The sequence below is a fragment of the Nonomuraea jiangxiensis genome (assembly GCF_900099965.1).
Lineage (GTDB): Bacteria > Actinomycetota > Actinomycetes > Streptosporangiales > Streptosporangiaceae > Nonomuraea > Nonomuraea jiangxiensis.
On record NZ_FNDJ01000024.1, the window covers coordinates 1 to 113,963 of the forward strand.

Annotated in this window: 101 protein-coding genes and 2 pseudogenes (1 of these 103 running past the window's edge); 47 read left to right on the forward strand and 56 right to left on the reverse strand. The window is 70.8% G+C overall.

Going from position 1 to position 113,963, the window contains the following annotated elements:
* Positions 1-1,254 (forward strand): metallophosphoesterase family protein (locus BLS95_RS39375; protein ID WP_143044049.1); only part of this gene is annotated, 1,254 nt, incomplete at its 5' end.
* Positions 1,255-1,493: 239 nt separating this feature from the next.
* Here BLS95_RS39375 and BLS95_RS39380 read toward each other — a convergent pair.
* Positions 1,494-1,841 (reverse strand): ArsR/SmtB family transcription factor, encoded by a 348-nt coding sequence (locus BLS95_RS39380; protein ID WP_090943952.1) that lies wholly within the window; start codon positions 1,839-1,841, stop codon positions 1,494-1,496.
* Between the two features lie 240 nt (positions 1,842-2,081).
* Here BLS95_RS39380 and BLS95_RS39385 point away from each other — a divergent pair, with 240 nt between their 5' ends.
* The 8 genes from BLS95_RS39385 to BLS95_RS39420 all read left to right on the forward strand — a co-directional run bounded on the left by BLS95_RS39385 (position 2,082) and on the right by BLS95_RS39420 (position 10,205).
* The gene (locus BLS95_RS39385) at positions 2,082-2,285 is read left to right on the forward strand and encodes a hypothetical protein (protein ID WP_143044050.1); all 204 of its coding nucleotides are present in this window, start codon (positions 2,082-2,084) and stop codon (positions 2,283-2,285) included.
* Positions 2,286-2,523: 238 nt separating this feature from the next.
* Entirely contained in the window at positions 2,524-3,009 is a 486-nt protein-coding gene (locus BLS95_RS39390) for an NADH-quinone oxidoreductase subunit B family protein (protein ID WP_090943958.1), read from the forward strand.
* The gene (locus tag BLS95_RS39395) at positions 3,006-5,051 is read left to right on the forward strand and encodes a proton-conducting transporter transmembrane domain-containing protein (RefSeq protein ID WP_090943961.1); all 2,046 of its coding nucleotides are present in this window, start codon (positions 3,006-3,008) and stop codon (positions 5,049-5,051) included. Before BLS95_RS39390 ends, BLS95_RS39395 begins: the two co-directional genes overlap by 4 nt.
* Positions 5,048-5,992 carry a respiratory chain complex I subunit 1 family protein gene (locus tag BLS95_RS39400; protein ID WP_176993622.1) on the forward strand — a complete coding sequence of 315 codons (945 nt, stop codon included), beginning with the start codon at positions 5,048-5,050 and terminating at the stop codon, positions 5,990-5,992. The genes BLS95_RS39395 and BLS95_RS39400 overlap by 4 nt, the downstream gene beginning before the upstream one ends.
* A gap of 14 nt (positions 5,993-6,006) precedes the next feature.
* On the forward strand, positions 6,007-6,666 hold the full coding sequence (locus BLS95_RS39405; protein ID WP_090944322.1) for a hypothetical protein: 660 nt from the start codon (positions 6,007-6,009) through the stop codon (positions 6,664-6,666).
* Positions 6,666-8,114 (forward strand): proton-conducting transporter transmembrane domain-containing protein, encoded by a 1,449-nt coding sequence (locus BLS95_RS39410; protein WP_090943964.1) that lies wholly within the window; start codon positions 6,666-6,668, stop codon positions 8,112-8,114. Before BLS95_RS39405 ends, BLS95_RS39410 begins: the two co-directional genes overlap by 1 nt.
* A complete protein-coding gene (locus tag BLS95_RS39415; protein WP_090943967.1) occupies positions 8,111-9,580 on the forward strand; it encodes a hydrogenase large subunit in 1,470 nt (489 codons plus the stop codon). Before BLS95_RS39410 ends, BLS95_RS39415 begins: the two co-directional genes overlap by 4 nt.
* Positions 9,581-9,662: 82 nt before the next feature.
* Complete coding sequence (locus BLS95_RS39420) at positions 9,663-10,205, forward strand: GNAT family N-acetyltransferase (protein ID WP_090943970.1); 543 nt, start codon at positions 9,663-9,665, stop codon at positions 10,203-10,205.
* A gap of 87 nt (positions 10,206-10,292) precedes the next feature.
* On the opposite strand, the gene BLS95_RS54755 is transcribed toward BLS95_RS39420, so the two are convergent.
* Positions 10,293-10,703, reverse strand: coding sequence for a hypothetical protein (locus BLS95_RS54755; protein WP_143044051.1), 411 nt, complete (start codon positions 10,701-10,703; stop codon positions 10,293-10,295).
* A gap of 204 nt (positions 10,704-10,907) precedes the next feature.
* Between BLS95_RS54755 and BLS95_RS39430 the strand changes: the two genes are divergently transcribed.
* Entirely contained in the window at positions 10,908-12,038 is a 1,131-nt protein-coding gene (locus BLS95_RS39430) for a hypothetical protein (protein WP_090943976.1), read from the forward strand.
* Between the two features lie 7 nt (positions 12,039-12,045).
* Here BLS95_RS39430 and BLS95_RS39435 read toward each other — a convergent pair whose 3' ends face one another.
* The 4 genes from BLS95_RS39435 to BLS95_RS58435 form a co-directional block, all read right to left on the reverse strand.
* Positions 12,046-13,668, reverse strand: a complete 1,623-nt coding sequence (locus tag BLS95_RS39435) for a GMC oxidoreductase (protein WP_090943979.1) — start codon at positions 13,666-13,668, stop codon at positions 12,046-12,048.
* Positions 13,669-13,703: 35 nt separating this feature from the next.
* Positions 13,704-14,201, reverse strand: coding sequence for a carboxymuconolactone decarboxylase family protein (locus BLS95_RS39440; RefSeq protein ID WP_090943985.1), 498 nt, complete (start codon positions 14,199-14,201; stop codon positions 13,704-13,706).
* Positions 14,198-15,277, reverse strand: a complete 1,080-nt coding sequence (locus tag BLS95_RS39445) for an NAD(P)H-dependent amine dehydrogenase family protein (RefSeq protein WP_090943988.1) — start codon at positions 15,275-15,277, stop codon at positions 14,198-14,200. Before BLS95_RS39445 ends, BLS95_RS39440 begins: the two co-directional genes overlap by 4 nt.
* 88 nt (positions 15,278-15,365) lie before the next feature.
* Positions 15,366-17,327, reverse strand: coding sequence for an endo-1,4-beta-xylanase (locus BLS95_RS58435; RefSeq protein WP_090943991.1), 1,962 nt, complete (start codon positions 17,325-17,327; stop codon positions 15,366-15,368).
* Between the two features lie 494 nt (positions 17,328-17,821).
* Here BLS95_RS58435 and BLS95_RS39455 point away from each other — a divergent pair, with 494 nt between their 5' ends.
* From BLS95_RS39455 to BLS95_RS39480, 7 genes are all read left to right on the forward strand, one after another.
* Positions 17,822-18,871: an alpha/beta fold hydrolase gene (locus tag BLS95_RS39455; protein ID WP_090943994.1), complete on the forward strand. Its 1,050-nt coding sequence runs from the start codon at positions 17,822-17,824 to the stop codon at positions 18,869-18,871.
* 129 nt (positions 18,872-19,000) lie between these two features.
* Entirely contained in the window at positions 19,001-19,513 is a 513-nt protein-coding gene (locus BLS95_RS39460) for a peptidase inhibitor family I36 protein (protein WP_090943997.1), read from the forward strand.
* 78 nt (positions 19,514-19,591) lie between these two features.
* Positions 19,592-20,911: a pentapeptide repeat-containing protein gene (locus BLS95_RS39465; protein WP_090943999.1), complete on the forward strand. Its 1,320-nt coding sequence runs from the start codon at positions 19,592-19,594 to the stop codon at positions 20,909-20,911.
* Positions 20,912-21,283: 372 nt separating this feature from the next.
* A complete protein-coding gene (locus tag BLS95_RS54760) occupies positions 21,284-23,275 on the forward strand; it encodes a hypothetical protein (RefSeq protein ID WP_143044052.1) in 1,992 nt (663 codons plus the stop codon).
* Positions 23,272-24,798 carry a type 1 periplasmic-binding domain-containing protein gene (locus BLS95_RS39470; protein WP_176993623.1) on the forward strand — a complete coding sequence of 509 codons (1,527 nt, stop codon included), beginning with the start codon at positions 23,272-23,274 and terminating at the stop codon, positions 24,796-24,798. Before BLS95_RS54760 ends, BLS95_RS39470 begins: the two co-directional genes overlap by 4 nt.
* Positions 24,799-24,895: 97 nt before the next feature.
* Positions 24,896-25,954 (forward strand): hypothetical protein, encoded by a 1,059-nt coding sequence (locus BLS95_RS57205; RefSeq protein ID WP_143044053.1) that lies wholly within the window; start codon positions 24,896-24,898, stop codon positions 25,952-25,954.
* Between the two features lie 152 nt (positions 25,955-26,106).
* Positions 26,107-27,933, forward strand: a complete 1,827-nt coding sequence (locus BLS95_RS39480; RefSeq protein WP_090944005.1) for a sigma-70 family RNA polymerase sigma factor — start codon at positions 26,107-26,109, stop codon at positions 27,931-27,933.
* 309 nt (positions 27,934-28,242) lie between these two features.
* Here the strand turns inward: BLS95_RS39480 and BLS95_RS39485 are convergent, their stop codons facing one another.
* Together BLS95_RS39485 and BLS95_RS39490 are read right to left on the reverse strand one after the other, a co-directional pair.
* Complete coding sequence (locus BLS95_RS39485; protein WP_245765561.1) at positions 28,243-29,514, reverse strand: glycosyl hydrolase; 1,272 nt, start codon at positions 29,512-29,514, stop codon at positions 28,243-28,245.
* A gap of 399 nt (positions 29,515-29,913) precedes the next feature.
* Positions 29,914-30,763 (reverse strand): annotated as a pseudogene (locus BLS95_RS39490) (SDR family NAD(P)-dependent oxidoreductase).
* A gap of 103 nt (positions 30,764-30,866) precedes the next feature.
* On the opposite strand from BLS95_RS39490, the gene BLS95_RS39495 reads away from it, so the two are divergent.
* On the forward strand, positions 30,867-31,430 hold the full coding sequence (locus BLS95_RS39495; protein WP_218136211.1) for a TetR/AcrR family transcriptional regulator: 564 nt from the start codon (positions 30,867-30,869) through the stop codon (positions 31,428-31,430).
* A 150-nt stretch (positions 31,431-31,580) separates the two neighbouring features.
* Here BLS95_RS39495 and BLS95_RS60200 read toward each other — a convergent pair.
* From BLS95_RS60200 to BLS95_RS39505, 3 genes and pseudogenes are all read right to left on the reverse strand, one after another.
* A pseudogene (locus tag BLS95_RS60200) lies at positions 31,581-31,703 on the reverse strand (DUF8189 domain-containing protein); the annotation flags it as partial.
* A gap of 164 nt (positions 31,704-31,867) precedes the next feature.
* A complete protein-coding gene (locus tag BLS95_RS39500; RefSeq protein WP_090944011.1) occupies positions 31,868-32,551 on the reverse strand; it encodes a DUF998 domain-containing protein in 684 nt (227 codons plus the stop codon).
* Between the two features lie 48 nt (positions 32,552-32,599).
* On the reverse strand, positions 32,600-33,259 hold the full coding sequence (locus tag BLS95_RS39505) for an SRPBCC family protein (RefSeq protein ID WP_090944014.1): 660 nt from the start codon (positions 33,257-33,259) through the stop codon (positions 32,600-32,602).
* 350 nt (positions 33,260-33,609) lie between these two features.
* On the opposite strand from BLS95_RS39505, the gene BLS95_RS39510 reads away from it, so the two are divergent.
* Positions 33,610-33,843, forward strand: a complete 234-nt coding sequence (locus tag BLS95_RS39510) for a hypothetical protein (RefSeq protein WP_218136212.1) — start codon at positions 33,610-33,612, stop codon at positions 33,841-33,843.
* Positions 33,844-33,878: 35 nt separating this feature from the next.
* On the opposite strand, the gene BLS95_RS39515 is transcribed toward BLS95_RS39510, so the two are convergent.
* The 4 genes from BLS95_RS39515 to BLS95_RS39530 form a co-directional block, all read right to left on the reverse strand.
* The gene (locus BLS95_RS39515) at positions 33,879-34,862 is read right to left on the reverse strand and encodes a C40 family peptidase (protein ID WP_245765562.1); all 984 of its coding nucleotides are present in this window, start codon (positions 34,860-34,862) and stop codon (positions 33,879-33,881) included.
* Between the two features lie 26 nt (positions 34,863-34,888).
* Positions 34,889-35,086 (reverse strand): hypothetical protein, encoded by a 198-nt coding sequence (locus BLS95_RS39520; protein ID WP_090944017.1) that lies wholly within the window; start codon positions 35,084-35,086, stop codon positions 34,889-34,891.
* A gap of 107 nt (positions 35,087-35,193) precedes the next feature.
* Positions 35,194-36,126 (reverse strand): M56 family metallopeptidase, encoded by a 933-nt coding sequence (locus tag BLS95_RS39525; protein ID WP_090944020.1) that lies wholly within the window; start codon positions 36,124-36,126, stop codon positions 35,194-35,196.
* A complete protein-coding gene (locus BLS95_RS39530) occupies positions 36,123-36,509 on the reverse strand; it encodes a BlaI/MecI/CopY family transcriptional regulator (RefSeq protein ID WP_245765563.1) in 387 nt (128 codons plus the stop codon). Before BLS95_RS39530 ends, BLS95_RS39525 begins: the two co-directional genes overlap by 4 nt.
* Before the next feature lie 166 nt (positions 36,510-36,675).
* Here BLS95_RS39530 and BLS95_RS39535 point away from each other — a divergent pair, with 166 nt between their 5' ends.
* Positions 36,676-37,902, forward strand: coding sequence for a S1C family serine protease (locus BLS95_RS39535; protein ID WP_090944023.1), 1,227 nt, complete (start codon positions 36,676-36,678; stop codon positions 37,900-37,902).
* Positions 37,903-37,964: 62 nt separating this feature from the next.
* Here BLS95_RS39535 and BLS95_RS39540 read toward each other — a convergent pair whose 3' ends face one another.
* Together BLS95_RS39540 and BLS95_RS39545 are read right to left on the reverse strand one after the other, a co-directional pair.
* Positions 37,965-38,618: a vitamin K epoxide reductase family protein gene (locus tag BLS95_RS39540; protein WP_090944026.1), complete on the reverse strand. Its 654-nt coding sequence runs from the start codon at positions 38,616-38,618 to the stop codon at positions 37,965-37,967.
* Positions 38,599-39,336 (reverse strand): DsbA family protein, encoded by a 738-nt coding sequence (locus tag BLS95_RS39545; protein WP_245765564.1) that lies wholly within the window; start codon positions 39,334-39,336, stop codon positions 38,599-38,601. The genes BLS95_RS39540 and BLS95_RS39545 overlap by 20 nt, the downstream gene beginning before the upstream one ends.
* 171 nt (positions 39,337-39,507) lie before the next feature.
* Here BLS95_RS39545 and BLS95_RS39550 point away from each other — a divergent pair, with 171 nt between their 5' ends.
* Together BLS95_RS39550 and BLS95_RS39555 are read left to right on the forward strand one after the other, a co-directional pair.
* Entirely contained in the window at positions 39,508-39,888 is a 381-nt protein-coding gene (locus tag BLS95_RS39550; RefSeq protein WP_281250089.1) for an ArsR/SmtB family transcription factor, read from the forward strand.
* The gene (locus BLS95_RS39555) at positions 39,888-40,787 is read left to right on the forward strand and encodes a cation diffusion facilitator family transporter (protein ID WP_090944032.1); all 900 of its coding nucleotides are present in this window, start codon (positions 39,888-39,890) and stop codon (positions 40,785-40,787) included. The genes BLS95_RS39550 and BLS95_RS39555 overlap by 1 nt, the downstream gene beginning before the upstream one ends.
* Positions 40,788-40,815: 28 nt before the next feature.
* Here the strand turns inward: BLS95_RS39555 and BLS95_RS39560 are convergent, their stop codons facing one another.
* The gene (locus tag BLS95_RS39560; RefSeq protein WP_090944036.1) at positions 40,816-41,946 is read right to left on the reverse strand and encodes an alpha/beta hydrolase family protein; all 1,131 of its coding nucleotides are present in this window, start codon (positions 41,944-41,946) and stop codon (positions 40,816-40,818) included.
* A gap of 102 nt (positions 41,947-42,048) precedes the next feature.
* Complete coding sequence (locus tag BLS95_RS39565) at positions 42,049-42,399, reverse strand: hypothetical protein (protein WP_090944040.1); 351 nt, start codon at positions 42,397-42,399, stop codon at positions 42,049-42,051.
* 78 nt (positions 42,400-42,477) lie between these two features.
* On the opposite strand from BLS95_RS39565, the gene BLS95_RS39570 reads away from it, so the two are divergent.
* Complete coding sequence (locus BLS95_RS39570; protein WP_090944045.1) at positions 42,478-46,146, forward strand: nSTAND1 domain-containing NTPase; 3,669 nt, start codon at positions 42,478-42,480, stop codon at positions 46,144-46,146.
* A 40-nt stretch (positions 46,147-46,186) separates the two neighbouring features.
* Here BLS95_RS39570 and BLS95_RS39575 read toward each other — a convergent pair whose 3' ends face one another.
* The 4 genes from BLS95_RS39575 to BLS95_RS39590 all read right to left on the reverse strand — a co-directional run bounded on the left by BLS95_RS39575 (position 46,187) and on the right by BLS95_RS39590 (position 49,945).
* A complete protein-coding gene (locus BLS95_RS39575; RefSeq protein ID WP_176993624.1) occupies positions 46,187-47,014 on the reverse strand; it encodes a protein phosphatase 2C domain-containing protein in 828 nt (275 codons plus the stop codon).
* A 224-nt stretch (positions 47,015-47,238) separates the two neighbouring features.
* Complete coding sequence (locus BLS95_RS39580) at positions 47,239-47,769, reverse strand: peptidase inhibitor family I36 protein (protein WP_176993625.1); 531 nt, start codon at positions 47,767-47,769, stop codon at positions 47,239-47,241.
* Positions 47,770-47,886: 117 nt separating this feature from the next.
* A complete protein-coding gene (locus BLS95_RS39585) occupies positions 47,887-49,089 on the reverse strand; it encodes a molybdopterin molybdotransferase MoeA (protein WP_245765565.1) in 1,203 nt (400 codons plus the stop codon).
* 82 nt (positions 49,090-49,171) lie between these two features.
* Positions 49,172-49,945, reverse strand: a complete 774-nt coding sequence (locus BLS95_RS39590) for a class I SAM-dependent methyltransferase (protein ID WP_090944054.1) — start codon at positions 49,943-49,945, stop codon at positions 49,172-49,174.
* Positions 49,946-50,244: 299 nt separating this feature from the next.
* On the opposite strand from BLS95_RS39590, the gene BLS95_RS39595 reads away from it, so the two are divergent.
* The gene (locus BLS95_RS39595; RefSeq protein WP_090944056.1) at positions 50,245-50,688 is read left to right on the forward strand and encodes a hypothetical protein; all 444 of its coding nucleotides are present in this window, start codon (positions 50,245-50,247) and stop codon (positions 50,686-50,688) included.
* 120 nt (positions 50,689-50,808) lie between these two features.
* Here the strand turns inward: BLS95_RS39595 and cynS are convergent, their stop codons facing one another.
* From cynS to BLS95_RS39610, 3 genes are all read right to left on the reverse strand, one after another.
* Positions 50,809-51,252, reverse strand: coding sequence for a cyanase (gene cynS / locus BLS95_RS39600; protein WP_090944059.1), 444 nt, complete (start codon positions 51,250-51,252; stop codon positions 50,809-50,811).
* Positions 51,253-51,295: 43 nt separating this feature from the next.
* Complete coding sequence (locus tag BLS95_RS39605; RefSeq protein WP_090944062.1) at positions 51,296-52,468, reverse strand: NAD-dependent formate dehydrogenase; 1,173 nt, start codon at positions 52,466-52,468, stop codon at positions 51,296-51,298.
* Positions 52,469-52,579: 111 nt separating this feature from the next.
* Positions 52,580-53,965: an FAD/NAD(P)-binding protein gene (locus BLS95_RS39610; RefSeq protein ID WP_090944065.1), complete on the reverse strand. Its 1,386-nt coding sequence runs from the start codon at positions 53,963-53,965 to the stop codon at positions 52,580-52,582.
* A 198-nt stretch (positions 53,966-54,163) separates the two neighbouring features.
* Here BLS95_RS39610 and BLS95_RS39615 point away from each other — a divergent pair, with 198 nt between their 5' ends.
* Entirely contained in the window at positions 54,164-55,117 is a 954-nt protein-coding gene (locus BLS95_RS39615; protein WP_090944067.1) for a Ppx/GppA phosphatase family protein, read from the forward strand.
* A gap of 24 nt (positions 55,118-55,141) precedes the next feature.
* On the opposite strand, the gene BLS95_RS39620 is transcribed toward BLS95_RS39615, so the two are convergent.
* The 3 genes from BLS95_RS39620 to BLS95_RS39630 form a co-directional block, all read right to left on the reverse strand.
* On the reverse strand, positions 55,142-55,492 hold the full coding sequence (locus BLS95_RS39620; protein WP_176993626.1) for a protein-tyrosine phosphatase family protein: 351 nt from the start codon (positions 55,490-55,492) through the stop codon (positions 55,142-55,144).
* The gene (locus tag BLS95_RS59990; RefSeq protein WP_090944073.1) at positions 55,420-55,680 is read right to left on the reverse strand and encodes a tyrosine-protein phosphatase; all 261 of its coding nucleotides are present in this window, start codon (positions 55,678-55,680) and stop codon (positions 55,420-55,422) included. Before BLS95_RS59990 ends, BLS95_RS39620 begins: the two co-directional genes overlap by 73 nt.
* A 71-nt stretch (positions 55,681-55,751) precedes the next feature.
* A complete protein-coding gene (locus tag BLS95_RS39630) occupies positions 55,752-56,312 on the reverse strand; it encodes a DJ-1/PfpI family protein (RefSeq protein ID WP_090944076.1) in 561 nt (186 codons plus the stop codon).
* Between the two features lie 191 nt (positions 56,313-56,503).
* Between BLS95_RS39630 and BLS95_RS39635 the strand changes: the two genes are divergently transcribed.
* From BLS95_RS39635 to BLS95_RS39645, 3 genes are all read left to right on the forward strand, one after another.
* Positions 56,504-58,423 (forward strand): RNA polymerase subunit sigma-70, encoded by a 1,920-nt coding sequence (locus tag BLS95_RS39635; protein WP_090944079.1) that lies wholly within the window; start codon positions 56,504-56,506, stop codon positions 58,421-58,423.
* Positions 58,424-58,517: 94 nt separating this feature from the next.
* Positions 58,518-59,036: a pyridoxamine 5'-phosphate oxidase family protein gene (locus BLS95_RS39640; protein ID WP_218136213.1), complete on the forward strand. Its 519-nt coding sequence runs from the start codon at positions 58,518-58,520 to the stop codon at positions 59,034-59,036.
* Between the two features lie 48 nt (positions 59,037-59,084).
* The gene (locus tag BLS95_RS39645; protein ID WP_090944082.1) at positions 59,085-59,768 is read left to right on the forward strand and encodes an alpha/beta hydrolase; all 684 of its coding nucleotides are present in this window, start codon (positions 59,085-59,087) and stop codon (positions 59,766-59,768) included.
* 39 nt (positions 59,769-59,807) lie between these two features.
* On the opposite strand, the gene BLS95_RS39650 is transcribed toward BLS95_RS39645, so the two are convergent.
* The 4 genes from BLS95_RS39650 to BLS95_RS39665 form a co-directional block, all read right to left on the reverse strand.
* Complete coding sequence (locus tag BLS95_RS39650) at positions 59,808-60,323, reverse strand: hypothetical protein (RefSeq protein ID WP_218136214.1); 516 nt, start codon at positions 60,321-60,323, stop codon at positions 59,808-59,810.
* 171 nt (positions 60,324-60,494) lie between these two features.
* Positions 60,495-60,740 (reverse strand): ArsR/SmtB family transcription factor, encoded by a 246-nt coding sequence (locus tag BLS95_RS39655; protein WP_218136215.1) that lies wholly within the window; start codon positions 60,738-60,740, stop codon positions 60,495-60,497.
* Between the two features lie 123 nt (positions 60,741-60,863).
* A complete protein-coding gene (locus BLS95_RS39660; protein ID WP_090944084.1) occupies positions 60,864-62,093 on the reverse strand; it encodes a serine/threonine-protein kinase in 1,230 nt (409 codons plus the stop codon).
* Positions 62,094-62,319: 226 nt separating this feature from the next.
* The gene (locus BLS95_RS39665; protein WP_090944347.1) at positions 62,320-62,721 is read right to left on the reverse strand and encodes a VOC family protein; all 402 of its coding nucleotides are present in this window, start codon (positions 62,719-62,721) and stop codon (positions 62,320-62,322) included.
* Between the two features lie 112 nt (positions 62,722-62,833).
* On the opposite strand from BLS95_RS39665, the gene BLS95_RS39670 reads away from it, so the two are divergent.
* Positions 62,834-63,262, forward strand: a complete 429-nt coding sequence (locus BLS95_RS39670) for a MerR family transcriptional regulator (protein ID WP_245765566.1) — start codon at positions 62,834-62,836, stop codon at positions 63,260-63,262.
* Positions 63,263-63,317: 55 nt separating this feature from the next.
* On the opposite strand, the gene BLS95_RS39675 is transcribed toward BLS95_RS39670, so the two are convergent.
* Positions 63,318-65,300, reverse strand: coding sequence for an outer membrane protein assembly factor BamB family protein (locus tag BLS95_RS39675; RefSeq protein ID WP_090944091.1), 1,983 nt, complete (start codon positions 65,298-65,300; stop codon positions 63,318-63,320).
* A 216-nt stretch (positions 65,301-65,516) separates the two neighbouring features.
* On the opposite strand from BLS95_RS39675, the gene BLS95_RS56190 reads away from it, so the two are divergent.
* Positions 65,517-66,539 carry an AraC-like ligand-binding domain-containing protein gene (locus tag BLS95_RS56190; RefSeq protein WP_176993627.1) on the forward strand — a complete coding sequence of 341 codons (1,023 nt, stop codon included), beginning with the start codon at positions 65,517-65,519 and terminating at the stop codon, positions 66,537-66,539.
* A gap of 167 nt (positions 66,540-66,706) precedes the next feature.
* Here the strand turns inward: BLS95_RS56190 and BLS95_RS39685 are convergent, their stop codons facing one another.
* A complete protein-coding gene (locus BLS95_RS39685) occupies positions 66,707-66,940 on the reverse strand; it encodes a hypothetical protein (RefSeq protein WP_090944094.1) in 234 nt (77 codons plus the stop codon).
* A 79-nt stretch (positions 66,941-67,019) separates the two neighbouring features.
* Positions 67,020-67,538: a hypothetical protein gene (locus tag BLS95_RS39690; RefSeq protein WP_090944097.1), complete on the reverse strand. Its 519-nt coding sequence runs from the start codon at positions 67,536-67,538 to the stop codon at positions 67,020-67,022.
* Between the two features lie 461 nt (positions 67,539-67,999).
* Between BLS95_RS39690 and BLS95_RS39695 the strand changes: the two genes are divergently transcribed.
* A complete protein-coding gene (locus tag BLS95_RS39695; RefSeq protein WP_143044056.1) occupies positions 68,000-69,073 on the forward strand; it encodes a trypsin-like serine peptidase in 1,074 nt (357 codons plus the stop codon).
* Positions 69,074-69,101: 28 nt separating this feature from the next.
* Here BLS95_RS39695 and BLS95_RS39700 read toward each other — a convergent pair whose 3' ends face one another.
* Entirely contained in the window at positions 69,102-69,302 is a 201-nt protein-coding gene (locus BLS95_RS39700; RefSeq protein WP_143044057.1) for a hypothetical protein, read from the reverse strand.
* Between the two features lie 115 nt (positions 69,303-69,417).
* Positions 69,418-69,702, reverse strand: a complete 285-nt coding sequence (locus BLS95_RS39705; RefSeq protein ID WP_245765567.1) for a DUF4235 domain-containing protein — start codon at positions 69,700-69,702, stop codon at positions 69,418-69,420.
* Between the two features lie 187 nt (positions 69,703-69,889).
* On the opposite strand from BLS95_RS39705, the gene BLS95_RS39710 reads away from it, so the two are divergent.
* From BLS95_RS39710 to BLS95_RS39720, 3 genes are read left to right on the forward strand one after another with little or no spacing between them, the layout of a single operon-like run.
* Positions 69,890-70,417, forward strand: coding sequence for a pyridoxamine 5'-phosphate oxidase family protein (locus BLS95_RS39710; protein ID WP_090944107.1), 528 nt, complete (start codon positions 69,890-69,892; stop codon positions 70,415-70,417).
* A 13-nt stretch (positions 70,418-70,430) separates the two neighbouring features.
* Entirely contained in the window at positions 70,431-70,838 is a 408-nt protein-coding gene (locus tag BLS95_RS39715; RefSeq protein WP_090944110.1) for a YciI family protein, read from the forward strand.
* The gene (locus BLS95_RS39720; protein ID WP_090944113.1) at positions 70,835-72,064 is read left to right on the forward strand and encodes an RNA polymerase sigma factor; all 1,230 of its coding nucleotides are present in this window, start codon (positions 70,835-70,837) and stop codon (positions 72,062-72,064) included. The genes BLS95_RS39715 and BLS95_RS39720 overlap by 4 nt, the downstream gene beginning before the upstream one ends.
* Before the next feature lie 252 nt (positions 72,065-72,316).
* Here BLS95_RS39720 and BLS95_RS39725 read toward each other — a convergent pair whose 3' ends face one another.
* The 5 genes from BLS95_RS39725 to BLS95_RS39745 all read right to left on the reverse strand — a co-directional run bounded on the left by BLS95_RS39725 (position 72,317) and on the right by BLS95_RS39745 (position 81,954).
* Positions 72,317-73,207 (reverse strand): LLM class flavin-dependent oxidoreductase, encoded by an 891-nt coding sequence (locus BLS95_RS39725; protein ID WP_090944115.1) that lies wholly within the window; start codon positions 73,205-73,207, stop codon positions 72,317-72,319.
* A gap of 39 nt (positions 73,208-73,246) precedes the next feature.
* On the reverse strand, positions 73,247-75,607 hold the full coding sequence (locus BLS95_RS39730) for a SpoIIE family protein phosphatase (protein WP_090944118.1): 2,361 nt from the start codon (positions 75,605-75,607) through the stop codon (positions 73,247-73,249).
* Positions 75,608-75,655: 48 nt separating this feature from the next.
* A complete protein-coding gene (locus BLS95_RS39735; protein ID WP_090944121.1) occupies positions 75,656-79,921 on the reverse strand; it encodes a HAMP domain-containing protein in 4,266 nt (1,421 codons plus the stop codon).
* Between the two features lie 218 nt (positions 79,922-80,139).
* The gene (locus BLS95_RS39740) at positions 80,140-81,051 is read right to left on the reverse strand and encodes a cation diffusion facilitator family transporter (protein ID WP_090944124.1); all 912 of its coding nucleotides are present in this window, start codon (positions 81,049-81,051) and stop codon (positions 80,140-80,142) included.
* 153 nt (positions 81,052-81,204) lie between these two features.
* Entirely contained in the window at positions 81,205-81,954 is a 750-nt protein-coding gene (locus tag BLS95_RS39745) for an IclR family transcriptional regulator (RefSeq protein WP_218136216.1), read from the reverse strand.
* Positions 81,955-82,170: 216 nt separating this feature from the next.
* Here BLS95_RS39745 and BLS95_RS39750 point away from each other — a divergent pair, with 216 nt between their 5' ends.
* Genes BLS95_RS39750 through BLS95_RS39760 form a run of 3 tightly spaced genes read left to right on the forward strand, consistent with a single transcriptional unit; the run spans position 82,171 to position 85,399 of the window.
* Complete coding sequence (locus tag BLS95_RS39750) at positions 82,171-83,382, forward strand: FAD-dependent monooxygenase (protein WP_090944130.1); 1,212 nt, start codon at positions 82,171-82,173, stop codon at positions 83,380-83,382.
* Positions 83,383-83,441: 59 nt separating this feature from the next.
* Entirely contained in the window at positions 83,442-84,506 is a 1,065-nt protein-coding gene (locus BLS95_RS39755; RefSeq protein WP_090944133.1) for a maleylacetate reductase, read from the forward strand.
* Complete coding sequence (locus BLS95_RS39760; protein ID WP_090944136.1) at positions 84,503-85,399, forward strand: intradiol ring-cleavage dioxygenase; 897 nt, start codon at positions 84,503-84,505, stop codon at positions 85,397-85,399. The genes BLS95_RS39755 and BLS95_RS39760 overlap by 4 nt, the downstream gene beginning before the upstream one ends.
* Before the next feature lie 93 nt (positions 85,400-85,492).
* Here BLS95_RS39760 and BLS95_RS39765 read toward each other — a convergent pair whose 3' ends face one another.
* The 3 genes from BLS95_RS39765 to BLS95_RS39775 all read right to left on the reverse strand — a co-directional run bounded on the left by BLS95_RS39765 (position 85,493) and on the right by BLS95_RS39775 (position 89,385).
* The gene (locus tag BLS95_RS39765; RefSeq protein ID WP_218136217.1) at positions 85,493-86,515 is read right to left on the reverse strand and encodes an amidohydrolase family protein; all 1,023 of its coding nucleotides are present in this window, start codon (positions 86,513-86,515) and stop codon (positions 85,493-85,495) included.
* Positions 86,516-86,868: 353 nt separating this feature from the next.
* A complete protein-coding gene (locus tag BLS95_RS39770; protein ID WP_090944143.1) occupies positions 86,869-87,933 on the reverse strand; it encodes an alkene reductase in 1,065 nt (354 codons plus the stop codon).
* Between the two features lie 18 nt (positions 87,934-87,951).
* A complete protein-coding gene (locus tag BLS95_RS39775; RefSeq protein WP_090944146.1) occupies positions 87,952-89,385 on the reverse strand; it encodes an MFS transporter in 1,434 nt (477 codons plus the stop codon).
* A 100-nt stretch (positions 89,386-89,485) separates the two neighbouring features.
* Here BLS95_RS39775 and BLS95_RS59635 point away from each other — a divergent pair, with 100 nt between their 5' ends.
* Both BLS95_RS59635 and BLS95_RS39785 read left to right on the forward strand, forming a co-directional pair.
* Entirely contained in the window at positions 89,486-90,418 is a 933-nt protein-coding gene (locus BLS95_RS59635) for a nitroreductase/quinone reductase family protein (protein WP_090944149.1), read from the forward strand.
* A gap of 228 nt (positions 90,419-90,646) precedes the next feature.
* Positions 90,647-90,889 (forward strand): hypothetical protein, encoded by a 243-nt coding sequence (locus BLS95_RS39785; RefSeq protein WP_090944152.1) that lies wholly within the window; start codon positions 90,647-90,649, stop codon positions 90,887-90,889.
* Between the two features lie 18 nt (positions 90,890-90,907).
* On the opposite strand, the gene BLS95_RS39790 is transcribed toward BLS95_RS39785, so the two are convergent.
* From BLS95_RS39790 to BLS95_RS39800, 3 genes are all read right to left on the reverse strand, one after another.
* Positions 90,908-91,726 carry an MBL fold metallo-hydrolase gene (locus BLS95_RS39790; protein ID WP_090944155.1) on the reverse strand — a complete coding sequence of 273 codons (819 nt, stop codon included), beginning with the start codon at positions 91,724-91,726 and terminating at the stop codon, positions 90,908-90,910.
* Between the two features lie 120 nt (positions 91,727-91,846).
* On the reverse strand, positions 91,847-92,032 hold the full coding sequence (locus BLS95_RS39795) for a DUF4236 domain-containing protein (protein WP_090944157.1): 186 nt from the start codon (positions 92,030-92,032) through the stop codon (positions 91,847-91,849).
* A gap of 81 nt (positions 92,033-92,113) precedes the next feature.
* Entirely contained in the window at positions 92,114-94,648 is a 2,535-nt protein-coding gene (locus BLS95_RS39800; protein ID WP_090944160.1) for a helix-turn-helix transcriptional regulator, read from the reverse strand.
* A gap of 211 nt (positions 94,649-94,859) precedes the next feature.
* Between BLS95_RS39800 and BLS95_RS39805 the strand changes: the two genes are divergently transcribed.
* The 3 genes from BLS95_RS39805 to BLS95_RS39815 all read left to right on the forward strand — a co-directional run bounded on the left by BLS95_RS39805 (position 94,860) and on the right by BLS95_RS39815 (position 99,135).
* Positions 94,860-95,507: an RICIN domain-containing protein gene (locus tag BLS95_RS39805; RefSeq protein ID WP_090944163.1), complete on the forward strand. Its 648-nt coding sequence runs from the start codon at positions 94,860-94,862 to the stop codon at positions 95,505-95,507.
* 148 nt (positions 95,508-95,655) lie between these two features.
* A complete protein-coding gene (locus BLS95_RS39810) occupies positions 95,656-96,843 on the forward strand; it encodes an aldose epimerase family protein (RefSeq protein ID WP_245765568.1) in 1,188 nt (395 codons plus the stop codon).
* A gap of 102 nt (positions 96,844-96,945) precedes the next feature.
* On the forward strand, positions 96,946-99,135 hold the full coding sequence (locus BLS95_RS39815) for a DEAD/DEAH box helicase (RefSeq protein WP_090944165.1): 2,190 nt from the start codon (positions 96,946-96,948) through the stop codon (positions 99,133-99,135).
* Positions 99,136-99,215: 80 nt separating this feature from the next.
* Here BLS95_RS39815 and BLS95_RS39820 read toward each other — a convergent pair whose 3' ends face one another.
* Entirely contained in the window at positions 99,216-100,826 is a 1,611-nt protein-coding gene (locus tag BLS95_RS39820) for a DUF885 domain-containing protein (protein WP_090944167.1), read from the reverse strand.
* 225 nt (positions 100,827-101,051) lie between these two features.
* Here BLS95_RS39820 and BLS95_RS39825 point away from each other — a divergent pair, with 225 nt between their 5' ends.
* On the forward strand, positions 101,052-102,266 hold the full coding sequence (locus BLS95_RS39825; protein ID WP_090944353.1) for a cytochrome P450 family protein: 1,215 nt from the start codon (positions 101,052-101,054) through the stop codon (positions 102,264-102,266).
* Positions 102,267-102,381: 115 nt separating this feature from the next.
* On the opposite strand, the gene dnaE is transcribed toward BLS95_RS39825, so the two are convergent.
* Together dnaE and BLS95_RS39835 are read right to left on the reverse strand one after the other, a co-directional pair.
* Positions 102,382-105,936 (reverse strand): DNA polymerase III subunit alpha, encoded by a 3,555-nt coding sequence (dnaE, locus tag BLS95_RS39830; RefSeq protein ID WP_090944170.1) that lies wholly within the window; start codon positions 105,934-105,936, stop codon positions 102,382-102,384.
* Between the two features lie 172 nt (positions 105,937-106,108).
* On the reverse strand, positions 106,109-107,077 hold the full coding sequence (locus tag BLS95_RS39835) for a helix-turn-helix transcriptional regulator (RefSeq protein WP_090944173.1): 969 nt from the start codon (positions 107,075-107,077) through the stop codon (positions 106,109-106,111).
* Between the two features lie 63 nt (positions 107,078-107,140).
* Here BLS95_RS39835 and BLS95_RS39840 point away from each other — a divergent pair, with 63 nt between their 5' ends.
* From BLS95_RS39840 to BLS95_RS39855, 4 genes are read left to right on the forward strand one after another with little or no spacing between them, the layout of a single operon-like run.
* Positions 107,141-109,384 (forward strand): ATP-binding cassette domain-containing protein, encoded by a 2,244-nt coding sequence (locus tag BLS95_RS39840; RefSeq protein WP_090944176.1) that lies wholly within the window; start codon positions 107,141-107,143, stop codon positions 109,382-109,384.
* A 30-nt stretch (positions 109,385-109,414) separates the two neighbouring features.
* Entirely contained in the window at positions 109,415-110,074 is a 660-nt protein-coding gene (locus BLS95_RS39845) for an alpha/beta fold hydrolase (RefSeq protein ID WP_090944179.1), read from the forward strand.
* 33 nt (positions 110,075-110,107) lie between these two features.
* Positions 110,108-110,965, forward strand: a complete 858-nt coding sequence (locus tag BLS95_RS39850; RefSeq protein ID WP_090944182.1) for a metalloregulator ArsR/SmtB family transcription factor — start codon at positions 110,108-110,110, stop codon at positions 110,963-110,965.
* Positions 110,962-111,564, forward strand: coding sequence for a dihydrofolate reductase family protein (locus BLS95_RS39855; RefSeq protein WP_090944184.1), 603 nt, complete (start codon positions 110,962-110,964; stop codon positions 111,562-111,564). Before BLS95_RS39850 ends, BLS95_RS39855 begins: the two co-directional genes overlap by 4 nt.
* 9 nt (positions 111,565-111,573) lie before the next feature.
* Here the strand turns inward: BLS95_RS39855 and BLS95_RS39860 are convergent, their stop codons facing one another.
* The 4 genes from BLS95_RS39860 to BLS95_RS39875 all read right to left on the reverse strand — a co-directional run.
* Positions 111,574-112,743 carry a cytochrome P450 family protein gene (locus tag BLS95_RS39860; RefSeq protein ID WP_090944187.1) on the reverse strand — a complete coding sequence of 390 codons (1,170 nt, stop codon included), beginning with the start codon at positions 112,741-112,743 and terminating at the stop codon, positions 111,574-111,576.
* 64 nt (positions 112,744-112,807) lie between these two features.
* Positions 112,808-113,437, reverse strand: a complete 630-nt coding sequence (locus BLS95_RS39865) for a TetR/AcrR family transcriptional regulator (protein WP_090944190.1) — start codon at positions 113,435-113,437, stop codon at positions 112,808-112,810.
* A gap of 69 nt (positions 113,438-113,506) precedes the next feature.
* The gene (locus BLS95_RS39870) at positions 113,507-113,710 is read right to left on the reverse strand and encodes a hypothetical protein (protein ID WP_090944193.1); all 204 of its coding nucleotides are present in this window, start codon (positions 113,708-113,710) and stop codon (positions 113,507-113,509) included.
* Between the two features lie 188 nt (positions 113,711-113,898).
* Positions 113,899-113,963, reverse strand: the 3' portion of a protein-coding gene (locus tag BLS95_RS39875) for an ABC-2 transporter permease (RefSeq protein ID WP_090944196.1). 724 nt of this gene lie beyond the right edge of the window; the window shows 65 of its 789 coding nt (coding positions 725-789); its start codon lies beyond the right edge, outside the window; it ends in the stop codon at positions 113,899-113,901.

The following is a 113,963-nucleotide window of genomic DNA, read 5'->3' on the forward strand; positions in this document are numbered from 1 at the left end:
CCCGACCCGCAGCCGGACCCGCTGATCTCCGACGACGGCGTGCTGCCCGAGGGCCGTGACACGTGGCAGTTCGCCACGCTGTCGGACGTGCAGTTCACGGCCGACAACCCGGCGCTGACCCAGGTCGCCACAGCCGCCATCAAGCGGATCCGGCAGACCAGGCCGGACCTGCTCGTCCTCAACGGCGACATCACCGACCGCGGCCTGCCGCAGGACCTCGCGCTCGCCCGCCAGGTGCTCACCGACGCCGGATGCGACCTCATCCCGGTCGGCCAGGAACCGGCGGAGGACAGCACGCCCGACCCGAAGACCGGCAAACTCCCGTGCTACTACGTGCCGGGCAACCACGAGTCCTACGGGCTCAACAACACCCAGTCCGACCTGACGAACTTCACCAACGAGTTCGGCCGGCCGTACCGGACCTTCGACCACAAGGGCACACGGTTCATCCTGCTCGCCAGCTCCCTCGGATCGCTGCGCCAGACGGCGTGGGACCAGCTCCCCATGCTGCGGCAGGCGTTGGCCGACGCCCAGAAGGACAAGTCGGTGGACAACGTCATGGTCTTCGCCCACCACCCGGTGGACGACCCCGCCGAGACGAAGTCCAGCCAGCTCGGCGACCGTGACGAGGTCGCGCTCGTCGAGAGCCTGCTCACGGACTTCCGCGACGCCTCGGGCAAGGGCGCCGCGATGGCCGGATCCCACGCCCAGATCGCCGACGTCCACCGCGTCGAGGGCGTCCCGTACATGGTGCTGCCGTCCTCCGGCAAGGACCCCTACGGCACGCCGGACCGCGGCGGCTTCACCGGGTGGGTGGACTGGTCGGTCGACCCGCGGCGCAAGGCGGACCAGCAGTGGATCGAGGCCGAGGTACGCGCCTTCGCGCAGTCCATCACACTCGACGCCCCCGAGTCGCTGGAGGTGCACGAGACGGCGCAGCTCTCCGGCAGCATCGTGCAGCCGCAGGGCGTGTCCACGGGCACCCGCGTGGTGCCGCTGCGCTACCCGATGTCGGTCGACTGGAGCGGCTCATCCACCCTGGCGATCGGCAGCGGTAAGGACGCCACCGACACCGCCCGCCGCAAGGGCAAGGTCGCGATCCTCGACCCGCGGACCCGCACGCTCACCGCGCTGAACCGCGGCACGGTGACCGTGACGGTGACGAACGAGTCGATGCGCCCCTACACCGACGACAGCTCCCTCACGCCGATCACGACCTCGAAGACCATCCAGATCGTGGGCGATGGCAAGTGACCGTCACCGCCTGAGCCTGAGCAACTTGCCCTGCGAGTAGTTCCAGTCAGTCCCCAAGCGGGCCGTAGGTCACCGTGAAACGCCGGGGTGGACGCCAACTGCGCCCACTCCGGCAGTCGGCGTGGCCCTCGTCCAGCTGAGCGCGTGGTGCGCCCGCTGGTCGTGACGCCCCACCCGCTGACGGTGCGGGGTGCCGGATCAAGGCAGGGAGAGCGGGGTGTGGTTCACCGCGCGGCGGATCAGGAGGCCTCGCGTCGTCCCGTGTCGGCCAGCAGCTCACTGAGCAGTTCGTTCTGTCCGGCCAGCTTCTCGGTCAGCAGTTCGCGGGCCGCGCGCAGCAGTGCGGCCACCCGCCCGCCGGCCAGCGCGTAGACCACGGTCGAGCCTTCCCGTTGCGCACTGACCATGCCCGAGCGGCGCAGCACGGCCAGGTGCTGCGACAGGCCAGTGGGCTCGGCGTCGATCTCGGCCAGCAACTCCCGCACCGACATCGGCCCATCCTGCAGGAGCTCCAGCACCCGGATCCGCACCGGATGGCCCAGCAGCCGAAACAGCTCGGCCTTCGCCTGATACAAGGGCACCGACATCACATCACCCACCTTACGACGTGAACCGCCCCGTATCGGCCCCGCCGGACTCGTGAGGTTGCAGGAGCCATGCGGGTGCCTGTGCCGCAATGGAACATTCGTCACGGACGGTGCACGAGCAACTACGCGCTTCCGCCTCATCCTGATGGCTGCCGGGGGACCGTCCCGCACCTGGGTTATCGTATTGCGAAGATGCGCAATTGCTGGAGAGGCGAACACACCGATTGAAAGGTGGGTGGCATGGCTTTTGCTGCTGCGGTGCGGGAACGGGCCGGCCAGGCCTGGCGGGCGCTGCAGGCCGCCCGCGACAACGACGACGTGCACGCCACCTTGGTGGCTGAGCATGAGTGGGAGGACATCCGGCGGGTGGCTCGGGTGCACGGGGTGAGCCTGTCCGACGGCGGGTCGCTCGGGCAGGGAGCCGACGGGAGGACCGGCGCGTGATGTCGGTGCGAGAGTTGCCGGCCAGATCGACGCCGCGCGAACTGCTGACCGAGAAGCCGGCCGGACAGAACGAACCGCTCAGTGAGCTGTTGACCGATCAGGTTGGGGGGCCGGTGCCTGCCGGGTCCGCGGCCGGGGCGCGGGCGCGGTGAGCCTCGCCACCGGGCCGGCCGGCGGTGAGTGCTTTGCCGGGTGACGGTTCCGGTGTGGTGCGGGTCAAGCAGCGAAGGAGCTGGCGATGAGGTTGTGGCGGAAGATCGTGAAAACGGGCCGGGTGGCCGAGCCCGCGCCCCTGCGGGATCCGGACGCTCCACGGCCGGGCGTGGCGGCGGAGCTGGCCGGTTCGGTGCAGATCCGGCATGTGGACGCGGGGTCGTGCAACGGGTGTGAGGTGGAGATCGCTTCGGCGTTCGGGCCGGTGTATGACGCCGAGCGGTACGGGGCGCGGCTGGTGGCCTCGCCGCGGCATGCCGACGCGCTGCTGGTGACCGGGCCGGTGACACGGAACATGGAGATGGCGCTGCGGCGTACCCATGACGCGGTTGCCGAGCCGCGGCTGGTGATCGCGCTGGGCGACTGCGCGCGCAACTGCGGGGTGTTCGTCGGCGCCTATGGGGTGGCGGGGGCGGTGAGCGACGTGGTGCCGGTGGATGTGGAGGTGCCGGGGTGCCCGCCGGAGCCTGAGGTGATCGTGGCGGCGTTGCGGGGGTTGACCGGCCGATGAACCTGGTCGGCACGCTTTTCGTGGTGGCGCTGTCCGGCTGCGCGGTCGCCGCCGTGGCCGCCGTGCTGGCTCCGCCACGGGCGCGGTTGCGGCTGGCGGGCTGGTGCACGGCGGGCGCGGGCGCTGTGGGCGCGGCGGCGGGTGTGGCGGCGGTGATGGCCGACGGGATGACGTCCGGGGTGAGCGCCGGGGCGGGTCAGCGCTGGTCGGCCTGGCTGCCGGAGCTGCTGCCGCTGGCCGGGGTACGGCTGGCGATCGACCCCCTGGGCGGGGTGTTCATCGCGGTCACCGGGGTGGTGGCGGTATGCGCGGCGATCTACGGGATCGGCTACTGCTCCCACGGCCTGGACGGGCGTGCCTTCCAGTTGGTGCTGCCGCTGTTCGTGGCGGCCATGCTGGTGGTGCCCGCCGCGGCCAGTGTGAGCACGTTCCTGCTGGCCTGGGAGCTGATGGCGATCTCGTCGCTGCTGCTGGTGCTGGCCGAGCACCGGCGGCGGGCGGCGGTGGGCCGGGCCGGGCTGTGGTACGCGGTGATGACCCACTTCGGCCTGGTGACGATCCTGATCGGGCTGGTCGCGTTCGCGGCCGGGGCCGGTGGGGAGAGCTTCGAGCAGTTGCGCGCCGCCGCGCTGTCTCCGGCCGCCAAGACCGTCGTGTTCCTGGCGACGCTGGCCGGGTTCGCCTCCAAGGCGGGCATCGTGCCGCTGCACGTGTGGCTGCCGAGGGCGCACCCGGAGGCCCCCAGTCACGTCTCGGCCCTGATGAGCGCCGCGATGGTGAACATGGGCGCCTACGGCATCATCCGCATCGGACTGGACCTGCTGGGCGGTGGGCCGGCCTGGTGGTGGCTGCTGGTGCTGGGCCTGGGCGCGGCCTCAGCGCTGTTCGGGATCTTGCAGGCGGTGGTGGCCTCGGATCTGAAGCGGCTGCTGGGTTACTCCACGACGGAGAACCTGGGCCTGGTGCTGGTCGGGGTGGGCGCGGCGGGCTTCTTCGCCGCGTCCAGGCTACCGGTGCCGGCGGCGCTGGCGCTGGCCGCGGCGCTGCTGCACGTGGTCAACCACGCCGCGTTCAAGACGGTGCTCTTCCTGGCGGCGGGCTCGGTGTTGCATGCGACCGGCACCCGCGACCTGGACGCCCTCGGCGGGCTGCGCACGCGGCTGCCCTACACCACCGCGGCCTTCGCCGTCGGCGCGTTGTGCGCCTCGGCGCTGCCGCCCGGCAACGCCTTCGTCAGCGAGTGGCTGCTGCTGCAGAGCCTGATCCACGCGCTGCCCGGCTCCGGGGTGGCGGGCGCGGTGACGATGCCGCTGGCCGTCGCAGTGATCGCGCTGTCGGCGGGGCTGGCGGTCGCCACCTTCGTCAAGGCGTTCGGCGTGGGGTTTCTGGCCCGGCCGCGCAGCGCGCCGGCCGAGCGAGCCCGGGAGAGCCCGCCGGCCATGCTGGGCGCGATGGCGCTGGCGGTGGCGGGCTGCGCGGCTTTGGCGCTGGCCCCCACGCTGGTCGTCCCCGCACTCGGCCGGGCGGTCGGCGTGGTGTTCCCAGGGCGGGAGGTGGTGAGCGGGGAGCTGACGCTGCGGCTGACGGGGGTGGCGGGGATGATCTCGCCGCTGCTGATCGCCGTCACCCTGGTGGCCGCCGCCTCGATCGTCCTCGGCCTGGTACGGGTGAGCGCGACCCGGCGGGCACGGCGTGCCGCCCGGCTCTGGGATTGCGGCGCCGGGCCGATCTCGGCCCGGATGGAGTACACCGCGACGTCGTTCGCCGAGCCGCTGGAGCGGGTCTTCGACGACGTGCTGGCCCCCGAGAGCGATGTGGACGTCACCCCCATGAAGGAGTCGGCCTACCTGGTGGAACGCGTGCGCTTCCACGCGCGGGTGCCGGACCGGATCGAGCACCGGCTGTACGACCCGTTGATCGCCGCGGTGTCGGCCGTCGGCCGCGGCGCCCGCGCCCTGGCCACCGGCAGCGTGCACCGCTATCTCGGCTACGGGTTCTGGGCGTTGACCGCGGCGCTGATCGTCTTGGTGGTGACGTGGTGAGCGGCGTGGTCGGAGCGGTGCTCCAGGTGATCGTCATCGCGGTCGGCTCGCCGCTGCTGGTGGGGGTGATGCGGCAGGTCCGGGCTCGGCTGGAAGGACGTGCCGGGGCCGGGATCGCCCAGCCGTGGCGGGACCTGCGCAAGCTGATGCGCAAGGAGGCGATCGCTCCGCACGGCACCGGCTGGGTGTTCCGCGCGGCGCCGCCGCTGCTGGCCGGCACGGCGCTGGTCGTGGCCGCGGTGGTGCCGCTGGTGACCACGGCCTCGCCGCTGGACGGCGTGGCCGACTTGTTCGCGGTGACCGCGCTGCTGGCGCTGGGATCGGTGGCGCTGGCCCTGGCCGCCCTCGACACCGGGACGGCGTTCGGCGGGATGGGCGCCAGCCGGGAGATGACCGTACTGGCCCTGGTGGAGCCGACCATCTTGGTGTCGATCTTCGCTCTGTCGATCAGAGTCGGCTCCACCAGCCTGGGGTCGATCGTCACGGCGACGGTGGAAGATCCGCTGTCGGTGATCTCACCGGTGAGCGTGCTGGCCGCGGTCGCGCTGGCGATCGTGACGATCGCCGAGACCGGCCGGATCCCGGTGGACAATCCCTCCACGCATCTGGAGCTGACGATGATCCATGAGGCGATGGTGCTGGAGTACGCCGGCCCGGACCTGGCGCTCATCGAGTGGGCCTCGGCGATGCGGCTGTCGGTGCTGCTGGGTCTGCTGGCCAGCCTGTTCTTCCCGCTGGGGATCTCCGGCGCGAGCACGGGCGCACTCGCCCTGCTGGTGTCGGTGATCGCGCTGGTGGTGAAGGTGACGCTGATGGGAGCGCTGTTGGCGGCCGGTGAGGTGTTCATGGCCAAGCTCCGGTTGTTCCGCGTCCCGGAACTGCTGGCCGGGTCGTTCCTGTTGGCGCTGCTGGCCGTGGCCGCGTCCTTCTTCCTGGCCTGAACATGGGCGTGAACATGACTGATGCGATGTACGTCCAACTGCTGGACCTGGCCTGCGGCGCGTTCCTGCTCACCGGGGTCCTGGTGCTGTGGCGGCGCGAGCTGTCGGCGATCGTGTGGCTGTTCGCCCTGCAAGGGGTGGCCCTGACCGCGCTGATCGTCGTCCTGGGCAGCTGGCAGGCGGACCTCGAACTGATCCTCGTCGGTGCCGGGGTGGGGGCGTTGCGTGCCGGGTTGCTGCCGTATCTGATGCGCCGCGCGCTGGTGGCCGGCGGCGAGGGCCGCGAAACCCAGCCGTTGGTCAACGTGGCGACCTCGCTGGTGGTGGCGGCGGTGCTGGCGATGCTGGCCTACGCGCTGTCCCAGCCGCTGGTACGGCTGTCGCCCACACCGGCGACGCAGGCCGTGCCGGTCGCGCTGACCGTGCTGCTGATCGGGTTCTTCGTCCTGGTGACCCGCAGACGGGCGCTGTCGCAGCTGGTGGGGTTCCTGCTGATGGACAACGCCATCACGGCGACCGCGTTCCTGACCACCAGCGGTGTCCCGCTCGTCGTCGAGCTCGGGATCTCCCTGGACCTCCTGCTCGCCGTGCTGGTGCTGCAGGTGCTGACCACCCGGATGCGGGCCGCCTTCGGTGGCACCGATCTCGATGAGCTGCGGGAGTTGCACGACTGATGGACAGCTTGCTGGTGGTCGCTCCGGTCGCGGTGCCCGCGGCCGCCGCGGGCCTCTACGCCGTACTCGGCTGGAACCGGATCACCGCCTGGCTGGGCGTGCTGGCCGCGGCCGGGCTGCTGACCTGCGCCGTCGCGCTGGCCACCGCCGGCCGGCGGGAAGCGCTGGCGGGGCTGCTGCACAGCGACGCGCTGAGCGCCTTCATGCTGATCGTGATCGGCGCCGTCGCGCTGCTCGCCATGCTGGCCAGCCCCGCCTACTTGGCGGCCGAACTCGCCGCCGGGCACACCGGAGCGCGTGCGATGCGCCGCTACGGCGTACTGACCCAGTCCTTCATCGCCGCGATGGCGCTGGCCGTCCTGGCCTCCAGTCTGGGCCTGCTGTGGGTCGCCATCGAGGCGACCACCATCCTGACCGCCTTCCTGGTCGGGCACCGGCGCACCCGCCAGGCCACCGAAGCCGCGTGGAAATACGTGGTCATCTGCTCGGTCGGCATCGCGCTCGCGCTCCTGGGCATCGTCATGGTCCACTACGCCGGCACTCACGCCGGTGTGGCCTCACTGAACTGGGCGGCGCTGGCCGAGCACGCCGGCCGACTCGACGCCGGCGTGATGCGCATCGCGGTCATGCTGCTCGTGCTCGGGTTCGGCACCAAGGCCGGGCTGGCGCCGATGCACGCCTGGCTACCCGACGCGCACAGCCAGGCCCCGGCCCCGGTGTCGGCGCTGATGTCAGGGGTGCTGCTGTCGGTGGCGTTCTACGCCATCTTGCGCGTCAAAGTCATCGCCGACGTGGCGCTCGGCACCGCCTTCACCCGCACGCTGCTCATCATCGTGGCGCTGGCCTCCCTGGCCGTGGCCGCGCTGCTGCTGCTCGCGCAGCGCGACTACAAGCGGCTGCTGGCCTACTCCAGCATCGAGCACATGGGGCTGCTCGCCCTCGGTGCGGCGATCGGCAACACCCTCGCCCTGGTCGCCGTCCTGCTGCACATCCTCGGGCACGGGCTCGGCAAGTCGGTGCTGTTCCTGTCGGCAGGACAACTGCACCAGGCGCTCGGCAGCAGCCGCATCCGCGCGGCCAGCGGCCTCATGGCCAGAGCGCCCCTGCTGGCGGGGGCGTTCGCGCTGGGGCTGCTGGCCCTGCTCGGGCTCCCGCCGTTCAGCCTGTTCGCCAGCGAGGTGGGTATCGCGCGGGCAGGTTTCGCCGCCGGGCTGGGCTGGGCGATCACGGCGGCCCTGGTGCTGATGCTCATCATCGTCGCCGCCATCGGACGCCACAGCCGGCGGATGCTCCTGGGCGGCGAGCCGGGCGAGGCCATCGCGCTGCCGCGCAGTGTGGCCGTCCCGCTGGTCGCGGGTCTGGCCGCCTGCGCCGTCCTCGGCATCACCCTCGGGCCGCTGCACTCCTTGCTACAAGCCGCCGCCACCATCGCCGGAGCAACACCATGAGCATCCGCACCATCGCCGACATCAGCCCCGCCGAGCTGCCGGAACACGCTGCCCGGCTGCTGGCCGACGGCCACCGGCTGGCGCTGATCTCCGCACGCCAGGACACCGGCGGATTCGCCCTGGCCTACCTGTTCGTCGCCGGCCGCCCGGATCGCCGTACCGAGCTGCGCCTGCGCGTGCCCTCCGAGCAGCCGGCCGTGCCCAGCCTGGCCGGCCTGTCCTTTCCCGCAGGCCGGTTCGAGCGGGAGATCCGCGACCTGTACGGCATCACCCCGCTCGACCACCCGCTCCCCCGGCGACTGGTACGCCACCACCACTGGCCACGCGGCTGGTACCCGATGCGCACCGACGCCGGGCCACCCCCCTCCTTCGGCGATCCCGAAGGGCCCTACCCGTTCGTCACCGTCGAGGGCCAGGGCGTCTACGAAATCCCCGTCGGACCCGTCCACGCCGGCCTCATCGAACCGGGGCACTTCCGCTTCTCGGTGGTCGGCGAGACCATCATCAAGCTCAAGGCCCGGCTCTGGTTCGTGCACAAGGGCATCGAAAAGCTCTTCGAGGGCCGCCACCCCGCCGACGGGCTGGAACTGGCCGAGCGCGTCAGCGGCGACACCGGGGTCGGCCACGCACTCGCCTACTGCCTGGCCGTGGAAGAGGCCACCCAGGTCCCGGTCAGCGCGCAGGCGCAGCGTGCCCGTGCCGTGCTGCTGGAGCTGGAACGCCTCTACAACCACGTCACCGACCTGGGCGCACTCTGCAACGACGTGGCCTTCTCCATCCTGCACGCCCACACCGGGCGCATCCGCGAACAACTCCTGCGCCTCAACGCCGAAGTCACCGGACACCGGCTGCTGCGCGGCGGCGTCCGCCTCGGCGGCGCCCACCTCAAAGCCCTGCCCGATCCCGATCGCCTGCACGCCATCGGCGCCGACGTGGCCGAGATCGCCGAACTCGCCCTGCGCCACAGCGTGGTCGCCGACCGCTTCACGGGCACGGCCGTCCTGTCGGGGGAGGCCGCCCGCGACCTCGGCACCCTCGGCTACGTGGCCCGCGCCAGTGGCCTGGACCTCGACGCCCGTCGCGACCACCCCTTCACCGACCTCGGCGACTTCACCCCGGCTCGCCGCACCAGCGGGGACGTGCTGGCCCGCTTCCAGATCCGGGCCGAGGAGATCGCCGCCTCCATCGCCCTGATCACGCAGCTGATCGACGAGCCCACGGCCGCGGCGGATCCCCCTCCGCCCGAGGGATCTTCCTCAGGCGTGGGACTCGTCGAGGGCTGGCGCGGCACCATCGCCCACCGCATCGAGCTCGCCCCCGACGGCACTCTCATCCGCGTGAAAGTCGTCGACCCGTCCTTCTTCAACTGGCCCGCGCTTCCGGTGGCGCTCAACAGCGCGATCGTCCCCGACTTCCCCCTGGTCAACAAAAGCTTCAACCTCTCCTACGCCGGCAACGACCTGTGAAGGTGAAGCGTGCAGGCGTCGCCGGCGGATGGGGGTTCTTGCCGGTTTGCTGTCAGGCAGACCGATCGGATAGGAAGCTTGGGTGCTAAGAGGTAGCAAGGTCGGGCTCAGGGCCCGGCACGAGGAGGACATCCCGATCCTGCGGGCCGAGCTCTACGACGACGTGGTCAACGGCTCGCGGGCTGAGAGCCGGCCGTGGCGGCCGATCACGCCCGGCTCGAAGGACCCGCGGCTCGTGGTGGACGACACCGAGCAGGGGCGCGTCCCGTTCTCCGTGGTGGAGCTGGACGGCGGCACGCTGGTCGGCACCGCGAACCTGTGGGGTATCGACAGCCACCACCGGTCCGCGCACATCGGGCTGGGGCTGCTGCCGTCCTGCCGCGGCAAGGGGTACGGCACCGACGTGGTCGCGGTGCTGTGCCACTACGGTTTCGTCGTGCGCGGCCTGCAACGGCTGCAGATCGAGACGCTGTCGGACAACGCCGCGATGTTGCGCGCCGCCGAGCGCAACGGGTTCGTCCGCGAGGGCGTGCTGCGCTCGTCGGCCTGGGTGATGGGCGAGTTCCTGGACGAGGTGCTGCTCGGGCTCCTCGTCCACGAGTGGAAGCCGGACTCGAAGGGCTAGGCCGCCGCCCGACGACCGAGGGCGGGCCCGCAACACGAAGGCCCCAACTTTACGGTTGGGGCCTTCGTTTGTCGCTATGGGAGGCGTCTAGCAGAGCGGGTCCACGACGCATCCGAAATAGCCGTCTACCCTGTTGGTTTTCAGGGTCTTATTGACGCCCGATGATGTCGTATAGAAGGCCTTGGCGTAGATCTCATCTCGTGCCCCGACATCCTCGTTGAGATGGTCGCCGAGAATCTCACTCGATCCACCCCAGACCTTGATGAGGAAGTCATCCGGGTTGGGCCACCCGTCCTCACCGTACAGGTCGAAGGCGGTGACGACGCCCTCGGTGCAGCCGACCGTCACCCTTGCGGTGAAACCGCCGCCTAACTCCGTGATGGACAGAACACAGCTGGCCGCCGCGCTTGCGGGTGCGGGCGAGAACATCGCCAACCCGAGAATCGATACGGCTACTGCGGAAACGAGGCGGGTGTGCCATTTCCTTGAACGAGTCATCGCTCTCCCCTGTTGAGATTCGGTGGTGCGACTACAGAGAGAAGGGCGTTCCATCGCGTTCCATGGCCCGTGCCACTTGAGCGGCGGCGCGGGGAGCCAAGGTTGCGATTTGGGACAGGTTCGGCCGGTGGGCTGTCAGGCGTGAACTTTCCGCGCTGAGGAGGTCTCCAACAGGGAGCGACCACCACGTCGAAACGGGGAGACATGAGCCTGACCACACACCTGCGGACCGCTGCGGTGCTCACCCTGGCAGCGGTCGGCTGCACTGTGCCGGCCTCGGCCGCGGGGGCGTCCGCGGCCGAGCGGCCGCCCGCATTGCCGAGTTGGGGGGTGGGTCCCGCCACCTTCGCCTATCTGTGCGCCAACGCCAAGGACCGCGACCTGATCCCTTCGGGACCATGCGATTCCTGGCGGCTGGTAACCGCTGACGGGAGCATCTTCTCCGTTCCCGAGGCGTTGGCCTGGGAGAAGTACAAGGATCCCGATCTGGTTGGCGAGCCGGGCGCTCTCGCGATCAGCCCGGACGGCACGCGCGTCGCCTACCACCAGGCCGATGATGACCACGTCGTGGTCCGGGATCTGTCCTCCGGAGAGACCTGGACGATTCCCTACAAGGTGCCGCGCGGCTCTGTGGGCTCGCCGTTCACGATGAGGTTCGTACGTGACGGAAGCGGGCTGGCGATCACCTCGACCGACTCCTCCGACGTGCCCACCGTCACATTCGCCCAGGTGGAAGCCGAGACGGCACGGCGCATGCCCAAGGGCTGGACGCTGCTGGACGCCGACCCGGCGTCGGGGCGCCTCACGCTGCTCAAGTCGCCCGAGCTTGAGGATCGCGGGACGTTCCGTACCACCGACGGCGACCGTGTCACCACTGTCAAGATCCCGGCGAAGGCCGGCAAGCACCTCATCTGGGGCGCTTTCGCTGCTCGCGACGGGCGCGCCGCCAACCTCGTGCCCAAGGACCCGCCCGCCTGCGGCCCGGACATGACCCCCGTGTGGTTGGCCGTCTTCTCCACGCGGACAGGCAAGATGACCACGGTCAAGCCAAAGCTGCCCGCCGACGTCTACCGGGCCGACGTGATCGACTGGCTCGGTCGCGAGGAGGTCGTCGCGGCGGCGGGCCGGGAGCGCCCGGGCAAGGCACCCGACGCGGTCGTCGGCTCCTACGTCTACGCCGTGAACGTCTCCACCGGCGCCTCCCGCCTGCTCACCAAGTTGTCGACCACTGAGCAGGTCTACGAGGACCGCTTGGTCGTGGGCGGCTACGCGGCGGCGCAGGGTCCGGTGGCGGGTGGGAAGGCGGCCAAGCCAGGTGATCGCGGCTGCGGGTGAGGCGGTGTCACAGGTCGGTGGCGATGATGTGGTCGATGTTGCGTTCGGCCAGGGCCGTGATGGTGACGAAGGGGTTGACGGTCGTGTTGCCGGGGATGAGGGCGCCGTCGATGACGTACAGGCCGGGGTAGCCGGGCAGGCGGCCGTAGTTGTCGGTCGCTCGGTTCAGGACCACGCCGCCCAGCGGGTGGTACGTCAGGTGGTCGCCCCAGATCTTGTACACGCCGAAGAGGTCGGTCCGGTAGATCGTGCCCTCCTTGGCGTTGATCTTGTCGAAGATGGTCTTGGCCATGGTGATGGAGGGCTGCTTCCAGGCGGTCTGCCAGTTCAGGTCCACCTTGCCGGTGGCGGCATTCCAGGTGAAGCGGGCGCGGTTCGGGTTCCTGGTGATGGACAGGTAGAACGAGGCCCAGGTCTCGATGCCGGTGGGCAGCGGCGCGACCTCGGCGAACGCGCCGCCCGCGGACCAGTTGTCGATGCCGCAGCAGGGCACGGTCGACTGGAGTGAGCCCGTCGGATCCCACAGGTGGTTGGCGCGGCCGCACATGACGTTGCCGTTGTCGCCCCAGCCTTGGCCGACCTCGTCGTTCAGCGCGGGCAGCACGCCGGTGGCCTTCAGCCTGACCAGCAGCTTGCTGGTGCCGACGCTGCCGGCGGCGAAGAACACCCGGTCCGCGGTCACGGTCTTGGTGGCGGTGACCGCGCCGTCGGTGGCGAGCTGCTCGATGACGACCGCGTAGCCGCCGCTGCCCGCCGGGGCGACCGAGGTGACCCGGTGCAGCGCGGAGACGGCGACTCGGCCGGTGGCGCGGGCCTGGGCGAGATAGGTCTTCGGCAGGGACTTCTTTCCGTGGTTGTTGCCGTAGAGGAGCTCGCCGGCCAGCGCCGACCTGGGCACGGTGCCGGCGGCCTCCGCCTCCATGTAGTCCCAGTCGTACACGTCGGGCACGAACACGAACGGGAAGTTCGAGCGCTGGGCGTGTTTGCGTCCGACGCGGCCGTACTGGTAGCAGGCGGTGGTCTCGAACCAGGCGGGGTCGATGAGGCCGCTGCCGAGGGTGGCGTTGGCGCGCGGGTAGTAGGTGGCGTACATCTCGTCGGGATTGACCGACGGCAGGACGGTGGCGAAGTTCTCGCGCTTGGGGGTGACCGCGATGCCGCCGTTGACGAGGGAGCCGCCGCCGACGCCACGGCCCTGGTAGACCGTGATGCCGGCGAAGTCCTCGGCGTCCAGGATGCCGGTGTACCGGGGGATGTCGCGGTCGATGGGGAAGCCGAGGAAGTTGCTGAGGGGCTGCTTGGTCCTGGTACGCAGCCAGGTCGAGCGGTGGTCGGGCTGCGTCGTGGTGCAGAAGATCTTGCCGTCGGGGCCCGGGGTGTCCCAGGCCATGCCCATCTCCACCATGTGCACGTCCACGCCCGCCTGGGCCAGGCGCAGGGCGGCGACGGCGCCGCCGTACCCAGTGCCGACCACCAGGGCGGGCACGTGTGTGCCGTCGGGGATGGGGGCGGCCGGCGAGCCGGCGAGGGCCGGGCGCGCGGCCGTGCCCACGAGGGCCAGGCCGGCCGCGCCGGCGAGGAAACCACGACGGGACAGGCCGCCCGCCGTATCGGAGGTGCTGTCACGCATGCGAGACTCCTGACTTGCGACGAGCCGCTAAATTGCTATTCGCGCACAGGTGACCGGCCGCTGGGCAGCCGGCACACGGTGTCAAGGCCCAGTACGTGGTTGAGACGGCCGAACGCCAGCCAGGAGCCGAGGCTCATGGTCAGCTCCACGATCTCCAACTGGCTGTAGTGAGCGGTCATCCGGGCCCAGAACTCCTCGTCCAGGCCGTGGGGGTCGAGGGCGTAACGCTCGGCGTACTCGGCGGCCAGCCGCGTGCGCTCGTCGAAGGCGCCGGTGGTACGCCACTCGGCCACCGCGTCGGCGAAGTCCTCCTCGACCCGCTCGCCGCCGCGTTCGGTACGCCAGTCGAGGCAGAAGGCGCACCCGTTGATCTGCGCGATCCGCAGCCGGGCCGCCTCGAACTCGCGCAGGCCCAGGGTGGAATGGGCGTACACGGCCAGGGAGAACTTCGAGGCGGCGATGCCGATGCCGGGGACCATCTCGCCCCACACGTACTCGATCGCGTCCTTGCCCTCGGGGATGTCGATGTTCACGGGCGTCTCCTCCCGAGCTTGCCGATCGCGGGGCGCAGCGGGACGTCGAGGGCGTCGTACAGGCCGGGTTCGGCGGCCACCAGCCAGTCGATGGCACTCACCAGACGGCCCGCGGCGGTGGCGTTGCCGCCGGCCGAGCCGTTGCCGTCCTCGTCGGTGGCCTCGACGGTGACCTCGATTCGCGGGCGGCCCTCGATGATCACCCGATGGGCGCCCTGGCCGTTGGGCGGGGTCGGCCAGTCGGGGGCGCAGGAGGAGTGGATGCGGGTGATGTGCTCGACCACGATGCGGGGCTCTCCCCCGACGACGCCCTGCACCTCGAACCGCACCGCGCCCTGGGTGCCCGCCTGGAACTCGCCCATGCAGGCAGTGCTCACGGTGGCGTCGAGGGGGCGCCGCTCCAGGGCCTCGGTGATCTCGTCGAGTTCGGCGCCGAGGGCGTGGGCGATCAGGCGTACCTGGCCGCCCCAGACCATGCTGGGGACGGTCGGCGCGAGCATCGGCGGCTCGTAGCCCATCGGCTGGCCCATGCCGACCAGGTAGCGGACCGAGTCGGGCTGGTCGTAGGTGGAGTAGTCGAAGATCTCCTGGCACCGGATGGTGTCCACGGTGCTGCCGAGGCCGCTGATCAGCAGCGGCAGGACGTCGTTGCCCCAGCCGGGATCGATGCCGGAGACGAACAGGGAGCCGCCGCCCTCGGCGATGGCGGCCAGCACCGGCCGGCGTATCTCGGGTGGGGCGTTGCGCTGGTCGTAGAGGGCGTACAGGGAGGGGGTGACGACCACGGCTCCGGTCCGGACGGCCCGGACGACGTCGGCGAGCGCCTCGTCGGGGCGGAGGTCGCCGGGGGCCGCGTATACGACGGCGCGGGGTTTGGCGGCCAGTGCCGCGTCGACGTCGCCGGTCGCGGCGACGCCGAGCTCGTGGGCGAGCCCGGCGAGCTCGCCCGCGTCCCGGCCGGCCTTGGCGGGGTCGTGGACCAGCACGTTCGTGAGCGTCAGCGCCGGGTGGGCGGCCACGGCGCGGATGGCCGCGCGGCCGACGTTGCCGGTACCCCAGACGAGGGTGGACACCATGACCGGAGCGTAGCAAGCGCTTGGTTGATTGCCTAGACCGCGACTCCCCTGGTCCACCCATGCCGGTGGACCAGGGGAGGGATGGTTGTCAGGCGCAGGTGTATCCGCTCGGCAGCGAGGTGTTGCCGTTGGGACGGCTGACCTGGAAGCCGAAGGCGGTACTGGCGCCCGGGCCGAGGTTGCCGTTGTGGGCCGCGTTCCTGGCCGTCACGGTCTGCCCGCTCACGGTCAGCTGGGTGTTCCAGGAGCCGGTGACGGTGTGCCCGGCCGGCAGGGTGAAGGTCACCGTCCAGCCGCTGATCGCCGAGGTGCCCGCCGTCACCCGGACCGGGTCGATGACGTACCCGCTCGGCCACTGAGTCTGCGTGGTCGGGGTCACGGTGCAGGAGCCGCCGGTGCCGCCGCCGGTGGTGGTGAAGGTCGCCGGCTGGGAGTTGCCGGACAGGTTGCCCGCGCCGTCACGCGCCCGCACGTACACCTGATACTGGGTGCCGGCCGTCAAACCGGTCAGCGTGATCGAGTTGGTGGCCGACTGACCGAGCAGCGGGTCGGTCGCACCCTGCTCGCGGTACACGTCGTAACCGGCCAAGCCGCTGCCGCCCGTGTCCGTGGACGCGGTCCACGTCAACGTCGCGCCGGACGCGGTCACGTTGGAGGCGGCCGGGGTGCCCGGCGTGCTCGGGGGCGTGGTGTCGGTGCCGCCGCCCGTCTGGGTGGTGAAGGTGACCAACTGGGAGTTGCCGGACAGGTTGCCCGCGCCGTCACGCGCCCGCACGTACACCTGATACTGGGTGCCGGCCGTCAAACCGGTCAGCGTGATCGAGTTGGTGGCCGACTGACCCAGTTGCGGGTCGGTGGTGCCCTGCTCGCGGTAGACGTTGTAACCGGCCAGGCCCGAGCCGCCGGTGTCGGTGGACGCGGCCCAGGTCAGGGTCGCACCGGAGGACGTCACGTTGGACGCGGCCGGGGTGCCCGGCGTGCTCGGCGGGGTGGTGTCGGGGTTCGGGTTCACGCTGTTGAGGGCGTTGAGGACCGAGGTGTAGGCAGGCTTCTTGTTGCCGCTGCCGTCGAACAGGAGTGGAGTGTCGCCGGAGCGCCAGGAGTCGCTGTCGCGGACGCCCCACACCGTGATGCCGGTACAGCGGGGCACGGCCAGGCAGTCGTTGGTCACGTTGGCGTAGGTGGTGGCCGAGGCGCCCTGGATGTCCAGCTCGGTGATCTGCACGTCGACCCCGAGGGCGGCGAAGCTCGACAGGGTGGTACGGAAGTTGCTGTTGTACGGACTGCCGCTGTTGAAGTGGGCCTGCAGCCCGACGCAGTCGATCGGCACGCCGCGTGACTTGAAGTCGCGGACCATGTTGTAGACGCCCTGGGTCTTGGCCCATGTCCAGTTCTCGATGTTGTAGTCGTTGTAGCACAGCTTGGCGGCCGGATCGGCGGCGCGGGCGGTGCGGAAGGCCACCTCGATCCAGTCGTTGCCGGTGCGCTGCAGGTTGGAGTCGCGCCGGCCGCCGGAGTTGCCGTCGGCGAACGCCTCGTTGACCACGTCCCAGGCGTAGATGTTGCCCCGGTAGTGGGCCATCACGCCGTTGATGTGGTCGATCATCGCCTGGCGCAGCGTGCTGCCGGACAGGGACTGCATCCAGCCGGGCTGCTGGGAGTGCCAGGCCAGGGTGTGCCCGCGTACCCGCTTGCCGTTCTGCACGGCCCAGTTGTAGATGCGGTCGGCGTTGGTGAAGGTGAACTGCCCCCGGTTCGGCTCGGTGGCGTCGATCTTCATCTCGTTCTCGGGCGTGACCATGTTGAACTCGCGGTTGGCGATCGTCGTGTACGCCGACTCGTTGAGCTTGCCCGCGGCGATGGCGGCGCCGAAGTACCGGTTGCTCTGCATGGCCGCCGCGCCGAGCGTGGTCTCCGCGGCATCGGCGGGAACCGACAACGCCAGCGGGGCGATCGTACCGGCTAAGGCGAGAACGCCGACGGCCACGGCTCGGCGGAAGCCGCCGAAGGATCGTCGGGTTCTGGGCGGGGGTAGGGCGTTTGTGCGCATGCCTGAGCCTCCATTACTGACTCACGAGAACGACCGCGGAGACACACCCCGCCGGCGACGCCGCACCCCTCATGGGACGCAGACCACCAGGGTGTCGGAGGCGGCGAACCCCGCCGTGTCCACCGACCCGGCAGGCAGGCCACCTCGATGACTCAGTGTGGAAACGTCTCCGAAATATGTCAAGAACGGTCAGAAAAGTTTCGGCTTGCTTCGACCTGCTTACCTGCTTCACATGCTCTCTTGCAGTATGAACACTTCCTGAAACTTTCGGATGATCCTTGCCGAGGGCGACGGACGGTGAAAGCTGGAAGCGCAACGAGCCGGTCCTGGCGTCGCGCTGCGGGAGCCCTGAGGTCCGCCGGCTCCGCAGGGGCCGGATCGAAGCGCTCAACGTATGCCTCGGGGGGCCGTCGTTTCATATCGGCACGAAATGAATCGGCCCTTGATCTGGACACAATCCAAGCGGGTGGTCGCTCCGGCGGCATCCTGGCGGCATGCTGAAGATGATTCTCTTGCTTGTCATGGCCGCTACGGCCCTGCCCGCGCCGGCAGCGGCGGAGAAGGTGGTGCGCAAGGACTGGAAGGTTCGTGGTCAGGCCGGTCTCCTTGGCGTACGCGAGGTCCGGCCCGAGGGTCCAGCGCGAGGCCGTCCGGTGTTGCTGTTGCACGGGGCGCGGGTGCCCGGCATACCGTCGTTCGACCTGCCGGTGCAGGGCGGATCGCTGGCGGCGGACCTGGCACGTGACGGGCATCGGGTGTTCATCGTGGACGCACGCGGTTACGGCACGTCCGACCGGCCTGCCGCGTTCGACCAGCCCGCCTTGGACAACCCACCGGCGGTCACCGGGGAAGAGGTGGTGGACGACATCGCGTCGGTCGTCGACTGGCTGCGGTCGACGACCCGCCACCAGCAGGTCGACCTCGTCGGCTGGGCGACCGGCGGGCACTGGGCCGCCTGGTACGCGAGCGAGCACCCGGCCCGCGTCGAGAACCTGGTGGTGTACAACAGCCTGTACGGCGAACTGGACGGCCATCCGACGCTCGGGCGCGGCTCGGATTACGAGGATCCGGATCGGCCAGGCCATTTCGACGACGCGCGATACGGCGCCTACCGGCTGTCGACCGGCCCGAGCCTGGTGACGAGCTGGGACTCGAGCATTCCGGTCGGCGACAAGTCGAAATGGCGTGATCCGCGAGTGGCCGACGCCTATGTCAAACACGCGCTGGCGAGCGATCCGACGTCCGGCGATCGCGAGCCGCCCAGCTTCCGGGCGCCGACCGGGGCTCTGAAGGACAGCTTCTACCTGGCTACCGGGCGGCAGCTGTGGGACGCCTCCAAGGTCACCGCCCGCACCCTGGTCATGCGGAGCGAGTACGACTTCTGGTCGCGCGAGGACGACGTGCCCACGCTCGTCGCGGACCTCGACAAGGCCAGGGACGTACGGTCGGTGCGGCTGGACAAGGCGACGCACTTCGTACACCTCGACCGGGCAGAACGCGGCCGGGACCGGCTGGTCGGTGAGCTCGTACGCTGGCTCAAGTAGGGACCGGAGAATCACACGGCTCCTCCGCGGCCCCTTGGGCTCAACACGTCCTCAACACATGCTCAACACCGCGCTGCCTATCTTCCTCCCAGCAGATCAACGACATGATCCGCACAAGAGGGAGACGAAATGAGCCAGAAGGAAGATCAGCCGACGCGCCTCATGAAGGCGCTCAAAACGGCCGGCATCGTCATCAGCGCCGGCGTGATCGTCGGCAGTGGGTTCACCGCGCTTCCGGCCCAGGCGGCCGTCAATTCCACGTTGATCGACACGTACCTGGCCGCGGTTCCGAACGGGACAAAGCTCAGCGCCAACGAAGCCTCCTGGGAGGGCGGCACGGTGCGCCTGGTGATGTCGGCCACCGAGGCGTCCTGCCCGGATGGCTGGTACTGCGTGTACCAGTACAAGAACTGGCGCGGTGCGATGGCGAAGTGGCGGACATCCCCCGCGAGGTGCAAGAAGTTCAACTTCAACAGCTACTGGCGGGACAAGATCTCATCGTTCTGGGCGCGCGGTGACTGCCGGGACTACTTCCTGAAGGACAAGAAGGCGTTCCAGCCTGACCCCTTCCAAAGCTTCGCGGGCAAGCACGCGTACGTCCTCTACGACAACCGCTACGACTACGCGGCGCGCGGCTTGTGAGCTGCGAGCTTGGGGCTGTGCCTGGGGTTACTTCCTCGGCCCTGGCTTTCGGGCATCGGTAGCGGCCATGGTGGAGACGTGAAGCCTGTCTCGATCATGGTGACCGCTTTCGGCGTGGTGCTGGTGGCGGCGATCGTCTGGATGTCAGGGCCGGGAGCCCGCTGGGTGCTGGAGAACCTCGACGGCGTGCCGGTGGGCGGGGCGACGGGGTTGTCCGGCAGGGACTTGGCGGCGGCCCTGGACGCGGTCCGGGGGCGGGTGCTGGCCGTGGCCACCGGGTTGGCCGCGTTGCCGGCGCTGTTCTACGCCGGGCGCATCGCCCGGCGGATGTTCCGGCTCCGCGAGCAGGGCCACGTGACCGGCCGATATGACAAGGCGGTCGAGCAGTTTGGCAACCCTGAGGCCCCGGTGCGGATCGCCGGGCTGTACGCACTGGAACAACTCGCGCAAGACACTCCCGCCCTGCGTCAGACCATCGTGGACGTGATCTGCGCCTACCTCCGCATGCCCTACACCCCGCCCACCGAGCAGAGCCGGAACCGGAAGCGTCGCGCCGGCCGCGACGCGTACGAGGAGCGCCAGGTCCGCCTCACCGCCCAGCGCATCCTCGCCACCCACCTACGCCACGACCCCGAGCCCCGGCACCCGGGGCGGTCGTCCCGAGCCGCCCCCGGTCGGCGTTACTGGCCCGGCCTCCGGTTCGACCTCAGCGGCGCCACCCTCGTCGACTTCGACGTACGCGACTGCCACATCGGTTACACGGACTTCATCGGGGCCACCTTCAACGGTGACACCCGGTTCAGCGGAGCCACCTTCGCCGGTATCGCCGATTTCGCCGGGGCGACCTTTACCGGTAACGCCGACTTCTACAACGCGGTCTTCACCGGCGAGGCACGATTCAGCGGGGTCACCTTCAACGGTGACGTCTGGTTCGCCTGGTCCACCTTCGCCAGTGACGCCGACTTCCGTAACGCGACCTTCACCGGTATCGCCGCGTTCAGCGATGTGACCTTCAGCACCGGTGCCGGGTTCTCCGAGGCGACCTTCGCGGGCGGAGCGCGCTTCTCCCGTGCGGTCTTCAACGGCGACGCCTTGTTCCACATGGCGTCCTTCGCCGTCACGGCGACGTTCTTCCAGAGCACCTTCGCGGGCAACGCCCTCTTCTCGCATGCGGCCTTCACCGGCAACGTCAGGTTCAACAAGGCCACGGGGCTGGAATACGCGAAGCTGGCCCAGGTACGGGTGCTGTCGGGGCCGAAGCACAAGGTGCACTGGCCCATGGCCTGGCGGGAAGTGCCGGACGGTCGCGGAGGACGGACCGTACGGCTGGCGACCGGAGTGAGCGCCGACTCCACCACGACCGAGGACGAGGCGGCGGCCCAGGACCAAGGGGTTTGAGGACGGACGAACTCTTGGCGGGATTCCCTTTTCCTGAATATGGAAAGACCGGCACAAAGCACAATTTGTTCCGGTTTGGCTTGTCATAAGTGCGTTGGGCGGAACCGCCCCCTACGACGCCAAGCAGGGAGGCCAGGCCCGTGCAGGTCGCGGGCGATCACCGTCCGCCCGGCGAACTCATAAATGATCAACAGCGCCCCTTCGATGTCTCTCAAATGCGGTCACCAGGGCGTCTACCAATTGACCACGTTCGCCGGTCCCAACCTCAACTCCTCTGCACTATCGTGTCTGCACCGGCAGCCGTGGTGATTCGTATCGGTGGATGATGGCATGGGGACAATACATGAGCGGAATGGCATTACCGATGAGCTCGTGCCCGAACTCGTCGGCCTCAAATTCGACGGCACACGCGCCACGTTCCGCTACTTCCGCCGCGCGCCCTACATCGAGATCACCGGTGAGCGGGGCGCTGGGAAGACCGCGGTCCTGGAGAGCCTGAAGGCCGGTTACAGCCGGCGTCTGCCCGTGGGTAACGCCGACCTGGGTAGACCCGACTTCGGCAATCCGGGGCTTGGCGCCTACGCGCTGGATCCCGTTCCGAACGCGTCCCCTGTCACGGACCTGCTCTATTTCATCAACCACGAACTGGGCGTACATGTGAGGCGCTTCGGCGCCCCGGTGGAATTCCCCCGGCTGATGTACGGGCTGCTGGCCGTCACCGCCTGGGAGACCACCTCCCCGAGGGAGCTCGCGGCGGCCAGGTCCCGGCTGCAGGAGGCCCTCAGCACGTCCAGGAAAGGGCCGGACTCCGTGGCGAAACTGCTGGCGAAGGTGGCCGGCGCCGTCGCCGGCAATGCGGGCGTGCCGGCTCCGCTGGACGCCGTGGTCAAGACACTCGTCGAGGCCGTCGGAGAGGCGTTGTTCACGCGCGACGTACGCCGGGACGTCCTCGACTGGTGGGAGCGGCGGGCGGTCAGGACCGGTGGCGACGGGCTGGACCAGTTGTGCTCACTGGCGATGAGCTTCCGCGCCCGTGGAGAGAACCGTGAGAAGGCCGAAGGACACCTGACGGCGGCGCTACTCGACGACGCGGCCGCCTACTACGGGTGGTGGCGCGAGCAGAACCGTGCGCCCCGGCTGCTGATGCTGCTCGACAACGCCCACACCGCGTTGGGCACATCCTTCGTCGACCTGCTGCTGCGTGCCCAGAGCGAGGCCGCGGAGGAGGACCGGCCGGGGCGGATCGTCGTGCTCGCCGCCTCGCTCAGGCACACCGGCGACCATCCTGAGATCGGCGCCGCCCTGCCTGCGCTGACCTGGAAGGAGCCGGCGGCCGAGCCTCAGGACTGGCTCGTCCGGTTCCGTCTCGCCCCCTTGACGTTCGGGAACATCCAGTCCATGTTGCGGGGGTTCCAGTACGACCACCGCCCGGCCCGGCTGATCGAGCGGTTGAGCGGCGGGAACGCCAGGATCGCCGACGCGCTCGCCCGTGCCGCGGCGCACGCCTCGGGCTCGCCGGACGGGCTCAAGCCGGAGGAGCTGCTCGACGTCCGCGACGGCCGCTCCGACACCACGGGCAGGCGCCTGCTGGAAGAACTGCTGCCGGACGGCCGTGCCAGGAAGCGCCTGATCTTCTACGCGCCGGCCCTGGACGAGGAGGCCGCCGAGCACCTCAGCGGCCGCTTCCCGCCCGAGGACGCCGACGGACGGCGCTTCCAGGACACCAAGCGCTATTTGCCGGACAACTTCTGGTCGCAACCGTTCTGGCCAGAACTGAAGGGCCCTTTCGTCCGTCACCGGGCGCTGCGCACCCTGCTCGTCCACGAGCTGCGCACCCGCACCGACGGGGAGACCTGGACCGCCCTGCACGAGGAGCTGCGTTCCTTCCACGCCCCCGAGGGATTCGACACGTCGGCGAGCAAGGTCGAGTACCTGCACCACACGCTCGCCCTTGGCGATCACGCGACCGTCAGCCGGGCCCTGCACCAGCTGCTCGACCACCTGGACGCCGGCTCCTGGCTGGCGGCCCTGAACATCGTCTGCGCCGCCCCACAGCCGCCCGCGGGACTGATGATGGACAGACCCGCCTCCGGCGAGCCGTGCCCCGGCTGCCTGAGCACCGGGGAGGGCATCCATAACGCCATCGACGTGCTCGTACGGGACCTGTGGTGGCAGTCGGCCCCGCTGTCGTTGCCGGACGACAAGCGCATCGACCGCATCGAACTCCAGCTCCTCCTCCTGGCCGAATGCCGGAGGGGCCGGGCGCAGTCCGTCTTCGACCACGCGCGCAGGACCTGGCCGGAGCGGCTGCGCGGCTGGCACCAGGCCCCCGATCTGACCATTCCGGCGGGCGAGGAATCATGACGCCGCATCGGAGTTCGTGGCCACGTCACCTGTGGGAGCGGCTGCGCCATTGGTGGCAGACCCTCGGCCGATTGGTGCGGTGGGGGGTCGCCGTCGGGGGCGCGCTGCTGGTGTTGGCGGCGGTCGGAATACCGTCCGGCCTGATCGTGCGGAACATGCTCTACTGCGATCCCTACGACATCCGCCGCGTCTCGGTGAACGTGGGTGAGCAGGAGAGGGAGGAATGCGTCGGGGTCAGCGGCACGTACGCGTTCGAACCGCGCTTCGCCGAGATCGTGAAGGCGATGGCCGCGGAGAACGCGTTCGCCACGAAGGGCGGGCCTGGCAGCTACTACACCATCGCCTTCCTCGGCCCGCTCACCCAGCCGGAGCCACGGGTGGTGCACCAACTTGAGGGCGCCGTGGCGGCCCAGCACCGGGCCAACCACGGCCCGGTCGTCGGCCAGATTCCACCGATCAAGCTGGTGCTGGCCAACACCGACAGCATGGAGAGCAACTGGCGGCGGACGACCGAGGACCTGCTGGCCCGGGTGGACTCCGAAGACCGGTTGGTCGCGGTGGCCGGGCTCGGGCGCAGCACCGCATCCACCCTGGAGTCGCTCAAGCTCCTGGCCACCAAGAACCTGGCCATGGTCGGCGACGCCGTCACCTCCGACGCCATCGACCGGACCAGGGTGCCCGGCTTCGTCCGGGTGAACCCACGGGTGAGCGAGCAGGTCAGCCTGCTGGCCAAGTACGTCGGCAGCGGCGGCGGTAAGGGCTGGCGCACCGCGGCCCTCATCCACTCCGCCAAGCCCGGCGACCTGTACGCCGACTCGCTGGCGGCCGAGTTCAAGCGGCACATGAAGACACAGTGGGACGCGGGCGGCAACGTCGATTATCCGTTCGGTGACCCGCCGGGCAACCAGTGGCGGATCATCATGAGCAACCTGTGCGCCCGGCCGCCGGACGTGATCTTCTATGCCGGGCGGGGCAGCGACCTGCACACCTTCGTCAACTCGCTGCGTGAGAGCGGCAAGTGCCTGGGACCGGTCAACATCGTGACCGGCTCCGACGTGGTGCGGCTGAGGACCGAGCAGTTCCCTGAAGACACCTTCGAGTCGATCTCGCTGACGTATGTGCCTCTCGCCGAGCCGTCGCTGTTCAAGTGCGAGGGGAACGGGCCGTACCAACGGCTGCTGGAGGCGTACCAGGAACTGAAGTTCGACGAGGAGAATCTCGGCACCGGGTGGGGGATCATGGCGCACGACGCGGTGCTCGCCGCCGCGCAGGCGGTGCGGGACGTGGCCGGCGACTCGAGCAAGGACGAGGTCACTCCTGGCGCGGTGAGCGGGATGCTCCCCCTGTACGCGCTGCCCAACACGGCGGTGTCGGGGGCGAGCGGGTCCATCATGTTCGACTCCAGGACCGGCAACCGGCTGGGGTTGGCGCTGCCTGTCCTGCGGTTCCGCCAGGGCGCCGCCCCCGAGGTGCTGAGCGACCCGCGTCGGGCTCAGGAGCATCCATGCCACAAGCGTGACTGATCTTCGTAAGAGCCCACCGCGCCGCTGGTGAAGGCCCCTGTGAGCCCTCTCAGGGCATCTCAGCGTCGCCACAGGATCTCCGCCATAAATTGCGAACATGACGGACGCAGCGCAAGTCACCGAACCGCGTCGGCGGTCGTCCTGGACCGGGTACGCGGCCTTGGGCTGGGCGGCGGTGTACGGAGGGTTCGGCCTGGTCTCGGCGCTGAATGGGACCGCGGTGTTCTACCGCGCCGCGGAGCCGTTACCCCTTGGCCTGAACTGGACGATCGTGGCCCTGGCCGTCCTGGCGGCCATGGTGGCCCTGGCCACCGTACGGCCCTGGGGCCGCCGGATTCCCCGGCAGGTCGTCACCGTCGTCCTGGTCGGACTGTGCGTGCTGAGTGGCGCGGCCGCGTTCGGCCTGCTGATGGATTTGGTCTCGTTCGGCTTCAACCAGACCGTCGACAGCTGGACGTCCACCGCCAACCGGGCGCTGGCGGCCGTCGGCGTGGTGCTGCTCATCGTCACGGCTCGGTCCTACCGTTCCTCCGCGGACGCCGCCTGTCAGCGGTGCGGCGCGGTCCACACCTCCCCCACCGTACGGAGCAGGCCGGAGCCCACACCCGCTCCCCGGAGCGTCCGCGTGCTGGCCTATGTGGGCGCATGCGCGTTCCTGCCGTACGCGGCCATGAAGATGACGTGGGCGCTGGGCGGGACCTTCGCCGGTGTCAGCGGGGAGCAGATGCTGGCGATATCCGTGCGCAACGGCGCCTCCGGAGTGTGGCTCACCCTGGCCCGCTGGGGCATCGACGGCACGGTGCTGCTGGCCGCGCTCGGCGTGTTCCTCATCCTCGGTCTGGTACGGCCGTGGGGGCAGGTGTTCCCTCGGTGGACGCTCGCCCTGCGCGGCAGGCGGGTGCCTCGTTGGCTGCCGCTCGCCCCCGCGCTGATCGGCGCCGCCTCGCTCGCACCCTACGGCGCGGTCGGAGTGGTGTACGCCGCACTCGGCACGGCAGGTGTGGTGACCGTCTCCCGGGGAGACTTCCTCACCTCGGCCGACGCCCTGCTGGTGACCTGGTTCGGGCTCGGCACCTTCGCCGTGTACGGCATCGCACTGGGCGCGGCCGCCTGGTCCTACCTGCGCCGCACCCAGCCGATCTGCTCGGTGGCCTGAACGCCATGAGGGCTTTTCGCGGCATTTTTGTTGTCCGTTATGCCGTCCCCGGTCTCCTTTAGTGGAAGACTCACGACGCGCCTCATAGGCCGATCGCGCCCTGGCCCGGGGGGCTGACCGGCCGACGAGGCAACCGACGGAAAGCGAGGGCCATGCCGGGAACAGGTAGGGGCGAGCCCGACGCGGCGCTGGTGACCGCCGCGCGCGAGGGAGACCAGCGTGCCCTGGACGCCCTGGTGGCCGGCTCGCTCCCCCTCGTCTACAACATCGTGGGGCGGGCGCTCAACGGGCACAACGATGTGGACGACGTGGTTCAGGAGACGTTGCTCCGGGTCGTGCACGGGCTCTCCGGCCTTCGCGACCCGGGCGCGTACCGGTCCTGGCTGGTGGCCATCACCGTCCGGCAGGTACGCGACCACGAGCGGGACCGCCGTACCACCCAGCACCGCAGGGAGGACCTGGACAGCGCCGACGAGGTGGCCGACCCGGCCTCCGACTTCGCCGCGGTGACCATCCTCCGGCTCGGTCTCACCGATCAGCGCCGCGAGGTCGCCGAGGCCACCCGCTGGCTGGACCGCGAGGACCAGGGGCTGCTCGCCCTGTGGTGGCTGGAGGAGACCGGCGAACTGGACCGGGCGGACCTCGCGAAAGCCCTCGGCCTGTCCCATCGGCACACCGCCGTCCGCGTCCAGCGGATGAAGGAGCAGATCCACACGAGCCGCACCGTCGTACGCGCGCTGCAAGCCGACCCTCGCTGCCCGGATCTGCGTACCCTCGCCTGGAGCTGGGACGGCGTGCCCAGCCCTCTGTGGCGTAAGCGCTTCGCCCGGCACGTCCGCGACTGCGCGGTCTGCGGGCGGCGCACCGCCGGCATGCTGCCCATCGACCGCCTGCTCAGCGGGCTGCCCCTGCTGCCGCTGCCGGCCGGATACCTGCTGGACCACCTCCCGGCCGCCCACGCCCTCGCGGTACCGCCGCCGCGCGGCCTGTTGTCCTCCCTGACGCAGAACCCGGTCGCCGGGAAGGCGGCCGTCGCCGGGGTGATCACCGTCGTGACCGGCGCCGTCGTGGCCGGGCAGCTCACCGGACCCAACGAGCCGCCCGTACCCCGGACGGCGCCCCGCATGACGGCGTCCCCGTCCGAGCCCTCGCCCTCCACCCGGCGCGAGACGTCCCCTGCCCCCACCGCCGGTCCCACGCCGGTCCGGGTCAAACGCTCCGCCACCGCCGCCCCGCGGCCTGCCTCCGCGAAGAAGGGGGTGAGCGTGTGGGAGATGCCCGGAGCCGGCAAGGCGCTCGCCAAGTCCGGTGCGCGCTGGTATTACACCTGGTCAACCGCGCCTGAGGGCCCCGGAGTGCCGGAAGGGGTGGAGTTCGTACCGATGATCTGGGGCGCCGGCAGCGTCACCGACGCCAACCTCGCCCGGGCCAGGAGCGCCGGCCCCTACCTGCTCGCCTTCAACGAGCCGGACCTGCCCCAGCAGGCCAACATGACGGTGGAACAGGCCCTGGACCTGTGGCCGCGGCTCATGAAGGCGGGCAAGGTGCTCGGCAGCCCCGGTGTCGCATTCGGCGGGGCCACCCCGAACGGCTGGCTGGACCGGTTCATGAAGGGTGCGGCCGAACGGGACTACCGCGTCGACTTCGTCACCCTGCACTGGTACGGCGCCGACTTCCGTACCGAGGCGGCCGTCCGGCAGCTCAAGACCTACCTCCAGGCGGTCCACAAGCGCTATCGCAAACCCATCTGGCTCACCGAGTACGCGCTCATCGACTTCTCGAACGGCACCCGTTACGCCGGCGACGCGGAGCAGGCGGCCTTCATCACGGCCTCCACCAAGATGCTCGCCTCGCTGCCCTACGTGCAGCGTTACGCGTGGTTCGGGCTGCCTTCGGAGGACGGCAAGCAGGGCAGCGGACTGTTCCGCGGCGACGGGCGGGCGACCAAGGCCGGCCGCGCCTTCCAGGAGGCCCGCTGATCCGTCCCCGGCGACGCGATCGTTCGCGGGGTGGCAGGGGCCACAGCCGCACCGGACCTGGGAGCCGCGCGGGCTTGCGGGCCCGGCCGGGCCGTGCCGGACCTGGAAGCCGCGCGGGCTTGCGGGCCAGGGGCCGCGCGGCCTTGCGGAGCCGCGGTGCCCGGCCGGGCCGTGGGACGGGCTGCGTCCCACGGCCCGGCGCGGAAGGCTCGCCTCATCGCCGGCCGGGGCTGCGCCGCGGACGTCCGCGGCGACTTCCCCGGCCCCGGCCGGGCGACGGGCGGGCGGGCGGGTGCCTCCGCTCAGTACTCAGCGAGCCTCTTGGAAGGCACGACCCGCGGGGGTGGCGTCGCCGTTGCTGCGGAACAGCCCGGTGCCCTGCTTGCCGTCCTCGGCGGGCAGGCCGAACCACGCGAACCGGTGTACGAACGTCAGCGACTCCAGCATCTTGGTCGACGCGGTGACGAAGGCCGCCTGCTGCGCCTCACTGGGGAAGCGGGCGCCCTGGGAGAAGTCGATGAGCGCGTACTCGGTGAGCCAGATCGGCTTCTTGTACCGGTCGTACACCGCCTGGAGGTAGGACTTGAGCTGACCGACCGCGGCCTCGGTGCGGAAGTCACCGCCATACCAGTGCAGGGTGACGAAGTCGACGCGGTAGTTCTTCTGCTCCGCGCCCTTCATGAACTTGTCCAGCCAACCGCCGGCCCGGTCCCCGCCCCACGCGACGGCGGGGCTGCCGAGCTTCTGCCCGGTGGACATGAGCTTCGGCCACAGCGACAGCGCCTTGTCCACGGTCATGTTGGACTGCTCGGCCATGTCCGGCTCGTTGAAGCCGAGCAGGTAGGAGCCGGCGCTCTTGGCCTGGGCGAGATTGGAGTCGGTGACGCTGTTGGCGCCCCAGATCATCGGGACGAACTCGCTGGACTTGGGGGTGGTGATGCCGTTGTGGTTCGTGGACCAGGTGTAGTACCAGTGCGCACCGGACTTGGCGAGCGCCGTGCTGACGTTGGGCATCTGCCACACGCCCACGCCCTTCTTGCCGGAGGGCGCCGCGGGCGGGTCGACCGGTTTGGTGGGGGTGGGGGTCGGCTGCTGCGGGGAGCCCGTCGGCTGGGTGCGGGTGGGGGTCGGCTGCGGGGAGGCAGTGGGCAGCGGAGTGGTTCCGCCCTTGCCGAACACCTGGAACTCCCATACGGACACGCCGTACTGGGTGGAGCGCTTGGTCGCGTACAGCCGGACGTACCGGGCGTTGCCCGACACTTGGATCGTCTGCTCACCGCCCCTGCCGGCGGTGGTGCTGTAGACGTTGTTCCACCGCAGGCCGTTGTTCGACGTCTGGATCTTGAACGCCCTGGCGTACGAGCGTTCCCAGTTGATCACGACCTTCTTGATCTTGGTGGTCTTCCCGAGGTCCACCTGCAACCACTGCGGGTCGCTGAACTTGCTCGACCAGCGGGTGTTCGCCTTGCCGTCGACCGCGTTCGTCGCGGGCAGGCCGCCGTTCTCCGCTGAGGACGCGAGGGCTGGACGGTGCTGCGACAGCGGCAGCTCCGCCGCGCCGGCCGGAGTGCCGTTGATCATGGAGGCACCCAGGACGGCCGCGAGGACGCCTACGAGCCCGACACGGCGAACCTGCCGAGCGGCTCTACGGCCCGGTGCGGCGCCACGCTGGATAATCTCGCTCATGAGGGATGAAATCCTTCGTCAGGGGGATTCGTGGAGCTGATGACCCGGCATCGCCCGGACGGAAGACAGGGCGCGGACACCGCTGCCCGATCGGCAGCGGCGCCAGGACGAGGGCATACGGGTGCCATCCGGGCCTCCCTTGTTGCCATGTCCCGCGCCTCTCCTCTTCACCACGCCCGGCAGCCGGACGCATCCGCTCCTGACTAGGAGACGCGGCCGCCCGACCCGGGATAACCGAAATCTGGAAAATCGGGTCAGGACTTTGTGGACCCACCGAGTCCGAGCTCGTCAACGTCAGGAACGCGTCCTGATCATGTCCAGGGAGATCTGCCAGAGCCGCGCGGCCGCCTGGGGGTCGAGGGCGTACGCCGCCACACCGCGTCGCAGCCCCGGCGTGTGCGGAACAGCCTCCTGGCAGTCCTCGAAGTATTTCCCCGTGACGCCTTCGACGAGAGGCGAGGCGGCCAGCAGGGTCGAGGTGGCCGCGCCCTGCGGGATGTCCTTGACCGATACGCCCGAGCCGGCGCCGGGCTCGAACGACTCGGGCGGAGCCGTCATGTGCCGGCCGAGTCCGGTGGCCCAGATGCGGCCCGGGTTGAGGGCGTTGACGGCGATGCCGTCCCGGGCCCAGCGCCTGGCGGCTTCGACGGCGAACAGGATGTTCGCGGTCTTGGACTGGCTGTAGGCCCGCCAGGCGTCGTAGGGGCGCTTGTGAAAGTTGATGTCGTCCCAGATGACGTCCCCGTTGACATGGCCCACGGAGCTGACGACGACGACCCGGGCGCGCTCCGCGGAGGCGAGGGCGTCGTGCAGTCCGAGGGTGAGGGCGAAGTGGCCGAGGTGGTTCGTGGCGAACTGCATCTCCCAGCCCTCGGGGGTACGCCACTCGGGCGTGGCCATGATGCCGGCGTTGTCGACCAGGATGTCCAGCCGCCCTCGCGGCGACCTGCTCCCCTCTGGTGGTGTCACGTACGGCGAGGGTCACCTCGGCGCCCGCCTTGGCCAGTGCCCGCGCGGTCTCCACGCCGATGCCCGACGATGCCCCGGTCACGATGGCCCTCCCGCCGGACAGGTCCACTCCGTCCACCGTTTCCTCGGCGGTGGTGGTCGCCCCGAAGGGCGTGGCGATGCGTTGTGTGCTCATGCGGATGTCCCTTTGAGGTGCCCATAAGATTAAGCGGAGCCGGGTCCGATTAGCTCGACTCTAAGCGGACCCGGCTCCGGTTGCAAATGCGAGGATGCGATTCATGAACATGAGGGACAGACAGCCCCGCGCCGACGCCAGGGCGAACCGCGATCGGCTCATCGAAGTCGCGGCGCGCACGTTCGCCCGGGAGGGCGCCGGGGCATCGCTCAAGGGCATCGCGAAGGAGGCCGGCGTAGGCATCGGGACCCTTTACCGGCACTTCCCGACCCGCGAGTCCCTCATCGAGGCCGCGCACACGAGCGAACTCGCGCGGGTCTGCGAGTCGGCGGACGACCTGCTCGCCACAATGCCGCCGGATGAGGCGTTGCGTGCCTGGCTCGGACGGTGGGTGACCTATCTCACGGCCAAGCACGGCCTCGCGCAGGCACTGCGCGCGACCGCGGCCTCCGGCGAGGACGCCGTCGCCTTCCCGGGCGCCAGGGCCCTCGCACTCGCCGCCGTGGACCGGCTGCTGGACGCCGGAGTACGCGACGGCACCCTCCGCCAGGGAGTCGAGCCGCTGGACGTCCTGGTCGCCGCACACGGCGCCGCCCTCGCGGCCATGGACCCCGGCCAGGTCGTACGCTTGCTCGACTACCTCATGGACGCCCTGCGCGCTCGATAGCAGGCGGCCCCGCCTCGATCCGCGGCTCGACCGGGTCCCGGCGTTGCCACCCGTCATGGCGGCAGATGCGGCACCCGTCATGCGATCGGGGTTGGTGTGTGTCCCGAGCCCGGACGGGTGCTTGAGGGGCCAGAGGTCTTGGCCGCCCAGACTCGCCCAGTCGCCCCAGCCACCGTTGGGCGCCAGCTGCCCGCGACTGTACAAAGCGCCATCACCACCAATGACGAACACCTGCAACCGACCATCCCCATTCGGGGCCGTGACAGGGGGCACCCGAGGCTCCTCGACAGGAGGCTCCTCGCCTCGGGGTCGTCGGGCCTGCGTGCTCGGCGGCCCACACCTTCGTCAGCTGCTCCAGGGCCGCCTTGGAGGCGGAGTACCTGCCGGTGCCCTTGGCGGGGACCCCTCCATCGGGCCGGTCGCTGCCCACGTCGGGGTCAGGCCGGTGTCGTCGCGCCGAGCCGGGGCAGCAGGTGGGCGCCCAGGAACGACGTCCATGCCAGGACGAGCGCGATGGCGAGGGCGAAGGCGACATTGGCCACCCGGGAGCCCTGGAACGCGAAGATCGAGAGCCAGCCCGCCAGGAAGAGCGCGCCGGTCACCGTGCTGAAGGCCGCCCAGCCGCGGTGGCCGGCCGCCGCGAACCGCCGGCCGAACACGAAGCACGCGGCGATCAGCGCGAGAAAGGCGAACCCGGCGACGAGCACGTGCACCATCGCGTGTGTGCTCGCGGTCGTGGGCGGCCCGAGGGGCGTCCCCGGCGGGAAGCCGTCGGCGGGGTCGGCGGAGAAGATGGCGGCGCCGACCATCCCGGCGCCGAAGACGCCGACCAGCCGCGGTCCCCAGGTGCCGCCCCGCCCCGCCGGACCCCGTACCCGGTGCAGGCCCACCGCTGCCGCCACGAACAGCAGGCCGCTGACCGCGAAGTTGGCGATCTGGATCCATCCCAGGTCACCGTTGCTCAGCATGCTGGCCGGGTGCCGGCTGATGTCGAACCCGTCCCTGGTGAACATCTGCAGCACGACCACGACGATGTAGAGCGGGCCTGCGAGGATGCCGCACATCAGCAGCGTCCGCGTCGCCCCGCCGGCCGCCGTGGTCGTGATGGGGTTCTCGGTCATCGGTCTACTCCTCTCTTGACAAAACGGGACGACACACCGCGTGGCGAGTCAGCCGTTGCCGTCCGTGCCGGTCTCGGGAGCGTGGTGCTGCATGGCGAACGCCACGGCCGCGGCGAGGTCGTCGTCGCTGATGTCCCAGGCGGCCTGGACCGCGGGCCCCCAGGCGCGGCAGCTCGCCGCGGCGAACTCCTTCTCCTCCGGCCTGTCACCCCAGGTCGCTGGATCGAACGCGACGTCGCGCAGGAACAGGTCGAGGCCGAGCAGCGCCAGGTCCCAGCCGACGCCGATGCCGATCGTGGCACCGGGCCCGTACAGGCGGACCATGCCGTCGACGGTCTCGGCGGGGGCGGCGTGCTCCAGCTCCAGCACGGTCCCGCCGTCACCGCCGGGCGCCAGGCGTACTTCGACCTCGGTGGGCATGCCCTCCCCCAGGACCCAGGTCACCTTGATCAAATGAGGCTCCTCGCAGCGCAGGATCTCCCCGCCGGCATTGCCCTTGAGCTGGAAGGTGCCGCCGAGCCGCAGGTCGCCCTCGATCGGGGCGAGCCATCGGCCGATCCGGTCGGGGTCGGTGCAGGCGCTCCACACCTCCTCGATCGAGGCGTCGTACGTGCGCCGCAGCAGCAGCGACCGCCCCGGGCCGGTGGCGACCGCCTGGTCGCCGATCTCCCGGTGAGTGGCGTTGATCTGGTTGACGACGTCGATCATTCGTCTTCTTCCTTCTCGTTGTTCGGGTCTGGCCGTGCCGTCGCGGACGGTGTCCCGTCGAGCGGGTGCCGGGCGCGCGCGAGTTCGGTCCCCAATGCGTCCAGGCGCCGGCTCCAGAACCGGCGCAAGCGCTCCAGCCAGATGCCGGCCTCCCCGCAGTGGTGGTACGGAGCGGGCGCCGAGGGTGCCGACCGCACCGCCGAGCACGTCGAGTGCGTGCCCGGGGCAACAATCTCACCTGTCACTTATATAAGTCAAGGCTGAATAAGCTTGGACACCGCGACCTCGGCGGCAGCGACCTTGATCTCGGTCTCCGCCCGTGCGACAACGGATACGGGGCCGGGAGGGTCATGCACGTCCGCCGCCCGCGTCATCGCGTCATCGCGTCGCTCATCGGCGCGCTGCTGATCGGGCGCCCCTTCGCGCTGTTCCGCCAGATGTTCCGGCACGCGCCTAGCCGGGCCGCGGTCGTCATCGCCGCCGCCTTCATCGTCGCGGGCGTGTTCATGGTGCTCTACTGGGATGTCCGCGTCCTGGCCCGCCGCAAGATCATCCCCTGGTATCCGGTGGCCCCGTGGGCCTGAGCGCCTGGGCGGCGGTCAGGCCGCCTTCGCGGGCGTCACGGGCGAACCGCGCCGAGCAGGCGGGTACGCCAGTAGCCATCGAGGTCGACCACCTTGATGACGTCCCCGGTCTGTGGCGCGTGGACCATCTTGCCGTTGCCGGCGTACATGCCCATGTGTCCCAGGCCCTTGCTGAAGAGCAGGTCCCCGGGCTGCAACTGGTCCAGGGGGACGCGGCGGGCGGATCCCCAGCTCCATTGGGTCCAGGTCGTCCGGGGCAGCTCGACTCCCGCCTGACGCCAGGCGGCCTGGGTGAGGCCCGAGCAGTCGTAGCTGCCGGGGCCCGTGCCGCCGTACTGGTAGGGCTTGCCTATCTGGGCGAAGGCGAACTGGAGGGCCGTACGGGCGTTGCCGGAGGCCGGGCCGGTGTAGACGATGCCGGGACTGTTGGGGTCGCCGGTGCGGAAGAGGCCCAGCCGGCGCATGAGCTTGGTCTGCTCGTCGACCAGCTCGTCCACCTTGCCCTTCTCGTCACGCACCTTGTCGCGTGCGGTGTCGGCCTCCGCCAGCACGCGCTTGGCCGCGTTGCGGCGGTCGCGCAACTCCTTGGTGGCCGCCTCGAAGGCCCGGATCCTCGCCGCTCTGGCCTGCGCGAGATGGTCGAGCGAGGCCATGCCGCTCAGGGCGCCGCCGGGGTCGCCGCGGAAAACGAACCCCTGCCAGCCCGTCACCGCGCCGGACTGGTAGTCGGTGACCGCCAGCTTCACCAGGTCCCTGCGCAGCACCTCGGCGCGTGCGGCCGTGCGGCCGTACTCGGTGTTGAGGGTGTCGTACTTCTTCCGCGCGTTCTTGTACGTCTCGGTGGCCTGGTTGTAGCGCTCGACCAGCTGGTCGGCCCGTTCGTTCAGCTTCACCAGCTTCGCCCTGGCCTGGGCGGGCGACGGGTCGGCGGCGGCGGTGCCAGGCGCCGAGGCTAACGCGATCGACGCCAGCACCACGGCGACGATCGCCCGCCCGGGCCTTGCCGGTACGGCGACCACGATGTCTCCTCGTACGTTCGTCGGCTTCACTTCGACGGGGCAGGCTTGCCTTCCTGGGACCCGTCAGCGGTGGCGGGTGATGTGTGCGATGATCTCCGTCGTACGCGTTCCTGGGCTTCGGCGGCCTTCGCGCGGGCTTCGGAGCGCATGAGATGGACGACACCGGCGATGATCACCCCGCCGACCACCATGGGTGGGACGAGGGCGGACACGATCTCGAACATGACATCCCGCTTTCGGGTCGGCAACGGCCCAGTTCTACGTGACGTAGAAGACAAACATACTGCTTGTCCGGGGTCGCCAGAGCCAGTCGCCCTGAGTGCTCAGCCCGTCAGAGGGTGATGCACACCAGCGGTGCGACCAGCACGGCCATCGGCCCGCTGACCAGCAGCCCGGCCGTCGAGTAGGCCGCGGCGGGCACCCAGCGGGGCTGCCCGCGCTCACCGAGCAGCCGTTGCAGGCGTTCGACGAGTCCCGCGTCGGCCAGGGCCGGCATGGCCGGTCCCGGGCGCGGGCCGGCGGAGGCCATCCGGACCAGGGCACGCGCCAGCGGCAGCGGGCCCCGCGCCCGGCACGCGTGATCGTCGGCGATCATCTCCACCAGCACGGCGACCGCCTGCCGCGCCGTACGGACGGAGGCCAGCCACGGGAACGCGCGCTCGAGCGCGACGAACGGCAGCAGGGCGAGGTCGTGGTGGCCACGGGCGTGCGCCCGCTCATGCGCCAGCACGGCCTGCAGTTCCTGAGGGGCCAGCAGGTCGAGGGTGCCCCGGCTCAGCACGATCCGCCGGTGCCTGCCCGGTACGCAGTAGGCCACGTGCTCGGCCACCGGCAGCACGTAGGCGTCGTGCACCGGCGAATGATCGGCGACCACGTCGACCAGCAGGCGCTGACGGTGCCGCTCCCGGATCGTGCCCGTGGTGATCCGCGCCGTGTGGAGGAGGAGCCAGCTCATCAGGCCCACGGACCAGGTCAGAGCCAGCAGGTGCACCGGCCCGAGCCCTTCGAGGCCATCACCGCCGGCGATCTGGAGTGCCAGGGTGTGCCCTCCGTGCGGGAACACCGCCGCGAGCGGCGCGACGGCGCCCACCAGCCCGAGACCGACCGCGCCCAGGCCGGCGGACAACCCGATCGCCTGCCACAGCACCAGCGCCGCCCGGGGGCAGCGGTGCGTCCACGCCGCCCCGGCCAGCCGGCGGGCGGCCCGGTCGCCGAGCAGCACCGGCAGCAGCGCCACCCCGGCCGCCACCACCCAGGCGATCAAGACCCGGATCCGTCCAGCTCGCCCAGCGCCTCCCGCAAGGCGGCGGCCACCTCAGGGGTCACCGTGCCGACGAAGCGCTGAACGGCCGCCGCCACGTCGCCGGCCTCGTCGAGGGCGGCCCGCATCGCCTCGGCTACGAAGGCGTCCTTGCCGGCCGTGGCCTTGTACAGGTGCGCCCGTCCGACGCGCTCGCGAGAGACCATGCCCTTGGCCGACAGCCGCATCAGGACCGTCAGCACCGTGGTGGTGGCGGGCCGCGAGGGCAGACCGGCCGCGAGGTGGTGGGCGAACATGCCCTCGGGATGCTCCCACAGGGCTTCCATGACCGCTCGCTCAAGGTTGCCGAGCTGCACCGTCACCCCTCCCGCCGGCGTTCCCCCCAAGGTAGAAAGGCTACCGCCCGCCAGTGTCGCGAGCGGCGGCCGACGTGCCTCACCTCGATCGATAAACCCGTCGTCAGTCGCCGCCGCCTTTCTGGATCACCGCCTTAGCCAGGTCTTACGCAGTCCTTGACACCCTTGGGTCATCGGGACTCTAGGGAGATGACAGATGAACGCGAACGAGCCTCACGAGCAGGGGACCGGCGGGTGGAGCCAGTTCGGCGCCACCCCGCCGACCGCCGGGGGCTTCCCCCGGCGCGACACGATCGTCATGGAGCAGCCGCCGCCCCCTCCGCCCGCGCCGCCCAGGAAGGCGGTCCTCACCGCCGGGCAGAAGGTGGTGGCCGGGCTCGCGCTGGCCGCGATGGCGGTGGCCGGTGGCGTGGTGGGGGCCGTCCTGGCGACCTCGTTCCAGCCCGCGCCGGTCGCGACCGCCAGCGCGCCGAGCCCCGTCTTCAAGTCGACCTCCTCGCAGCTCACCGTGGCCGAGGTCGCGGCGAAGGTACAGCCGTCAGTCGTGATGATCCAGGGTCAGACCGGTGAGGGCTCCGGTGTGGTGCTGTCGGAGGACGGCCACATCCTGACCAACAACCACGTGGTGGAGGGCGCCGGCCAGGGTGGCGGGCAGATGACCGTCAAGTTCAGCGACGGCAAGACGGCCAGGGCCACGGTCGTCGGCACCGACCCGGCCACCGACCTGGCCGTCATCAAGGCCGAGGGCGTCTCCGGGCTGAGCAAGGCCACCCTCGGCGACAGCGACGCGCTGAAGGTCGGCGACGCGGTGCTGGCCATCGGCAGCCCGCTCGGCCTGGACGGATCGGTCACCGCCGGCATCGTCAGCGCGCTCGACCGTACGCTCACCACCGGACCGGAGCAGCGCCAGCAGCTTCCTCCCGGATGGGGCCAGCAGCAGCAGTCCGCCGGCACCACGATCGGCGGCGCCATCCAGACCGACGCCTCCATCAACCCCGGCAATTCCGGCGGCGCCCTGGTGAACGCCGCGGGCGAGCTGGTCGGCATCAACACCGCCATCGCCTCGGACGCGGCCGGCGGCGGCGTCGGCTTCGCCATCCCGGTCAACACCGCCAAGCAGGTGTCCGAGCAGCTCATCAGCACCGGCAAGGTCACCCATGCCTTCCTCGGGGTGAGCGTCACCGACGCGACGGGCGACGTCCCGGGCGCCCTGATCGGACAGATCACCGCGGGCAGCCCGGCGGAGAAGGCGGGGCTGCGGCAGGGCGACCTGATCACCAGGATCGATGACACGCCGGTTGACGGGGGTGACACCGTGGTCGGGCAGGTCAGGGGCTTCAAGCCGGGCCAGCAGGTCAAGATCACCTACATGCGGGACGGCACGTCGCACGAGGTCACCGTGACCCTCCAGAAGCAGAGCTAGCCTTCTGGGCTGTGCCGGCCGGCGCGCGGATCCACAGCGACCGCGCGCCGGCCGCCCCCTGTCTACAGCAAGGTGCTCCAGTAGGACTGGAAGCGCACCCCGATCGCGGCGATGAGGGCAAGGAACCAGACGGTGAGCGGCACGGTGTGGTAGGCGGCGAGGCGGCGCATGCCCACCGGGGCGGGCAGGTGCTGGTGGATCACGTTGTGCAGGGTGACGTACCAGAAGATCGGTACGGTCACAGCCCACACGATCATGCAGTACGGGCACAGCGCACCGATGACATAGAGGCTCTGGAAGATCAGCCAGTGCACGAAGACCACGCCGGCCGTGGCACCGGCCTGCAACCCGAGCCAGAACCACCGCGGCAACCGGGCACCGGCCAGCAGCGAGACACCGACCGTGGTGACCACGGCGAAGGAAGCGATGCCCAGCAGCGGATTGGGGAATCCGAAGAGCTCGGCTTGAGGGGTGCGCATGATCGACCCGCAGGACAGCACCGGGTTGATGCTGCAACTCGGCACGTAGGCCGGATTCTTCAGCAGGGCGATCTTCTCGACCGTCAGGACGAACGCGGCGATCAACCCGACCGCACCGCCGATCAGGAGGAGCCGTGGCAGCAGGCGAGGAAAGGGCACGCCCTCGGGTTCGACGGCGTGGGCCGTGGCGGGGATGACGCCCACGGGGGGCGTGAGGTCACTGGGCGAGCGCCGCATCGATGGCTGCCTTGAACTCGTCGGCGGACTGGGGTTCGATCCGCCGGCCGTTGAGGAAGAACGTCGGGGTGCCCTGCACGCCGAGCGCCTCGCCGTCGGCGGCGTCCTTCTTCACCCTGGCCAGCGTGGCCGGGTCCTCGTACGCCTTGTCCCAGGCGGCCAGATCAAGACCGAGACCTTCTGCCATCTTGCGGAAGAACGCGTCGGCCGGCTGCTGCTTCTCGCCCCACTGGGTCTGGGTCTCGTACATCTGCTGGTACATCGCCTCGAACTTGCCCTGCCGCGCCGCGGCCTCCACGGCCCTGGCAGCGCGCTCGGCGTTGAAGTGGCTGCCGATCGGGAAGTAGCGGGCGACGAAGGTGACCCTGCCCGTGTACTCCTTGCGGAGCTGTTCGACCACGGGGAAGTACGCCCTGCACGCCTCGCACTCGAAGTCGAGGAACTCCACCAGCGTCACCTTGCCGTCCGCGGCGGTCTGCAGCCGGTGGCTGTCCTCCCGGACCACCTGCGGAGCGCCCGCCGCCGCGGGGTTCACGCCCGCCTGCTCGGAGCCCAGGCTGCTGATCGCCAGCCACACGGCGGCCACCACGGCGAACACCCCGATCGCGGCGACCGACATGGTGACGTTCTTCCTGCGCGCGGAACGTTGCTTGTCCTTCGCGCGCAGGGCCTCGACCTTGGCACGCCGAGCCTCAGCCCGGTCCTGTTGCTGCGGCACGCGCGGCTCCTCCCGCTGGCTAATGTTTCTACGAAGTGTAGAAGATAGGCGGGATGGTCGGGCACCGTACGCGGACGCCTTGTGGCACGCGCCGGGCGCGGTCATTGACATTCGCCGCGGCGGCGACAGAATGGATATATGAACAACTCTTCAGATGGGAATGTATTGACGGTGGATGGTTGCGCCGTCAAGGTGGTGGACGCCGACCGGGTGACAGCCGTGCGCGAGCGGATGCCGGCCGCCGAGGATCTGGCCGACACGGCCGACATCTTCGGCCTGCTCTCCGACCCCAACCGGCTGCGTTTGCTGGTCGCCCTGCTGGACGGGGAGTTGTGCGTGTGCGACCTGGCGGCGGTCACCGGGCAGAGCGAATCGGCCGTCTCCCACGCCCTGCGGCTCCTGCGCGCGCACCGGATCGTGTCCGCGCGCCGGTCGGGGCGGATGGCCTACTACCGGCTGGAGGACCCGCACGTACGGATGTTGCTCGACCTGGCACTCGCCCACACCGAGCACACCGAGGCCATCCACCCCGAACGCGACGGGGCTTCGTGATGGGCGCCGGGCACGGCCACGGGCACGCCGCCGGCCGTCACCGCTGGCGCCTGGCGGTCTCGTTCGCCCTGATCGGCGCCTTCTTCGTGGTCGAGCTCGCCTTCGGTCTGCTCTCCGGCTCGCTGGCCCTGCTGTCCGATGCCGGGCACATGGCCGCCGACGTGGTCACCCTCGGTGCCGCGCTGGTCGCCACCAAGATCGCCACTCGCCCCGACACCACGGGACGCCGCAGCTACGGCTCCTACCGGGCGGAGGTGTTCGCCTCGCTGCTGGCCGTGGTGCTGATGCTCGGCGTCGCGGTCTACGTGGTCGCGGAGGCGATCGGCCGCATCGGCGGCCCCGCGGAGGTTTCCTCCGGGCCGATGCTCGTCGTCGGCGCCGTCGGCCTGGTCGTCAACCTCGTCGCGCTACTCCTGCTGCGCTCCGGCGCGCGTGAGAGCCTCAACGTCAAGGGCGCCTACCTGGAGGTCGTGGCCGACACCGCGGGCTCGGTCGGCGTCATCATCGCGGGCTGGCTCGTCGCCGCCACCGGTCAGGCGTACTGGGACACGTTCGTCGCGCTGGCCATCGGCGTCTTCGTCGCCGTGCGTGCCGTCTCGCTCGGCCGCCAGGTGTTCGCCGTGCTCGGCCAGCACGTCCCCGAGGGCATGGACGCCGCCGCGGTGGCGGCCGACCTGGCCGCCATCGACGGCGTCCGCGACGTGCACGATCTGCACCTGTGGACCCTGACCTCCGGCATGAACGTCGCGACCGCCCACCTCGTCACCGGCGACCAGAACGACCACCACGCCGTGCTCGATCAGGCCCGCGAGCTCCTCCGCCGGCGCCACGGGGTCGCCCACGCCACCTTGCAGGTCGAACCCGCCGACCACAACGGATGCGACGAACTCGGCTGGTGACCCCGCGCCGGTCGGCGGCCCGGCTCGGTCACCGCCAGAACCGCACCTCGGGGTAGTCCTCCGACGGGCCCTCCAGGAGCGGCGCGCGTCTGTCGCGCAGGTGCCGGTCCAGGAAGGCCGTGAGGTAGGCACGGGTGATGCGAAGAGCGCGCTCGCCGTCGATCTCGCCGACGGGGATGCCGAGCTGGGGCCCGAATGCCGCGAGATCGACGAACGACACGTGCTCGGCGCCGTCCACGGTCAGCCAGCGTTTCCAGCCGGCGAGCCCGGCCCACGACCGCGGCCAGCTCTCGTCGGCGCCGGTCGGCTCGTGCCGCGGGTTGCCGATCATCATGAACGGCTTGGCCGGCCCGTTCGCCGGCAGCGCGGGGAAGAACGTGCCGTCCAGGTTGACGCCCGCGCGCACCCTGGGGTCGGCGAGCAGCAGGTGGGAGGTGCTGCTGCCGCCGATCGAGTGGCCGACGGCGGCGATCCTGGACCGGTCGACCAGCTCGCCCCAGGCGCCGCCGGTGAGCCGGTCGATGACGAAGCGCAGGTCGGCGACGCGGCCCGCGGTCACCCCTGCCCCGGTCCTGCCGGGGTGATCGCAGGCGAGGCAGGTCGTCGTCCGGCCGTCGGGGAAGGTGGTGCCGTACGACTCGTAGGTGTGCTCCACGCCGGCGACCAGGTAGCCCCGGCTGGCGAGATCCTCGGCCAGCGAGGTCAGCGTGGCCCGGGGGAACGAGCCGCCGGGTGACATGACGACCAGCGGAAGCCCGCCCTTCGCCGTACGGACCGGGGCGTTGAGGTGGGAGTGGACCTTCGTCCCGGCCAGCGTGTCCGGGGGGAGGTCCTCGGCCCCCGGGGTGCTCGCCAGGGCCAGCGCGGACTCCTGCGGCGTCAGGTACAGCGGGGCCCGGCCGACGGCCTTCCGCGCCGGATACCAGAGCGAGACCATGAGTTCCCGTCTGACCTCCGGCTTCCACGGGTCGGCGCGGCTGCCGTCCACGAGGTGCAGGGAACGCAGGCCCACCGGGAGGTCTCCGGTCGGGGCGGGGAGCGCGAGCTTCGGCTGCCGGAGGTGGGCCGGGCCGGTTGCCGCTTCCGCCGCCCCGGCCGTGCCGGCGGTGGTCACGAGTAACGGCAGCATGAGGATCGCTGCGAGGAGTTTCTTCTTCATGGCGGCCAGTGTCGTCCCCGGCCCGCCTTGAAGACCCGACCCGATCGTCGATCGCCGCTTGCTACTTTCGTCGCAAGCCGCCTGTCGGGCGGCGCCGGTGGTTCACGGCACGTGGAAGGTGTTGGTCTGGGTGGTGTTGTCGCCTATCTGCACCCCCATCGCATGCGGGGCATTGACCTGATACTTCGCCGCGCGTGCGCCTTCCGCGTCCAGTAGCGTCATGACCTTCCGCGCCGCCGCCACCAGGGCCGGGTCGTCACCCGCCTGGACGCGTTCGAGTTCGGCGGTCAGCTCCTCCGGGTCGTCGCCGACCTCCCGCCCTCCGGGAAGACGTGCGCGGACCAGCGCTTTCAGGCCCTCGTAGGCGTCGGTCACCGCGGTGGTCACCACGCCCTGGGTGCCGGCTGCCGCACCCGCGACCAATGCCGCCACGATCAGCGTTACAGGTTCCACGCCATCAGCGTCACCCAAGGGCCCGACCTTCGTCCAGCCTTATGGCTTTCGATCAGTTTCCGGGTCGACAATGCGCGTATGAGCGAGGGCGGTGACCCGATCGACGCGCGTGGCGCCTTCGGCGTGTTGATCGGTGATCACGGCACGCAGATCAACTACTACTACGGCAGGACCGCGACCGATGGCGTGGCCCCGCCGCCCCTGGTCACCGTGTCGGGGGAGATCGAGTCTCCGTACCGGGGACTGGCCGCCTTCGAGGAGCGGGACGCGGCGTTCTACTGCGGCCGGGAGATCGCCGTCGACCAGGTGCTCGAACGGATGTCGCGGCTTCTGACCGACCATGGCCTGCTCGTGGTGTCGGGGGCGTCGGGCGCGGGCAAGTCGTCCCTGCTGCGGGCGGGGGTCCTGCCGCGCATTAGGGGTGCGGGGCTCGCGGAGGCGCCGGAGGCCAGGGACTGGCCGTGCCTGGTGTTCACGCCCGGCCCGGCTCCGCTGGACGAGCTGGCCGTACGGACGGCGGCCCTGGCGGGAATCGACGCGATCTCCGTACGGACGTCGCTGGAGGCCGGCCCTGCCGCGTTCGCGCTCACCGCCCGCCAGGCTGCGCTGCGGCAGTCCGCGGGCCGGTTGCTCCTGGTCGTGGACCAGTTCGAGCAGCTTTTCACCAGATGCCCCGATCCGCGGGAGCAACGCGCGTTCATCTCCGCCCTGCACGCCGCCGCCACGCTGGGGCACGACGTGCGGCAGATCCCGGCGGCGCTGGTCGTGCTGGTGGTGCGGGCCGACTTCGAGGCACGCTGCGCCGACCATCCCCCTCTGACGGACGCGGTCCAGAACCGCTATCTGGTGACGGCGATGACGCGGCGGCAACTGCGCACGGCCATCACCGAACCGGCGGCCAGGGCCGGCTCCGGCGTCGATGAGGCGCTGGTGGAGATCCTGCTGAAGGAGGTGCGCGGGGCGGGTTCGCTGCCGCTGCTGTCGCACGCGCTGGATCAGGCGTGGCGACGGAAGGCCGGAGAGCGGCTGACAGTCGCGGACTACGAGCGGACCGGCGGCATCGAGGGCGCCATCGCCGCGAGCGCGCAGAACGCCTACGAACGGCTGACCCGGGAGCAGCGCGACGCCGCCCGCGAGGTGTTCACCCGGTTGTCGGCCGTCGGCGACGACAGCACGGACATCGCGCGCCGCGCCGAGCAGGCCGAGTTGTTCGCCGGCAAGGGCGCGTCGCAGTCCCGGGACATCAGCGCGGTCCTGGAGTCCTTCGCCTCCGAACGGCTCCTGACCCTCGCCGCCGACACGGTGGAGCTCAGCCACGAAGTCCTGCTGAACGCCTGGCCGCTGCTGCGTGACGAATGGCTCGCCGAGACTCGTACCGACCGGCTCGCCCGCACCCGGTTGCAGGTGAGGGCGGCTGAGTGGGTGGGCGACAACCGCGACCCGTCCTACCTCTACCGCGGCAACCTCCTGCAGGCCGCCCTGAACGCGGCCGCGCGTACCGCCGAGGCCCCGGAGCGTCATCTCTCACTCAGCCGGGACGAACAGGATTTCCTGCTCGCCAGCCGGCGAGCCCACCGGCGGAGCGTACGCCGGCGGCGGGCCTTCGTCGCCTTCCTGATGGCCTTGATCATGGTTCTGGGCGTGGTCACCGTCGTGGCCTACCGGGCCGGCGACGAGGCGTTCCGTCAGCGGGACACCGCGGCCTCGAACCAGGTCGCCGTCCAGAGCGCGGACGTCGACGATCCCACGCTGGCCAGGTTGCAAAGCGTCGCGGCCTGGCGGATCAACCCCTCACCGCAGAGCCGCTACGCCATGAAGGTCGCGGCCGCCCGCGACGACATCGCCACGCTCACCGGGCATGACGACTGGGTCCTCGGGGTCACGTTCACCCCTGACGGCCGGACGCTGGCGAGCGTGGGCGACGACAACACGCTCCGGCTGTGGGACGTGGCCGCACGCCGGCAGATCGGCGACCCTCTCACCGTCGGCACCGGACCCGTCCTGACGGTGGCGATCTCGCACGACGGCAGGACGCTCGCCACCGGAGGCACGGACGACGCGATACACCTGTGGAGCGTCGCCGGCCACCGCCACGTCGCGGCGCTCAAGGCGGGTGCCGAGGTCGTGGGGTCGGTGGCGTTCTCTCCCGACGGCAAAATGCTGGCCAACTCCAACGGCGACGGCTCGGTACGGTTGTGGAATCTGGCCACCCGCCGGCAGGTCGCCACACTCAGAGGGCATCCTGGCCACACCGGCTCCGTCGAGGTGGCGTTCTCCCCCGACGGCCGGACCCTGGTCACCGCCGCCAAGACCGTGCAGTTCTGGGACGCCGCCACGTACCGCAAGCTCGGCGGCCCTCTCACCGGCCACACCGACCAGGTGAGCGCTGTCAAGTTCGCCCCCGACGGCAAGACGCTCGCGACCGCGGGTGAGACGGTACGGCTGTGGGACACCACCCGGCGACGGAAGCTCGGCACGCTGCCCACCGGCGAGGACACCTACATCACCTCGGTCAGCTTCACCTGGGACGGCAGCCTGCTGGCCAGCGGCGACAGCGACGGGGCGGCCCGGCTGTGGGACATCGCGGCACGCCATCAGGTCGGCGCCACCTTCAGCAGCACGCATGTCGGGGCGCTGGACTTCGCGCCGGACGGGAAGACCCTGGCCACCGCGGGCCACAGCCCGGCCATCCGCCTCTGGAACACCGCCCGCGCGGTCGGCACCCCGATCAGGGGCCACACCGGTTCGGTCAACGCCGTCGTGTACTCCCCCGACGGCAGAACGATCGTCACCGCCGGAAACGACAGGACGCTGCGGTTCTGGGACGCCAGGACGCGCAGGCGGATCGGCAGGCCGCTCACCGGCCACACCGGCCCGATCATCGGCGCGGCCTACTCCCCTGACGGTTCCCTGGTGGCCACCACCAGCGGCGACGGCACACTACGGCTGTGGGACACCCGCACCCGCAAGCAGCAGGACAAGATCGCCACTGAGCGGAAGGTGTACGTCTCGACGGCCTTCTCCCCGGACGGAACGACACTCGCCATCGCGGGTGAAACGGGTCCCGTGCGTCTCTGGCGCCTCGGCCAGAAGGACTCCACCCCGATACCCGGGGCCGACAATCCGAACTACCTCGCCCCGATGAGCGGCGTCGCCTCGGGCCCGACGAGCCTCTGGGTGGCGTTCTCGCCGGACGGCCGCGCCCTGGCCGCCGCCCACGGCGATGAGGTACGGCTCTGGGACCTCACCACCCACCAGCAGATCGGCCGGCCCTTCGGCCACTCGGGCCTGCTCACGGCGATGGCGTTCGCACCGGATGGCACGAAGCTGGCCACCGGGAGCAAGGACGAGACGGCCCGGCTGTGGGACGTCGCCGGCCACAACCTGATCGGCACTCCCCTCACCCGTCACACGGGCGCGGTGGACGCCGTGGTGTTCTCCCCCAGCGGTGACACCCTGGCCACCCTCGCCGGGGACGGCGTGCGCCTGTGGGACGTCGCCACCCGGCAGCAGATCGGAACACCGATCGCCGACGCCGCCGAGGCGATCACCATGCTGGCGTTCTCCCCTGACGGCAGGACACTGGCCGGGGCGAGCGCGCACGGGCACGTACGGCTGTGGACGCTGGACCACCTCGTGGACGATCTGCCCCGCCGCCTCTGCGCCGAAGCCGGGCGCACCCTCACGAGCGCCGAATGGGCACAGTACGTACCCCCGGGTCCCGCGTTCCGGGAGATCTGCCCATAGGCCGGGCTCGGAGCGCCGGTGGCCCCGGCGACGCCCTTCGTCACAGTTCGGTGCCTGCCAGGTGGATGACCGCGATGTCGTCGTGCCGCTTCGCGCGCGGCCACCGCTCCCCCTCGGGGTCCTGCGCTTCGGCCTCCCGCACCTGGTCGAAGAGCCGCCAGGGCGAGGCCGAGCCGAGGATGTCGAGAAGGCCGGTCCACGAGCCGAGCCCGAACTCCACGAACCGCGTCGCCCCGTCCGACAACAGCGCGACGCGCCGCGTCTCCGTGGCCGGCAGGGTGCCGGTCAGCGCCTCGTGGGCGGCCTCGGGGACGGTGCCGGCGCAGGGGTAGCCGTCGGGTTTGTTCCGCATACGCCGCTGGTGCTCGACGAATCGGATGCGCGCGGCCTGGTGCTCGGTCGTGCCCGTCGGTAAGGCCGCCATGGCCTTCCACAGGTCGGTGCCCACCTGGTCGATGCGCCGATCCGAGACGGTGACGATCTCGCCGTCGACGTCGGCGACGACGGTGGAGTCGCCGAGCACCAGGTATTCGACCGTGCCGGCCTGGCGCCTGACCATGACCACCGTGCTGGACGGTGTACCGGGGTGGTCAAGGTCACAGGGGTGGGCGCGGTGCTCGGCGGCGACCGTGGCGATGGCCCGGGACAGGGCGAGGTCCAGCCCGATCAGCGGGTCGCGCATGTGCGCCATGGCGGCGTCGGCCAGCATGGCGACGTACCAGGGTGTGCCGTGGTGGCAGCCGGTCGGCAGTTCGGCCGGCCCACCGGCGCCGTCGAGCAGGACGGCCCGGGTGAGCGTGCCGCCGGCGGCGGCCACCTGATCCTCGTTGAGCTTGTCGTCGCGGCCGGGGCGGGTGGCGAGGTACAAGCGCGCTCCTTCGGTGCGTCGCACGGATGGCTACCTGCTGACCCGAGTATGACCTCGACCAGCCGCACGGAGTGCCAGGCCCAGGAACGCACATGGACGTCCCCGGCCGCTTCCCCACGGCCCGGGACGTCCTTTCGGGGAACGGGGCAATCGGTCCCCGCACCATTACTACCCGCCATAGCCCGATATATACGCTTTTGTCCGTTTTTGCGAGCCTGTCATTCCTATATGCCGACTTTGTCCGCGCGGTCGTTCCAACCGCTCTTCGCGAGGTTGCTGACGTACTGCCAGGTCCCGAGCATGTACCGCGGATCCGGCCGCCCGGCCTTCTGATCGATGAGGTAGAAGGCGCCATGACCCGGGGATCGGTTGTTGAAGGCCGAGGAAGCCTGGTCGCGGAAACTGTACTTGCTGAGGGAATGTGTTCCCTTGTCCTTGAACTGGAGGCGGCGGCCCTGGAAGTTCGCGCCCTGCCAGATGCACCCGTAGCCGTCCGGGCAGTCGCGATAATCTCCCGTCGAGCCACGGGACAGCCCGCTCGTCCGCCGGTACTCGGCTTCGCTGGCGAAGCACGTCACCTGTGAGGCCGACTCCACCGAGCACACCTGCGCGGTGGCCCACACCCGGGACATGTCGATCGTACGGCCCTGGAAGGTGACGGTCTGGGTGGCGGTCTGGGCCTGGACCGCGGGGGTGGCGGTAAGAGTCACGCCGCCGACGACGGCGACCGCGATGGTCGCGAGCCTGCGAATCATTGGTGGATCTCCCTCGTACGAGTAGTGCTTTCGATCGGTCGGGAGAAATGTAGGCAGCGCGGTGTTGAGCATTTGTTGAGCCCCTGTTGAGCCCGGGGAGAAGGGTGAGCAGGGCGTTCAGTCGCGCAGCAGGACCAGCGGCACCGGCCGGCCGGGCTCCACGCCGGGCGGGATCGCCGCCAGCGCGTCACCGAGGACCGCGCCGTTGAGGAACGCCGGACGGTCTCCGCCGACGGGCCGCACGCCGGGGCCGTCCCAGACGACCGGAACGATACGGGTGCGGTCGGATGCCGCCGCCACCGGCGTGATCAGCGGAGCCTGTGGCAGGCGGCCGAGAGGCCGGCGGGACAGCCCGGCGAGCAGCGGGCCGAGCAGCGTGTACGCGGCGGTCAGCGCGGCGAACGGGTTGCCGGGAAGGCCGACGACGTAGGGCCCGCCGCGCGGCCGGGCGAGGAGCTGGGGGTGGCCCGGCCGGCACGCGACCCCGTCGACGATCCACCGGGCGTCGCATTCGGAGAGCAGGCGGCGCAGCCCGTCGGTGGTGCCGACCGACGTCGATCCGGTGACCACGACGACCTCGGCGTCCCCGGCCGCCTCCACCGCCTTGCCCAGCACGGTGTCGGGCCGGTCGGGCACATGGACGAGGCCATCGAGGCGACCGCCGAGCTCCGCGACCAGTGAGGGCAACAACGGGCCCAGGGCGTCCCGGACGCGGCCCGGCCCGGGGCGGCCGTCATGGACCAGCTCATCCCCGGTGACGATCCCCCGTACGGTCGGCGTGCGACGGACCAGCAGCTCGTCATATCCGCAGGAGGCGGCCAGGCCGAGGAGCGCCGGGCGTGCCCGGGTGCCCGCGGGTGCCAGCAGCGAACCGGGGGACGCGTCCTCTCCCGCGTACCGGATGTGCTTGCCGCTCGGCAGCTCGGGACCGGCCACCTCGCCGTCGCCGGGAACGGCCGACTCGACCGGGAGCACCGCCCGCGCCCCGGGAGGAACGACGGCCCCGGTCGAGATCTCCACGGCCTGACCGTCCTCCAGCCGCCCAGCCGCCCATGACCGGCCGGGGCGGGCACTGCCGACGATCACCCACGGGCCGGCACCCGCGACGGCGAACCCGTCCATCGCCGACGTGTCGAAAGCCGGCAGAGGCGTCGAAGCGACGAGATCCTCGGCGAGCACCAGGCCGGCCGCCCGGCCGAGCGCCACGCGCACGGGTGGTCCCGGCTCGGCCGCCGCGTGCGCGTATTCCCTGGCCGTGGCCCAGGCGACGTCGCGACGTGTCTCCCGATCCCCGGCCATGACCATGTGCCACTGTCCCATCTGCAGGTTTCGCCCGCGGGTCACAGGCCCCGCGCCGGGCACGGTGAGTCGCAGCTGACCCGTTATGTGCAAGTATGGCCGGTCACGATGGCCCTGGGCTCCGCAGTTCGAGGAAGTCCTGGTCGCAGCTGAACCGGTATCCGCCCGGCACGCGGAAGCGGTCCCTGAGGTAGGTGGCCACGTCGTCCACGGTGGGCGGATCCGGCAGCGGGACCAGGTTGAGCAGGAACTGCGCGATGATCACGGCGGTGTCCAGGTCGGGCGCGTCGATGACGGCGGGCTCCGTGCTGACGCTCATCTCCCAATCGTGATCGGCGCCGGCGAACGTCCGTCCCAGCGCGCGTAGATCGAAGCGACGCCCGGTGAAGTGGCGCAGCAGACGCATGCAGTCGGTGTCCGGGTTCTGCAGGATGACCACGACGCTGCCGCCGGCGGCGGTCCAGGAGGCCAGCCGCTGGAGGGCGGTCAGCCAGGAGGCCGGAGGCAGATAGTAGAACACGTGCGCGGACAGGACGAGGTCGGCGAGCCGGTCGGGCAGGGCCGTGGCGATGTCCTCGCCCAGGATGGTGGCGTCGGGGCAGGTACGGGCCAGCTTCCGGCGCAGGTGCTCGTTGGGTTCGATGGCGATGGTGTGCGCGAAGTGGCGGGCCAGCAAGGCGGTGGTCTGGCCCGTTCCGGCGCCCGCGTCGATGAGGGTCCGGCGTCTGGCCAGTCGCGCGGCGATGTGGACCAGCTTCTCGTGGGCGCGCTCCTTCTGGTCGGTATGGGCGAGGAAGGCGGCGAACGCGGCATCGTAGTCCGCACTCATCGGATCCACGATCTTCACGGTCGACGGTTCGGCATCGCTGTCGGTCATCAAGGTCCCTGGCGAACATGGGCGGCTACGTGAAGTGCTTGGAGTAACGCTCAGTGTACCTTTCGGGAGGTTATGTCCTGTTATGGGCGAGTCAAGGGATGCGGCAGGTTCGCCGAGCGACACGTCTTGTGTGCACTAGTGCGCACAAAGCGCCTTGTGTGTCGTTGTGCGCAGAGCAGGATGCCGGTCCCCTCCTAACGTGAGCGTTGTCCGGAACGCGAGAGACCAACTCGGCCGGCAAACGGGGTAAAGCCCGGCGCCCTCGCACCCCGAGAGCGCCCACTCAACGGAGGAAAACTGTGCGTACCATAGGCAAGCTGCTCGTCGGCACCGTTCTGGCCGGTGCCGTGGCCACGGGGATCGCCGCCGCTCCGGCCGCTTCGGCCTCGGCCGCGACGGCCACCACGGCGAGCGCCGCCACCACCGCCACCGCGGCCTATTCCAACGGCTGGAAGCGTTTCGACCGCGGCGACGGCCGCTTCGAGTACCGCTGGGGCAAGAGCAACGGCCGCTACTGGCTCGACTTCCGGATGTGGGACCGCGACCGCCACGACCGCGACTACAGCTTCTTCGACGTCTACTACAAGCGCGACGGCCGCTGGTACCACTACAAGCGCTTCAGCTCCAAGAGCTTCTACAGCAACAAGATCGTCTTCGGCAGGGACGTCGACGACTTCCGCATCCGCGGCGGCTACGGCCACGGCGGCAACTTCGGCTGGAGTGGCTACCACAACTACCGCTGACCCCGTGAACCTTCCGGCTTCGGTGGGGGAAGCCGAGAACGGGAGATGAACCGAGCGGGCGCTCCTTCGCGGAGCGCCCGCTTCGTTGGTGCCCGGCGGCGGGGATGTCCAGCGGGGAGATCACCACTGATAGGGCAGGTACTTCCCGTCGAGGGTGATGACCACCCGGTCCCCCGCCGGGTCGGGGACCCGCTTGACGTCCAGGCGGAAGTTGACGGCGCTCATGATGCCGTCGCCGCACTGTTCGTGGATCAGTTCCTTGATGGCCGGGCCATAGACCTGGATGACCTCGTAGAGCCGGTAGATCGTCGGATCGACCGGGACGGCGGCCTCCAGCGCCCCGCGGGTGGGCTGCAACTGGAAGGCGAGGGCGACGTCGTCGCCGAGTTCGAGCAGGGCCGCCGCCGTCGCCGCCTCGTCCTTGCTCATCGGATGCTGGCCGAGCAGGGCCGCCGTGGTCCACACCAGGGGCCGGCCGACGGCTTGGGCGAGCTGTTCCCAGGTCACACCGGTCACTACCTTGGCATGGCGGACGGCCGCTGCCGCTTCCTGCTTGGTGACCACGATTCCTCCCTCGGTGTCGGGCGCGTCCTCGATGTCCGGCCTGTCAGGTCCGGGTGGAGTAGGAGTGGGCGCCGGCCCCGGCCAGGCCGCCGCCCTGGACGATCAGGTACTCCTCGCGGATCGGCGTGCCGTCGAACCAGGCTTCGAGGATCTCGCGGGTGCCGGCGGCGTACCTGGCCTGGGCCGACAGCGACGAGCCCGAGATGTGCGGGGTCATGCCGTGGTGCGGCATAGTGCGCCAGGGGTGGTCGGCCGGGGCGGGCTGGGGATACCAGACGTCGCCGGCGTACCCGGCCAGCTGCCCGCTCTCCAGGGCGCGCACGACCGCGTCGCGGTCGGCGATCCGGGCGCGGGCGGTGTTGATCAGGTACGCGCCGCGCCGCATGGTGGCGATGAGCTTGTCGTCGAACAGGCCCTCGGTCTCCGGGTGCAGCGGGGCGTTGACGGTGACCACGTCGCAGTGCGGGACCATGTCGGCCGTGCTGGGGTGGAAGGTCAGGCCGAGCTCGCGTTCGACCTCCTCGGGCAGCCGGTGCCGGTCGGTGTAGTGCAGGTGCACGTCGAACGGGGCCAGGCGGCGCAGCACGGCCAGGCCGATCCGGCCGGCGGCGACGGTGCCGACGTGCATGCCCTCCAGATCGTAGGAGCGGGCGACGCAGTCGGCGATGTTCCAGCCGCCGTCCAGCACCGTGCGGTAGGCGGGCAGGTAGTTGCGCACCTGGGAGAGGATCATCATCACCACGTGCTCGGCGACGCTGATGCTGTTGCAGTAGGTCACCTCGGCGACGGTGATCCCGCGGGCGATCGCAGCGTCCAGGTCCACGTGGTCGGAGCCGATGCCGGCGGTGACGGCCAGCTTGAGCTTGGGCGCGCGGGCGATGCGCTCGGCGGTCAGGTACGCGGGCCAGAACGGCTGGGAGATCACCACGTCGGCGTCCGCCAGCTCGCGGTCGAAGACCGAGCCGTTCTCGGTGCCGTCGCCGTCCTTGTCGGAGGTGACGACCAGGGTGTGGCCGCGTTCTTCGAGGAAGCGGCGCAGGCCCAGCTCACCGGAGACGCTGCCGAGCAACTGGCCCGGGGTGAAGTCGATGCCCTGGGGATGGGGCAACGTCTGACCGCCCGGGTAGCCCGTCAGCTCGGGCAGGCTGTCGCGGGCATAGGAGGTGGGGTATCCGTCGATCGGGTCGTCGTACAGCACGCACAGCACCTTCGCCATGACCTCTGCTCCTCGTCGTCGTTGGTGGTGATCACTACTCTCCGCCGAGACGTTTCCGCAGGTCAAAGCGTTTGTTTCTATCGCCTGATAGGTGCCGCCTATGCCGGGTGCTCACCGGCCGGCCGGTCGCTCCAGCGTCGCTCCGGCCGTGCGGCCCGTCGCCCCTTCGGGACGCCGGACCGCTCTGAGCAGAAGTGGTGCCAGGGCCGCCGCCTGGGCTCGGATCTCCGGGACAGCGGTCGTCTCGTACAGACTGCCGCGCAGCAGAGGACCCAGCGTGAACATGCGGTCACTCGGCTGCCCGGTCGCGTCCAGAAGGGCCCCCTGCCCATCCGTGTCCAGCCCAAACCTCAATGAGTCCGGCCGGACCGTTCCAGCGGCGACGAGGCCGGCGAGAAAGGGGTCGGCGGTCACGTCGGGCGCGGGGCCGGTGGCGTTGACCAGCCAGCCGACGTCGAACTCCGTGACGGCGCCGTCCACGTCGGCGCGGACCCGCAGGCGATCGGCGGCAGGAGCGGCCGACAGCAGGCTCCCGCGCAGCAGCCGGAGCCGCCCGGAGGCTCGCAGGCCGGCCACGGCGGCGGCGGAGGCGGGCGGGATCCGGTGCCGGTGGATCTCCCAGTAGCGAGCCACCCGCCGCAGGAACAGCCGCCGCTCGGCCGTGGGCAGCCGCGTCCAGAACGCCTGCGCGTGCGGGCGCAGGCCGTCCACCACGTCGTGCCAGTCGGCGCCGTTCGCCCGCAGGGCCCGGCGGGTGGCCCGCAGCAGGTCGGCGACCCGCAACGGCCCTTCGGGGACGGGCACTTCGACGGGCGTGGCGGGCCTGGCGGGGTGCGTACGCGGGAGCAGGGCGTGTCGCGACATCGCGTGGACCACGGTGTCCGGGTGTGCCCTGGTCAGGGTGAGGGCCACGTCCACCATGGTCAGTCCGGTGCCCAGGACGAGGACCGGCGCTCCGTCACGGATCCCGGCGAGCGCGCCCGCCGCCCAGGGATCGGCGACATGGCGGGGATGCGTCACGAGACCCGGGACGGGGGCCGGGGCGCGGTTGCCGAGGGCCAGGACGACGGCGTCGGCCTCGACGCGCCGGCCGTCGGCCAGCCGCACGACGGTATCGTCACGGTCCAGGCCGACAACGGTCCCGGTGACGCGGTGCACCGACCGCGACGGTGGGTCCTCGGCGGCGGCCAGCGTCTCGCGCAGGTATCGGCCGTACAAGGCTCTCGGCAGGTAGTCGGAGCCGTCCACCGCGAGGCCGGTGGCGCGGGCCCAGCGCACGAAATGCCCCGGATCGTCCTCCAGCGCGCTCATACGATCGGCGCGGGTGTTGAGCAGGTGACGGGGATCGGTGGTGGCGTAGGCCTGGCCGAGCGCGTGCCGTCCGTGCCGGTCGATCAGCGTGACGTCGATCGGCGTCCGCGCGAGCCGCAGGAGATGGATCGCGACCAGGGTTCCGCTGGCGCCGCCGCCGATGATGGCGACCGATGGTGTACGCACTCAACCGACTATACCTGTCGGGTATACGGGATAGCGGCGCGTTCACTCGATGGCCGTCTGTCATCCATGCTGGTAGTGGCGAGGTTAGGACGGTCAGGGACCACGGAGCTCCAGCGGGTGACGGGCGCCGTCCGTCCGGTGCATGGCATCGCGCTGGATAGGTCGTGATACGTCTGTATGGAAACGGAGGCGATCCTTATGCGGAAAGCAGCAGTCCTGGACGTGGGGTGCCACAGCGCGCTGTTGATGATGGTACGTCGGCGCCGGTCCAAGGACCGCGACGCCCCGGGCCGATGGACCATGTCACGCGGCGGCAAGGTCCGGCTGGCCCTGCACGAGACCCTCACCGGGGACGGACGGGTGAGCACGCGCGGAATCGCCAGCGTCCAGCACGCCGTGAGCCGGCTGTCGGATGCCGGAGAGCTCGGGCCCGGGGTGTTCGCGTTCGCGACGTCGGTGATCCGCGATGCCGTCAATCGTGACGAGGTCATCGGCCGGGTGGCCGACACCACGGGCGTCCGGCTGCGCCTCTTACCGGGGCGTGAGGAGGCCCGGCTGGCCTACATCGCCGCCCGCTGCTGGCTGGGAGACCTGCCGGAGCCGCTGCTCGTGCTGGACATCGGGGGCGGCACCGTGGAGGTCGCCTACGGCCAGGGCGACGAACCCTCACAGATGCTCTCACTGCCCCTGGGAGCCCGGACGATGACGCGGGCCCTGCTGCCCGGCGCGCGGCCCAGGAAACGCCAGGTCCGCGCCCTACGGCAGCATGTGCGCGAGACGCTGGACCGGGCCTCACTGCCGGTCGCCCGGCCCGGCGTACGGGTGATCGCCTCGTCCAAGACCTTCACCCAGCTGGCGGAGCTCGCCGCCACGCTTGAGCAGCCCGCGCGCGCCCCCGCCTACCTCACGCTTTCCTCGGTGCGGACCGCTGCCAGGCTGCTGGCGCGTACGGACGTGCCCCACCGGGCCGGCCTGCCCGGCATCAGCCGCCACCGGGCCGGGCAGTCCCTGGCCGGAGCCGTGATCGCCGAAGCGCTCATGGACGCCTGCCAGGCGCACGAGGCACAGATCTGCCCGTGGTCCACGCGGGAGGGCCTGCTTCTGGAGCTGATCGGGGCGAGCCCTGAGCGGCGGTCCGGCGGAACGTTCTGAGGGGCGCCACGCGGCCCGCGGTGGTCACGTGCCGACGAGGCGATCGCGGACGGCTTGGATTTCCTGCGCGCTGAGTCCCGCCGCCCGCAGCCGGTCCTCCACATCGAGTCCGTCCAGGGCGTCCAGCATGGTGGCCCGGGCCGTGGTGTTCTTGCGTACCAGGATGTCCTGGATCCTGTCGGTCTGGTCGTCAATCCCCAAGGCGGCGAACAGCCCGGGCAGGCGGGGGGCGCTCAGCTCGTAGTCGCCGGCGATGTCGTCGGGCCGTACCCCGGCCAGGGCGAGCGGCACGTTCACCGTGGTCAGGTCCGCGGACCGGGCCGACAGATCGCCCTGACGCTCCCCGGGGTTGCGCAGGTCGACGATGGTCCGCACGCCGTGCCCGACCAGGGCCGACCAGCCCGCGGGGTGAGCCGCTCAGGATTGTCCGAGCGGATGACGGCCCGCCGCCGGATCTCTCCCCCGCCCGGCACCGGGATTCCGCCGAGGTCACGGGCGTTGAAGCAGCCGTCCCAGTCGAGATGCCGATCGGTGGACAGCGGCTCACTCTCAACATCGCTCATGGATGATCAGATGTGCGTGGCACTGGATTTGTTCTTCGGCGCCCCGGGAACGGTCGCGTTACGCCCCGGGCTCAGGCCGGGACCGTCACCTTGAGGATCTTGAGGAACTCCCGCATCCACGCCGGATGGTCGGGCCAGGCCCGGCCGGTCACCAGGTTGCGGTCGATGTGCGCCTCGCTGTCCACCCAGGTCGCCCCGGCCACCTCCACGTCCGTGGAGCAGGCGGGGTACGCGCTCACCGACCGGCCCTTCAGCACGCCCGCGGCGGCCAGGACCAGCGGCCCGTGGCACAGCGCCGCGATCGGCTTGCCGGCCTCGGCGAAGTGCCGCACGATCGCCCGGCAGGCGTCGTCGTTGCGGATGTACTCGGGGGCGCGCCCGCCGGGGATCACCAGCGCCGCGTACGCCCCGGGATCGACCTCGGCGAAGGCCACGTCGCTCGGCCAGGAGTGGCCGGGCTTCTCGGTGTAGGTGTCGAACCCCTCGACGAAGTCGTGCACCACGAACTGCAGCTTCTTCACGCTCGGCGCCGCGATGTCGACCTCGTAGCCCTCCTCCAGCAACCGCTGGTAGGGATACATCACCTCAAGGTCCTCGGCGGCGTCGCCGGTGATGATCAGTATCTTCGCCATCGCGGGCACCCTTTCTCTCACGCGGCCGTCCCCCGCTCCCGGTCCTCGGCCGGGCGGGAGGCGGCGGGCCAACGGTCCCCTCCCACCATCCCCGCACCCGCCGGGCATCACACCCTTCCGAGAGGGCACCAGGTGCGGCTCTGCGCATAGCCTGGTCGCCTCGGCGGCTACCATCGAGGCCGCTCGACATTATGTGTCACATCACCTTGGAGGAGGAGATCGTGGTCTCCCCCGGCGCGGCCGCCCCGACGACAGGGGCCGCGGTCGTACGCTTCCTCGACTCCGTCACCGCGGCCACCACCCGCGCCGGCTACGCCGAGACCCTCGCCCGCCTGACCACCGTCGCAGGCCCGCGGCATCCGGTCGCCGCCCTGACCCCGGAGCACTACGCCGCGGTGATGGACCGCTGGCAGGCCGCCGCCGCCGCGACCTGGAACCGGCACCTGTCCGCGCTCACGTCCTTCACCACCTGGGCCCGGCGCCACGACCTCCTGACCACCGACCCGGCCCGGCGGCTGGAACGCCGCAGGACCGCCCGTGGCGACCGCTCGATCCCGCGCCCCCGGCTGGAGCCCCTCTTCACCGACACCACGCACGCCCTGCGGGAACGCGTGCTGTGGCGGCTCCTGTACGACACGGCCGCCCGGGCCGAGGAGATCCTCGCCCTCAACGTCGAGGACCTCGACCTGGAGCACCGGCGCGCCCCGGTCGTCGCCAAGGGCGGCGCCGTCGAGTACGTGCACTGGGCCGCCCCCGCCGCGCGGCTGCTGCCCGGCCTGCTGGCCGGCCGTACGAGCGGGCCGGTGTTCCTGGCCGACCGGCGCGCCCCCACCTCCGGCCCGCGCGTGCCCGCGCCCGCCGACCTGTGCCCGATCACCGGACGCGGCCGGTTGTCCTACCCGCGCGCCGAATTCCTGTTCAAGGCCGCCTCCGCCCGGCTCGACCCGCACGGTCGGGGCTGGACCCTGCACCAGCTCCGCCACAGCGCCCTCCGGCATCTCGCCCAGGCCGGGCACACCGCGCCCGAGCTGCGGGCCAAGAGCCGCCATCAACACCTGGCCAGCCTGGGCCGGTATGTGCGACGCGGCGACGAAACCCCTGCGGCCGCCGAGGCTGCTGCCGGGGCTCAGGCCGTTGACGAGGCGGCCTTCGGCGGGCTCGTCGAGCAGTACCGGCGGGAGCTGCAGGTGCACTGCTACCGGATGGTCGGCTCGTTCGAGGAGTCCGAGGATCTGGTGCAGGAGACGTTCCTGCGGGCGTGGCGCAAACGCGACAGCTTTCAGGGCCGTTCCACGTTCCGGGCGTGGCTCTACCGGATCGCGACGAACGCCTGCCTCGACTTCCTCGACCGGCACCCGCGTCACCCGCTTCCCCGGGAAGACGCGCAGGCGGTCGGTACGGCACCGGACGAGATCCGATGGTTGCAGCCCTACCCGGATCGGCTGCTGGAGCCGGTGGCGCCCGGCGACGCGGAGCCGGACGCCGCCTCGGTCCGCAAGGAGACCATCGAGCTGGCGTTCCTGGTCGCCATCCAGCACCTGCCCGCCCGGCAGCGTGCGGTGCTGATCCTTCGGGACGTGCTCGGCTGGCCGGCCAAGGAGACCTCCTTGGCGCTGGGGTTGAGCGTCGCCGCGGTGAAGAGCGCGCTGCAGCGGGCACGACCGACCATGAAAACGTACCTGCCTCGGCGCCGGGAGGAGTGGGCGCCGTCGGGACCCGCGACCGCCCAGGAACGGGCCCTGCTGCGGCGCTTCATGGACGCCCACGAGCGGGCCGACACCGCCCTGTTCGCGGAGCTGCTGCGCGAAGACGTGCGGATGACGATGCCTCCGCTGCCGTTCTGGTTCTCCGGCCGCGAGGCGGTCACGGGATTCGCCGCCCATGCCTTCGGCCCCCACTCGCCTCTGCACCGGGCACACTGGCGCAGCGTGCTCACCCGGGCGAACCGGCAGCCGGCGGTGGCGGGATACGTCCGGCTGCCCGGCGAGATCGAGTACCGCGCTCAGGTGCTCAACGTGCTGCGGATCGAGGGTGGCGAGATCGCCGAGATCACGGCCTTCGAGCCGCGCTTGTTCGCCGCGTTCGACCTGCCGCTGACGCTGTCGTCCTAGAGCCGGCGGACGGTGATTCCTTTCCGGCCGCCGCACCGTCTCAACAGCGGCGGCCGCGACAGGCGTGGCCGACGACCGTGAGGAGACCTGACTGATGGGAATCGAGATTCACGACGACATGCTGGCGCTGCCACAAGGTGACGTCGGCCTGCTGGCCACTGACGTGGCGCAACGCCTGCTCGGCTCCAAGGAGCTGGCGCGGCTGGCGTACGTCGCGGCGGACGGCACGCCACGCGTGTTCCCGATGTTGTTCCACTGGACCGGGACGGAGATCGTGTTCTCGACGTTCGGGGGTGCCAAGGTACGCGCCCTGCGGGCCCGGCCCGACGTCGCCATCACCATCGACGCCGCCTCCACCCCGCCCGAGGTGCTGCTGATCCGAGGGCGGGCGTCTGTCACCGACGTGGAGGGCATAGTCCCGGAGTACGCGCTGGCCCTGCTCCGCTACGGCGGGCAGGAGCAGGCCGCCGCCCAGCTTGCAGCGGTCGACCACCCTGGCACCAGGATGATCCGCATCGCCGTGCGGCCGGCCTGGGTCGGGGTGCTGGACTTCCAGACCCGGCTGCCCGGTGGCGCCAGCACGCAGGACTTCGAACGCCGGGGCCGGCTGTGACGCCAGGCAGCCCCTTTCCCCGCACCACCACCAGGAGCGCAGCTCGTCATGACCACCTACGTACTGATCCACGGCGCCGCGTCCGGCTCCTGGTACTGGCATCTGCTGAACGCCGAACTGCGTGCGCGCGGCCATGACGTGGTCGCGCCCGACCTGCCCTGCGAGGACGACTCGGCCGGGCTGTCCGAGTACGCCGACGTGGTGATCGATGCCATCGGGGACCGTACCGACCTGGTCGTGGTCGCCCAGTCCCTCGGCGGATTCACCGCGTCCCTGGTGTGCGATCGGGTCCCGGTCGCTCTGCTGGTGCTGCTGACGGCGATGATCCCCGCGCCAGGAGAGTCACCCGGCCAGTGGTGGACGAACACCGGCTGGGAGCAGGCCCGGCACGAGCAGGACCGACGTGACGGGCGGGCGCCCGACGACGACACCGCCCTGTTCCTCCACGACGTGGCCCCCGAACTGGCGGCAGAGGCCGTCAGGCGGCAGCGCCGTCAGTCCGCCACCCCCTTCCTGCGCCCATGGCCGCTCGACGCCTGGCCCGAGGTGCCGACACGATTCCTGCTCTGCCGCGACGACCGCTTCTTTCCCGCGGCGTTCATGCGCGGGGTCGTCGAACGGCGGCTCGGCATCGCACCGGATGAGATCGACGGCGGCCACGCCATCGCCCTCAGCCACCCCAGGGAACTGGCCGATCGATTGGAGGCTTACCTGCGCGCGGAAACACCCTGACTTCGGGCGTGCGGCCTCGATCTGCGTCACCTCGAATGCTCAGTCGTCCGATGCCGGTATCTCCTTGTTGGAGTAGAACGGCTTCGAGAACGGGAACGCGGTCGCGATCCAGTGACGGAGCGCGCGGTACAGCGTGGCGTAGTGGCCGTGCTCGTAGGCGTCGGGAGTGACCCACCAGCTCACGTCCACGTCGTGGTCCAGCAGTTCCTCGGTGAGCGGGGTACGGCGGCCCATCGGATACAGGTAGCAGCAGCCGAGGTAGTGGCCGCCGTCGTCGTACACGGCATAGGCGAACGAGTCGCCCTCGCGGAACTCGCACTCGTGCCAGACGAGATCCACGTAGTTGAAGTCCTCGCTCACCGGCTCGGTCGGCCAGCGTCCGCCGCGCGTCCGGCGGATGAGGTCGATGCTGGCGTTGATGCCCCGGACGTCGTCATGCAGGTGGGCCCGGGTGAGCGCGTCGGCCCGGATGCCGCCGTAGGTCAGCTCGGTGGGTGCGGCCCAGCCTGCGGGCACGTTCAGGCGCTTGACAAGTCCCTGGTAGTCCACGATCACCTTCCGAGTTTGGCATTGGCGGGACATTCCATCCATCCAACGCGAAGGGTGCGGCTCAGTGGCAGCGCAGGTCGAACCCGGCTGGTCGGCGGCGGGGCTGAGCAGCCGTGAACGTGCCTCCGGGGTGCCCTGCCGCCGCCGAGGTGTCAGCCTCGGGCGGGCAGGTGGGCTTCAGCTGTCCGCCAGGGCCGCGCCCAGCGGCGTGTGCTCGTAGCGAACGGCCCGGCCGGCGCGGGTGCGGGTGACCAGGCCGGCATCGCGCAGCACCGCCAGATGACCGCCGACGGCGCCCAGGCTCAGGCCGAGCTGGGCGACCAACTGCGTCGTCGTCGCGGGCACGTCCAGCGCGCGCAGCACGTCCGCACGGCGGGGGCCGACCAGCCGGCTCAGGGCCTCACCACCCGGCGTACGCGCCACAGGACCGAGCAGGTCCGCGATGCCCTGGGCGGGATAGACCAGGGCGTAGGGCCATGGCGGCTCGACGTAGCTGATCAGGGTGCCGGTGGTCGGCCTGGAGCCCGATGCGGTGGGGTCGGCCGGTCAGTCGGGTTCGCCGGGCTCCAGGGCGCAGGTGGTGGAGGTCGCGGCCTGCTGGTGTGGTGCTGCCGAGGGTGCGGATGTGCAGGTCGAGGTCGCGGGGTGGCCGCCCGACGGGCGGTCCTGGGCGTCGGCCGGGGTGCCGAACACGGACGTCAGGATGAGGATGCCGACCGTCACGGCCAGGGCCGCGCTGCCGGTCAGGAGCGCCAGACCGTGGCGCCGCCGGGGCCGGGCGCTCACCGGTGCCGGGGCCAAGGGGGCGGGCGAGCCGGCGTGCCTGCCGGCCGCGCGGTTACGCCGACGGCGGTGGACCCGCGGTTCGGCCCCGCGCCGGGGCGGATCGGCGGGAACGCGAGGAGGAGAGACGCTCCTAGAAGGCGGATCGGTGGGCACGCGAGAGGGGACCCTCGTGGAGGGTAGTCCGCGGCCGTTTCCGATGAGGTCGCACAGCGCTTCACCGGCCGTCGGGCGCGCCGCCGCATCCTTGGCCAGGCAGGCCGCCACCAGCCGGCGCAGCGGCTCGGGCACGCCGGACAGGTCGGGCTCGGCGTACGCGATGGCATGCAGCGTCGCCGGCACGGTGCTCGCGGCGAAAGCCGGTCGCCCGGTGGCGGCGAACACCATCGTGCCCGCCCAGGAGAACAGGTCGGAGGCCGGCGTGAGGGGCCGGGCGTCGAACTGCTCCGGGGACATGTACGCCGGAGTGCCCACGGGCCCGCTCTCCTCCGCGGCCGTGTTCGCCGCCCGCGCGATCCCGAAGTCGATCACCACGGGACCCTCCGGCCCCATGATCACATTGGCCGGTTTGACATCCCTGTGCACCACCCCCGTCGCGTGGATCGAGGCCAGCGCGGTCAACGTGGTGACCGCCAGCCGCTCCAGCCCGCTGCCGGTCCGCGGCCCGTCCGCCCGGACCAGCTCCTCCAGCGACGGCCCCGGCACGTACTCGCTGACGATGTACGGGCGCTCCCCGGCGAAACCGGTCTCCAGCACCCTGGCCGTGGAGAACGTGGCCACCCGCGCGGCGATCTCCGCCTCGCACCAGAACTGTTGCCGGACCTGGGAGTCGCCCGCGACGTTGGAGTGCAGCATCTTGATGGCGGCCCGCGCCCCGCCGGGAGCCTGGCCGAGGAAGACCGTGCCCTGACCGCCCTCGCCCAGCCGTTTCACCACCCGGTAACCGGCGACGCGCAGCGGATCTCCGGGCCTCGGTTGATGGGGGTCTGGCACGGTGACTCACCTCTCATGATCGCGCCTTCACACCGTCTCTGCCTGTCGGGGGGACGGCGTACGGGCACATCGGGCAGACATCATGTTCGGCGGTCAGGGGAACTTCCCCGCGGGCGGAAACCCGCATTGACATGCACTTTCTTAGGTAGACGCGTATCAATATATCCACGCCGACGGGCTCCGGCCCACCGGGGTCGGTCAGAGGGCGGAGTCAGGCCGGGGGTGCTCAGAGGAAGAGGCAGAACGGGTGCCCATCCGGATCCAGCATCACGCGGACGTCGTGCTGCGGCTGGAACCCGGCCAGGGTCGCCCCGCAGGCCAACGCCCATTCGACCGCCGCGGGCAGGTCGTCGACCTCGATGTCGAGGTGCTGTGACGCGTTCTGACTCCCGAACTCGCTGGGCCACACGGGCGAAGCGTAACACCGCTCGTACTCGAAGCTGACGGTGAGGCCGGCCACGTCGCCCGGCGGCCCGATCTGCGCCCACCCCGCCTCCTCCGGCTCCCCTGGTTCGGGGCCTTCGTCCTTCGTCACGCGCCAGCCGAGCAGCCGGGCGTAGAAACGCGCGAGCTCACGCGGTCGCGAAGTCCCGACCGTCACGGAGGTCAACCGGAGATGAGGCGGCATGGTGGAGGGCTCCTTCCGAAGAACGCGGGTCATACCGTTCCTTTCCCTGCCCGCAAGGCGTCGCGCCTCCTGATCGCTTGACGGGGAAGCAGGTCCGCAAGTTAATGTCAACATGAAGTCAAGCGACTGGATGCCGATCGGGGAGCTCGCCCGGCAGTTCGACCTCGCCCCGCACGTGCTGCGTCACTGGGAGGCCATGGGCCTGCTGACGCCCGCCGCCAGGGTCAGCGGGCGCCGCCGCTACACGAGCGACCACACCGTACGGGTCCTGACGATCATTCGCGCCAAGGCGGCGGGCATGAGCCTGGAGCAGATCCGGGAGATCCTCGCCGTCTCGGACCCGGCCGGGCGCCAGACCCTTCTCCAGCGGCACCACGCGGAGCTGGAACGCCGGATGCAGGAGATCGCGGCCTCCAAGACTCTGATCGAGCACATCATGCGATGCACCGCGGACGACTTCACCCAATGCCCCGACTACCGGCGCATGGTGGCGAGCGCGACCGAGCTCGAGAACCTCGGCAAGGACGGCTGCGTGGTCTGACACGACCCGAGACCGGCGGCCCGCTGTTCACCACGGCCCCGCCCGTCGGCCGGCTTCAGTCCGGCCGGTGGCGCACCGCCAGCACCGCTCCGTCACCGGTCGCGACGTACACCGTGCCGTCCCCCACGGCCGGCAGGCAGGTGGTACGGCCCAGCGCATGCTGCCAGCGCAACTCCCCGCTGGTGAGGTCGATCGCGTAGAGCGTGGCGTCGCGATCGTCGTCGCCCACCGAATATGCCGTCCGGCCGTCGAGGACCACGCCGCTGGAGGCCAGCCGCCCGGGCGCCTCGAAGGTCCAGGCCACCTCCTGGCGACGCCGGTCGACACCCACCACCGTGTACTGCCACTCGGGACCCGTCGACCCTGACGGCAGGCGGCAGGTCGTGCCGACCACCCAGGTGGCGTTCACCCCGAGCACGCCGGACCACTGCCGCTCCGTCACCACCGACCAGCGCTCGGCACCGGTCTCCGCGTCGAACACGGTGAGCGCACCGGCCGCCACCAGCAGCTCACCGCCGCCGGCCACCAGGTCCTGGGCGACGCCGGCCACCTCGATCTTCGGGTCGACCCGCTCGCCGGTCGCGGCGTCGAACGCCTGCACCGTACTGGTGTCGCGGTAGTCGTCGCGGACGGCGACGTACACCCGGTCACCGGCCACGACGGGACGGGTGCGCGGCGTGTACAGGCCCGGCAGGTAGGCGTCCCAGCCGGGCTGCGGCCCGGACGGCGTCATGGACCGCGCGTGCAGGCTGTTCTCGGCGACGAACACGCGCCCGCCGGCGACCACCGGTGTGGTGTCGGCCCATCCGGAGTACGCCCCGGACGAGGTGTACCGGCTTCCCTCGAGGTCGAGGGCATGCACCCATGCCACGTCCGCTTCGTCCGAGGCGTGTTCGCCGAACGCCACGAGGTCGAGGCCCTCGATGCCACCGGCGTAGTGGACCGTACCGTCAGCGACGGTCACCGCGTTACGGCCGAACCCCCGCGACATCACGCCGGTGTACCAGCGCTGCTCGCCGGTCGCCGCGTCGAGCGCCCGCAGCTTCGCGTCCGCCGAGGTGAAGCAGTACACCTGAGCACCGGCCACGGTGACGACGGGCTCGACCGGTCCGCCCGCGTCGAACCGCCACCGCACCGCCGCGCCCGTGCCCACCGCCGCGGTCGTGCCCGCCGCCGCGCCCGCCTCTGGGCCCGTGGCGGGGCTCGCCGGGATGTCGCCGATGCCGTCCAGGAAGTGGCGGAAGAACGCGAACTCGGCCGGTGACCACGAGCCGACGGCCGGATCGCGGTGGCTGTGGCGGCCGCTGTTGGTCCAGCCGTGGACCGGGTCGGGCCGCCAGACGACGTCGGGGACGTACCGGCCCAGCCGGCGGGCGAGCTCGGCGGCGTGCCCAGGATCGATCATGCCGGTGGCGGTCCACGCCTCGGCGAGGGTCCGCTCCGCCTCCGCGGCCTCCTCCGGTGAGGCCGCCCAGGTGACGGGCGCCAGCAGCGGCAGCACGAACGCGGCGGGGAACGGCGCCGACCCGCCGGCCGGGTGCTGCCGGCCGTGGTGCTGTCGGTCGAGGTGCTGTCGGCCAAGGTGCTGTCGGCCAAGGTGCTGCCGACCGAGGTGGTCGGCGATCCGCCATGCCTCGGCCCAGCGCAGGATCGGCAGGTGGGCATGCGGGTCGTCGTACCCCAGGCTGATCCGGCCGGTGCCGTCGGGGCCGCTCAGCGTGTGGTAGATGCCGGGCGAGGAGCTGAACCGGATCGACCAGGCGTGCCCCGACGGGAACGGCAGGCTGAGCACGGCTCCGGCGGCCATGGCCGCCTCCATGGCACGGTCCTCCTCCGCCGCGTCCATGTCGTCGGTGATGGCGTCGTACGGGTCCGGCCCCCACAGCCACTCGTCGTCGAAGTCAGGATCGCTGCCGAGCACCCGGTCGAGGAAGGTCTCGCCGTCCTCACCGTCGGTGGCGGCAATGCGCCCGCCGTAGTAGGCGGTCCAGAAGCCCGGCCGGTGCAGCGTGGCGGCCAGGTCGGTGATCAACGGCACGGACGCGACCCTAGCCTACCTATGGAAAGACACCAGTCCAGCTCGGCGCGGAAGGCCGCGGTTCGCGGCGGCGGAGGAACTCGCGGATGTCCAACGTCGGTGTTTCGGGTCTCGCCGAAACACCTTGCGAAGCGATCATTCTGCGTTCGACCCTGGAATGGCTCAGCCGACGGCAGGCTGCGAACACACCTCACAGCCGGTCCGCAAAGAGGGGCGATGATTACTTCGGTCGTACGGCTTGACAACGTCCCCGTCAGGGAACGGTTCGACTTCTGGTGGGACACGGTCGCCAGGTCGGTGGTCTCGGTGGACGCCTCCAGCGAACGGGCCGCCGACTTCTGGGCGGAGATGCGGGTGATCGACCTCGGTCCGGTGCAGATGTCCAGGGTCAGGTGCGCCGGGTTCGAGGCTCACAGGACCATGAGCAGGATCCGTTCTTCCGACCCCGAGGCCTACCAGCTCGCTCTCGTCATAAGCGGCAGATCGGGCATACGGCAAGAGCGCCGCGAGACGCTTCTGGCACCGTCCGACCTGATGCTGTACGACACGTCCCGTCCCTTCCTGGCGTGGAGCTCGAGCGATCCCCACGGAGAGGACCGGGGTCCGAACGCGAGCGCATCCGACGGCGTGATCGTGCAGATGCCGCATGATGCCCTGCCGTTCCCGGCCGCGAGGATCCGCAGGCTGCTGGCCGCCAGGCTGCCGGGACGGCATGGCGTCGGCGCACTGCTCGGTGAGCTGCTCCGCGGGCTGGTGTCCCAGTCCGATGACCTGTCCGTGGCGGATGCCGGCCGGCTGTCCAGCATCGTCCTCGATCTCATCATCACCACTCTCGCCAACGCGCTGGAGGCGGATGCCACGGCGTCCTTGGCCGACCCGAACAGGGTGCTCCTCCTTCGCATCCGGGCGTTCATCGAGCAGCGCCTGGAATCGGCGGACCTTTCGCCCGCGACGATCGCCGCCGCCCACCACATCTCCCTGCGCCATCTCTACCGGCTGTTCCAGCAGGAGGGGCAGGCCGTCAGTACGTGGATCCGGCAGCGGCGGCTGGAACGCTGCCGCGCCGCCCTGGCTGATTCCCGGCTGGACATCCTGCCGATCAACATGATCGCCGCCCGCTGGGGATTCACCAACGATTCCCACTTCAACCGGATCTTCCGGAGCGCTTTCGGGGTGACGCCCGCCACCTACCGGCGGCAGGTACGTGCGCAACACCGCCACCCCGCCCCGCCGGCCTGAGTGAGGGGGAAGGGAACCGTTAGGCCGATGCCCAGGTTCCGCACCGGCCGCCCGGACCAGTGCTCGACCTGTGCCGTCAGGTCGAGCACGCCGGGGACGTCCTGCTCACTCACGAGCGAGCCTGAGGTCCACAGGGGAAGCAGGGCCTCCAGGGAGGGATGGCCGCGTCACACGGCGACGCACCCCACGAGCGGCACTTCGGGCGGGACGGCGACGGCACTGGCAGGACTGGCCACGCCGCCGGTCGCGCAGGTGGCCATCATGACGGGATCGACCTTCTGGATCGACTCCAGGAGCTGGATCTTGGCGGGATCGATGACGGCGTGCGCGGCCGGGGCCGTGCCGAGGAGCAGTGTGGCGGCGGCCAGGGTGCCGAGCAGGGCGGGCGCGGTGCGGTGCATATTCGGGGTACCTCCGGTTCGGGTGGACAGAGCAGTGTGGTGATTGCCGCCCACGCCCATAGCTCAACGTGACCGAAGGTTACGCACCGTTATCTCTGGAGGTAACCGGTACTGCCTCGTCCGCAAGGCGGCGCCGCGTCATGTACATGTGCCAGTTCGTGATCCACGTCTGCTCCCCGTCCACGGAGAACGCCTGCTCCCAGTGGGCGCCGCCCTCGGTGATCTCCGACCAGACGAACCGGACCCGCACCTTCCGGCCGTCGTGCTCGTCGTCGCCGTAGAAGGTGCCGGTGCCGTCCGGGGCGAAACGGCCGATCACGGGCGGGTAGAGCGTGCCCGTACGCCTGTTCGCCCAGTACAGGGACCACTCGTCGGCCGACGGGTCGTACAGCCGCAAGGTCAGGCCGGAGAAGCCCTTGGTCGGGAAGTCGATCTCGTCGAAGCTGGCCCGGCCGTCGAAGTGCACGGAGGCCCGGCTGACCCCGGGGAACTCCTCCCACGCGTCCGCGCCCTCGCCGGGGTCGAGGAAGTCCTTCCGCCAGCGGTTGACGACGTCAAAGGTGCCGGTCAGGAAGCTGAAGGCAGTGCTGTTTTCCATGCGGAGCAAGGTACGGGCGCCCCCCTGACACCTAGTGTCAGCAGAACGCCGGCGAGGACGGCACTTCCAAGAATTCACCATGACAGACTTGACGAGTCCGCCTCCACAATTGATTGTAAGTATGCGCACTCCACGGGACGGGGACGGCACACGAGCTGAATGAATATCTCTGTGCCACAGCCAAGGGGGGGAAACAACTCAGCCAATAGATCATCCGCGGGCATTCGCCTGGCCGGGCTGTTTCAGCCTGCCCTCGAACGCCGAGACCAGCGCTCGTAAGCGCACGTCAACAGCGTTTCAGCGGCAGATCACGCCCGATCAACGGCTGGTGTGGATGAATGTCGGCCGAGCTGTCATGGCATGTCCGGGGAACGCCGGTCCGGCGGATTCCCGATAAACCCTTGCGCTGCACCGCCCGAAAACAGGCACAGCCGATTTTCGGACAGGAAGGACAGCACACGGTGACTCGTCATTACCGGAGAAATCTCAGGAGCGCGGGAAAACGTTCCCTTGTCATCCTCGGCACGCTGACCCTCACCGCGGCACTGACCGCCGGTTCGGTGCACGCCACCACGACGACCTCGAACGCGGCCGACCCGGCACAGGCGACCATCCAGAAGTCGGGTCAGTCCGCCGCGGAGCTCACGGCCTACTGGACGCCGGCCCGCTTGGAGCAGGCCAAGCCGACGCTCCCCACGGATGTGGAGGGTGCGCGCAAGACCAGCTCACTGCCGGCGTCCAAGTTACCCGCCATCTCCTCCCCCGGAACCCAACCGGCCAAGGCTCCGGCCCCCACTCCGGTCCCCGGGGACAACACGCTGAACGTCGTCCAGGCACAACGCTGGAACACCCACGGCGTGATGCCGGCCAGGACGATCGGCAAGCTCTTCTACACCAATGACCAGGGCGCGGACCGGTTCTGCTCGGCGTCCGTGATCAACGCCAACAACCGCAACACGATCTGGACGGCCGGGCACTGCGTGCACCGCGAGAACGGTGGCGGCAGCACGGGCTGGTTCACCAACTTCCTGTTCAGGCCCGACTTCGACGCCGGCAGCTCGCTGGGCGCCTGGGGCTGGGAGCTCGCGTCGTCCCCGCAGGGCTGGACCGTGAACGGCGACTGGGCGTACGACATCGCCGCGATCGCGCTGGCCCCGAACGCCAGCGGCAACGTCCAGGACATCACGGGGTCGCAGGGCTACCACTTCAACAGCGGCAGCCGCACGTACCAGGCCTACGCCTTCGGCTACCCGGAGGACTCGGCGCCGACCGACCGGCCGGAGATGGACGGGCAGCGCCTGTGGTACTGCACCGGCGCGACCTGGCAGCCGCCCTCCGACAGCCGGATGGGCTTCCACTGTGACATGTTCCACGGCGCGAGCGGCGGCCCGGTGCTCTATGACCTGCAGCTCGCCCGCGGCTGGGGCTACATCATCAGCGCCAACAGCTGGCACTTCTTCGCCAACGACGAGTGGCGTGACCCGTATCTGGGCGACGCCGCCGTCAACGTCTACAACACGGTGAAGGACCAGTAGGTCCGCCCGGATGAACGCCGCCGGGGGCTCAGCCTCCGGTGGCGTTCCGCATGCGCTCCTCGGTCCAGTATTGCTCGACCTCGCCGGGATCCCTGTCGTTGTGATGAACGGCCGGCGTCGCGGGAGACTCCTGATCCGGCTGCGCCGTCAGCACCCGGTAGGCCCCGAAACCGACGGCGACGACCGCCAGTGACACCGCCACGATCCTGGTGTGCGTCTTCGCCCACATGAGCTTCACTCCCTCACCCCATCTTCCGGCCTCACTCCACCAGGGTGCAACCATCCGGTTGACCGCCGCGGTTCCGGCACGGCGGCCGGTATGGAAGCCGGGGTCGCGGGCCTGCTCAGCGCTTGGCGCCCGTCCTGCCCTGGAAGGTCCGTGCGCCCGCGCGGTGCACGGCGGCCTTGACCAGGCCGAAGATGGCTCCCTGCACCGCCGCGGCGACGAGGACCTCCGTCAAGCCCCGGTCGAGGTCGTCCGCATCGGGGGCATCCTCCTGGCCGGACACCAACGTCCAGACTCTCTTGAACAGCCCGGCCGCCAGTGCGCCGCTGAGCATGCCCAGGCCCAGCGCGGCGCCCTTCTCCATCGATCGCATCTCCGCCTCCTCACGACGGCTTCTGCTCATGCCCCCTTCCACGTTCCTAAACATGGAGAGCTCCGGTACGCCCTCCGCCAGGGGATCGAAGCGGTGACGCCACCCCGGCGGAAATTTCTCCGTCGAATATGGTCCTCCATGTCGAGAACGCGCGGCCGGCTCCGTCCGACTCATGAACGCGCCAGGCAGGGCGCGCCGACCGGCAAGGGAGAAGGACATGAACCGCCACGACGTCGCCGAGGTGCTGGCCAAGCCGATCTCGCAGGAGCTGCTGGGGTCGTCGATCCCGGCGCGGCTGGCCTACGTCGGCATCGACGGCGCGCCACGGGCGATCCCGATCGGGTTCTGGTGGACCGGCGAGCACGTGGTCATGGCCACCGTGCCGAAATCGGCGAAGGTCCGGGCGCTGCGGCAGAATCCCAGGGTGGCGCTCACCATCGACACCCAGGACCAGTGGCCGCCGCGGGTGCTGATGATCCGCGGCGCGGCCGGCGTGGAGCTGGTCGACGGGGTGCCGGACGCCTACGTCGAGGCCAGCAGGAAAGTGGTGCCGGCCGAGCACTTCGACGGCTGGGAGCAGGGGGTGCGCGGCATGTACGAGCAGATGGTCCGCATCACCGTCGAGCCGGACTGGGCGAAGCTGCTGGACTTCGAGACCACCCTGCCCAAGGCCGTCGAGGATCTGCTGCCGGCGCAGGCCGCAGGGGTGACGGCCGGTGGACCGGGCGTACGGCGTGAGAGCTGAGGAGGAGACGACCATGGCCAAGTTCATGTTGCTGACCAAACACGACGACGACTTCGGGGTGGGTCCGATGTCGGAATGGGATCCCGACGACATGACCGCGCACCTGGAATACCTGCGGAAGCTGAACCAGGCGCTGATCGACAGCGGTGAGCTGGTCGAGATGCGGGCGCTCGCCGGGCCGGAGGCGGTCAAGGTCGTCACGTTCGACGGCCAGGGCGGCCCGGTGGTCACCGACGGGCCGTACACCGAGGTCAAGGAGGTCCTGGCGGGCTACCAGCTGGTCGATGTGGAGTCCGAGGCACGCGCGATCGAGATCGCCGCGCAGGTCTCGGCCGCGCCCGGACCTGGCGGCGTGCCGCTGCGGCAGGCGATCGAGGTGCGGCAGGTCATGGGCGGGTTCCCCGACCCGGCGGACCTATGACCTCGACCGCGGACATCGAGGACCTGCTGCACGAGCTGACGCCGCAGGTCCTCGGCGCCCTCGTACGGCGCTACGGCGACTTCGACGCCGCCGAGGACGCCGTACAGGAGGCACTGCTGGCCGCCAGCCTGCACTGGCCGGGCGAGGGGCTGCCGGACAACCCGCGCGCCTGGCTCATCCAGACGGCCGTGCGGCGGTTGACCGACCACTACCGAAGCGACCAGGCACGACGGCGCAGGGAGGAGTCCGCCGCGCTGCGCGAGGTGCCCGGCGCGGAGCCGGCGCAGCGGGACGACGCGCTGGTGCTGCTGTTCATGTGCTGCCATCCGGCACTCACCCCGGCCTCGGCGATCGCGCTGACGCTGCGCGCGGTCGCCGGTCTGACCACCGCGGAGATCGCGGCGGCGTTCCTGGTGCCGGAGGCGACGATGGCGCAGCGGATCAGCCGGGCCAAGCAGAAGATCAAGGTCTCTCGCATCCCGTTCCTGATGCCCGGGCCGGAGGAGTTCGGGGCGCGGCTGGGATCCGTGCTGCGCGTGCTCTACCTGCTGTTCAACGAGGGTTACGCCAGCAGCGCGGGCGCCGACCTGCACCGTACGGACCTGTCCGGCGAGGCGATCCGGCTGACCAGGGCCGTGCGCGCGATGCTGCCCGAGAACGGCGAGGTCACCGGACTGCTGGCGCTGATGCTGCTGAACGACGCGCGGCGCCCGGCCCGCGCCGGGGAGCACGGCGAGCTGATCCCGCTGGCCGACCAGGACCGGACGCGGTGGAACCGGGCGGCGATCGCGGAGGGGATGCGGCTCGTCGCGACCGCGATGTCCGGCGGCGTGGTCGGCGAATACCAGTTGCAGGCCGCGATCGCCGCGCTGCACGACGGCGCGGAACGCGCGGAGGACACCGACTGGCCGCAGATCCTCGGCCTGTACGGCCTGCTGGAGCGCCTCACCGGCAACCCGATGGTGGCACTGAACCGGGCCGTCGCCACCGCCATGGTGCACGGCCCCCGAGCCGGGCTGGACCTCGTGGCGCCGCTGGAGGAGCGGCTGCCCGGCCACCACCGGCTGGACGCCGTCCGCGGCCATCTGCTCGACATGCTCGGCGACACCGAGGCCGCCGCGGCGCACTACCGCGCGGCCGCCGCCAAGACCACCAGCGAGCCCGAACGGCATTACCTGATCAACCAGGCGGCCAGGCTCAACAGGTCGCGCACCGAGCCCGGTTAGACGGCGCGGAGGACGATTTCGCCGTTCAGCGGACGTCCTTGCACGCGAGCCCGACCGAGGGCCCCGTCGGCGCGTTGACCAGGTCCCATCCCTCGGCGCACGCCTTGCCGGCCCCCGCGGCTGACCGTCGTGATGGACGGATTGGAGTCGGACTGCTGCCCGCGGCCCTGACCTGAGCGGGGAGCGTGCGGTGGGGCCTCCGGGTGGCTCGGTGACGGCGGTCCGGGGTGCTGAGGTGGCCCGGGGCGGCCGCTAGGCGAGGTTGGCCTTCACTGCCGGGACGACCTCCTCGGCGAAGCGCCGGACCTGGTCCACGCTCTGGCGCTCCGGCCAGAAGACGAAACCGGTGAACGGCTGCTCCGCGGCGATCCTGGTCAGCTCGGCGGCCCAGCCGTTCGCGCCGGCACGCAGGGGGTCGGCGCCGGTGGTCAGCCGCGCCCCGCTCCCGTTCGCCTCGATGGTGCCGACCACCTGGGCCAGCCGCACGACCGACCCGGGGTCGCGACCGGCGTCCTCGGCGGCCCTGTCGATGATGTGGTGGGACTCGGCCCACCGCTCGTACGGCAGGTAGGACGGGATCGGCGCCGCCCAGCCGTCCGCCACCCGGCCCGTGAGCGCCAGGCTGCGCGGCCCCTGCGCGCCGATCCACACGTTGATCGGCGGCGTGCCGGCCTCGGCTCCGTGCACCCCGTCCACCCGGTAGTGGTCACCGTGGAAGCGCACGCTCCGTCCCGGCGACCACAGCTCTCGCATGATCGTGATCGCCTCTTCAAGGGCGGCCAGCGCCTCGGCGGACGAGCGCCGGGGCACGCCCATCGCGGTGATGGCGTCCCAGTAGCCGCCGGCGCCGATGCCGAGCTCGAACCGGCCGCCGGAGAGCACGTTCAGCGTCGCCGCCGTCCGCGCCAGCAGGGCGGGCGGCCGCAGCGGCAGGTTGGCGACGTCGGGGAAGAAGCGCAGGCGGGTGGTGCGGGTCAGCAGGTGCCCGATGAGCGCCGGCGCGTCCAGGAAATCCGCCACGTACGGATGGTCCTGCACGCCGACGAGGTCGAGCCCGCCACGCTCGGCGACGTCGGTCACGTCGTGTACGAGAGAAAGGTCATGGGACGGGGTCAGCGAGATCCCGAAGACATATGCGCTCATGGTTCTTGCACCGTACTGCAGGGATGTGCCGGAACCCGATCAGCCGAGACCGGCGGGTTGACCGGGCGACACGAGCTGGATGCCCACCAGGCAGGTGTCGTCGTCGGTGTCGGAGTTGCTGTGGGTCAGCAGGTGGTCGAGGCGGTGCTCCAGGGTCGTCGTCGGATGGCTGGCGGTGAGCAGGAGCTGCCGCTGCGAGTCATGGATGGCACGGTCGCGGCGTTCGATGAGACCGTCGGTGTACATGAGGAGGCTGTCGCCAGGCAGAAGCTGGATCTGGTCCTCCTCGTACTCGACCTCGGAGACGGCGCCCAGGAGCAGGCCGCCGATCATCTCCAGCTCCGACGCCTTGTCCTGGCGGACGAGAATGGGCGGCATGTGCCCGCCGCGGGCCCAGCGCAGCGTACGGGTCTCCGGGTCGTACAGGCCGCAGATGGCGGTGGCCGTCACGTTGTCCGTCAGGTGGTGCGCGACCATGTTGAGCCAGGTCAGCAACTGCCCGGGACCGGCCCCGGTGGCGGCCAGGCCGCGTAGCGCGTTGCGCAGAGCGACCATGCCGGTGGCCGCCTCGATGCCGTGGCCGGCCACGTCGCCCACCGACACCAGGATCCGCTTCGACGGCAGCACGACGGCGTCGTACCAGTCGCCGCCGATGAGGTGCTCCTTCTCCGCGGGCCGGTAGCGCACGGCGATGTTCAGGTCGAACGCCTCCATCGGCCCGCGCGTGACCGGCATGATGGCGCGCTGCAGTTGCAGGGCGAGCTTGTTGCGCTCGGCGGCCTGCTGCTCGGTGTGCGTGAGCTGGTCGCGCGTGGCGGCGAGCGCGACCTCCGTCCAGTGCTGGGCGGACACGTCCTGGTACGCGCCCCGCACGGCGAGCAGGCGGCCGTCGGTCGCGAGGACGGGCTCGGCGACGACCCTGGTGTGCCGGGCGATGCCGTCGGGGCGTTGCAGGCGGAAGGCCGTCGTGGCGGGGCGGCGGTGGTGGAGGACCGTACGGAGGAAGCGGCCGATGACGGTCGCCTCGTCCGGATGCGCGTGGTCGCCGAGCCGTTCCAGCGGGATGGGTTCGGAGCCGGGCTTCAGGCCGTACAGGTCGTACAGCTGGCTGTTCCAGGAGATCTTGCCGGTGAGCGTGTTCTCCTCGAAGCCGCCGATGCGGCCGAGCCGCTGGGCGTGCTGGAGCAGGCTGGCCAGCCGGGTGGCCTCGTCCTGCAGCCGCCAGATGAGCAGCACCGCGTCGTCGTGCCGGGTGATGCTGACGGTCACGAGGTTCTGCAGCGGCACCTCCTCCACCAGCGCGGTCAGCGTCATGTTCTCGGCCACGAACGGCTCGCCGGTCGCGTGCACGTGTTCGATCTTCGAGAACAGCCCGTCGTCACCGGCCGCCAGCGGGTACGCCTCCAGCAGTAAGGAGCCGGCCACCGCGCCGTGCGGGCGGCCCGCAGGGTCCACGAAGCGGGAGTTGACGTGGCAGACGCGGTAGTCGGTGAGGTGCCCACCGGCGTCCAGGTGCGGTCGCAGCACCATGGCGGCGTCGGGCAGCGCGTCGGCCAGCACGATCAGCCGGGACAGCCCGGCGCTGCGGGCCCCGTCGTCGGGGATCTCCAGGGTGTGGGCGCACAGCTCGGCGAGGGCTTCGACCTGTTTCTGCACCTGGGGCGGTTGCGGCTCTATCGGGCCCGGCCAGCTGATCTCCAGCACTCCCAGGATCCGGCCGCCGGTGCCCGCCGGCACGGCGACCCGGCCGCCGTACGGGGTGATGCCCATCCCGATGGTGGGCCGGCCGACGTCACCGAGCGCCCTGACCCACACGGTACGCCGTTCGACCAGCGCGTCACGGGCCGGCGTCTGCACGCCAGGCGGGACGTAGCGCCACCGCTCCGCCTCCGCCGGGTTGAAGCCCGCGTAGCCCGCCAGACTGAGTGAGCTGTCGGAGCCGACGGCCCAGACGGCGACCGCCGTGGCGCCGAGCGGGGCCAGCGCGTGCTCCAGCAGTGACTCGGCCACCGCCTGCGCGTCCGTGGCGGCGACCACGCCGTTCTCGGCCGAGCGCAGCCGTACCGCCATGCCGGAGGTCCCGCGCTGGTCGGGCCGCGACCGTGCGGCCTCCAGGAACTCGTGGGTGGCCTCGCTGATCCGGTCCTGGGCCGCCTGGTTGATGATGTCGGCGGCCAGCTCCAGCTGGGTCACGCCGGCCTGCTCGGCGAGGAGCTCCAGCTGCTTCGCGGCGCCGGCCAGCCCGCACTGCAGGCGTTCGATCAGGATGCCCTTGGCCACCTCGATCAGCGCGCGTCCCTCGGCCGCGCGCTGGGCCTCCTGGATCTGCCTGGTCAGCCGGTCGATGGTGGCGGCCAGCCGCCCGATGGTGCTGACGGCCGACGGCTGGACGCTGTGCACGTTCTGCTGCTCCTCGCGGTTGGACTACGTGGTGGGGGGAGGGCGGGCCTACAGGCCGAGCCAGTGCCGGATCCGCTGGAGGAGGTGGTCGGTGTCCACCGGTTTGGTCACGTAGTCGCTGGCCCCGGCGTTCAGGGCCTTCTCCTGGTCGCCCGGCATCGCCTTGGCGGTCACCGCGATGATCGGCAGATCCGCGTACTGCGGCATGGCCCGGATCGTCGTGGTGGCGACGTAGCCATCCATCTCCGGCATCATCACGTCCATCAGAACGAGGTCGATGTCGGGGTGGCCGGTCAGGGTCTCGATGCCGTGCCGGCCGTTCTCCGCGTGCAGCACGGTCATGCCGTGGAGCTCCAGGATGCTGGTGATGGCGAAGAGGTTGCGGGTGTCGTCGTCGACGACCAGCACCTTCCGCCCGGCCAGCAGTCCGTCCACGTCCTGCTTCGCGGGCGCCTGGATCGCGTCGGGCCGGATCAGCGGCAGCACGTCGCCGGGCTGCTCGGCCGTGAGGTGCAGCGCGATGCGCTCGCGCAGGTCGTCCAGGCTGGACAGGAGCTCCAGCGCCTGGTTCTGCGCGCGCCGGCTCAGGCGCGCCTTCTGCTGGGCGGTGGTCCGCCAGTTGCTGTAGGCGAGCACGGGGACCACGCCCAGCGCAGGGTCGCCGTCCATGGCCTCCAGCAACCGGAAGGCCATCAGGTCCGGCATGTCCAGGTCGAGGACCATGCAGTGGCAGGGCTGGGCGGCCAGCGTCGCGGCCGCCTCCTCCGCTCCCACGGCCGTGATGACCTCGATCGTCCCGTCCTCGCGGTCCGACAGCTCGCGTACGACGCTCTCGGCGACCAGCGACAGCAGCCCGCTCACGCGCTGCTCGATCACCAGGAGCCGCCGGGGCTGCGCCGGCGCCTCGGGCGTGCGCGACTCGGCGCCCTCGCCGACCCCCTCCTCCTGCGCCCGGTCGCCGGACGCGGCCGTGCCCGGCACGCGGGTGGCGGACTGGGCGAAGGTGGGGTGCGCGATCGGCAGGTAGAGCGTGAACACGCTGCCCTGACCCGGTGTGCTCTGCACGCCGATCGCGCCACCGAGCAGGTAGGCGATCTCGCGGGAGATCGACAGGCCCAGGCCGGTGCCGCCGTATTTGCGGCTGGTGGTGCCGTCGGCCTGCTGGAACGCCCCGAAGATCACCTCCAGCTGCTGCTCGGGGATGCCGATGCCGGTGTCGGTGACGCGCAGGGCGATGACCGTACCGCTGGCGCGTACGGCGGCGGGCAGCTCGGACTGGGAGGCCGGTTCGATGCGCAGCTCCACGCTGCCCGTCTCGGTGAACTTGACCGCGTTCGAGAGCAGGTTGCGCAGCACCTGGCGCAGCCGCGAGTCGTCGGTGAGCAGCTCGCCCGGCATGCCGGGGGCGGTGTAGACGGTGAAGTCGAGGCTCTTCTCGCTGGTCATCGGCCGGAACGTGGCCTCGACGTAGTCCAGCAGCCGGCGCAGCGGCACCCACTCGGGGTTGACGTCCATCTTGCCCGCCTCGACCTTCGACAGGTCGAGGATGTCGTTGATGAGCTGCAGCAGGTCGGAGCCCGCCGAGTGGATGATCTCCGCGTACTCGACCTGCTTGGGCGTGAGGTTGCGGGTGTGGTTCTGGGCGAGCAGCTGGGCCAGGATGAGCAGCGAGTTGAGCGGGGTGCGCAGCTCGTGGCTCATGTTGGCGAGGAACTCGCTCTTGTACTTCGAGGTCAGCGCGAGCTGCTGGGCGCGGTCCTCGATCTCCTGCCTGGCCTGCTCGATCTCCAGGTTCTTGGCCTCGATGTCGCGGTTCTGGCTGGCCAGCAGCGTGGCCTTCTCCTCCAGCTCGGCGTTGGAGCGCTGCAGCTCCTCCTGCTGGCTCTGCAGCTCCTCCGAACGCGCCTGCAGCTCCGAGGCCAGCCGCTGCGACTCCTTGAGCAGCTCGTCGGTCCGTACGTTCGCCACGATCGTGTTGAGGTTGACCCCGATGGTCTCCATGAGCTGTTCGAGGAAGGCCCGGTGCACCGGCGTGAACGCCTGCACCGAGGCCAGCTCGATCACGCCGAGCACCTGCTCCTCGGCCACGATCGGCAGCACGATGAGCGAGGCCGGCTCGATCTTGCCGAAGCCGGAGTCGATGGTGATGTGGCCCGAGGGGATGTCATCGGTCAGCGCCACCATCCTGCGGCTGCTCGCGGCCTGCCCGATGAGCCCGTCACCCAGCCGGAACCGGGGAGCGCGCGGCGCCTCGGTGGGGTAGCCGTAGGCGCTGATCAGCTTGAGCTCGTTCTCCTCGGCCAGGAAGAAGGCCCCGTACTGGGCCGAGACCAGCGGCGCCAGCTCGTTCATCACCAGCTCGGCCACCGTGGCAAGGTCGCGCTGTCCCTGCATGAGCCCCGACATGCGGGCCAGGTTGGACTTGAGCCAGTCCTGGCGCTCGTTGGCGGTGGTCGTCTCGCGCAGCGACTTCACCATCGAGTTGATGTTGTCCTTCAGGTCGGCCAGCTCGCCCTCGGCGTCCACGGTGATCGACCGGGTCAGGTCACCGCTGGTGACGGCGCTGGTCACCTCGGCGATGGCACGGACCTGCCGGGTGAGGTTCCCGGCCAGCTCGTTGACGTTCTCGGTGAGCCGCTTCCAGGTGCCGGACACGCCCTCGACCTCGGCCTGGCCGCCCAGCCTGCCCTCGCTGCCCACCTCGCGGGCCACCCGGGTCACCTCGGCGGCGAACGACGAGAGCTGGTCCACCATCGTGTTGATCGTGGTCTTCAGCTCCAGGATCTCGCCCCGGGCGTCCACGTCGATCTTCCGGGTCAGGTCGCCCAGGGCCACCGCCGTGGTGACCTGAGCGATGCTGCGTACCTGGTTGGTCAGGTTGTCGGCCATCGAGTTGACGTTGTCGGTGAGGTTCTTCCAGGTGCCGGCCACGTTCGGGACGCGGGCCTGGCCGCCGAGCTGTCCCTCGGTGCCGACCTCGCGAGCCACTCGGGTCACCTCGTCGGCGAACGCGCTCAGCGTGTCGACCATCGTATTGATCGTCTGGGCGAGCGCGGCGACCTCGCCCTTGGCCTCGACGGTGATCTTCTGCGACAGGTCGCCCCGGGCCACGGCGGTGGCCACCTGGGCGATGCTGCGCACCTGGTTGGTCAGGTTGGAGGCCATGACGTTGACGTTGTCGGTCAGGTCCTTCCAGGTGCCGGACACGCCCCTGACCGTGGCCTGGCCGCCCAGGTTGCCTTCCGTGCCGACCTCGCGGGCCACCCTGGTCACCTCGTCGGCGAAGCCGGACAGCTGGTCGACCATCGTGTTGATGGTCTCCTTCAGCTCCAGGATCTCCCCGCGGGCGTCGACCCGGATCTTCTGCGTCAGGTCTCCCTTGGCCACCGCCGTGGTCACCTCGGCGATGCTGCGGACCTGGGCGGTGAGGTTGTCGGCCATCACGTTGACCGACTCCGTCAGGGCCTTCCAGGTGCCCGAGACGCCCTTCACGTCGGCCTGGCCGCCGAGCCGGCCGTCGGTGCCGACCTCGCGGGCGACCCTGGTCACCTCGTCGGCGAAGGAGGAGAGCTGGTCGACCATCGTGTTCAGGGTGTTCTTCAGCTCCAGGATCTCGCCCCGGGCCGAGACCGTGATCCGCTGCGACAGGTCGCCGCGGGCCACGGCGGTGGCCACGTGGGAGATGTTGCGCACCTGGTCGGTGAGGTTGCCGGCCATGAAGTTCACCGAGTCGGTCAGGTCGCGCCAGGTGCCTGCCACGCCCTTGACGTCCGCCTGGCCGCCGAGCTGACCCTCCGTGCCGACCTCGCGAGCCACCCTGGTCACCTCGTCGGCGAAGGAGGAGAGCTGGTCGACCATCGTGTTGACGGTGTTCTTCAGCTCCAGGATCTCGCCCCGGGCGTGCACGGTGATCTTCTGCGACAGGTCGCCCTTGGCCACCGCCGTGGTGACCTGGGCGATGCTGCGTACCTGGTCGGTGAGGTTGCCCGCCATGGCGTTGACGGACTCGGTGAGGTCCTTCCAGGTGCCCGACACCGACGGCACGTCGGCCTGCCCGCCCAGCCGACCGTCCGTGCCGACCTCCCGGGCGACCCGCGTCACCTCGGAGGTGAACAGGGACAGCTGGTCCACCATGCCGTTGAACACCGAGGCGATCTCCCCGAGCAGCCCGTCGGCCTCGTCGGGGAGCCGGGTGCGGAAGTCTCCGTCCCGGACCGCGGTGAGACCGGCGAGGAGCAGGCGCAGCTCCGATTCGCCGACTTCAGCTCCGGTGCGGGCGGTGAAACCCGAGCCCGCGCCTGTGATGTCACTCATGTCCGCCCTCGTCGTTTCACGTCGCACACCGGCTCGCTCGCGAAGGCGCCCCGCGGAAATCGGTACAACGATCCGCAGCGAGTGAGCACCTTAGCGAGGAATCGGATATACGGGCACTTATGCCGCGTCAAATCCACCTGTGAGGTTACTCGATCACCATTGTCCCTGAATCCGGGGAGAAAACGTCTCCGTGCCGGAGGGACCTCGTACTCGCCTGGTCAGGGGTCGGGATTGTCGGGTTGCAGATATACGACGGTGGAGAGCGGGACGTGCTCGTGGATACGCCGCTCCGTCCTGCGCAGCGCCTCGGCCACCTGCCCGGCCCCGGACCCGTCCGCAACGGTGACGTGGGCCGCCACGAGCACCTCCTCAGGGCCCAGGTGCAGGGTACGGAGCCGGGTGAAGCCGCTGATGCCGGCGTCCTGGCGCAGTACGTCCTCGATGGCCCGCTGGACCTCGGGCGCCGCCGCCTCACCGATGATCATGCTCTTGGTCTCCCGCGCCAGGGTCACCGCCACGACGATCAGCAGCAGTCCGATGGCGATCGAGCCGAGACCGTCGAAGAGCGGGTCGCCGGTGAGCAGGGTCAGGCTCACGCCGCCCAGGGCGAAGGCGAGCCCGGCCAGGGCGGCGCTGTCCTCCAGCAGGATCACGGGCAGCTCGGGGGCCTTGGCCTCGCGGATGTACCTGCTCCACGACCGGCCGCGGCGGAGCCGTCCGGCGTTGCGTACGGCCGTGCGCAGGGACAGCCCCTCCATGACGATGGCGGCGAGCAGGACCCCGATCGCCCACGGCCAGCTCTCCAGCGGGTGGGGATGGGCCACCTTCTCGTAGCCCTCGTAGAGCGCGAACATCCCGCCCCCGAAGAACAGCACCACCGAGACCAGGAACGCGTAGAAGTAACGCTCGCGGCCGAAGCCGAAGGGGTGGTCGGGGGTGGGTTCGCGGGCGGCCCGGGTCCGGCCGAACAGCAGCAGCCCCTGGTTGCCGGAGTCCGCGACCGAATGGATGCTCTCGGCGAGCATCGACGACGACCCGGTGAAGACGAACGCCACGAACTTCGTCACCGCTATGCCGACGTTCGCCGCGAGCGCCGCCAGCGTCGCCTCCTGAGAACCGCTGCCACTCACTGTCCCGACCCTTCCTCCGCGGGGGCAAGCTTGGCGAGTACCCCGAAGTGGGCGGGCCAAGCCCGGCACGCTCTCGCCGCCCCCGCCCGGCCGCCCTGCCCGGCGACCGAAACAGCGCGGTTCAGCCCTGCCCTGCGGCCGAAACGGCCTGGTTCAGCTCTGCCGGACCTTGATGCCGGGCCGCCATCCCAAGATTCTCGAAATGGCTAATCCGCTGGTGATGACCGAGGGCAGGACGGCCTGCGGCTGCACGGACCCGGTCCGTACGACGACGGAGAGGGAGGCGACGACGCGACCCTCGCCGTTCATGATCCGCGCCGCGATGGAGTCGGCGCCCTCGGTCAGCTCGCCCCGGACCAGGGCGCAACCGGTGCGACGGCACTCGGCCAGCTCGCGGCGGAGCGCGGCCGGGTCGACGACCGTCTGGGAGGTGAACCGCTGGAGCTCCCCGTCGAGGATCTCGTCCACCAGCTCCGGCCCGGCGTGGGCGAGCAGGATCTTGCCGACTCCCGAGCAGTGCAGCGGCAGCCGGCCGCCCACCTGGGAGACCAGCCCCAGGGCGTGCGGCGCGGACAGGCGCTCCAGGATGACGGCCTCGCGCCCTTCCAGGACCGCGAGCTGCACGTGCTGGTGGAGCGCGCTGTAGAGGTCCTCCATGTACGGCTGGGCCATCGTGCGCAACGACTCGGTCAGCGGGGCCAGCGTGCCGAGCTGCCACAGCCGCAGGCCGACGGAGAACCGGCCGTTGGCACGTTGTTCGAGGGCCCCGGCCTTCGTCAGCTCCATCACGAGCCGGCGCGCGGTCGGGTGCGGCAGGCCGGTCTTCCGTGCGAGGTCGGCGAGGCTCAGCTCGGTCTCGCCGGGCTCGAAGGAGAACAACAGGTCGAGCAGCCGGGAGCTCACGCTCCGTCCCGGTTCGCTGGTACGCGGCACGCCGCACCTCGCTTTCTCGGATGCGTTCCTGCGGACGCCGAATTGTTCGTTCAATGATTTATCAGCCTCCCGGCCGATTCTGGAAGTGCAGCATGAGCGGACCGAGGCCGATGGGAAGTGACCACGCGGACCGCTCGAAAAGCGACTCATCGGATCGGGGAGCGAGAAACTCGGAGGAGCTTGAGGATGACACTACGCACGGCCGGACCGCCGAGGATCGCGATCGTGGGCGGCGGTATCGGTGGTCTCGCCACCGCGGCGTTCCTCCGCCGCGAGGGACTCCCCAGCACCGTCTACGAGCAGGCGCCACGACTGGCCGAGGTGGGCGCCGGCCTGGTGGTCGCGCCCAACGCGGCACGCCTGCTGCGCAGGCTCGGCGTCCTGGAGACCCTGCGCGAGCGGGCCGTGCGGCTCGACACCGGCTGGGAGTTCCGCCGCTGGGAGGACGGGACGGTGTTGTCGTCGGAGAACCTGGCCGACGCCTGCGAACGCCTCTACGGGGAGCAGACCTACACCGTGCACCGAGCCGACCTGCTCCGCGTCATCGAGGCGCAGGTCCCGGCCCAGGACGTCGCCCTCGATCACAAGGTCGTCAGGCTGGAGACCGGCGGCACGCCGCGGCTGCACCTCGCCGACGGGCGGACGGTGGAGGCCGACGTCGTCATCGGGGCCGACGGGATCCACTCCGTCGTCCGCGGCGCCCTGTTCGCGGCGTCGCCGGCGACGTACTCCGGCATCTGCGCCTTCCGGGCCCTCGTCCCGGCGGCCGAGGCGCCGGAGTTCGCCCGGCGGCCCACGCAGACGCTGTGGATCGGCCCGGACCACCACCTCGTGCACTATCCGGTGTCGGCCGGGGAGCTGGTCAACCTCGTCGCCTTCGCCCCCGCCGGCGACTACACCGTGGAGTCCTGGACCGCGACCGCGACGGTGGAGGAGTTACTGACCGAGTTCGACGGCTGGGACCCGCGGCTGGTCGATCTGATCCGTGCCGCCGGGACGCCCGGCCGGTGGGCGCTCCTGGACCGCGCGCCGCTGACACGCTGGTCCGAGGGCGGGGTAACACTCCTCGGCGACGCCGCCCATCCGATGTTCCCCTTCTTCGCCCAGGGCGCGGCCCAGGCGATGGAGGACGCCGCCGTGCTGGCGCGCTGCCTCGCGACGGGGCTGGACGACCCGGCCGGCGCGCTCAGGCGGTACGAGGAGTTGCGCATCCCCCGCACGACCCGGATCCAGGCCGTGAGCCACGGGCGCTCCCACATCAACCACCTTCCTGACGGTCCCGAGCAGCGGGACCGCGACGCGGCCTTCGCCCGGCACGACCCGCTCGTGGCGAACGGGTGGATCTACGAGTACGACCCGGACGTCGCGCTGGGAGACAAGGTGGCCGGGCCGCGGTGATCGTTCAGCCACGACATAGCCTGCCGGATACGCGGGAAGCAGAGCTGAAGGAACCTTCGATGAGATTCACCCATGAGACCCTGCCCCAGCGGGTGGTGTTCGCCCCCGGCGACGCGCCCGCGGCGGTGGCCGGCGAGGTGGCCAGGCTGGGAGTCCGGCGGGTCATGGTCATCGCCGCCCCCGCGGAGTCCGCGCTCGCCGACGCCGTGTCGGCCGAGGTCCCGGTCGCCGTACGGCACGACGAGGTCGTCATGCACGTGCCCGTCGAGGTCGCCGAACGGGCGCGGGCGGCCGCAGCCGGGGCGCGGGCCGACGCGCTGCTCTGCGTCGGCGGCGGGTCCACGACCGGGCTGGCCAAGGCGGTGGCCATGACCGGCTCCCCCAAGGCGGGTTTGCCCATCATCGCCGTGCCGACGACGTACGCCGGCTCCGAGGCGACGAACGTCTGGGGGCTCACCCAGGGCGAGACCAAGACGACCGGCGTGGACGATCTCGTACTGCCCCGCTCCATCGTGTACGACGCCTCGCTGATGCTGACGCTGCCCGTGGAGATGTCGGTCGCCTCCGGCCTCAACGCGATGGCCCACTGCGTCGACTCGATGTGGGGACCGCGGGCCGACCCGATCGACCAGGCGCTGGCCGCCGAGGGAATCCACGCGCTGAGCCGCGGCCTGCCCGCCGTGGTCGCCGATCCGGCCGGGATCGAGGGCCGCGAGCAGACCCTCTACGGCGCCTACCTGGCCGCCGTCGCGTTCGCGTCCGCCGGCTCGGGCATGCACCACAAGATCTGCCACGTGCTGGGCGGGATGTTCAACCTGCCGCACGCGCAGACCCACGCCGTCGTGCTCCCCCACGTGCTGGCGTTCAACGCGCCGCACGCGCCCGGGGCCGAGCGCCGGATCGCGCGGGCCCTCGGCACACCGCGGGCGCCGGAGGGCCTCGCGGACCTGTACGCGGCCCTCCACGCACCGGCCGCGCTGAAGGACTACGGCATGCCGGAGGACGGCATCGCCAGGGCGGTGGCCCCGATCCGGGCCGCGATCCCCGCAGGCAACCCCGCACCCGTCACCGAGGAGAACCTCACCGCGCTGCTCCGGGCGGCCTGGGAAGGAGCGAAGTCATGACCAACGCGCACACCGAGGTGTCCGCCGAGCAGGCCGCCCGCGAGGAGGAGTTGGTCGAGCGGGTCGTGCGCTCGTTCGGCGGCTGCCAGGACCCGCGGCTCAAGGAGCTGATGACCGGCCTGGTCAGGCACGTCCACGCCTACATCCGCGAGGTGCGGCTGACCGAGGAGGAGTGGCGCGGGGCGATCGAGTTCCTCACCGCCGCCGGTCACATCACCGACGACAGGCGGCAGGAGTTCATCCTGCTCTCCGACGTGCTCGGCGCCTCCATGCAGACCATCGCGGTCAACAACCGGGCCTACGGGGAGGCGACCGAGGCGACCGTGTTCGGGCCGTTCTTCGTCGAGGGGTCGCCGGAGATCGCCAACGGTGAGGACGTGTCCTTCGGCGCGGTCGGCGAGCCGTGCTGGGTCGAGGGCACCGTCACCGACGCCGGCGGCAGGCCCCTGCCGGGCGCCCGGATCGAGGTCTGGGAGGCCGACGCGGACGGCCGCTACGACGTCCAGTACGACGACGGGCGCACCGCCGCGCGGGCGCACCTGTTCACCGACGACGAGGGGAGATACCGGTTCTGGGCCATCACCCCGACGCCGTACCCCATCCCGCACGACGGACCCGTCGGCGCGATGCTCGACGCGGTCGGCCGCTCGCCGATGCGGGCCTCCCACCTGCACTTCATGGTCGCCCACGAGGGCTGCAGGACGCTGGTGACGCACATCTTCGTGCGCGGCGACGCGCTGCTCGACTCCGACGCCGTCTTCGGGGTCAAGGAGTCCCTGGTCAAGGACTTCGAGCGGCACCCGGCCGGCACGCCCACCCCGGACGGCCGGGTCCTGGACGGCACCTGGTCGCGGACGCGTTTCGACATCGCGCTCGCTCCCTCCGGCGCCTGAGCCTCCGACGGCGGTCAAGCCAGACGCACCGCGGCCGGCACCCCCTTGTCCGGGGTGCCGGCCGCGGCGGCATGTCAGGGCCTCGCGCTCACGTCACGACTCGTTCAGGCCGAACAGCCGGACGGCGTTGTCGTGGTAGATGGCCTGCCGCTGGGCGTCGCTGAGGTCCAGCTCCTCGATGTTCGCGATCGTCGCCCGGATGAAGCCCGGTCCCTTCTCAGGGTCGTAGGGGCTGTCCGAGGCGAACACCACCCGGTCGTGGCCGTAGAACCGGATCGACGTCCGGAGCGCGTCACCGGCGCCGAAGCAGGCGGTGTCGACGTAGAAGTTCTTGAAGTAGTCGAAGGGACGCTTCGTCAAGGGGTAGCCCTCCACGTCGGCCTTCTGGCTCTCCGGCGTCCGGCTGCCCAGCTGGTCCCAGCCGGCGCCCACCCGGCCGGCGAAGTGCGGGATCATGGCTCCGCCGTGGTGGATCAGGAACTTCAGGTCCGGCCAGCGCTCGAAAGCACCCGAGAAGACCATGCGGGCCATGAAGGCCGACAGGTCGTACTCCCAGCCCAGCGCCCACCAGATCTCGAACTTGGACCGTTCCTCGGTCGGGTAGTCCGGCCATGAGGAGTTGCGGTTGGGGTGGACCTGGATCATCTTCCCGCTGCGGGCCAGCGTCTCCCAGAACGGGTCGTATCGCGGGTCGTCCATCGGCCCGCGGTTGACGTGGCAGTAGATCTGGACACCGACCGCGTTCAGGCTGGTGAAGGCGTAGTCGACCTCCTTGATCGCCTGGTCCACGTCGTCGAGCGAGACCGCGGCGCAGAACCCGGCGAACCTGTCGGGGTGGCTCTCGACCAGCTCCGCCATGCCCTCGTTCGCGATCCGCGCCATCTCGGCGTTGCGCTCGGCGGGGCCGAGGTCCTCCAGGGGCGGCGACGCGACGTTGATGATCTGCTTGTATTCCCCGAACTCGTCCATCTGACGGAACCTGACGTCCAGGTCCGTCAGGGCGGGGATGTCACGGGTGCGCTTCTGGAGGTTCAGGATGGCGGCGCTGTCGTTGATCGCGAAGAAGCGGTCGGCGTAGGCGCGCGGTAGAAGGTGGCAGAACGAATCGATCTTCACGAAAGAGGGCTCCTTGCTCGGGATTCATTTCACTGACCAGCAGGTGAGCGCGGGCGCTGGGCCGAACAGAAGGCGCCGTCCCCGCACGTGTGCCAGACCCGAGGTGGTGGCATCTCGTACTTCCACCGTACCCTCGGCCGGGTTGAGCATGAGGGGATGTCCTTCTCGCTTGGGGTCGCACACCAACGCTTTCGTTCTCGCAGTCGCGTGAGTCCAGGCACGTAACAGACGAGTTTGCAGCCCCTTGGGCGCCACGCGAGCGCCATGGTCATTCAATGAACGGGCCCGAGCACGCGACCCTCACCGCCCCCCGGCCACTGGACGCGTGAGCGGGGGGCGATCGACGCGGTCGGTCAGGCGGGCAGGGCCGGGTAGTCGGTGTAGCCGGTCGCGTCGCCACCGTAGAAGGTGGCGGGGTCCGGGGTGTTGAGGGGGGAGGCGGTCTCCAGGCGGCGGGGCAGGTCGGGGTTGGCGAGGAAGAGCTGCCCGAAGGCGATCAGGTCCGCGGTCCCGTCGTGGATCAGCGCGAGCTCCTCCGGGCCGGTCGGGCGGTCGCCGGTGTGCGGGTTGAGGATGAGGGCGCCGGGGAACCCCCGTCGCATGGTGTGCGTCAGTTTGCGGTCGCCGGCCTCCATGATGTGCAGATACGCCAGGTCAAGGGTCGCGATCCGCGCCACGAGGGCCTCGTAGACGGCGTGCGGTTCGGGTTCGTGGATGTCGTTGTTCGTCGTACCGGGTGACAGGCGCAGCCCGGTACGGGCCCCGCCGATCGCGGAGGCGACCGCCGAGACGGCCTCCACGGCGAACCGGATGCGCCCCGGGACCGAGCCGCCCCAGCCGTCGGTGCGCCGGTTGGTGTTCGGGGCGAGGAACTGGTGGATCAGGTAGCCGTTGGCGCCGTGCAGTTCCACCCCGTCGAAACCCGCCTCGACGGCGTTGCGGGCGGCGAAGGCGTAGTCGGCGATGGTCTGCTCGATGTCGGCCTCCGTCAATTCGCGCGGGGTGACGAAGTCCCGCACGCCCTCGGGAGTGAACAGCTGTCCCCGCGCGGCGACCGGCGACGGCGCCACCGGGACCAGGCCGTCGGGCAGCAGGACGGGGTGGCCGATCCGGCCGGTGTGCAGCAACTGGGCGAAGATCCTGCCGCCCTCCGCGTGCACCGCGTCGGTCACTTTGCGCCAGGCGGCGACCTGCTCCGCGGAGTGCAGGCCGGGGGTGAACGGGTATCCCTGACCGATCACCGACGGCTGGACGCCCTCCGTGACGATCAGTCCGGCGGAGGCGCGCTGAGCGTAGTACTCCGCCGTCAGCTCCGACACCAGCCCGCCGTGGGCGCGGCTACGGGTCATCGGTGCCATGACGATCCGGTTGGCGAGTCGTGTGCCGCCGACGGTGATCGGGTCGAATGCGCTGGTCATAGGTGTCTCCTTAGTGAATCAACGGGTCGGCGTCAGTCGTGGCAGCAGCACGCTGACGATCGCGATGGCCAGGCCGAGCCCGGCCGCCATGAGGAAGACCAGGTCGTAGCCGGCCGCGAGGGCCCCGGCCGAGGAGGTGCCGCCGGCCCGGGTCGCGGCCGTGGCTCCGGCGGCCGTCGCGAGCACCGCCAGGCCGATCGCCCCGCCCACCTGGGTGGCGGTGTTGGCCAGGCCGCCGATGACCCCCGCGTCCCCCTCCGGACCGTCGGCGGTCGCCGCCGCCATGAGGGTGGGGAAGGTCAGCCCGATGCCGGCCGCGACGACCAGCATGGGCCCGAGCACGCCGGTGACGTAGCCGGAGGCGGCATCGGCCTGGGCGAGCCAGGCGAATCCGGCCACGAAACAGCCGCAGCCGGCCAGTACGAGGGCGCGCACGCCGGTCCGCGGCAGCAGGGCGGCGGCCCATCGGGCGACCAGCACGAACGTCACCGCCGCGGGTGTCTGCCCGAGCCCGGTCTGCAGCGCGCCGTAGCCGAGGACGTTCTGCAGCAACAGCGACGTGAAGTACCACATCGCGATGGAGATCCCGCCGAACAGCAGCAACATGCCGTTGCCCACGGCCACCCCGCGGATGCCGAACAGCCGCAGGGGCATGATCGGCCGGTCGGCGAAACGACCCTCGACCAGGACGAAGACGATGAGCAGGAGCAGGCCCGCCCCGGCCGGCCCGGCGACCGACACGGACGTCCAGCCATGATGATCGGCGCTCTGCATAACCCCGTAGACCAGCGCGGCCAGCCCCGCCGTGCCCGTGACCGCGCCGGCGAGGTCGAGCCGTTCCCGCCGGCCAGCACGGGCGCCGGTCAGCGCCATCATGGCCACCACGATCAGCACCGCGCCGATCGGCACGTTGATGAGGAACACCCACCGCCAGGACAGGCCGGTGGTCAGGGCGCCGCCCGCGATCGCGCCCGTCACCCCGCCCACGCCGCCCGCGGCGGACCAGGCGCCGAACGCCCGGGCACGCGCATGCGCCTCGGTGAAGGAGGTGTTGATCACGGCCAGCGTCGCCGGGGCCATCATCGCCGCTCCCGTGCCCTGCGCGACGCGGGCGGCCACCAGGATCTCAGGAGCGGTCGCCAGGCCACCGGCCAGACTCGACACGGAGAACAGCAGCAGCCCGGCGACCAGCATCCGGCGCGCGCCGAACAGGTCCGTGGCGCGCCCGCACAGCAGCATGAAACCGGCGAAGGTGAGCAGATAGCCGTTCACCACCCAGGCCAGGCCGGTGGGGGTGAAGCCGAGGTCGCCGCTGATCGCGGGCAGGGCGACGTTAACGATGGACGCGTCCAGGATCACCATGAACTGGCCGGCGCACGCCAGCGCGAGGATCATCCAGGCGGGGCCGGCCGGCGGCCTGGCACGCGGGGTCGTGGTGCTGGTGCTGGTCATGGCTTCGGCCGCACGGTCATATCGAGTCCCTCTCAAGGTCAGGTAGAATTAGTTAGCCGCATAATGTTATGCGCATAACTAACCTGTCAAGGAGGGCTCCATGGACTTCGAGCAAGCCGACGCCGTCAACCAGGCCATTCGCCTGCTGAGCCTGCGTCACCGGGCCAGGGCCGCGGCGCTGCTCACCCCGCTCGGCCTGCACCCCGGGCAGGAGGTGCTGCTGCTTGAGCTCGCCAGGACCGGCCCGATGATCCAGGCTCAGCTCAGCGACGTGCTCGGCTGCGAGCCGCCCAGCGTCACGCTCATGGCCCGCAAGCTCGAAGCCGCCGGCCACATCCGCCGCACCCCCGCCCCCTCCGACAAGCGCGCCAGCGTCGTCGAACTCACCGACAGCGGCACGGCGCTGGCCGACCAGGTCAAGCGGATCTGGTGCGACCTGGCGGAGGAGACCGTGGCCGGCCTGCCCGCCGAGACGGTGGCGGCACTGCCGGGCCTCCTCAACACCCTGACCGGCAACGTGGACGCCCGGCGCCGCCGGCCCGGCCCGGTCGCGGAGTCACGGCGGGCCGGGCGGCACGACACGGGACTGACCGGAGCGTACGAACCGAGCGCCATAGGATGGGTCCGCGAGCAGGTCGAGCAGATCATGCGCACCGGTACGACCGACGGCGTGACGATGAGGGATCTGCCCATCGTGCTGATGACCTACCGGGGCGCCAAGACCGGCAAGGTTCGCAAGACGCCGTTGATGCGGGTCGAGCACGACGGCCACTACGCGGCTGTCGCGTCCCAGGGCGGCGCGCCGGTCAACCCGCAGTGGTACGCCAGTCTGGTCGCCGAGCCGGTCGTCCTGCTCCAGGACGGCACGGTGACCCGGGAATACCGGGCACGTGAGGTGTCCGGCGAGGAGAAGGCCCTGTGGTGGCGCCGGGCGGTGGCCGCGTACCCGCCCTATGCCGACTACCAGCGCAATACCGACCGCCAGATCCCGGTCTTCGTACTCGAACCGGCGGGCGGGATCACCGAGGGCTAGTCACTACACGCGGCGCTCAGCGGGCGTCGAGCCACAGCGGCGGCCTCCGGGGCGTCGGTGAGCCGGGCGCGGGCCATGCCCCCAGGGGAGTCGGCCGCAGGAGGTCCACCCACGGCCCGGCTCCGTCCGCTCGCGGGACGGTCCGGGCCTCCGAGCCGTGGACCAGCGCGACGCCACCGGCCGGGTGGGCAACGGGTTTGGGCTCCAGGCTCAGGGCAAGAGCGGGTCATGGAAAAACAGGACCAAGTCCCCTCGGACCTGCCGGCGGCGGTGGGTCAGGTCAACGGCGAGAGCGACATCATCGCCGAACGCGCAGGAGTGGAGCTCAGGGAGACGCGCCGCCCGATCCCCGCGGAGCCGATCGAGCCCCCGCCCGACCCGGAGCAGAAGGTCGAGCACGAGCGGCGCGAAGCCGACGAGGAGGGCGAGGAGGCCGAGGACCCCAGCGCCCACCCCGAGCCCACCGGCTGAGACCAGTGAGCGGTCCGTTCACCGCCTGATGAGCTGCAACTCGCAGGATTGCCCTCGGTCGAGGTAGGTGACCCTGGCTCCGTGACCGGCCTGTTCCACCTTCTCGCGGAAGTCGGACAGGGGCGAGGAGAAGACGGTGTAGTCGTCGTAGTGGACGGGCACCACCACGCGCGGCCGGATCAGGTCCACCCATTGGGCGCCCTGCCGGCCGTCCATGGTCACCATCAGCATGCCCAGCAGCTTGGTACCGCCCAGGTGCACGATGCCGACGTCGATGTCGGGGAAGCGCCGCGGGATCTCCGCCAGTTCGCCGGCCATGAGCGTGTCGCCGCTGATGAGCATGCGCATGAGCACGTGTCCGCCGGGGTCGGAGAACTCCAGCAGGCTGCCCATGGTCTGCGGCATGAGGAAGTCGGCCGCCCCCGGACCATGCCGGGCGGGCAACGCGGTGACGCGCAGGGAGCCGTACTCGTTCGTCAGTTCGTTGGAGTGCCAGGTGTGCAGGGCCGCCACGTCGGTGTAGCCCTGCCTGCGTAGTTTGCCGGCCGCCTGCGGGGTGGTGACGATGGGGGTCGCCTTGTCCAGGCCGTCACGGGCGACGCGGTCCCAGTGGTCACCGTGCATGTGCGAGAGCACGACGGCGTCCAGGGGCGGGAGCTGGTCCACGGTCAGGGCAGGATCCGTCCGCCGCTTGGCGCTGAGCCCGTAGCCCAGGTACGCGCGCTGCCCGCGGTGCAGGAAGTTCGGGTCGGTGAGGATCGTGAAGCCGTTGCACTTGATGAGCGTGGTGGCATTGCCGATGAAGAACACGCTCGCCTTGTCCTGCTCGCCGCGCATCTCGGTGGCCCCCTTCCCAGCGGCATTTCCACTGGTCAGCGACTCCCTTCCCGGCCAGGCGGCCCCGACACGTGGGCAGGGGCCGGAGGCGTGCCTCCGGCCCCTGCCGTTCCCGAGCGGTCAGCGCCCGCTGGTCGTCTTACGCCAGTGGAAGCCACCAGGCAGGTTGACTGACACGGTCCGGCGCCCGTCCGCCCCCCGGGTGACCCGGAACAGCCGGTTGCCCCAGCTGTGTCCCACGCCGCCACGGGACAGGTTCAGCCGGAAGGGGCCGAACTTGATCGACTTTCGGTAGCTCCAGCCCATATCGCCTTTCCTCCGTTGGGATCGCGAGGACCCCCAGCTACCCTGATTCAGCGCGATATATCGGGTTCAGTAAAATTCGGCTCAGCCGGCGTCCTGCGGTTGGTCCGCGGCCGTCAGCAGGGATCTGAGCTGTCCCCGCCCGGAGATCCCGAGCTTGGTGTAAACCCGCGCCAGGGTGTTGTCGACGGTGCGTACGGCCAGGCCCAGCCGCGTGGCGATCTGCTTGCTCGTGTGCCGGACGGCCAGGAGGGCGACCTGGCGTTCCCGCACGCTCAGCACGTCGCCCAGATCCAGGTCGTCGAGCATGGGCGTGCGCGCGTCCTGGCACTTGGCACGCAGCGCGACGGCCTCGGCGGCGACCAGGCCCGCTGGTCCACGCCGCCCCGCCACCCGCAGCGTGTGCGCCGCCGCCGTGGCCAGCTCAGCCGCGTGCAGATGATGGCCGAGCGCGTCCAGCAGCCCGGCGGCCCGGCCGAGCCCGGCCGCGTCGCCGGTGGCCAGCGCGCGGGCCGCCGTACCGAGCGCGTCGGGCAGCGGGCCCTCCAGCGCGTCCAGCCGGTCGAGATCGGCGGCTCCGCCCAGGCGGGCGACGTCGTAGAGCGCCAGCGCCTCGACCGCCGGCTGACCGGCCGCCGCGGCGCGATCGGCCGCGCGCCGCGCGTACGACGTGGCGGAGTCGCCGTCCCCTGCGGCCCGCGCCACCCAGGCACGCCAGCTCTCGATCCACGGCTCGAAGATCTCGTTCGTGCCGTCCTCCAGGCGGTCGGCCGCGGCCATCAGCTCGCCCGCCGTACGGTCGTCGCCGCGCAGGGCACGCGCCCCGGCCAGCGCGGCGGACGCCAGGCGGCGCAGGCGCCTGGCGTCCGCACGTTCCAGCCCGGTGAGCGCCTCGGCCAGGAGCCGGTCCGCGGTGGCCGGACCACCGGCCGCCAACGCGGCCAGGCCGCCCAGCAGCGCCCACACACTGCCGGGCACGGACGCCTCACCGGCCTCGGGGCCGCGCCGGCCGGCGGCGGCGATGGCCCCGGCCGCGGCCGGGCTTCCGGCCGCGAGGTGGGCCAGGCACGCCCCCGTCTCCATCTCGAACCTGGCCAGCGGCAGCGCCGCCGCGTGCGCCTCGGCGATCGCGCTGCCGTGCATCCGGGCCTTCTCCGCCTCCTCCAGCCGGCCCAGGAAGCCCAGCGCGCCCGTCGCCACCGCCGCCGCCCACACCTGGGCCTGCGGGTCGCTGTCGTGGCGATCCAGTACGGCCCGCGCCAGCCCCGCCGCGGCGGCACTCTGCCCGCAGAAGAACAGCAGGGACGCCCGCGAGGCCGTGATCGCCGGATGGGCGCCGGCCGCGTCCAGGGCACGCATCGCTCCGGCCAGATCACCCTGCCCCCAGTAGAGGGACCTGGCCCGGATCGCCGCCCACCGGACCCGCTCGGCGGGCCGGGCGGGCGGGTCCGGCGACACCAGCGCGGCCGCCTCATCGCCGCGCCCCTGATACTCAAGTATCTCCGCCAGCAGCCAGGCGCCCTCCGCGCCGGGCTCGGCCTGCGCCGCCGCCCCGGCCAGGCGCTCGGCCAGCGCCAGTTCCCCGCATCCGACGGCGTGCCTGGCGCCCTCGCGCACCAGGTCAGGCCGGACGACGCGACCGCTCTCCACCTGCCACAGCGCGGCGCGCAGCACGTCCTCGCGCCGCCGTAACGGCGTGGCGATGAGGTGCTCGGCCAGGCTCCGGTAGATCTGCCTGGCCCTGGCCCTGGCCATCCGCTCCCGCAGCACCTCGCCGTGGAGCGGGTGCTCCAGCCGGACCTGGACCTGCCCGGCGTACTCCTCGCACACCAGCAGCCCGCTCTCCTCCGCCGCGGCCACCACCGCGCTGCCCGCCAGCTTCTCCAGGATGCCCAGCGGCACCGGCTCGCCGCAGGCCACCGTCTCCACCGCCGCGCGGGTGCCGGCGTCCAGGCTCTTCAGCCGGGACGCGACCAGCTCGATGAGCCCGCCGGGAACGGCCCCGTGCAGCAACTCCCACAGGGTCATCGGGTTGCCGCCGGAGCCGGCCCGCAGGCTCCGGCGCCGGGCCGCGTCGACCGTGCCGCCCGTGCTGTGGTCGATGAGCCGGTCCAGGACCGCTTCCGGCAGCGGCGGCAGCTCCAGGACCCTGGCCACGCCGTCCGCTGCCAGCCGGGCCAGGCAGTCGGCGAGCGGCTCCCCCGTACGCGCCGTCAGCAGCACGAACGCCCTTCCGCCCGCGACCAGCTGGGCGATCACCGTGGCGGAGGCGCTGTCCAGCAGGTGGGCGTCGTCCACGGCGATCGCGACCGCCTCCCGTCCGCCCCAGGCGGCCACCCGGGCGCGGATGGCCCTGACCGTCGCGGCGTCCCCGGCCGTGGGCGGGAGATCGTCGGGCACGAGCGGCACCATCGCCCCGAAAGGGATCGCGGTCGCCGCCCTGGTCGCCGCGATCCACAGGCGCCGGCGGCCCAGCTGCCGCAGCGCCTCCCGGGCCAGCCGGGTCTTCCCCGCCCCCGCGGGGGCGGGCAGCAGCACCGCGTGTATCCGCCGGCCGGCGAAGTCGCCCGCGATCCTGGCCAGAGCATCTTCCCGCCCGTCGAACGGCCACTGACGCATGCGATGACCACCCTTCCGCACCCGAGACGTTCCCCGGTGATCGATTCGCTTGGTCGGCGCCCGCGGATGACCGCCACTTGAGTAACGCGGAGCCGGCCGCCGGTCGGATGGAGTAAGGCGGCTGCTCTAGGCGCGTGATCGCGGGTCACCGGAAGCTCTGTGGCGAAAGCCGTGAGTACCCCCGACTCCAACGGAAGGACAGGTCATCCTCATGCTCGCAACCTCCATCAAACGAGCCGTGACCGTCATCGGCGCCGGTGCCATGCTGGCGTTGTTCGCGACGGCGACCCCCGCGCAGGCGGCCGTCCCGCTCGGCGGCACCGTACAGATCAAGAACAAGGCCACGGGGAACTGCCTGGACGTCATCGGCGGACTGACCCACAACGGCACCTGGGCCGGGCACTACCCGTGCAGCGGCGCCGACAACCAGAAGTGGCGCATCGAGTACGTCGGCACGGACACCTTCCAGGAGTGCGGCGGCTGGGGCAGCATCATCGACCCGGTCACCGGCATCCCGAGAGGCGTGTGCAACATTCCGACGAACATCTCCGTGCCCTACTTCCGGATCAAGAGCGTTGTGGGCGACAACTGCCTGGACCTGTCCAACCGCAGCGTGGCCAGCGGCACCCGCGTCCACCTGTGGGACTGCTACGACACCAACTCCCAGCACTGGTACATCGCCCAGGACTCCTCTGGCGGCGTGGAGTTCGAGAGCCGGCGCTCTCACCAGAACTGGTACAACAGCAGGTTCGGTAACGGCCGGTCGATCGAACCGCGCTGGGACGACCCCAACAAGATCCAGATCTGGACCAGCAACACCGAGACGCAACTGCAGCGGTGGACGGTGACCAGCGTCTGAGCACGCCTGGAATCCGAGGCGCCCTCTTCCCCCGGGGAGAGGGCGCTTTCACGTCGCGGGGCCTTGACTTGCGTCCTGTCAAACTCGACAAATCGTAGTAAAGGGGGATATAACACCTCGAAGGATGTGAAACCAAAGGAAAGCGTCCATGCCCAGCAGCGTCCGCACCCGAAGCAGGCTCACCCGCACCTTGAGAGGTGTCTTCGCGCTGGTGGCCGTCGCGACGCTGATCCTGGTGGCGATGCACCACGCGCAGGCCGCCGCCGTCCAGCCGAAGATCACCAGGAAGCAGTTCGGGACCCTGGCCGACGGCAGGAAGGTCGACCTCTACACGCTGCGGAACTCCCACGGGATGCGGGTGAACATCCTCACCTACGGCGGCATCCTCCAGTCGATCCAGGTCCCCGACCGCCAGGGCAAGTTCGCCAACGTCGTGCTCGGGTTCAACAATCTGTCGGACTATGTCAACAAAAGTCGGACGACGTACTTCGGCGCCATCGTCGGCCGGTACGCCAACCGCATCGCCAAGGGCCGCTTCACCCTGGGCGGCAGGACGTACCAGCTGGCCACCAACGACGGCCCCAACCACCTGCACGGCGGCGACCAGGGCTTCGACAAGCGGCTCTGGACGGCCCGCCCGGTCAAGCGGCCCCACGGCGTGGGCCTCGAACTGACCTACACCAGCCCGGACGGCGAGGAGCACTACCCGGGAACGCTGCGGACCAAGGTCGTCTACACGTTGACGCGCGACAACAAGGTCCGGATGGACTACACCGCCACCACCAGCAAGCCGACGATCGTCAACCTGACCAACCACGCGTACTTCAACCTGCACGGTGAGGGCAACGGCACGATCCTCGACCACAGGCTGCGGATCTACGCCTCCCACTACACGCCGGTCGACCAGACGCTCATCCCCACCGGGGAGATCGCCCGGCTGAAGGGCACGCCGCTGGACTTCCGCAAGGCCACCACCATCGGAAGCCGCATCGACGGCAAGGACCAGCAGATCGTCTACAGCGGCGGGTACGACCACAACTACGTCCTCAACCGTCACGGACGGGGCCTGAACCTGGCGGCCAGGGTGGTCGAGCCGGGCAGCGGGCGGGTGCTCAAGGTCCTCACCGACCAGCCAGGGCTGCAGTTCTACTCGGGCAACTTCCTGGACGGCACGCTGCGCGGCACCAGCGGGCGCCTCTACCCGAAGCGGTCCGGCTTCACCTTGGAGTCGCAGCACTTCCCGGACTCGCCCAACCACCGGAACTTCCCCTCGACCGTCCTGCGGCCCGGCGACGTCTACCGGACCACCACGGTCTACGCGTTCTCCACGAAGTAGCGGCCGCCTGCGCCCCGGGCGGTTCCGGACGGTGCCCCTGACTTCGTGAAGACGCCGGTGAAAGCGGCCAGGAGAATGGCTCCGGGAGATATTTTCTGGCTTATGGAAGCACCTGCTGCCGGGGAGGTCCGGGATCTGTTACGGCGCGCGGCACGGCTGCTGGGCGACGCGCGCGAGCTGATCGCCGAGGACGGCACCGCGGTCGCGGAGGTCCGCTCCGCGCTCGATCCGATCCGGGGGCGGCAGGCCAGGGCCGAGCTCGACGCCGTCCCGGTGTCCCGGCTGAAGGAGGTCACCGGCGGCCGGCTGCGCACCGGGGTGCTGGAGGAGGCCGGCTACACCACCGTGCTGAGCGTCCTCCAGGCGACGCCGTACGAGCTGCAGAAGCTCCCGGGCGTCGGGCCGAAGACCCGCCGGCAGGCGCAGAGCGCGGCCCAGCGCATCGCGACCGCCATGGAGGAGACCTGCACCCCCCACATCGACGTCGAGGACCGGGACGCCGAGACCACCCGGCTGCTCGTCGCGCTCTATCGGCTGGTCGCCGCCGGTCCCCACCTGCCCCGCGCCCGCCGCACGTCCGAGGAGGTCGTACGGCGGCTCAACGTGCTGATCCCCGAGGCCCGTCCGCTGCGCGGCTGGATTCGCGGGCTGCTGGCCGGCAGCCGCCGCCGCACCCGGGCCGCGCAGGCCGTGGAGGAGATCACCGGCCTGCTCGCCGACGAGACCCAGACGCGGCTGCTCATCGCCCAGGCCACCACGGACCTGCTGCGCCCGGCACCGGACGGGACCCTCGCCTGGATCGACTTCGAGCTCCGCGCGGCCGACTACTACAACCTGCTCGCGGAGCTCTCGGCGCTGGGCCCGTCGGACCAGGCCGCCTCCGAGGGGTTCCTGCCGGACGACCTGGCCGAGCAGATCAGGAAGCAGGAGCTCGACGACAGCCTGCGGCGGGTCTCGTTACGTGGTTACCAGGGGTTCGGTGCCAGGTTCGCGCTCGCCCAGCGCCGGGTGATCCTGGGCGATGACATGGGGCTGGGGAAGACGATCCAGGCGATCGCCGCACTGGCCCACCTGCACGCGCGGGGCACGACGCATTCCCTGGTGGTCTGTCCGGCGAGCGTGCTGATCAACTGGCTGCGGGAGATCGAGGCCCGCAGCTCGCTCAGGGCCTACCGGCTCCATGGTGACGGACGGACCCTGGCCCAGGCCGCCTGGCTCGAACACGGCGGGGTCGCGGTCACCACGTACGACGGCCTGCACACGCTGGACACCGTGCCGGCGGTGGGGATGCTGGTCGTGGACGAGGCGCACTACGTGAAGAACCCGCGTACCCGGCGTTCCCAGGCCGTGGCCCGGTGGTGCGGCGGGGTGGAGCGGGTGCTGTTCATGACCGGCACGCCGATGGAGAACCGCCTCGACGAGTTCCGCTCCCTGGTGCGTTACCTGCGGCCGGGGACGTTCGCCGAGGTGAACGGCGCCGACGATGGGGCGCTGGCCTTCCGCCGGGCCGTCGCGCCCGTCTACCTGCGCCGCAACCAGAAGGACGTGGTCACGGAGCTGCCCGGGCTGGTCCACATGGACGAGTGGGAGGAGTTCAGCGCGGCCGATGCCGCGGCCTACCGGGACGCGGTGGACTCGGGCGCGTTCATGGCGATGCGCCGCGCGGCCTACGCGGTGCCGGAGACGTCCGCCAAGCTGGAGCGGTTGCGCGAGCTGGTGGACAAGGCGGCCGGCGCCGGGCTCAAGGTCGTCGTGTTCTCCTACTTCCGCGACGTGCTCACGGCCGTGGGCGAGGCCCTCGGCTCCCCCGTGCACGGGCCGCTCCGCGGCGGCCTGGAGCCGGAACGCCGCCAGGAGGTGGTAGACGCGTTCACGGCGGCCACGGGTCACGCGGTGCTGCTCGCGCAGATCCAGACGGGCGGGGTGGGGCTGAACCTGCAGGCGGCCTCCGTCGTGATCCTGTGCGAGCCGCAGGTCAAGCCGACCCTGGAGAGCCAGGCCGTGGCTCGCGCGCACCGCATGGGACAGGTACGGCGGGTGCAGGTGCACCGGTTGCTCACGCCCGACAGCATGGACGAGCGGCTGTTGCGCATCATGCAGGCCAAGGCCGCGTTGTTCGACGCCTACGCCAGGCGCAGCCACCTCGCCGAGTCGACGCCCGAGGCCATCGACGTCTCCGACGAGACGCTGGCCGAGCAGATCGTCAGGGAGGAGCGGCAGCGCCTGGGCGTCGATTCCCGCGACCCGGCCCGGCAGGCGGGCCCGTGCGGCCGGCCGGAACCGATCACCTGACCGGCCTCGGGCGGTCGGCCCGGCCGACCCTGGTCAGGTGACGCCCTCCGGATCGCCTGATCAGGTGAGCGCGCTCGCGATCAGTTGATCCGCTCCAGCGCCCCGGCCAGGCCGTCCAGTCCGATGGGTCCGAGGGCGACGGCGGCGGTGTGCCAGCGTTTGAGATCGAAGTCCGGGTGCCGGCCGGCCGCCTGGCGGGCGGCCATCCAGGCCCGCTCGCCGAGCTTGTACGAGATCGCCTGGCCCGGCCAGCCGAAATAACGCACCACCTCGGGATGGATGCGATGGGAGTTGGCATGACCGCGCTCCCTCAGCACCTCGCAGGCTTTCTCGAACGTCCACCGTGACCCGTCCGGCAGCGGCAGGTCCAGGTGGACGCCGATGTCGATGACCACGCGGGCCGCGCGCAGCGCCGACGCGGCCAGCATGCCGAGCCGGGTGCCGGGATCGGCGAACCAGCCCAGCTCGTCGGCGAGCCGTTCGGCGTAGAGGGCCCAGCCCTCGCTGTGCCCGCTCACCCGTACGGTCCTCGCGAACCGCGACAGCGTGTCCCCGGCGGCCATCACGGCACCGATCTGCAGGTGGTGGCCGGGTACGCCCTCGTGGAAGACGGTCGTCAGCTCCCGCCAGACCGCGAACCGCTCCCGGCCTCCCAGCGGCCACCAGGTGCGGCCCGGCCGCGCCAGGTCCTCCGTCGGCGAGGTGTAGTACGGTGACCCGGCGGTCGAGCCGGAGGCGATGGTCACCTCGACCTTCCGCAGCGGCTCGGCGATGTCGAAGTGCGTGCCGTGCAGCTCGTCGATGGCCCGGTCGTGCTGTTCCTGCAGCCAGCCCCGGTAGGCGTCCACCCCGGCCACACTGTGGCTCTCGTCAAGGAGCGCGCTCACCTCCTGCCAGCTCGCGCCCGGGCGGATGCGCTCGATCTCGCCGGCCATCTCGGCCTCGATCCTGTCCAGCTCGGCCCAGCCCCAGGCGTAGGCCTCGGCCGGGTCGATGTCGGCGCCGAGGCTCCGCCGGGCCGCCAGGGCGTAGCGTTCGGCGCCGACCCCGTCTCGTTCCGCCGCCCGGGGGGCGTAATCCGCGCGCAGGTAGCGGGCCGTCGCGGCGTAGGCCGCGTGCGCCGCGGCCGCCGCGGCGGCGAGCTCGTCGGCCAGCCGGCCATCGCCGTAGGAGGCCACCAGGGGGTCGTGGACCCCGGCGAAGCGCTCGGCCTGGGCGGCGGTCTCCAGCGCCTGCCGCCGGGCCGCCACCAGCCCCCGCGCCAAGCCGAGATCGAGGCTCGCGCGCCAGCTCGCCAGCATCACCGGCACGGCGTGCAGGCGGGCGGCGACGTCGTGCCACTGGTCGTCGTCCCGGGGGAGCAGGTCAACGCTGTCGCGGATGAGGTTGACCAGCCCGAACTGGCCGCGCAACATGCGCAGCGGCTCCCCGTGCTCATGCCAGGCGGCCTCGGCCTCCAGGCGTTCGCGCAGGTGTGCGGCGGCGTGCCGGTCGGCGTCGGAGGTCGCGCTCAGCCCGGCGAGCTCGGCCAGGGTACGGCGGACCAGCTCGGCGCGGGCGGCATGCCCGTCCGGGCTGTAGTCGGTGGCCGGGACGAAGCCGCCCGCGACCCCGCCGGTCGCCGCGCCGATCGGGTCCAGCGCGGCTAACTTACCTACATAGTCCTCACAAAGCTTGAAAATTGGCGTCATCCGCTCACAGTAGCCGGGCCGGGGCGTTTCACCGATGGGGCGGGCTTGTCCCTGCACCCGGGCGTGATCTCGACCCGCCTGCGCGAGCGCACCTCCGGGATGCTCCGCGACCGCCTCTGATCGCAAACGGGAACGCGGCTCCGTAGGGGCTCAGGCGATCGAGTAGCGTCGGATTCGTCGCGTTCACGGGCCGTCTGCAGGCGACGGTCCCGATCGGAGTTGATCATGGCGGAATCTCCCCCAGTAACCTCGCCGTTCGTCGAGGCCACGCCGGCTGCCCGGTCCGCAGCGTTCGCCGAACTGGCGGCGGCCGGACCCGTGCGGCGAGCTACGTTGTTCACCGGCGTCCCTGTGTGGCTGATCACCGGTTACGCCGAGGCCCGGGAGGCGCTCGCCCACCCCGACGTCATCAAGGGCAAGGGCGGTGACGGCCCGCATCGTGACCACGTCCCGAAGGAGCTCGCCGCGGCGATGGACCACCATCTGCTCGGCTCCGACCCGCCCGATCACACCCGGCTGCGCCGGCTGGTGTCGGCCGCGTTCACCCGGCGGCGCATCGAGGGACTGGAGCCGGAGATCCGGCGCATCGTCGGCCGGCTGCTGGACGAGGTCTCGGCCGCGGGCGAGCAGGGGGCGCCGGTGGACCTGCTGACCACCTTCGGCTATCCCCTCCCGCTCACCGTGATCAGCGAGCTGATCGGCATCCCGGCCGATCGCCGGGACGACTTCCAGGAGTGGACCAAGGTGGCCATCAACGGCTCGGTCCACCCCGCCGAGACCTTCGTCGCCGCGGCCACCTCGTTGATCGACTACATCCGGGAGCTGATCGCCCAAAAGAGGGCCGAACCGTCCGACGACCTCCTCTCGGGACTGGTCGCGGTGCGCGAAGGCGGCGACCGGCTCTCGGAGAACGAACTGACTTCGATGGTCTTCCTGCTGCTCGTCGCCGGCTACGAGACGACGACCCACCTGATCTGCGGAGGGGTGCGGGCGCTGCTGGAGCACCCCGACCAGCTCGACCTGGTGCGGGCCGAGCCCGATCGGCTGCCCGCGGTCATCGAGGAGCTGCTCCGTTTCATCGGTCCGGCACAGGTGGCGATCCCCTCCAGGACCGCGGCACCGGTGCGGATCGGCGGCGTCACCATCCCGGCCGGCGAGGTGGTGCTGCCCGTGCTGCTGGCCGCCAACCACGACCCCCGCCAGTTCCCCGAGCCGGACCGACTCGACGTCACCCGGCCGGCGGCCTCGCATCTGGCCTTCGGGCACGGCATCCACCACTGCCTGGGCGCGCCGCTGGCCCGGCTGGAGGCCAGGATCGCGATCGGCGCGCTGATCGAGCGTTTCCCGAAGCTCCGCCTGGCCGTGGCGCCGGAGGACCTCACCCTGCAGGCCGGCCTGCTCATCGGCGGGCTGACCGCCCTGCCGGTCGCCGTGGCCTGACGGATCGCCCGTCCGGGCCCCGCCTCCCGGGCACTGCCCGGAGGCGGGGCTCCCGTCCGCTCGCGGAGTCAGGGGCCGCCGTGGGAGCGCGCCGGCGCGTCGTCGACGCACCGCCTCACAACGCCAGCGATTCCGGGCCGAGCAGCGCCTTGATGTCGGCGGCGAAGCTCGGCGCGGCGTTGACCGGCCAGTCCGGCAGCGCCATCACCATGACCTTGCCCGCCGGCCGCCGTACGTTGATGTGCAGCGGCACCTGCCCCTGGTGCGTCGCCAGCACCTGGCGCAGCTCCTCCAGCAGGCTCGGGGTGATGCGTTCCTCCCGCAGCATCAGGGTGATCGGGGCGCCGGCCTCGCTGTTGACGCCGGACACGTCGATGAGGGACATCTCCTGGGCGAAGACCGAGATGGCGCCGTCCCGGTTGTTGATCTGGCCGCGTACCGACACCACGATGTCCGGCCGCAACTCCGGCCCGTACAGCTCGTAGTTGCGGGGGAAGAACAGGCATTCGACGGCCGCGTCCATGTCCTCCACCGTGAGGATGGCCCAGGTGTTGCCCGCCTTGTTGACCCGTCTGTCGACCTTGGTGACCAGCCCGGACACCTGGACGTCGCCGCGGTCGTCCCGGCCGCTGTCCAGCAGGTCGACGATCGTGGTGTCGCGGTTCCTGGCCAGCAGCCGTTCGGCGCCGGCCAGCGGGTGGTCGGACACGTACAGGCCGAGCATCTCCCGCTCGAAGTCCAGCTTGGTCTTCTTGTCCCACTCCCCGTCCGGGATGGCGATGGAGAACACCTGCTCGTCGCCGTCGTCGGCGAGGCCGCCGAACAGCGAGTCCTGGCCGTGCGCCTCGTTCTTCTTGATGTCGATGACGGAGTCCACGGCCTGCTCGTGGACCATCAGCAGGCCCTTGCGCGGGTGTTCGAGGGAGTCGTACGCGCCCGCCTTGATCAGCGATTCGATGACCCGCTTGTTGCAGGCGGTCAGCGGCACCTTGCCGAGGAAGTCGTTGAAGTCGGTGAAGCGGCCCTTCTCGGTGCGGGCCTTGACGATGCCCTCCACGACGTTCTCACCGACGTTGCGGACCGCGCCCATCCCGAAGCGAACCTCGGTGTCGCCGACCGCGACGAAGTCGAGCTGGGAGTCGTTGACGTCCGGCGGGAGGACCCGGATGCCCATCTTGCGGCACTCGGCCAGGTAGACGGCGGCCTTGTCCTTGTCGTCACCCACCGAGGTGAGCAGGGCGGCCATGTATTCGGCGGGGTAGTTCGCCTTCAGGTAGGCGGTCCAGTAGGCGACCAGCCCGTAGCCGGCGGTGTGGGACTTGTTGAAGGCGTAGCCGGAGAAGGGCAGCATGACGTCCCACAGCGCCTGGATCGACTGGTCGCTGTAGCCGTTGCCGCGCATGCCCTTCTGGAAGTTGGCGAACTCGGCGTCCAGGATCTCCTTCTTCTTCTTGCCCATCGCGCGGCGCAGCAGGTCGGCGCCGCCGAGGGTGTAGCCGGCCAGCTCCCGGGCCACGGCCATGATCTGCTCCTGGTAGACGAGCAGGTGGAAGGTGGGGCCGAGGATCGGCTCCAGGGCTTCCTTGAGTTCGGGGTGGATCGGCTCGATGTCCTGGCGGCCGTTCTTGCGGTGGGCGTAGTTGGTGTGCGCGTTGGCCGCCATCGGGCCCGGCCGGTAGAGGGCGAGCACGGCGGCGATGTCCTCGAACCGGGTCGGCTCCATCAGCTTCAGCAGCGACCGCATGGGGCCGCCGTCGAGCTGGAACACGCCCAGCGTGTCGCCGCGGGCCAGCAACTGGTACGTCTTGGCGTCGTCGAGCGGCATCGTCAGGGTGTCGAGCTCGATGCCCCGGTTCTGCTTGATGATCTGGATGGCGTGGTCGATGATGCCCAGGTTGCGCAGGCCCAGGAAGTCCATCTTGACCAGGCCCATCTCCTCACAGGAGGGATAGTCGAACCCGGTGATCACCACGCCGTCCTTGTCCCGCATGTGCATGGGGATCAGGTCCAGTAGCGGCGTGGAGGACAGGATGACGGCGGCGGCGTGCACGCCGGTGCCGCGGATCAGGCCCTCGATGCCGCGGCCGGTGTCGATGACCTTCTTGACGTCGGGGTCGTTCTCGTAGAGGGCGCGGAGCTCGGTGCCCTCGTTGTAGCGGGGGTGGTCCTGGTTGAAGATGTCCGAGAGGGGGACGCCCTTGCCCATGACGTCCGGCGGCATCGCCTTGGTGATCTTGTCGCCCATCGCGAACGGGTAGCCGAGGATCCGGCTCGCGTCCTTGACGGCGGCCTTGGCCTTGATCGTGCCGAAGGTGTTGACCTGCGCGGTGTACTCGCTGCCGTATTTCTGGGTGACGTAGGCCACCATGCGGTCGCGCTGGCGGTCGTCGAAGTCGAGGTCGACGTCCGGCGGGTTGATCCGCTCGGGGTTGAGGAACCGCTCGAACAGCAAGCCGTGCTCCAGCGGGTCGAGCTCGGTGATGCGGGTGGCGTAGGCCACGATCGAGCCGGTGGCGCTGCCTCGGCCGGGCCCGACCGCGATGCCGTTGTCACGGGCATATTTGCAGATGTCGGCCACGACGAGGAAGTAGGAGGAGAAACCCATCGGGCCGATGACCTTCATCTCGGTCTCGTACCGCTCCATGACCTCGGCGGGGACGGGGTCGCCGTAGCGCATCACCAGGCCGCGCTCGACCTCCTTGCGCAGCCACGACTCCTGCGTCTCGCCCTCGGGCACGTCGGGGTAGTCGGGCATCCGGTCCACCTGGGCGAACACGTCGCCGTAGTCGCCGATCATCTCGGCGACGAGCAGCGTGTTGTCGCACGCCTCGGGCAGCTCGGGGAACAGGGCGTACATCTCGTCGGCCGGCTTGAGGTAGTAGCCGGAGCCGTTGAAGCGGAACCGGTTGGGGTCGTCCTTGTTCTTGCCCACGCCGACGCAGAGCAGGCTGTCATGGGCGTCGGCCTGGTCCTCGGTCACGTAGTGGGAGTCGTTGGTGACCAGCAGGGGGATGTTGAGCTGCTTGGCCAGCTTGAGCAGGTCGGCGCGTACTTCCCGCTCGATGTCGATGCCGTGGTCCATCAGCTCCAGGAAGTAGTTTTCCTTCCCGAAGATCTCCTGGTATTCGCCGGCGGCCTTGACCGCCTCGTCGTACTGGCCGAGCCGCAGCCGGGTCTGCACCACACCGGACGGGCAGCCGGTGGTGGCGATGATCCCCTCGGAGTACTGGGAGATCAGCTCCTGGTCCATGCGGGGCTTGCCGTAGTAGCCCTCGAAGCTCGCCAGCGAGGAGAGACGGAACAGGTTGCTCAGCCCGGTCGCGTCCTTGGCCCACATCGTCATGTGGGTGTACCGGCCGCCGCCGGAGACGTCCTTGCCACCTTCGGCGTCAGCGACGCCGGTCTCCGCGCGGGAGCCCCAGAAGACGGGCTTCTTGAAGAACCGGGACGCGGGCGCCACGTACGCCTCGATACCGATGATCGGCTTGACCGGGGAGCCCGCCGCGACCTTCTGGAACTCGTACGCACCGAACATGTTGCCGTGGTCGCTCATGGCGATCGCCGGCATCCCCAGCCGCTCGGCCTCCTTGAACAGCGGCTTCAGCTTCGCCGCGCCGTCCAGCATGCTGTACTCGGTGTGCACGTGCAGGTGCACGAACGACTTGCTCACCCAATCCCCCAACTCCCGGCAGCCCAGATCTTCGCTTGAGCTTATTGCTTCTTCTGTGGCTCTTGAGGCGCGGCGCCGAGGGGCGGGCAGGTTGTTGCCAGGCTGTTGCCGACGCTCCGTCACACCGGCGCTGACCTGCGAATACGTCCTGGGCCCCGCCGGTCACGCAGGGCTACGGAGTGACGTCAGAGGCCGCGGCCACGAGGCGTTCGCCGAAGGCGCGGCACGCCCGGGTGAAGTCCGTGCCCGCGCTGATCCGGAAGTCCGCGTCCAGGAAGGCGAGGTTGAGCACCAGCCACTGCCAGGAGTCCAGCGCCAGGCCGACCTCCGTCCGCCGGTCGCTCAGAGCGTGGATCTCGGCGTCCTCGAACTTCAGGGCGTCCATCACGTTCGCCGCGGGCGCCTCGACCACCAGCCGTACGGTCTGCTTGCCCCTGTTCATTCCCTGCCGCAGGTATTCCGCGGCCGACCCGGCGGGCAGCGGTCGCGGCACGTAGCGGTCCCCGGTCCGCGCCGGGCCGCTGACCCGGTCGAGGCGGAACACCCGCCAGTCCTGGCGGTCGAGGTCCCAGGCCAGCAGATACCAGCGCATGAGGTGGTGAACCTGCCGGTACGGCTCGACCCGCCGGTTCGTGCGCTCACCCCGGGCGTTCAGGTAGGCGAACGCCACCGTCTCGTGCCGGGCGATGGCCTCGGCGAAGGCGCCGAGCCGTTCGGCGGCCACGCCCGGCGCCTGCTGCGGACTGGCCTCCAGGCTGGCGCGGACGGCCACCACGCGGGGACGGAGCCGGGCGGGCAGGAACTGGTCGAGCTTGCCGTACGCGCGGGTCGCGGCGGCGTCGACCCCGCCTTCCGCGGACGGCCCGGTGGCGGCGAGCGAGGCGAGCGCGAGGAGGGTGGCCACCGCCTCGTCGTCGTCCAGGACGAGCGGCGGCATGCTGCGGCCCGCGGCGAGCCGGTAGAAGCCCCCGGGCCCCGGCTGGGTCTCCACCGGATATCCGTAGCCGCGCAGCCGGTCGATGTCCCGGCGCAACGTTCGGGGGCTGACCCCCAGGCGCCGGGTCAGCTCCTCCCCGCTGAACGGCCGGCCGGCCTGCAGGATCGACAGCAGGGCCAGCATGCGCTCGGTGACGTCCGCCATGCCCGGAATTCTCGCAGTAAATGCGGTCAGGATGTGACCACATCTCCTCGTAGTCTCGCCGTCATGACGGAGCGAACCATCACCCTGCGCCAGGTCCGTACGAACAATCTGGCCGGCCTGGACGTGGACATCCCGCGCAACCGGCTGGTCGTCTTCGTCGGCGTCTCCGGCTCGGGCAAGTCGTCGCTGGTGTACGACACGATCGCCGCCGAGGCGGGCAACCAGCTCAACGAGACGTTCCCGCCGTTCATCAGGAACCGGCTGCCGAAATGGACCCGCCCGGACGTCGAGCACGCCGGCGGCCTCACCCCGGTGATCGTCATCGACCAGCGGCGGATCGGCGGCAACGCCCGCTCGACGGTCGGCACCATCACGGACGCCTGGACGTACCTGCGCCTGCTGTTCTCCCGGCTGAGCAGGCCCCACGTGGGCGACTCCAACCACTTCTCCTTCAACGACCGCGCCGGCATGTGCCCCACCTGCTCCGGCCTCGGGGAGGTGGTGGTCAGCGCCGTCGACCGCTTCCTGGACCTGGACAGGTCCCTCGCCGAGGGCGCCATCCTGCTCCCCGGCTTCGTCAACGGCGGCTACTGGTACGGCCAGTACGCCGACATCGGCGTCTTCGACCCCCGCACCCCCCTGCGGGACTGGAGCCCGGCCCAACGCGAGGCCCTGCTGTACGGCGGGGAGGCGGCGGCCGGGCTGGGCCTCAAGCTCCCCAAGGAGTACAAGGGCCTGGTCGAGCACTTCGAACGCATCTACCTGCACACCTCCGCCGACCTGTCCGAGCGCAAACAGGAGGCCATCCGCCGGTTCACCGAGGCCGAGACCTGCCCGGAGTGCGCCGGCGACCGGCTGAACAAGGCCGCCAGGACGGCCACCGTGCTCGACCGCACCATCGGCGAGCTGTCCCGGATGGAGATCACCGACCTCGTCCATCACGTCCGCGCGATCACCTCACCCCAGGTCGCCCCGGCGGTCGCCGCGTTGACGGCCCGGCTGGAGGCGATGATCACGATCGGGCTCGGCTACCTGACGCTCTCCCGGGCGACCACGACCCTGTCCGGCGGGGAGTCGCAGCGCGTCAAGACGGTCAAGCACCTCGGATCCAGCCTCACCGAGATGACGTACGTGGTGGACGAGCCGACCGTGGGACTGCACCCCACGGACGTGGAGTCCATGATCGAGCTGCTGGAGCGGCTGCGCGACCGGGGCAACAACGTCCTGGTCGTCGAGCACGACCCGGCCGTCATGGCACGCGCGGACCAGATCATCGAGATCGGGCCCGCCGCCGGGGCCGCCGGCGGACGGCTCGTGTTCCAGGGCACCTATCCCCTGCTCAAGGACGCCGACACGCCGACCGGACGCGCGCTGGGCCGGCACCGGCCGGTCAAGCGGGCCCCCCGTACCGCGACCGGCGACGTCGTCATCGCCGACGCCGCCCGCAACAACCTGCGGAACGTGACCGTGCGGATCCCCGCCGGCGTGATGACCGTGCTCACCGGCGTCGCCGGCTCCGGCAAGTCCAGCCTCGCCGACGAACTGGTGGCCCAGCACGACGCGATCGTGATCGACCAGCGGCCGGTCAGCACCAACCGGCGCTCCACCCCGATCACCTACACGGGCGTCGCCCCGGCGATCCGCAAGCTGTTCGCCCGGCACAACAACGTCCCGGCCGGCCTGTTCAGCGCCAACTCCGACGGCGCCTGCCCCGACTGCGACGGGCTCGGGGTCATCCACACCGACCTCGCCTTCATGGACGGCCACGAGGTCGTCTGCGAGACCTGCCAGGGCCGCCGGTTCACCCCGGAGGTCCTCGCCCTCACCGTGAACGGCCTGTCCATCGCCGACGTCAACGACCTGACCATCGACCAGGCCATCACCCAGCTGCCCGACGCGGGCATCGCCCGCGCGCTGGGCCGGCTGGCCGCCGTCGGCCTGGACTACCTGCGCCTGGGGCAGTCTCTGAGCACGCTGTCCGGCGGGGAGTGCCAGCGGGTCAAGATCGCCAAGGAGCTGCGCAGCGCGGAGCGGCCCACCACGTACGTGCTCGACGAGCCCACGACCGGGCTGCACCTGACCGACATCGAGACGTTCCTGCACGTCCTCGACGAATTGGTCGAGCAGGGCCACACAGTCGTCGTGATCGAGCACAACCTGGACGTCATCCGCCAGGCCGACTGGCTGATCGACCTCGGCCCGGGGCCCGGCAAGCACGGCGGGAGCATCCTGTACGAAGGCCACGTCGCCGGCTACACCGGCCGGGACACCCCCACCTGCCAGGCCCTCACCCGAGCCGGCCGATGAGTTTCCGGGGCTCCGGCGGTCATCACGGTCATGACGACCTTCGCTCTCATCCATGGTGGCGGCGGAAGTGCCTTCGACTGGCACCTCCTCGAAGCCGAGCTCCGCGATCGCGGGCACGACGTGGTCGCGGTGGACCTGCCCATGTCCGACCCGCGGGCAGGGCTCTGGGACTACGCGGACACCGTCGTACGGGCGGCGGAAGGGCGGCGGCCGCTCGTCGTGGTGGCCCACTCGTGGGGCGGCTTCGTCGGCCCGCTCGTCTGCGTACGCGCGGGCGCCGCCGCTCTGGTCCTGGTGACCGCGATGATCCCGAGCCCCGGCGAGACCCCCGACGACTGGTGGGAACGCAGTGGCCGGCCCCCGTCCGCCATCGACGACGAGCACGAGCTCTACCTGCACGACGTCCCGCCCGAGCTGGCCGAGCGGGTGCTGGCCCACGACGGGGCGCTCGCCGCGAACATGAACATGGACCGGGTGGGCCGCGAGCCGTGGCCGCTGCCGGCCTGGCCGGACGTCCCGACGCGATACCTGCTCTGCCACGACGACCGCCTGTTCACCCCCGAATTCGTACGCCGGCACGTCAAGGAACGGCTCGGCATCACCCCGGACGAGATGCCCGGCAGCCACATGGTGATGCTGTCGCGACCAGGCGAGCTGGCCAATTACCTGATTTCCATAGATATTCCTTGACACGAATATTCTTCGCGAAGAATACTTCTCTTCATGGATGAACTCCTCACCGCACTTGCCGACCCGGCCCGCTGGCGGCTGCTGAGCCTGCTGGCCGAGCGGCCCCATCCGGTCGGCGCCCTAGCCGAGCTCGCCGAGGCCCGCCAGCCGCAGACGACCAAGCACCTGCAAACCCTTGAGCGGGCCGGCCTGGTCACCTCCCAGCGCACCGGCCAGCGCCGCATCTACGCGCTCCAGCCCGGTCCCCTGCGTGACCTGGCGACCGCGCTCAACGGGCTCGCCGACGCCGCGGAACAGGCCGGCGGCCTGCACGAGACCTACAAGCGCTACGGGCTCAAACTCGAAGCGGAGCGGCGCGCCGCGAACGAGCCGGGGTGGGCCGACGGCCGTACGTTCAGGTTCCAGCGCTCCCTGGGAGTGCGCCCCGAGCTGGTCTGGCGCCACCTGACCGAGACCTCCCTGCTCACCCGCTGGTGGACGTCCCACGACCTGCGCGTCTCGGAGCTCGTGTTCGAGGCGCGGCCGGGTGGGCGGATCGTCCAGGAATACCGCGATCGCCACGACGTCGACGGCTCCGATCCGGTGGCCGGGCGCGCGGAGGGGGTCGTCGACGACGTACGCCCCGGCGAGCGCCTCGCCTACCGGCTCTCCCCGCAGCTTCCCGGCGGCGGCCGCGCCTTCACCTCCCACGCGGACTTCGGCCTGCGGCCCTCCGACACCGGCACGGACCTCGACGTGCACTTCCGAGTGACCGACAGCACGGTCGAATCCGCCGACTTCATCGCGGGCCTCGAGATCGGCTTCGGCCAGAGCCTGGACAAGCTCGAAGCGGCCCTGGCCGAGGATCCCGAGAGCCCCGGACCCGACACCGACCCGAGGAACACGCAGTGACAGATCAGACCGGCGGCCGCAGGGTCGTCACCAACATGGCGCTCTCCCTCGACGGCCGCTACGCCGCGCCGAGCGCCCCCGAGGACATGGGCTGGGTGATGCCGTACGCGGTCACCGACGTCGCCCGCGACCATTTGACCAGCCTCGTGGAGACGGCGACGACCGTCCTGCTCGGGCGGGTCAACGCCGAGGGCTTCCTCGGCTTCTGGCCCACCGTCATCGGCATGGAGGGGGCCGATCCGCGCGACGAGGGCTTCGCGAAGTGGCTCGTCGACGCCGACAAGGTGGTCCTCTCCTCCACGCTGCGTGAGGCGCCGTGGGAGCGTACGACGATCGCCGACAGACCGGCCGCCGAGGTGGTGGCGGACCTCAAGGCGACCGAGGGCGGCGACATTCTCGTGCTCTCCAGCGCGAGCGTCATCAAGGCACTGCTGGCGGCCGACCGGGTCGACCGGCTGGCCCTGACGATCTTCCCGGTGTTCCTCGGCGGCGGGCCGCGCCTGTTCGACGACGGCCTGCCCCCGGGGCAGTGGGCGCTCGCCGGCCAGACCGCCGGCGAGCACGGCACGCTGGCGCTCGTCTACGACCGGGTCCGCTGAGCCGGATCCTCATCGCCGACCGGCGGTGCGGACGGGCAGCGAGGTCAGTGCCCGCCTCAGGCCGGGCTGCCAGCCCAGGTCCGAGGCGGGCACGGCCGGCGCGAGCCCGGGAAACCGGTCGAACAGGGTGGTGAGGGCGATCTGGGTCTCCGCCCGGGCGAGCGCGGCGCCCAGGCAGTAGTGGATGCCGTGGCCGAAGCCCAGGTGAGCGTTGTCGGGGCGGCGCGGGTCGAGCACGTCGGGGCGGTCGAAGCGGCGCGGGTCCCGGTTCGCCGCCGCGTACACCACCTGCACCGCCTCCCCCGCCGGGATGGTCACGCCGCCGATCTCCACGGGTTCGAGCGTGTACCGCAGGACGGCGATCTCGGCGGGCCCGCTGTAGCGCACGAACTCCTCCACGGCGTCGGAGATCTCGCCGAGCTCGTACGAGCGGGTGAGCAGCAGCCAGACGCTCTGGCTGATCAGGCTCACGGTGGTCTCGTGACCGGCGACCAGGATGCTGATCGACATCGAGATCAGCTCCTCGTCGCTGAGCCGGTCCCCGTCCTCCTCCAGCACCCTGACCAGCCCGGACAGCAGGTCGTCCGCCGGGGCGGCCCGCTTGTCCGCGATCAGGCCGGCCATGTAGCCGACCAGGCCCCTGGCACCCTCCGCGACCCTGTCCAGGTCGGGGTCGCCCAGCCCCGCGGCCCAGGACCGCCAGGTTTCCCGGTCCGCCGCCGGCACGCCAAGCAGCTCGCCGATGACCCGGATCGGCAGCGGGTAGGCGTACCGCTCGATCAGATCGAACTCCTCCGGCAGCCCGGCCAGCAGTTCCTCGGCGATCCCCTGGATACGCGGGCGCAGCCGTTCGACCCTGCGGGCGGTGAACTCGCGCGACACCAGCCGGCGCAACCGGGTGTGGTCCGGCGGGTCGTACGCACCCAGCGTACGCATCAGATACGGCGCCACGTCCGCGGGCAGTCCGGCGGCCGCGGCCACGTCGATCTTGGACTGGCGGGCGAGGTCGCTGCTGAAGCGCGGATCGGTCAGCACCGCCACGCTCTCGGGATGGCCGGTCACCAGCCAGACGGGCGTTCCGTCCAGGTAGGTACCCCGGCTGACCGGCCCGTCCTCGGCCAGTCCCGCCAGGAACGCGTCCCGGTCGGGAGCGGTCAGCAGTCCGGCGATGTCGCTCATGGTGTCCCCCGAACTACGGCCGGGTCGTGGTGGACGAATCGGGCCCGAACGCGACGGGTGAGGCTCATCGCGACCCCCGTTGCTTCCTGACCGCGTCCCAGGCCGACAGGGCGCGATCGTCGGTGAACAGCCCTCGGGTGAAGATCTCGATGCCGGCGCGGGAGTAACGCATCGTGGCGTCCATGTCGTGCACGTCCGACATGTCCAGCACCCTGGACAGGTGCCCGTCGAAGGCCAGCGGCGCCAGCAGCCACGTCACGTAGATCGCGGCGCGCGCCCGCGGGTCGTCGCTCGGCCGCGCCCACCCCTCGGCCACGCCCTGCTCCAGCCACCGGCCGGTGACCTCGACGATCTCGTCGAACAGCGTCGCCGCCGCCGGCGTCCCGTCCAAGAACGCCCGCCCGAGATAGCGCCGCACCGGTGCGCCGGCCTCCAGCATCGCCGCCAGCCCGCCCGTGTCCTCCAGCGCCTCCACGCCGGGACCGCCGCGTATCAGCGAGATCACGTAGGCGTCGCACTCCTGGCGCAACCCCTCCTTGGTCCCGAAGTGGTGCAGGACCAGGGCATGGGACACGCCGGCCCGCGCGGCGACCGCCCGCAGGCTCACCCGGTTGACGCCCTCGGTCCCGAACAGCTCCAGAGCCGCGTTCCTGATCCTGGCCCGCGCCGTCAGGTCATCCGTTTCTGACCGCATGGTCAATACGCTAACCAAATGGTCAGCCTCCGGCAAGACCGATCCCAGACGAACCCGCCGAGAATCCGTTCACCCGCCGCGCTTGCCGGCCCGGAGCCGGCGCAGGCCCACGAAGGCGAGGACAAGGCCGACGACGAGGACGACCGGCCCGATGACCGCCCAGAGGGTCACGCCGCTCATCACGCTGCCGCCGACGACGCCCAGTCCCTGAAGTGTCCACAGCAGCCCGGTCGCGCCCAGGAGGACGCCGAGCACGAGCAGAACCCCCGCCATCACCGCTCCTCACTCACGCGGACCACGGTGTTCAGGATCAGCCGGTCACGACCGCCGGCGAACAGGGTCATGAGTTTTGCAGGTGGCATCGGTGTTCCCTTCCGGTGGTTTACCGTGCGGACCAGTCCAGCATGGCGGCGGAGTCGCTCACCGGACAATGGGGGCGTACCCACGGAGATGCGGCCAGGTCAGTGCACCTCCTTGCGGAGCACGCGGACCGCGCCGAGGGCCGCCGGCAGGACGACCCAGAGGA

Coding starts and splice junctions, on each gene's coding strand:
- BLS95_RS39685 (WP_090944094.1), bottom strand. CDS start 66,940: ATGCACCGCACCGCGCCCGCCCTGCTCGGCACCCTGGCCGCCGCCACA.
- BLS95_RS39615 (WP_090944067.1), top strand. CDS start 54,164: ATGCGGAAAGCAGCAGTCCTGGACGTGGGGTGCCACAGCGCGCTGTTG.
- BLS95_RS39710 (WP_090944107.1), top strand. CDS start 69,890: ATGAACCGCCACGACGTCGCCGAGGTGCTGGCCAAGCCGATCTCGCAG.
- BLS95_RS39540 (WP_090944026.1), bottom strand. CDS start 38,618: ATGCGGCGCTCGCCCAGTGACCTCACGCCCCCCGTGGGCGTCATCCCC.
- BLS95_RS39670 (WP_245765566.1), top strand. CDS start 62,834: ATGAAGTCAAGCGACTGGATGCCGATCGGGGAGCTCGCCCGGCAGTTC.
- BLS95_RS39665 (WP_090944347.1), bottom strand. CDS start 62,721: ATGCCGCCTCATCTCCGGTTGACCTCCGTGACGGTCGGGACTTCGCGA.
- BLS95_RS39725 (WP_090944115.1), bottom strand. CDS start 73,207: ATGAGCGCATATGTCTTCGGGATCTCGCTGACCCCGTCCCATGACCTT.
- BLS95_RS39865 (WP_090944190.1), bottom strand. CDS start 113,437: ATGCGGTCAGAAACGGATGACCTGACGGCGCGGGCCAGGATCAGGAAC.
- BLS95_RS39630 (WP_090944076.1), bottom strand. CDS start 56,312: ATGGCGAAGATACTGATCATCACCGGCGACGCCGCCGAGGACCTTGAG.
- BLS95_RS39535 (WP_090944023.1), top strand. CDS start 36,676: ATGAACGCGAACGAGCCTCACGAGCAGGGGACCGGCGGGTGGAGCCAG.
- BLS95_RS39750 (WP_090944130.1), top strand. CDS start 82,171: ATGACACTACGCACGGCCGGACCGCCGAGGATCGCGATCGTGGGCGGC.
- BLS95_RS39460 (WP_090943997.1), top strand. CDS start 19,001: ATGAGCCAGAAGGAAGATCAGCCGACGCGCCTCATGAAGGCGCTCAAA.
- BLS95_RS59990 (WP_090944073.1), bottom strand. CDS start 55,680: ATGAGCGATGTTGAGAGTGAGCCGCTGTCCACCGATCGGCATCTCGAC.
- BLS95_RS39705 (WP_245765567.1), bottom strand. CDS start 69,702: ATGAGCAGAAGCCGTCGTGAGGAGGCGGAGATGCGATCGATGGAGAAG.
- BLS95_RS39520 (WP_090944017.1), bottom strand. CDS start 35,086: ATGTTCGAGATCGTGTCCGCCCTCGTCCCACCCATGGTGGTCGGCGGG.
- BLS95_RS39585 (WP_245765565.1), bottom strand. CDS start 49,089: ATGGGACAGTGGCACATGGTCATGGCCGGGGATCGGGAGACACGTCGC.
- BLS95_RS39700 (WP_143044057.1), bottom strand. CDS start 69,302: ATGTGGGCGAAGACGCACACCAGGATCGTGGCGGTGTCACTGGCGGTC.
- BLS95_RS39405 (WP_090944322.1), top strand. CDS start 6,007: ATGACTGATGCGATGTACGTCCAACTGCTGGACCTGGCCTGCGGCGCG.
- BLS95_RS39645 (WP_090944082.1), top strand. CDS start 59,085: ATGACCACCTACGTACTGATCCACGGCGCCGCGTCCGGCTCCTGGTAC.
- BLS95_RS39795 (WP_090944157.1), bottom strand. CDS start 92,032: ATGGGCTGGAGCTACCGAAAGTCGATCAAGTTCGGCCCCTTCCGGCTG.
- BLS95_RS39755 (WP_090944133.1), top strand. CDS start 83,442: ATGAGATTCACCCATGAGACCCTGCCCCAGCGGGTGGTGTTCGCCCCC.
- BLS95_RS39810 (WP_245765568.1), top strand. CDS start 95,656: ATGCCCAGCAGCGTCCGCACCCGAAGCAGGCTCACCCGCACCTTGAGA.
- BLS95_RS39590 (WP_090944054.1), bottom strand. CDS start 49,945: ATGACCGACAGCGATGCCGAACCGTCGACCGTGAAGATCGTGGATCCG.
- BLS95_RS39820 (WP_090944167.1), bottom strand. CDS start 100,826: ATGACGCCAATTTTCAAGCTTTGTGAGGACTATGTAGGTAAGTTAGCC.
- BLS95_RS39850 (WP_090944182.1), top strand. CDS start 110,108: ATGGATGAACTCCTCACCGCACTTGCCGACCCGGCCCGCTGGCGGCTG.
- BLS95_RS39640 (WP_218136213.1), top strand. CDS start 58,518: ATGGGAATCGAGATTCACGACGACATGCTGGCGCTGCCACAAGGTGAC.
- BLS95_RS39605 (WP_090944062.1), bottom strand. CDS start 52,468: ATGGCGAAGGTGCTGTGCGTGCTGTACGACGACCCGATCGACGGATAC.
- BLS95_RS39690 (WP_090944097.1), bottom strand. CDS start 67,538: ATGGAAAACAGCACTGCCTTCAGCTTCCTGACCGGCACCTTTGACGTC.
- BLS95_RS59635 (WP_090944149.1), top strand. CDS start 89,486: ATGGACTTCGAGCAAGCCGACGCCGTCAACCAGGCCATTCGCCTGCTG.
- BLS95_RS39435 (WP_090943979.1), bottom strand. CDS start 13,668: ATGCGTGACAGCACCTCCGATACGGCGGGCGGCCTGTCCCGTCGTGGT.
- BLS95_RS39800 (WP_090944160.1), bottom strand. CDS start 94,648: ATGCGTCAGTGGCCGTTCGACGGGCGGGAAGATGCTCTGGCCAGGATC.
- BLS95_RS39835 (WP_090944173.1), bottom strand. CDS start 107,077: ATGGCGGACGTCACCGAGCGCATGCTGGCCCTGCTGTCGATCCTGCAG.
- BLS95_RS57205 (WP_143044053.1), top strand. CDS start 24,896: ATGACGGACGCAGCGCAAGTCACCGAACCGCGTCGGCGGTCGTCCTGG.
- BLS95_RS39395 (WP_090943961.1), top strand. CDS start 3,006: ATGAACCTGGTCGGCACGCTTTTCGTGGTGGCGCTGTCCGGCTGCGCG.
- BLS95_RS54755 (WP_143044051.1), bottom strand. CDS start 10,703: ATGACTCGTTCAAGGAAATGGCACACCCGCCTCGTTTCCGCAGTAGCC.
- BLS95_RS39775 (WP_090944146.1), bottom strand. CDS start 89,385: ATGACCAGCACCAGCACCACGACCCCGCGTGCCAGGCCGCCGGCCGGC.
- BLS95_RS39805 (WP_090944163.1), top strand. CDS start 94,860: ATGCTCGCAACCTCCATCAAACGAGCCGTGACCGTCATCGGCGCCGGT.
- BLS95_RS39430 (WP_090943976.1), top strand. CDS start 10,908: ATGAGCCTGACCACACACCTGCGGACCGCTGCGGTGCTCACCCTGGCA.
- BLS95_RS39495 (WP_218136211.1), top strand. CDS start 30,867: ATGAACATGAGGGACAGACAGCCCCGCGCCGACGCCAGGGCGAACCGC.
- BLS95_RS39785 (WP_090944152.1), top strand. CDS start 90,647: ATGGAAAAACAGGACCAAGTCCCCTCGGACCTGCCGGCGGCGGTGGGT.
- BLS95_RS39415 (WP_090943967.1), top strand. CDS start 8,111: ATGAGCATCCGCACCATCGCCGACATCAGCCCCGCCGAGCTGCCGGAA.
- BLS95_RS39500 (WP_090944011.1), bottom strand. CDS start 32,551: ATGACCGAGAACCCCATCACGACCACGGCGGCCGGCGGGGCGACGCGG.
- BLS95_RS39480 (WP_090944005.1), top strand. CDS start 26,107: ATGCCGGGAACAGGTAGGGGCGAGCCCGACGCGGCGCTGGTGACCGCC.
- BLS95_RS39385 (WP_143044050.1), top strand. CDS start 2,082: ATGGCTTTTGCTGCTGCGGTGCGGGAACGGGCCGGCCAGGCCTGGCGG.
- BLS95_RS39860 (WP_090944187.1), bottom strand. CDS start 112,743: ATGAGCGACATCGCCGGACTGCTGACCGCTCCCGACCGGGACGCGTTC.
- BLS95_RS39760 (WP_090944136.1), top strand. CDS start 84,503: ATGACCAACGCGCACACCGAGGTGTCCGCCGAGCAGGCCGCCCGCGAG.
- BLS95_RS39715 (WP_090944110.1), top strand. CDS start 70,431: ATGGCCAAGTTCATGTTGCTGACCAAACACGACGACGACTTCGGGGTG.
- BLS95_RS56190 (WP_176993627.1), top strand. CDS start 65,517: ATGATTACTTCGGTCGTACGGCTTGACAACGTCCCCGTCAGGGAACGG.
- BLS95_RS39735 (WP_090944121.1), bottom strand. CDS start 79,921: ATGAGTGACATCACAGGCGCGGGCTCGGGTTTCACCGCCCGCACCGGA.
- BLS95_RS39580 (WP_176993625.1), bottom strand. CDS start 47,769: ATGATTCGCAGGCTCGCGACCATCGCGGTCGCCGTCGTCGGCGGCGTG.
- BLS95_RS39870 (WP_090944193.1), bottom strand. CDS start 113,710: ATGGCGGGGGTTCTGCTCGTGCTCGGCGTCCTCCTGGGCGCGACCGGG.
- BLS95_RS39485 (WP_245765561.1), bottom strand. CDS start 29,514: ATGATCAACGGCACTCCGGCCGGCGCGGCGGAGCTGCCGCTGTCGCAG.
- BLS95_RS39470 (WP_176993623.1), top strand. CDS start 23,272: ATGACGCCGCATCGGAGTTCGTGGCCACGTCACCTGTGGGAGCGGCTG.
- BLS95_RS39380 (WP_090943952.1), bottom strand. CDS start 1,841: ATGTCGGTGCCCTTGTATCAGGCGAAGGCCGAGCTGTTTCGGCTGCTG.
- BLS95_RS39845 (WP_090944179.1), top strand. CDS start 109,415: ATGACGACCTTCGCTCTCATCCATGGTGGCGGCGGAAGTGCCTTCGAC.
- BLS95_RS58435 (WP_090943991.1), bottom strand. CDS start 17,327: ATGCGCACAAACGCCCTACCCCCGCCCAGAACCCGACGATCCTTCGGC.
- BLS95_RS39505 (WP_090944014.1), bottom strand. CDS start 33,259: ATGATCGACGTCGTCAACCAGATCAACGCCACTCACCGGGAGATCGGC.
- BLS95_RS39410 (WP_090943964.1), top strand. CDS start 6,666: ATGGACAGCTTGCTGGTGGTCGCTCCGGTCGCGGTGCCCGCGGCCGCC.
- BLS95_RS39635 (WP_090944079.1), top strand. CDS start 56,504: ATGTGTCACATCACCTTGGAGGAGGAGATCGTGGTCTCCCCCGGCGCG.
- BLS95_RS39510 (WP_218136212.1), top strand. CDS start 33,610: ATGCACGTCCGCCGCCCGCGTCATCGCGTCATCGCGTCGCTCATCGGC.
- BLS95_RS39560 (WP_090944036.1), bottom strand. CDS start 41,946: ATGAAGAAGAAACTCCTCGCAGCGATCCTCATGCTGCCGTTACTCGTG.
- BLS95_RS39390 (WP_090943958.1), top strand. CDS start 2,524: ATGAGGTTGTGGCGGAAGATCGTGAAAACGGGCCGGGTGGCCGAGCCC.
- BLS95_RS39770 (WP_090944143.1), bottom strand. CDS start 87,933: ATGACCAGCGCATTCGACCCGATCACCGTCGGCGGCACACGACTCGCC.
- BLS95_RS39445 (WP_090943988.1), bottom strand. CDS start 15,277: ATGGTGTCCACCCTCGTCTGGGGTACCGGCAACGTCGGCCGCGCGGCC.
- BLS95_RS39790 (WP_090944155.1), bottom strand. CDS start 91,726: ATGCGCGGCGAGCAGGACAAGGCGAGCGTGTTCTTCATCGGCAATGCC.
- BLS95_RS39720 (WP_090944113.1), top strand. CDS start 70,835: ATGACCTCGACCGCGGACATCGAGGACCTGCTGCACGAGCTGACGCCG.
- BLS95_RS39815 (WP_090944165.1), top strand. CDS start 96,946: ATGGAAGCACCTGCTGCCGGGGAGGTCCGGGATCTGTTACGGCGCGCG.
- BLS95_RS39825 (WP_090944353.1), top strand. CDS start 101,052: ATGGCGGAATCTCCCCCAGTAACCTCGCCGTTCGTCGAGGCCACGCCG.
- BLS95_RS39840 (WP_090944176.1), top strand. CDS start 107,141: ATGACGGAGCGAACCATCACCCTGCGCCAGGTCCGTACGAACAATCTG.
- BLS95_RS39570 (WP_090944045.1), top strand. CDS start 42,478: ATGAGCGAGGGCGGTGACCCGATCGACGCGCGTGGCGCCTTCGGCGTG.
- BLS95_RS39555 (WP_090944032.1), top strand. CDS start 39,888: ATGGGCGCCGGGCACGGCCACGGGCACGCCGCCGGCCGTCACCGCTGG.
- BLS95_RS39455 (WP_090943994.1), top strand. CDS start 17,822: ATGCTGAAGATGATTCTCTTGCTTGTCATGGCCGCTACGGCCCTGCCC.